General features: G+C 67.7%; 70 protein-coding genes, 1 pseudogene and 1 riboswitch. Of the genes and pseudogenes, 12 read left to right on the forward strand and 59 right to left on the reverse strand.

The features are described 5' to 3' along the window. The first annotated feature begins 361 nt into the window (after nt 1–361). Nucleotides 362–1,906 (forward strand): YifB family Mg chelatase-like AAA ATPase, encoded by a 1,545-nt coding sequence (locus PMI12_RS10275; RefSeq protein WP_007831814.1) that lies wholly within the window; start codon nt 362–364, stop codon nt 1,904–1,906. Between the two features lie 31 nt (nt 1,907–1,937). Here the strand turns inward: PMI12_RS10275 and PMI12_RS10280 are convergent, their stop codons facing one another. The 6 genes from PMI12_RS10280 to tssJ form a co-directional block, all read right to left on the reverse strand. Then, nucleotides 1,938–3,926 carry a serine/threonine protein kinase gene (locus PMI12_RS10280; protein ID WP_007831815.1) on the reverse strand — a complete coding sequence of 663 codons (1,989 nt, stop codon included), beginning with the start codon at nt 3,924–3,926 and terminating at the stop codon, nt 1,938–1,940. Between the two features lie 46 nt (nt 3,927–3,972). Further along, the gene (gene tagF, locus PMI12_RS10285) at nt 3,973–4,686 is read right to left on the reverse strand and encodes a type VI secretion system-associated protein TagF (protein WP_007831816.1); all 714 of its coding nucleotides are present in this window, start codon (nt 4,684–4,686) and stop codon (nt 3,973–3,975) included. Nucleotide 4,687: 1 nt separating this feature from the next. Then, nucleotides 4,688–8,353 (reverse strand): type VI secretion system membrane subunit TssM, encoded by a 3,666-nt coding sequence (gene tssM / locus PMI12_RS10290; protein ID WP_007831818.1) that lies wholly within the window; start codon nt 8,351–8,353, stop codon nt 4,688–4,690. Beyond that, nucleotides 8,353–9,762, reverse strand: a complete 1,410-nt coding sequence (locus PMI12_RS10295) for a DotU family type VI secretion system protein (protein ID WP_007831820.1) — start codon at nt 9,760–9,762, stop codon at nt 8,353–8,355. Before PMI12_RS10295 ends, tssM begins: the two co-directional genes overlap by 1 nt. A gap of 8 nt (nt 9,763–9,770) precedes the next feature. Beyond that, nucleotides 9,771–11,066, reverse strand: a complete 1,296-nt coding sequence (tssK, locus tag PMI12_RS10300; protein ID WP_237726069.1) for a type VI secretion system baseplate subunit TssK — start codon at nt 11,064–11,066, stop codon at nt 9,771–9,773. Between the two features lie 254 nt (nt 11,067–11,320). Beyond that, entirely contained in the window at nt 11,321–11,839 is a 519-nt protein-coding gene (tssJ, locus tag PMI12_RS10305; protein WP_042673165.1) for a type VI secretion system lipoprotein TssJ, read from the reverse strand. Nucleotides 11,840–11,968: 129 nt separating this feature from the next. Here tssJ and PMI12_RS10310 point away from each other — a divergent pair, with 129 nt between their 5' ends. The 3 genes from PMI12_RS10310 (at nt 11,969) to PMI12_RS10320 (ending at nt 15,171) form a co-directional block, all read left to right on the forward strand. Further along, nucleotides 11,969–12,376: a TssQ family T6SS-associated lipoprotein gene (locus PMI12_RS10310; protein WP_007831825.1), complete on the forward strand. Its 408-nt coding sequence runs from the start codon at nt 11,969–11,971 to the stop codon at nt 12,374–12,376. A gap of 67 nt (nt 12,377–12,443) precedes the next feature. Next, entirely contained in the window at nt 12,444–14,381 is a 1,938-nt protein-coding gene (tagH, locus tag PMI12_RS10315) for a type VI secretion system-associated FHA domain protein TagH (protein WP_007831826.1), read from the forward strand. Beyond that, nucleotides 14,374–15,171 (forward strand): PP2C family protein-serine/threonine phosphatase, encoded by a 798-nt coding sequence (locus tag PMI12_RS10320; protein WP_007831828.1) that lies wholly within the window; start codon nt 14,374–14,376, stop codon nt 15,169–15,171. The genes tagH and PMI12_RS10320 overlap by 8 nt, the downstream gene beginning before the upstream one ends. 57 nt (nt 15,172–15,228) lie before the next feature. Here PMI12_RS10320 and PMI12_RS10325 read toward each other — a convergent pair whose 3' ends face one another. The 28 genes from PMI12_RS10325 to PMI12_RS10460 form a co-directional block, all read right to left on the reverse strand. Next, a complete protein-coding gene (locus PMI12_RS10325; protein ID WP_007831829.1) occupies nt 15,229–15,621 on the reverse strand; it encodes a DUF4150 domain-containing protein in 393 nt (130 codons plus the stop codon). 16 nt (nt 15,622–15,637) lie between these two features. Further along, nucleotides 15,638–16,303 (reverse strand): DUF3540 domain-containing protein, encoded by a 666-nt coding sequence (locus tag PMI12_RS10330; RefSeq protein WP_007831830.1) that lies wholly within the window; start codon nt 16,301–16,303, stop codon nt 15,638–15,640. 49 nt (nt 16,304–16,352) lie between these two features. After that, a complete protein-coding gene (locus tag PMI12_RS10335) occupies nt 16,353–17,402 on the reverse strand; it encodes a pentapeptide repeat-containing protein (protein ID WP_007831831.1) in 1,050 nt (349 codons plus the stop codon). Further along, complete coding sequence (locus tag PMI12_RS10340; protein WP_007831832.1) at nt 17,399–19,990, reverse strand: DUF2169 family type VI secretion system accessory protein; 2,592 nt, start codon at nt 19,988–19,990, stop codon at nt 17,399–17,401. The genes PMI12_RS10335 and PMI12_RS10340 overlap by 4 nt, the downstream gene beginning before the upstream one ends. Further along, nucleotides 19,987–20,451 (reverse strand): hypothetical protein, encoded by a 465-nt coding sequence (locus tag PMI12_RS10345; RefSeq protein WP_007831833.1) that lies wholly within the window; start codon nt 20,449–20,451, stop codon nt 19,987–19,989. Before PMI12_RS10345 ends, PMI12_RS10340 begins: the two co-directional genes overlap by 4 nt. 13 nt (nt 20,452–20,464) lie before the next feature. Beyond that, on the reverse strand, nt 20,465–22,855 hold the full coding sequence (locus PMI12_RS10350; RefSeq protein ID WP_007831834.1) for a type VI secretion system Vgr family protein: 2,391 nt from the start codon (nt 22,853–22,855) through the stop codon (nt 20,465–20,467). Nucleotides 22,856–22,869: 14 nt separating this feature from the next. Then, complete coding sequence (tssH, locus tag PMI12_RS10355; RefSeq protein WP_007831836.1) at nt 22,870–25,617, reverse strand: type VI secretion system ATPase TssH; 2,748 nt, start codon at nt 25,615–25,617, stop codon at nt 22,870–22,872. Continuing rightward, nucleotides 25,614–26,786, reverse strand: coding sequence for a type VI secretion system baseplate subunit TssG (tssG, locus tag PMI12_RS10360; RefSeq protein ID WP_007831838.1), 1,173 nt, complete (start codon nt 26,784–26,786; stop codon nt 25,614–25,616). The genes tssH and tssG overlap by 4 nt, the downstream gene beginning before the upstream one ends. Continuing rightward, nucleotides 26,783–28,654, reverse strand: a complete 1,872-nt coding sequence (gene tssF / locus PMI12_RS10365; RefSeq protein ID WP_007831843.1) for a type VI secretion system baseplate subunit TssF — start codon at nt 28,652–28,654, stop codon at nt 26,783–26,785. The genes tssG and tssF overlap by 4 nt, the downstream gene beginning before the upstream one ends. Further along, nucleotides 28,654–29,181, reverse strand: coding sequence for a type VI secretion system baseplate subunit TssE (gene tssE, locus PMI12_RS10370; RefSeq protein ID WP_042673168.1), 528 nt, complete (start codon nt 29,179–29,181; stop codon nt 28,654–28,656). The genes tssF and tssE overlap by 1 nt, the downstream gene beginning before the upstream one ends. Before the next feature lie 8 nt (nt 29,182–29,189). Continuing rightward, on the reverse strand, nt 29,190–30,053 hold the full coding sequence (locus tag PMI12_RS10375; protein WP_007831851.1) for a type VI secretion system accessory protein TagJ: 864 nt from the start codon (nt 30,051–30,053) through the stop codon (nt 29,190–29,192). A gap of 126 nt (nt 30,054–30,179) precedes the next feature. Then, nucleotides 30,180–30,662 (reverse strand): Hcp family type VI secretion system effector, encoded by a 483-nt coding sequence (locus tag PMI12_RS10380; protein ID WP_007831853.1) that lies wholly within the window; start codon nt 30,660–30,662, stop codon nt 30,180–30,182. 47 nt (nt 30,663–30,709) lie between these two features. Further along, nucleotides 30,710–32,218, reverse strand: coding sequence for a type VI secretion system contractile sheath large subunit (gene tssC, locus PMI12_RS10385; protein WP_007831855.1), 1,509 nt, complete (start codon nt 32,216–32,218; stop codon nt 30,710–30,712). 24 nt (nt 32,219–32,242) lie between these two features. Further along, nucleotides 32,243–32,812, reverse strand: coding sequence for a type VI secretion system contractile sheath small subunit (gene tssB, locus PMI12_RS10390; RefSeq protein WP_007831857.1), 570 nt, complete (start codon nt 32,810–32,812; stop codon nt 32,243–32,245). An 84-nt stretch (nt 32,813–32,896) separates the two neighbouring features. Continuing rightward, entirely contained in the window at nt 32,897–33,994 is a 1,098-nt protein-coding gene (tssA, locus tag PMI12_RS10395) for a type VI secretion system protein TssA (protein WP_007831859.1), read from the reverse strand. Nucleotides 33,995–34,134: 140 nt separating this feature from the next. Continuing rightward, entirely contained in the window at nt 34,135–35,328 is a 1,194-nt protein-coding gene (locus PMI12_RS10400; RefSeq protein ID WP_007831861.1) for a fumarylacetoacetate hydrolase family protein, read from the reverse strand. Between the two features lie 87 nt (nt 35,329–35,415). Continuing rightward, the gene (locus PMI12_RS10405) at nt 35,416–39,150 is read right to left on the reverse strand and encodes a molybdopterin cofactor-binding domain-containing protein (RefSeq protein ID WP_007831863.1); all 3,735 of its coding nucleotides are present in this window, start codon (nt 39,148–39,150) and stop codon (nt 35,416–35,418) included. 46 nt (nt 39,151–39,196) lie between these two features. After that, complete coding sequence (locus PMI12_RS10410; protein WP_007831865.1) at nt 39,197–39,697, reverse strand: (2Fe-2S)-binding protein; 501 nt, start codon at nt 39,695–39,697, stop codon at nt 39,197–39,199. Then, complete coding sequence (locus PMI12_RS10415) at nt 39,675–40,835, reverse strand: ABC transporter substrate-binding protein (protein WP_413314897.1); 1,161 nt, start codon at nt 40,833–40,835, stop codon at nt 39,675–39,677. Before PMI12_RS10415 ends, PMI12_RS10410 begins: the two co-directional genes overlap by 23 nt. Nucleotides 40,836–40,880: 45 nt before the next feature. Beyond that, nucleotides 40,881–41,606 (reverse strand): bifunctional nicotinamidase/pyrazinamidase, encoded by a 726-nt coding sequence (gene pncA / locus PMI12_RS10420; RefSeq protein ID WP_007831875.1) that lies wholly within the window; start codon nt 41,604–41,606, stop codon nt 40,881–40,883. 37 nt (nt 41,607–41,643) lie between these two features. Further along, nucleotides 41,644–42,378 (reverse strand): ABC transporter ATP-binding protein, encoded by a 735-nt coding sequence (locus PMI12_RS10425; RefSeq protein ID WP_007831876.1) that lies wholly within the window; start codon nt 42,376–42,378, stop codon nt 41,644–41,646. Continuing rightward, entirely contained in the window at nt 42,375–43,181 is an 807-nt protein-coding gene (locus PMI12_RS10430) for an ABC transporter ATP-binding protein (protein WP_007831877.1), read from the reverse strand. Before PMI12_RS10430 ends, PMI12_RS10425 begins: the two co-directional genes overlap by 4 nt. Further along, nucleotides 43,178–45,109 (reverse strand): ABC transporter permease, encoded by a 1,932-nt coding sequence (locus PMI12_RS10435; protein ID WP_007831878.1) that lies wholly within the window; start codon nt 45,107–45,109, stop codon nt 43,178–43,180. Before PMI12_RS10435 ends, PMI12_RS10430 begins: the two co-directional genes overlap by 4 nt. Nucleotides 45,110–45,137: 28 nt before the next feature. Continuing rightward, nucleotides 45,138–46,343 carry an ABC transporter substrate-binding protein gene (locus PMI12_RS10440; protein ID WP_007831879.1) on the reverse strand — a complete coding sequence of 402 codons (1,206 nt, stop codon included), beginning with the start codon at nt 46,341–46,343 and terminating at the stop codon, nt 45,138–45,140. Between the two features lie 68 nt (nt 46,344–46,411). After that, a complete protein-coding gene (locus PMI12_RS10445; protein ID WP_007831880.1) occupies nt 46,412–46,996 on the reverse strand; it encodes an amino acid synthesis family protein in 585 nt (194 codons plus the stop codon). Nucleotides 46,997–47,027: 31 nt separating this feature from the next. Continuing rightward, the gene (locus tag PMI12_RS10450) at nt 47,028–47,669 is read right to left on the reverse strand and encodes an amino acid synthesis family protein (protein ID WP_007831883.1); all 642 of its coding nucleotides are present in this window, start codon (nt 47,667–47,669) and stop codon (nt 47,028–47,030) included. Nucleotides 47,670–47,690: 21 nt separating this feature from the next. Continuing rightward, the gene (locus tag PMI12_RS10455; protein WP_007831885.1) at nt 47,691–48,596 is read right to left on the reverse strand and encodes a UPF0280 family protein; all 906 of its coding nucleotides are present in this window, start codon (nt 48,594–48,596) and stop codon (nt 47,691–47,693) included. Nucleotides 48,597–48,751: 155 nt separating this feature from the next. Next, nucleotides 48,752–50,368 carry a hypothetical protein gene (locus PMI12_RS10460; RefSeq protein ID WP_007831888.1) on the reverse strand — a complete coding sequence of 539 codons (1,617 nt, stop codon included), beginning with the start codon at nt 50,366–50,368 and terminating at the stop codon, nt 48,752–48,754. Nucleotides 50,369–50,691: 323 nt separating this feature from the next. Between PMI12_RS10460 and PMI12_RS10465 the strand changes: the two genes are divergently transcribed. From PMI12_RS10465 to PMI12_RS10475, 3 genes are read left to right on the forward strand one after another with little or no spacing between them, the layout of a single operon-like run. Continuing rightward, complete coding sequence (locus PMI12_RS10465) at nt 50,692–51,465, forward strand: ferredoxin--NADP reductase (RefSeq protein WP_007831891.1); 774 nt, start codon at nt 50,692–50,694, stop codon at nt 51,463–51,465. A 17-nt stretch (nt 51,466–51,482) separates the two neighbouring features. After that, entirely contained in the window at nt 51,483–52,241 is a 759-nt protein-coding gene (locus PMI12_RS10470; RefSeq protein ID WP_007831892.1) for a TetR family transcriptional regulator, read from the forward strand. Continuing rightward, on the forward strand, nt 52,187–53,386 hold the full coding sequence (locus PMI12_RS10475; protein WP_007831894.1) for an amidohydrolase family protein: 1,200 nt from the start codon (nt 52,187–52,189) through the stop codon (nt 53,384–53,386). Before PMI12_RS10470 ends, PMI12_RS10475 begins: the two co-directional genes overlap by 55 nt. A gap of 19 nt (nt 53,387–53,405) precedes the next feature. On the opposite strand, the gene PMI12_RS10480 is transcribed toward PMI12_RS10475, so the two are convergent. The 5 genes from PMI12_RS10480 to PMI12_RS10500 form a co-directional block, all read right to left on the reverse strand. Then, on the reverse strand, nt 53,406–53,807 hold the full coding sequence (locus PMI12_RS10480) for a GtrA family protein (protein WP_007831902.1): 402 nt from the start codon (nt 53,805–53,807) through the stop codon (nt 53,406–53,408). Then, entirely contained in the window at nt 53,804–54,799 is a 996-nt protein-coding gene (locus PMI12_RS10485; RefSeq protein WP_007831903.1) for a glycosyltransferase family 2 protein, read from the reverse strand. Before PMI12_RS10485 ends, PMI12_RS10480 begins: the two co-directional genes overlap by 4 nt. Next, nucleotides 54,796–56,607, reverse strand: a complete 1,812-nt coding sequence (locus PMI12_RS10490; protein WP_007831904.1) for an ArnT family glycosyltransferase — start codon at nt 56,605–56,607, stop codon at nt 54,796–54,798. Before PMI12_RS10490 ends, PMI12_RS10485 begins: the two co-directional genes overlap by 4 nt. Nucleotides 56,608–56,659: 52 nt before the next feature. Next, nucleotides 56,660–59,374, reverse strand: a complete 2,715-nt coding sequence (gene metH / locus PMI12_RS10495; protein WP_237726068.1) for a methionine synthase — start codon at nt 59,372–59,374, stop codon at nt 56,660–56,662. A 79-nt stretch (nt 59,375–59,453) separates the two neighbouring features. After that, nucleotides 59,454–59,529: riboswitch (S-adenosyl-L-homocysteine riboswitch) on the reverse strand. 66 nt (nt 59,530–59,595) lie between these two features. Further along, nucleotides 59,596–60,033, reverse strand: coding sequence for a PACE efflux transporter (locus PMI12_RS10500; RefSeq protein WP_007831914.1), 438 nt, complete (start codon nt 60,031–60,033; stop codon nt 59,596–59,598). Nucleotides 60,034–60,135: 102 nt separating this feature from the next. Here PMI12_RS10500 and PMI12_RS10505 point away from each other — a divergent pair, with 102 nt between their 5' ends. Then, nucleotides 60,136–61,062: a LysR family transcriptional regulator gene (locus PMI12_RS10505; protein WP_007831915.1), complete on the forward strand. Its 927-nt coding sequence runs from the start codon at nt 60,136–60,138 to the stop codon at nt 61,060–61,062. Between the two features lie 12 nt (nt 61,063–61,074). Here PMI12_RS10505 and PMI12_RS10510 read toward each other — a convergent pair whose 3' ends face one another. From PMI12_RS10510 to PMI12_RS10590, 17 genes and pseudogenes are all read right to left on the reverse strand, one after another. After that, nucleotides 61,075–61,794, reverse strand: coding sequence for an SH3 domain-containing protein (locus tag PMI12_RS10510; RefSeq protein ID WP_007831923.1), 720 nt, complete (start codon nt 61,792–61,794; stop codon nt 61,075–61,077). A 72-nt stretch (nt 61,795–61,866) separates the two neighbouring features. Next, on the reverse strand, nt 61,867–62,922 hold the full coding sequence (locus tag PMI12_RS10515) for a homocysteine S-methyltransferase family protein (protein ID WP_007831925.1): 1,056 nt from the start codon (nt 62,920–62,922) through the stop codon (nt 61,867–61,869). Between the two features lie 71 nt (nt 62,923–62,993). Then, nucleotides 62,994–64,157, reverse strand: a complete 1,164-nt coding sequence (locus PMI12_RS10520) for a histidinol-phosphate transaminase (protein ID WP_007831926.1) — start codon at nt 64,155–64,157, stop codon at nt 62,994–62,996. Nucleotides 64,158–64,236: 79 nt separating this feature from the next. After that, a complete protein-coding gene (gene hutG, locus PMI12_RS10525) occupies nt 64,237–65,058 on the reverse strand; it encodes an N-formylglutamate deformylase (protein ID WP_007831927.1) in 822 nt (273 codons plus the stop codon). Nucleotides 65,059–65,064: 6 nt separating this feature from the next. Continuing rightward, nucleotides 65,065–66,447 (reverse strand): formimidoylglutamate deiminase, encoded by a 1,383-nt coding sequence (locus tag PMI12_RS10530; RefSeq protein ID WP_007831928.1) that lies wholly within the window; start codon nt 66,445–66,447, stop codon nt 65,065–65,067. After that, a complete protein-coding gene (hutI, locus tag PMI12_RS10535) occupies nt 66,444–67,694 on the reverse strand; it encodes an imidazolonepropionase (RefSeq protein WP_042673177.1) in 1,251 nt (416 codons plus the stop codon). Before hutI ends, PMI12_RS10530 begins: the two co-directional genes overlap by 4 nt. A gap of 24 nt (nt 67,695–67,718) precedes the next feature. After that, nucleotides 67,719–68,291 (reverse strand): HutD/Ves family protein, encoded by a 573-nt coding sequence (locus PMI12_RS10540; protein ID WP_007831930.1) that lies wholly within the window; start codon nt 68,289–68,291, stop codon nt 67,719–67,721. A 47-nt stretch (nt 68,292–68,338) separates the two neighbouring features. After that, nucleotides 68,339–69,007, reverse strand: coding sequence for an amino acid ABC transporter permease (locus PMI12_RS10545; RefSeq protein WP_007831931.1), 669 nt, complete (start codon nt 69,005–69,007; stop codon nt 68,339–68,341). A gap of 7 nt (nt 69,008–69,014) precedes the next feature. Continuing rightward, nucleotides 69,015–69,767, reverse strand: a complete 753-nt coding sequence (locus PMI12_RS10550) for a transporter substrate-binding domain-containing protein (protein WP_007831933.1) — start codon at nt 69,765–69,767, stop codon at nt 69,015–69,017. A 51-nt stretch (nt 69,768–69,818) separates the two neighbouring features. Beyond that, a complete protein-coding gene (locus PMI12_RS10555) occupies nt 69,819–70,553 on the reverse strand; it encodes an IclR family transcriptional regulator (RefSeq protein ID WP_007831941.1) in 735 nt (244 codons plus the stop codon). Between the two features lie 130 nt (nt 70,554–70,683). Continuing rightward, a complete protein-coding gene (locus PMI12_RS10560; RefSeq protein WP_007831943.1) occupies nt 70,684–71,535 on the reverse strand; it encodes a phytanoyl-CoA dioxygenase family protein in 852 nt (283 codons plus the stop codon). Continuing rightward, a pseudogene (hutU, locus tag PMI12_RS10565) lies at nt 71,535–73,260 on the reverse strand (urocanate hydratase). The gene PMI12_RS10560 and the pseudogene hutU overlap by 1 nt, the downstream one beginning before the upstream one ends. A 28-nt stretch (nt 73,261–73,288) precedes the next feature. Beyond that, nucleotides 73,289–74,851, reverse strand: a complete 1,563-nt coding sequence (gene hutH, locus PMI12_RS10570) for a histidine ammonia-lyase (protein ID WP_007831951.1) — start codon at nt 74,849–74,851, stop codon at nt 73,289–73,291. Between the two features lie 59 nt (nt 74,852–74,910). Continuing rightward, nucleotides 74,911–75,648 (reverse strand): histidine utilization repressor, encoded by a 738-nt coding sequence (gene hutC / locus PMI12_RS10575; protein ID WP_007831953.1) that lies wholly within the window; start codon nt 75,646–75,648, stop codon nt 74,911–74,913. Between the two features lie 175 nt (nt 75,649–75,823). Continuing rightward, nucleotides 75,824–76,618 carry an ABC transporter ATP-binding protein gene (locus PMI12_RS10580; RefSeq protein ID WP_007831954.1) on the reverse strand — a complete coding sequence of 265 codons (795 nt, stop codon included), beginning with the start codon at nt 76,616–76,618 and terminating at the stop codon, nt 75,824–75,826. Then, a complete protein-coding gene (locus tag PMI12_RS10585) occupies nt 76,603–77,481 on the reverse strand; it encodes an ABC transporter permease (RefSeq protein WP_007831956.1) in 879 nt (292 codons plus the stop codon). The genes PMI12_RS10580 and PMI12_RS10585 overlap by 16 nt, the downstream gene beginning before the upstream one ends. Further along, a complete protein-coding gene (locus tag PMI12_RS10590) occupies nt 77,462–78,433 on the reverse strand; it encodes an ABC transporter substrate-binding protein (protein WP_007831958.1) in 972 nt (323 codons plus the stop codon). The genes PMI12_RS10585 and PMI12_RS10590 overlap by 20 nt, the downstream gene beginning before the upstream one ends. A 288-nt stretch (nt 78,434–78,721) precedes the next feature. Here PMI12_RS10590 and recQ point away from each other — a divergent pair, with 288 nt between their 5' ends. Continuing rightward, nucleotides 78,722–80,614, forward strand: a complete 1,893-nt coding sequence (recQ, locus tag PMI12_RS10595) for a DNA helicase RecQ (protein ID WP_086012098.1) — start codon at nt 78,722–78,724, stop codon at nt 80,612–80,614. Between the two features lie 3 nt (nt 80,615–80,617). Here recQ and PMI12_RS10600 read toward each other — a convergent pair whose 3' ends face one another. From PMI12_RS10600 to PMI12_RS10610, 3 genes are all read right to left on the reverse strand, one after another. Beyond that, nucleotides 80,618–81,802 carry a nucleoside hydrolase gene (locus PMI12_RS10600; RefSeq protein WP_042673180.1) on the reverse strand — a complete coding sequence of 395 codons (1,185 nt, stop codon included), beginning with the start codon at nt 81,800–81,802 and terminating at the stop codon, nt 80,618–80,620. A 160-nt stretch (nt 81,803–81,962) separates the two neighbouring features. After that, nucleotides 81,963–83,579 carry a S41 family peptidase gene (locus tag PMI12_RS10605; RefSeq protein ID WP_007831964.1) on the reverse strand — a complete coding sequence of 539 codons (1,617 nt, stop codon included), beginning with the start codon at nt 83,577–83,579 and terminating at the stop codon, nt 81,963–81,965. A gap of 62 nt (nt 83,580–83,641) precedes the next feature. After that, complete coding sequence (locus PMI12_RS10610; RefSeq protein WP_007831966.1) at nt 83,642–85,966, reverse strand: ATP-binding protein; 2,325 nt, start codon at nt 85,964–85,966, stop codon at nt 83,642–83,644. Nucleotides 85,967–86,082: 116 nt separating this feature from the next. On the opposite strand from PMI12_RS10610, the gene PMI12_RS10615 reads away from it, so the two are divergent. From PMI12_RS10615 to PMI12_RS10620, 3 genes are all read left to right on the forward strand, one after another. Then, nucleotides 86,083–87,282, forward strand: coding sequence for a threonine ammonia-lyase (locus tag PMI12_RS10615; protein WP_193386545.1), 1,200 nt, complete (start codon nt 86,083–86,085; stop codon nt 87,280–87,282). Nucleotides 87,283–87,401: 119 nt separating this feature from the next. Next, a complete protein-coding gene (locus tag PMI12_RS29200; protein ID WP_007831971.1) occupies nt 87,402–87,554 on the forward strand; it encodes a hypothetical protein in 153 nt (50 codons plus the stop codon). Between the two features lie 152 nt (nt 87,555–87,706). Continuing rightward, entirely contained in the window at nt 87,707–89,578 is a 1,872-nt protein-coding gene (locus PMI12_RS10620) for a phosphoenolpyruvate carboxykinase (GTP) (RefSeq protein WP_007831973.1), read from the forward strand. Nucleotides 89,579–89,720 lie beyond the last annotated feature (142 nt).

An 89,720-nucleotide genomic window follows, 5' to 3' on the forward strand; every position in this document is an offset into this window, starting at 1 on the left:
GGTGATGGACACGTTGCCCGTGAGGTTCGGGGCGGGCGCTGCCGCAGGTGCCGCGGCGTCCGTGGTGGCCTGCGCAAGGGCTGCGCCCGACGCGGTCAATGCAGTGGCCAGAACGATCAGCGCCTGGACGGCGGTACGGTGCGTCATCGGGAAACTCCTCGCAAGTGTGTTGTGAACCTGGAGGCTCAAAGCAGGGAGCGTGCCAAAGTGCACGAATACCGGTCCTCGCGCCACCGGACACCGCCTCGACTGAGAGCCAAATCGTTACAACGTCTGTTGCGGGGTGGTTGCAGTTATCCGGTGCGTTGCACCACCGCGGGTCCGGGAAGAATCACGCACCATACTGGGGAGGGGGAGAAGAATGGGACTGTCTTTGGTGCAAAGCCGCGCTTTGCTGGGGCTGGAGGCGGCCAGTGTCACTGTCGAGGTGCATTTGGCGAACGGCTTGCCGAGCTTCACGCTGGTCGGACTGGCGGAAACCGAGGTCAAGGAGGCGCGCGAGCGGGTGCGCTCGGCCATCCAGAACGCGGGGCTGGAGTACCCCAACAACAAGAAGATCGTCGTCAACCTCGCGCCGGCCGACCTGCCGAAGGATTCGGGGCGCTTCGATCTGCCGATCGCGCTGGGCATCCTCGCGGCCAGCGGGCAGATCGACAACGCCCGGCTGGCCGGGCACGAGTTCGCGGGAGAGCTGTCCCTGTCGGGCGAGCTGCGGCCCGTGCGCGGCGCCCTGGCGATGGCGCTGGCCCTGCACACGCGCGGCGTGGCCACGCGGCTGGTGCTGCCCCTGGACAGTGCGCAGGAGGCCGCGCTGGTGCCCGACGGCGAGGTCTATGGCGCCCGGCACCTGCTGGACGTGGTGCGCCAGTTCGTCGCCGACAGCGAGGCCGCCTCCCAGTGGCCCGACCCGCCGTCCGACGGCTGGGCGCGGGTCCGTGCGACGGCCGGCGCAGGCGTGCCGCACTATGCCGACCTGGCCGACGTCAAGGGACACGCGAGCGCCAAGCGCGCACTGGAGATCGCGGCGGCCGGCGGCCACAGCCTGCTGATGATGGGCGAACCCGGCTCGGGCAAGTCCATGCTCGCCCAGCGCTTCGCCGGGCTGCTGCCCGCGATGAGCATCGACGAGGCCTTGGAGAGCGCCGCCGTGGCCAGCCTGGGCGGGCGCTTCGCGACGCAGCGCTGGATGACACGACCTACGTCTTCGCCCCATCACACATCCAGTGCGGTGGCGCTGGTGGGCGGCGGCTCTCCGCCAAGGCCCGGCGAGATTTCGAGAGCGCACCACGGCGTTCTCTTCCTCGATGAATTCCCCGAATTCGCACGCTCCGCACTGGAGGCGCTGCGCGAGCCGCTGGAGACCGGCACGATCACCATCTCACGGGCCGCGCGCAGCGCCGAATTCCCGGCGCGCTTTCAATTGATCGCCGCGATGAACCCCTGCCCTTGCGGCTACCTGGGCTCCGCATCGAAGGCCTGCCGCTGCACGCCCGACCAGGTCTCGCGCTACCAGGGCAAGCTCAGCGGCCCGCTGCTGGACCGTATCGACCTGCACATCGAGGTACCGGCGGTGTCGGCGCAGCTGCTGCTCGACGCGCCGGCAGGGGAATCGACGGAAAGCATCCGCGGCCGGGTGATCGGGGCGCGCGAGCGCGCGATGCAGCGGCAGGGGTACGCGAACCAGTCGCTGCAGGGCGCGGCGATCGACCGGCACGCCGGGCTCGACGACGCGGCCCGCCGGTTCATGTTCAACGCGGCGTCCAAGCTCGGATGGTCGGCGCGCAGCACGCACCGCGCGCTGAAGGTGGCGCGGACGATTGCGGACCTGGGCTCGTCGGAGGCCGTGCAGGTCGAGCATCTTGCGGAGGCGGTGCAGTACCGCAGGGCGCTGCACAGCCGCACATGAATGCGGCCCCGCCGCCAGCGCCGGCGTACTGCTATTTGAACTCGTGCGCCACCACGGGCGCCGACTTGCTGTCCTGCACCGTCACCCGCTGCCGGTAGACCTCGAGGTCGCCATTGCGCACTTCGATGTTGTAGATGCCCGGGCGCAGCGACAGCGACTTGAGCGGCGGGCTCACGCCGCGGTCCGCGCCGTCGACGAACACCTGCCCCCACGGGCGGACGTTGAACAGCACGCGTCCCAGGCCTGGCGCCGCCGCGGGTGCGGGTGCAGGGGTGGCGGCAGCGCCCGTCGTGCCGGGTGCCGCACCCGCCACGGTCGTCGTGGTGCCCGGCGGCTGCGTGCCCGGCACGAGGGGCACGGACGGCGGCGAGAGCCGGTTGATCTCGGCGAGGGCGTTGCGCGCCTCGCGCGCATGCACACCGCGGCGGTAGCGGCGCAGGTAGGCCTCGTAGCCTTCGCGCGTGTTCTCGGTCTGCGCGAGATTCCAGTCTTCGGCCTCGGCGATGGCCAGCGCGGATTCGGGCGGCGCGGCCGGCGGGACGACCGGCACGGTCTCCAGCGGCGCCAGCGGACCCGCCGCAGCAGCAGGCGCGCTGGCCGGCGTGGCGGGCGGCGGTGCGGTGGGTGCGCCGGCCACGGTTGGCGGCACGCCATCGGTGGCGGGCGGCGGCATCGCCACCGGCGGCGCGGTGTTGCTCGACATCGGCGCGGCGGGTGGCGGCGGCGCCGGCACCATCGCGGTCTTGGCGTCCTGCGGCTGCATGCCCGAGGTCAGGCGCAGGCCGATCCAGCTGCCCACGGCCACGAGCGCGATCACGAGCCCGCCCACCAGGCCCCACCGCGGGAATGCGGGTTTCTTCTTCTGCGCGGGCGCCGCGGCCTTGCGGCCAGGCGCCTTGCTGCGACTGTCCTGTGGCGCAGGCGCCTTCGGCAGCTCGGGCGCTGCCGTCGGCACCGGCACCGGTTCCAGCGGTGCCGGTGCCGACACCGGGGAGAACTGCTGCGGCTCCAGCGGCGGCGGCGGCGGCGTTGCCGGCACGGTCGATGCGGGAACGATCACCGTCGGCGCGCCCATGCCACTCACGTAGATGTCGCCGAGCTTCACCAGCCCCAGTTCGGCCGCGAAGGCGGCCACGGTCTGCGTGCGGTCCTTGCTGTGCACGGCCAGCGTGTGGTCGACCGCGACGCAGAAGGCCGGGCTCAGGTCGGCGCGGTCCATCGAGGACAGCGGCACGTAGGCATCCTGCACGCTGCGCACCACGGCCGAAGGCGGCGGATGGCCGGTGACCGCACGGTACAGCACGGCGCCCAGGGCATACAGGTCGGTCCACGCGCCCTGCAGCAGGGTGTTGTCGTCGGCGTACTGCTCGATGGGCGAGTAGCCCGACTTCACCATCACCGCCACCTCGTCGACGAGGTCGGCAATGGACTTGCGCGCCGCGCCGAAGTCGAGCAGCACCGGCAGGTCGTCCTGCTGGATGAAGATGTTGTCGGGCGCGATGTCGCGATGGAAGCACTGGCTGCGGTGCAGCGTCTCGAGGGCGCCCAGCAGCGGCCCGAGCATGCCGACCAGCCAGGGCTCGGTGATCTTGCCCGGCTCGTCCTCGGCCAGGCGACGCAGCGTGCGGCCCTTGTAGAGCTGGATCGCCATGTAGGCGGTGGAGTTGGCCTCCCAGAAGCGATGCACCCGCACCAGCGCCGGGTGGCTGAACTGCGCGAGCGTGCGCGCCTCGTTGATGAAGCTGCGCAGGCCCGCCTGGAAGGTGGCCGTGACCCGCTCGGAACGCACGTGCACGCTGTTGTCGCCCACGCGGCGCGCGAGCATCGAAGGCATGTATTCCTTGATCGCTACTTCGCGCTGCAGCGAGTGGTCGTAGGCCCGGTAGACGATGCCGAAGCCGCCTTCGCCGATCACCTCCAGCAGCTCGAATTCGTCAAGCCGGTGGTTCACGCCCAGTGGATGCGGCCGTTCCTCCTGCGTGTCGGCCGGCGGGCTTGCGGTGCCGTGCGTCGTGGTCATGCTTCTTCTCCTGCGGGGCGGTGGCTCTCATGGCTCATCTGGTGCTTCATGCCCATGGCACGTGTCCCTGCGAAAACAACTTGGAAAACAATGGTGTGTTGAGGCCGCCGCCGTGGGCGGCGGTGCGCAGCGGCGATCCATCGGCCTGGTTGGTCCACCAGTAGCTGGTGCTGCCGAAGGGGTCGAAACACAGTGGAAGCTCGGGCCAGCCCAGGCGCTGCTGCGCACCCGCGCCGCCTGCCGTCGGCCCGAGGATCGAGAGGATGTCGTCCGAACCGCCGCTGGCGGTCTGGAAGCCGGCGCGGCCCGCGGCCAGCACCTGGCTGTCGAACTGGTCGGGCGCCACGCCGTGGCGGATGGCCTGCAGCAGCGCGCTGCCGCACTGCCAATACCACTCGGCCGAGCCTTCGAGCACCGACGGGCGATAGTTGCGCGCGGCCACCTGCAGCGTGATGCAGACGGGGTAGTAGCGGCCCACGCGGTCGCAGCTCGGCGCGATGCAGCCGAACTGCACGGCGTCGACGCCCTGCGTGGCGGGAATGGCGAAGTTCCACACCGGAGCCACCGCGTAGTGCTGCGTCATCGCATCGGGCCAGCGCTTGAAGCTGCCCAGGCCGTTCTGCATCCAGCGGTCCCACCAGGCCTGCAGCTCGCGCGGCATGCGGCGGTAGAGAAAGTCGCCGGCAGCGGGCAGCTTGCCGTACCAGCCGATCTGCTCGTCGACGGGCACCCAGGCCTGCGGGGGAATGCTGCTGTTCATATCAGGACTTCCCGGGGCAGGAGAAGCTGTTCATCTGCGGCAGGCGCAGCGGGTTGTAGACGCTGTTGGCCGTGACCGCGAGCACCACCTTCTTGCCCTGCAGGTCGAAGCTCGCATTGAACGATTCGGGCGAGCTGCCCGCGGAGATCGAGGCCTTGTCGAACAGCCGGTGCAGCGCCCACGGCCCTTCGGTCACGATGCCGCCGGCCGGCGTGCCGTTGGCGGTGGTGACCTGCAGGCGCACCTGGTTGCTGTTGCGCGGGCCGGGCCACTTGACGGTGCTCGGCGCCTGCGGGCCATGCGCGTAGCGCACCGTCTGCCCGTCGATGTCGAGCGTGAACTGCGTGAGCGACGCGTCCATGTCCTCGGGCCGGATGTCGATGGTGAACGAGGGCGTGCGCCCGCCCGCCATGCCCGAGAAGAACACGTCGCGGATGGCCTGCGCCTTCTGGAACGAATCGAGGTAGGCCGAACGGCCGGTGGCGCTGCCGTCCACGCCGCGCTTGAAGGTCCACGGGTTGACCGAGGTGTCGACCTGCGTGACGAGGTTCTTCTGGAAGAAGTCGTCCATCATCCCGCCCGGCGCGAACAGCTGCGCGAAGTCGCCCGAGGCCACGTCGCGGTTCGACCCACGCGTGAACGGATAGCGCCCCGCGATCGCCTGGTTGCAGAACGAGCCGATGCTCGCCGCCGCGCTCTGTCCGATGTTCTGCCGCGTCACCGCCGCCGCCTTCGACGACGCCGTGGCCGACAGGTCGTTCAGCATCCCCTGGAACGGCACCGGCAGGCGCCCGGCCTCGGCCTGCACCTTGGTGACCGAATCGCTGGTCGGCGGGATGTTGCCGCTGCGCAGCGCGGTGTCGGTGGCAGTGAGGAAGTTGTAGAGCTCGTTGATGAGCGCGGCCGTCGCGTCGATGGGCGCCTGGCCGCCCTGCTTGGGCGCGGTCACCATGCGGCGCAGCGGCTCGAAGTGGTTGTCCACCAGCGATTCGGGCCGGTCCACGCGCGTATTGCGGCGCTGGCTGCCGTCGGGCTGGCCGATGAGCTGCTCGATGCGCTCGCGCGTGCTCTGCACGCGGTTCTGCGCCTGGTCGAGCAGGCTGCGCGCGGCCTCGTCGTGGTTGCGCAGCAGGTCGGTCTCTCGTGCGGCGCCGCGGATCAGCCGCGACATCGGCGACTCGGCTGTGGAGAGCACGCGCGTCATCTGGATGCTCTGCAGCAGCGAGCGGCTGTCGGCCAGGCGGATGTCGACGAGGTAGTCGTCCCACACCTTGATGTAGTCGGTGAGGTAGAGCCGCCGCACTTCGCGCAGCAGCAGCTCGCGCGAGGTGATGTCGGTGATGCCGGGCGCGCGGATCTGCAGCACCCAGCGGTCTTCCTGCTCGAGCGACAGCGTGGTCTCGGCGATGCGCTTGTCGAAGATGTCCCAGTAGCCGCGGTAGGTGAACAGCGTGGGAATGCCATCGGTCAGCGGCTTGCCGCTGGCACGGCGGATGACCAGTGCCGACTCGGCCCCGCCCGCCTCGGCGATGGTGAAGGCATTGGGCGGGCTGGTCTGCAGCAGGATGCGGCGCAGCCGCGCATAAGAGCGCTGCGCCAGCGGCACGCCGGCCAGGCGCTCGCGGGTCTGCGTGATGAGCCTGTCGTCCTTGGCGAAGGGCGAGGTCACCACGCGTCCCGAGAACAGCGCTTTCAGGTGCGATTCGAGGTTGGCGCGCTGCTCGCGCGTGAGCGAGGCGCCGATCTTGCGGTCCACGTCGGTGAGCAGCCAGGCCTGCAGGAAGTCGGCGTCGTAGCGCTCGGGGTCGTACAGCATGAGGTACGCCTTGAGCGCTTCATAGCTGTACTCGGCGTCGATCTTCGCGGCCTCGCGCAGCGACTGCTCCACGCGCTGCGCGGCCTGCGGCAGCAGCACTGTCTCCAGCGCGCGCTGGTACACGCCGTCGGTCGCGGCCTGCAGCTTCTCGCCCTGGTAGAGGCCGAAGCGGTAGGACGTGGGCGGATCGCCGATGTCGAAGTGGCTGGACTTCGGCAGATCGCGCAGCTTGTCGAGGACGAGCAGCGAGCTCGCGATGTCGCCGCTCGAGTCGACCACCGTCGGCAGCTCGCCGCGCGCGGCCGCCTTGTTGAAGGCCTTGGCGTTGGTGTCGACCTCGGCCACGTAGTCCTTGTTGTTGCGCCAGCTGTTCACGCAGGCCCCCAGGAACAGTACCAGCAGCACGCCGATGGCGCAGTAGCCCGCGATGTCGATGGCCCGCTTGCGCCGGTACCAGCTCAGGTTGGTGCCGGCCACGCCCGCGTCGCGGAAGATCACCTGCTGCAGCAGCTCCTTCAGGAAGTAGCTCTTGCCCGGGCCCGGCGGCGGCGCCGGCGGCGCGTTGACCTGCAGGTAGCGCTTGATGGCGCCCATCACGCGGTCGAAGGCCGTGCCTTCCTGCGTGCCGCTGGTGAAGTACACGCCGCGCAGCATCGACGCGGCCTCGAACTTCGACGGATTGAACACGTCCGCCAGGAATGTGCCGAGGATGTCCTCGAAGCTCGCGAACTGCTGCGGCAGCAGGTAGGCCTGCGCGCGGCGCATCGGGTCGGACTCGGCCGCCAGCAGTTCGGGCAGGCGTTCGTCCAGGCGCTGGTGCAGCAGCTTGTATTCCTGGTGGAAGCGCTCGCGCAGGTCGCCGCTCACCGGGGCCGCGCCCTTGCCCTTGACGGCCTTCGCGTTCGCCGGGTTGCCCTGGATGGGGAAGGTAAAGCCCCACACCTGCTGCCGCTCGGCACGGCCCAGCGAGCCGAAGTACTCGTTGAAGCCGGCCAGCAGGTCGGTCTTGGTGACCAGCACATACACCGGGAAATCGATGCCAAGGTCGTTGCGCAGCTCCAGCAGCCGCTTGCGCAGCGCCATGGCGTGGCGCGCGCGCTGCGCGTCGTCGGCCAGCGGCAGGTCGGCGATGCTGATGGTGAGGATCGCGCCGTTGATCGGCTGGCGCGGGCGGAACTTCTTGAGCAGCTCGATGAAGCCCTTCCACTCGCCCTCGTCGGTCTCGCGGTTGCTCTCGTGCGTGGTGTAGCGGCCCGCGGTGTCGATCAGCACCGCCTCGTTGGTGAACCACCAGTCGCAGTTGCGCGTGCCGCCGATGCCGCGCACGGCCGCCTTGCCGAGCTGGTCGGCCAGCGGAAAGTCGAGGTCGGAATTGACCAGCGCGGTGGTCTTGCCCGAGCCCGGCGCGCCGATGAAGATGTACCAGGGCAGCTGGTACAGGTACTGCCGGTCGAACAGCGAGAAGCGGCTCGCGGGCTTGCCGTCGGCATCCTGGCCGAAGCGCATGTTCTTCAGGATGGCCGTGGCGTCGGTGAAGCCGCTCTGCAGCTCCTTGATCTCGGGCGCGTCTTCGGGTTTGGCCTCCTTCTCCTTCTTGGAAGGCGTGCGCAGCTGGTTGAGCAGCTGCGCATTGAGGCGGCGTTCGCGCCACTTGCGGTAGATGACGCGCACGAGCCAGATCGCGAACATCAGCACGATGACCGCGATGCGCACGATCTCGTCCTCGAGCGGACGATAGCGGCCTACCGCGATGGCCGGGCCGATGATCCAGATCAGGAAGGCGAGTGCGACCAGGCCCAGGAAGACCCACAGGTCGCGGCTGATGAGAAAACGGAAGATGGCGCGCAGCATCAGCGGGAGCCTCCGGGCTGCGGAGCGGGAGTGGGCGCCACAAGCGGCGCGGAGGTTGCTGGCACACCGGCAACGGGCGCCACCAGCAGCGTCACCTCGACGCGCCGGTTGCGCGCGCGGTTGGCAGCGGAATCATTGGGCACGATCGGGTCGGCATCGCCGCGGCCTTCGGCGCGCAGGCGCTGGGGCCGCGCGAGGCGGGTGGCGATCATCTTCTGCACCGCGTCGGCGCGGGCCTGCGAGAGCTGCCAGTTGGAGGGAAAGCGCACGCTGCGGATTGGCTGGTCGTCGCTGAAGCCGCTGACCAGCACGTTGCCTTCCACGGCATTGAGCGCATCGGCCACGCGCGCGAGCACCGGCACATAGCGGTCGAGCACGCGGTCGGAGCCCGAGGCGAACAGGCCATCGCCGCGCAGCACCACCACGCTGCGGTCGGCCTCGTCGCGCACGGTCAGCAGGCCGTCGCGGATCTCGGGCTCGAGAAAGCGCTGCAGCCGCGGCGTCGGCGCTGGCAAGACGACGGCGCGCTCCGTCTGCGGCAGGCGCACTGCGTTGACGGCCGCGAAGGCGCCGTCGGAATGGCCCGCCAGGTTGAAGGTAAGCAGCGCGAACACGAGCACCAGCAGCACCGCCGCCACCGCGCCCACCGCCCACACCGGCAGCCAGTTGCGCGCGCGCCGCACGGGCGCACTCGCGTCCTGCCAGTGCGGCGACAGCGGCACGGCGATTTCGCCGCGCGTCTGCCGGATGATCTGCAGCAGCCGCTGCTTGAGCGTCTCGAGCTGCGTGCGGCCGTTGTCGATGACGCGAAAGCGCCCCTCGAAGCCCATCGCCAGGCAGAAGTAGATGAGCTCGATCAGGTGCAGGTGCTGCTGCGGGTTCTGCACCAGGCGCGACAGCAGCTGGAAGAACTTCTCACCGCCCCAGGTCTCGTTGTGGAACATCACGAGCAGGCTCTGCGACGACCAGATGCTGCCGCCCCACGGCGTGAGCGCGGCGGCCTCGTCGACCGCCGTGCACAGGCAGTAGCGCGCGCCGATGATCACTTCGGGAGAAATGCCCGCCTGCTGCGCGCGCGTCTCGAAGCGGCGCACCTCATCGACGAGGTGTTCGCGCAGCTGCGAGGGCGCGGCATGGTGGCCGGTGGCACGGATCTGCGGGATCAGGTCGAGCAGCGGATTGGCCGCGGCCACCAGCGGGTTGTTGCCCGCGAGCGCCGTGTCGCCCGCATGCGGGCGCCGCGAGTCGTGCCACGCGGTGAAGGACTCCGGCTGCGCGCCGAGGCCACCGATACCGCCGGCACGCGAGGCGGACGGCATGCCGCCTGCATCGCCGCTGGCGTTGCCGCCGCCGGGGTTCGGCGGCACGAAGCCGCCCGGGCTGACGGCCATGTCGTTGACACCGTTCATAGACTCCCTCACGGACGGATGGCCCAGAACTCCATGGCCAGGCCGGGAAAGTCACCGGCCAGGTGCATCGCCACGCCGCCGGACTTTTCGAGCTGTCGCCACATGTCGCCGCTCTTGTCGAGTTCGAAATAGTGGTAGCCCGCGTTGTACGGAATCTGCCGCGGCGCCACCGGCAGCGGCCGTACCACCACGCCCGGCAGCTGCAGCTGCACGAGGTCGCGGATGCGCTCGACCGAGCCGATCTTCACCTGCGTGGGGAAGCGCTGCTGGATGGCATCGGCCGGCAGGTCGGCATGCACCGCGAGCACGAAGCCCGCGTTGCGCACCAGCACCGGGTCGGGCATGCGGCCCACGCGCACGCCGTGGCTGCGCTCTTCGAGTTCGATGGCGATCGCGCTCTGCTCGAGCACCGCCGACAGCGAACGCCGCAGCTCTTCCAGCAAGGGGCGGATGCAATCGTTGAGGTTGTCGTGGTCGTACACCGGCCACAGCACCGGACGGCGCGTGGGCGAGGTGTGCGTGGCCAGGTGGCAAGCGAGCTTGAGCCAGTCGACGAACAGCTCCTCGGGATGCACCTGCACCGCCTGCTGCGCGTGCCACGTGAGTGCAAGGTAGCGATTGACCAGTTCGAGCAGCAGGAAGTCGGAGACCTCGCTCACGCCGCCGCGCCCCGGCTGCGACAGCCGCGAGGCCAGTGCCTCGGAGCGCTGCGTGAGCAGCCCGTGCAGCTCCGCGATCATGCTGCGCAGCATCCCGTGCGCCGAGGCATCGAGCACCGGCGGAATGTAGTTGGCATCGACCACCAGCTTGTGGTCGGTGCGCCGCTCGATCACGCGCACCGCACCGATGGCCTGCCACTCCGCGGTGAGCGAGGAAGCGCGCGCCAGGCGCAGGCGCGGCGAAGCGAGCTGCAGCACGGCAGGACCGAGCGCAACGGCATTGCCGTCGTTCACCTCGCGCTCGATCACCCCGAAGCGCGCGGCCGAGCCTTCGTCTTCCGAGAAGATGACCTCCTCGCTGCCCGGCCTGCGCAGCGGCAGCGCGAGCACGATGAGTTCGTCGGTGAGGTCGTTCGGTACTTCGTAAGGCAGGGGCGCGTCTTCGGCGCCGAACGAAAACGGCGTGCCATCCGGCATCACGCCCGCACCGCCGAGCAGCGACACGCGGCCCAGTGCGTACGCGTCGCGGTCGATCTCGAGATGCAGCCAACCCCAATAGGCGCCTTGCAGGCCTGCGGTACGCCGGGTCACGTACTGCTCGACATAGCGTTCCATTTGCTGGAAATGCTGCGGCCGCAGGTACATCCCTTCGGACCACACCACGCGATTCGCCAACGCCTGCGGAAGGGCGCCGTTCTTTGCGGCGCCCGGATTGCGAACTGTCACCAAAAGACCTCCTGGGGAGTGCTCACGTCGAAGCGGAAGATGCGCTGAGGAGCGGCCTCCCGGTCCACTTGTTTTGCTCTTGATGCTACACGGCGCTTCTTACGTTTTGCACCGCAATTCGCTAGCTAATTTTTCGCACTTTCGTACTAGTGAATCAAATTTTTGAGAAGAAATTAACGACTTGGTAGCAACTCGATGCCCGTCTTGCGGATGGCGACATGCACGGCCTGCTCGCTCGGCGAGAACTGCCACACCTTGTACAGGTTGGTCTGCTTCGGTTCCTTCAATGGCAGCACGATGCGCCAGCGCGCGGCTTCCAGCTTGCGGTAGCCCGCGATGATGCCGATGGCGCGCGAGTCGAGTCCCGCCTCGCGCTTGAACACGCGCTCTTCGCCGCTGCGCATGATGGCCTGGTCGGCGTTCACGAGCTCGGTCATGAGCGTCTCGCGGTCACGGTCCTGTAGTGCAAAGTAGTCTGCCGTCTCGAAGTTGCCGGAAGATTTCAGTTCGAAGACTTTGACGAGGATCGGCGCGGCCTGGCCGCGTCCGTCGGGGTTGACGCCATCGTCGATCTTCACGGTGATGGCATAGGGCGTGGGCATGGACTTGGCCGTCGATGCGCATCCACTGATGAGGCCCGCAAACAACGGTGTGGTTGCAAGTGCGCCTTGTAGCAAGCTTCGTCGATGCATTGAATTCTCCCCGGGGGTTCGCGGCCTATATTATCGAAGTCGTGCGCCCTTACGATGGCGCGTCGCGTGCATGTCGCAACACAGCGGCACACTACTCAAGGATTGCCTTTTGCAAGGTAGGAGAGAAGATTGAAGTCATGTCTGCCTGCTCTGGCGCTCGCTCTTTTGGTGATCGCGGGTTGCACGACCACACCACCGCCCGATCCCGCACCGCAACCCGAACGGCTGAGCCAGCAGGTGGCACGCACCACGCTCGAACGCGCGCAGCAGGCTTATGACGACGGCGACTATGCCAAGGCCGTCAACACGCTCAAGAGCGGCGGCGTGTCGGTGTTCGACGCCGCCGAGCCCGCTACGCGGCTCGATGCGATGAAGCTCGAAGCCTTCAGCTACTGTGTGGCAAACCAGGTGCCCGAATGCCGCACGCAGTTCCGCAAGATCCTCGATGCGTTCCCGAGCTTCGAGCTCAACGTGGCGGAGCGCAAGCATCCGGTGTGGGGGCCTGCGTTCGAGGCCGCCAAGCGAATGAAGCGCTGATGAAGAACACCGCGGCCCTGCAGCCGCCGCTGTTGCCGAAGCGCGGGAAGACGAACACGGAGAAGCCATGCTCTGGACAGTGATCGAACATGCGGGCAGGCCGGTGGCCGCGGGGCCCTCGGCATTGCTCGCGGCACCCGGCGGAACGATCGGACGCAGCCCCGACAACCACCTCGTGCTGCCCGATGAACAGCGCCAGATCTCACGCCTGCAGGCCACAGTGCGCTTCGACGACGACGGCGTTGCGGTGCTGCGCAACATGAGTGCCGTGCTGCCGATCAGCGTGAACGGGCGCTCGCTTGCGCATGAGCAGGAAGCGCGCGTGGCCGATGGCGACCGCGTGGCGATCGGCAGCTATGTGCTGGAGGCCGCGAGCCCGCTGCGTGCGCCGCCAGTTGCGCCGCCCGTGACGGCGGCAGCACCGGTACAGCCGCCGGCTTCTCCAGTGCAGCCGTTGCAGCCGCTTTCGATGGCAGCACCGATGATGGCCGCGCCCGTGTCGGCGGGCCCCGTCGATGCGCTGCTGCCGTCCTCCGGCGCATCCGACGTGTTCGCCGATCTGTTCGGCGAAGGCGCGCTGCCCATCGGCGATACGCAGCCCACGGTGGCGATGCCAACGCCGCCGCGGCAGGCCCCCCCTCCGGCTCCAGCACCCGTGGCGGCGCCGGCGCCCAGCGAATCTTTCGCGGCGCCCCTGCAGCCATCGGCACCGCCGTCACCGCCACCCCCGCCAAAGACAGGCCCGAGCCTTGCCCCGGCGCAGATTCCTTCCGCCGCGGACTGGGACGCCATCCTCGCCAACGCGCCGCGCCGCATCGACAGCACGCCCGCGCCGATGCCCGACCCGATGGCGCACGAACCCTTCGAGCTGCCGTCGCAGGCGCGCCGCAACCCGGTCGATCCGCTCGCGGAACTGAACCCGGACGCGGCCAACGACATGTCGGACATGGCGCTCAAGCGCGGCGTCGATCCGCTCTCTTTCTTCGCGGCCGACGAAAGCGCGCACTCGCCGCTGACCGACCCGCGCCCCACCGCGCTGGCGCACACCGATCCGCTGCTGCCGGGCGACACGCACCCCGCGCTCGACCTGCTGCAGAACAACAGGCCTGCCGTGCAGGGGTACAGCCAGTCGAACCATGCGCGCGAAGTGGCGGCGCAGTTTCGTCCGCCGAATCCGGTGGCATCGCCAGTGCCCGCCCCTGCGCCTGCGCCCGCCGTCGAACCGGCGAGGGTGGAAGCACCTCCTCCGCCGCCGCCTCCCGCACCGGCGCCCGTGGTGCAAGAAAGCCCGCCCGCAGCGCCGCCTGTCGTGGCCGCCCCCGTGGCCGTCGAGCCGGCGCTTGCGCCCGTCACCGCTACGCGGCCCGCAGCGCCTGCACCTGCTGCAGTGCCGTCGTCCACATCGGAAGCCCTCTTCAAGGCTTTCCTCGAAGGCGCCGGCGTGCCCGAGGTCGCCGGCCAGCAGCCGCTCGACATCGAGGCCATGCAGCGGCTGGGCCGCATCATGCGGGCCTTCACCGACGGCACCATCGACCTGCTGTCCTCGCGCGCCATGCTCAAGCGCGAGGTGCGCGCCGAGATCACGATGATCGTGGACGAGGAGAACAACCCGTTCAAGATCCTGCCCAACGGCCGCGCCGTGCTGATGCAGATGTTCGGCGCGCGCATGCCCGGCTTCCTGCCGCCCGAAGCGGCCGTGCACGATGCGCTCGGCGACCTGCAGTCGCACCAGCTCGGCATGGTTGCCGGCATGCGCGCCGCGCTGCTCACGCTGTTGAAGCGCTTCGATCCCGCGGCACTGAACAGCGCCACGCCACACGACGGAGGCCTGGGCGAGAAGCTGCTGCCCGGTGGCCGCGAGGCGCGCCTGTGGCGCGAACTGCAGCAGCTGCACACCGAGACCACCGCGGCCGTCGAGGACGACTTCCAGGCCGTCTTCGGCCGGGCCTTCCAGCAGGCCTACGACAAGGAAATGGAAAGATTGAAGGAGGCGCGCCGTGCTTGAACTCACCCGCGCTTTCGCGGTGCCGATATCGACCTCGCAGTTCTCCTGTGTCGGCGAGCGCAGCGGCAACCAGGACGCCATCGGCTACCACCTCGACGAATACAACGCCTGCTTCGTCGTCAGCGACGGCGTCGGCGGCAACGCGGGCGGCGAACTGGCCGCACGCATTGCGGTCGACACCGCGCTCAACACCTTCGTGCGCAACCCGTCGGTGGAGCAAGAGGACATCCAGCACGCCGTGAAGGCCGCCAACGACGCCATCCTTGCCAAACAGCGGGAACTCGCCGACCAGAGCAGGATGAGCGCGACCATCGTCTCGCTGTTCGTCGACCGCACCAGCGGCCAGGCCTGCTGGGCTCACGTGGGCGACAGCCGTCTCTACTGGTTCCGCCGCGGCGCGCTGATGCAGCGCACCGAAGACCACAGCCTGTCGGAGCGCTCGGGCGAAGCGGCACTGGGCAACGGTACCAATGGCGGAGAACGCCTGGTCAAGACCAACCTGCTGTACCGCGCGCTCGGCGCCAGGGCCGCGGTGGAAACCACCGTGTCGACGCCGCAGCGCCTGGCCGATGGCGATGCGTTTTTGCTGTGCACCGACGGCTTGTGGCAGCTCATTTCGCAGCAGGTGATGGAGCGTTCATTGCAGCTGGCCGACAGCGCTGAAGAGTGGCTCGCGCTGCTGCGCCGCGCGGCCGAGGCCAAGGCCGACGAGTCGCGCGACAACTACTCGGCGCTGGCGGTGTGGGTGGGGTTTCCGCAGCAGGTGACGCTGGCGGGGACGGCGGCGTAGACGGCAGCTTGGTCAGCGACACCAGTGCCGCCCGCGTGTCGCCTGCCTCGTGCGGGCTCAGGGCGAAAGGATCATCACCTTGCACTGGCTCGGCACGATCCGCATGCCCACTATGTTGCTGCGGTTCTGGCTCGCCAGGCTGGTCATGCGCGTGGCCGGCGTGCCCTTGATCAGCATCGTGAACGCGCCCGTCAGATGCCGCGACTGGCTCATGAAGGTCTGCGAGACGATGCCGCCACCAGCGCCCGTCGTATCGCCCAGGGTGATGGGCGTGGTCGTCGCCATGTTGTGCGCGGGCATTCCCATGAACAGGATGTTCCATGCGTTCGGCACCGCCATCGGCCCCATCGCCATGTTCGGGTAGGGAATGGGCGCCATGGCGGCTGGCGGTGTCTTGCAGACATCGGGAAAGGCCAGGTCCATTCCCATCAGCTGGCAGTTGGCAAACATCGATCTAACTCCTTGATCAGCCCATGTGAATCTGCGCGGCATCCACCTTGACCAAGTCTTTTCCGGTCACCGCGGTGTGCTTGCCATGAATGCGAACGGTGTCGGCGGCTTCGCAGTCCAGGTGCCCGACGCGCACCTGTTCGATCTCATCCACCATGCGCAACGCGGTGCGCGCCATCTGCACGATGCGGTCGGCCACGGTTTCGAAGGTTTTTCCGACCAGGCGCAGTCGCCCCAGCGTGGCATCGGCGACCTGGCCCGTGTAGCGCATGTCGTCTATCCGGCAATCTGCCTTCCCGGCTTGCAGCGCCCATTGCGCACCGTTCATTTCGAGCTTGCCACCACTGTGCAGGTGCACTCCCGAGGCGCTCGCGATCGACACCGTACCGGCGTTTCCGCCCAGTACGAGGTCTCCAGGCGCGTCGATGCAACTCGACGACGCATCGGCCTGTTCGATCACCGCGATCAGGTAGACCCTGTGACGATCCGGGCCGGAGAGCAGCACCGTGTCGCCCAACTCGGGCTTCAACAGGCAGCTTGCAGCGCGACGGCACGACCAGTCCACACCGTTTTCGTCCTCTACGCCGAACCGGCCGTCGGGCAGGCAGGCCACGAGCTTTCCCATGAAATGCACCGGCACCGCCTCGGCCGGAATCTCGCGGATCAATGGAACGACTTTCATGATCGAGTCCCTTCTTTGTCGTTGACGGGCAAGCAGGAAATTGCGTTGCTCAATGCGGGTTGGACCAAGCCTGCGCCGCGTATAGCGCAGGTTCGTTTTCGATGATGCCACCACGCCCCGAAAAACGGGCTCCCTGCTGGATCGCGCGGTGGAAACGCGTACGAAGAAAGTGCGCCCCGCGCAGATCCGCATTCGAGAGGTCGGCATACGAAAAGTCCGCATCCTGCAACTCTGCAAGCCGCAGATCCGTGCCGATGCAGCGCGCACGGTGCCACACGCTCAGCGGCATGCGCGCGGCGTTGAAGTCGGCATCCTCGAGCCGTGCGTCGACGAATATCGATTGGTCGAAACGCGCATGGCTGCAATTCGCATGGCCGAGGTCAGCCTGGGCAAACAGTGTCTGGCCCGCATCCGCGGCCGAGAGATTCGCGTGGCGCAAAGACGTGCCCTTGAAGTTGCTTTGCGTCAGCACAGCCCCGCTGAAATCGGCCTCATCGAGCTGGCTGTCCGTGAACTGGCACAAACGCAGCGCCTGCCCGGCAAAGCGCTGCCGTCGCAAGTCGCACTCCAGAAACATCACGCTCTCGAACGTCGCCCCCGCGAAATCGACTGTCCTCAGGTCCAGGCGATAGAGCGTGACGAAGTTCAGCACGGCACTCGTGAAATCGACCTGGTCGAGCTTCGACTCGAGGAACGTGGCACGCTCGATCTGCGAAGCCTGCAGGCGGCCTTGCGCCAGCTGGCAGCGCATGAACCGGGCTTGGTTCAGCGTCGCGCCGATGAAGCTTGCATGCGGCATGTCGCATTCGAAGAACGATGCCCCATCCAGCATCGCAGCGTCGAAATTTGCAGCCCCAAAGCGGCATCGCAACAGCTGCATATCCTTGAAATGGCCGCGCGACAGATCGCAGCCAGTCATATTGCAGTGCGAAACCGAACTCCCCTCCAGGTTCGCATTCGCGAAGTTCGCGCCACTGAAGTCGACGTCGTCCAGCAACGCCCCCGAGAGATCGAGCCCGTCCAGTTGCCAGCCTCTGCAGTCGGCGCCGCCAATCTGCACCCCGTGGCGTACCTTGTCGATGAATTCATCGCGATTCATGGGTTGGGTTCAACTCGCCGTGCCGGCCAGACCTTGGCGTCTCTCGTGTACGCACCGCCCAGGTCGGTGGTGCCGTCGATCAATGCCTGCGAAACGTCGGCGCGAAACAGGTTGGCCTCGCGCAGATCGGCCCGGCTGAAAATGGCCTTGGACAAATTCGCGTCGATGAGATTGGCCCCGCGCAGCGACGCCCCCGTGAAGTCCGCGCGCACGAAGAGGCTTTCCCCCCCGGCGATGCCGTCGAGCCGGGCGCCCTGCAGGTCGCACTCCGAGAGGTCGCTACCGTCCAGTTGCGCGCCGCCGAGGTCCGCGTGCCGCATCGGCGTCGTTCGCAAGCCGCAGTGCTTGAGTGTCGCGCGGCGCAGGATCGCTTTCTCCAGGGAGCTGCCATGCGCGAAGCTGCTCGCTTCCAGCCTGGCATCCGAGAAGTCCACGGCCTGGCTGCAATCCGTTGCCACGAACGAGCTCCGGTTGAGCGCCGCCCCCGCGAACGAGACATCCTGCAAGGTGCACTCGAGCCACGCGACCTGATCGAACAGTGCGTCGCCGAAAGCGATCCCGCTCAGGGTCAGCTTCATCATGGACACCTGGCGCCACTCGGAACGCCGGAAGTCGCACTGGTCCAGCACACTTTCGAGCCATCGCGTCTGCTCGAGCCGTGCGCCGCTCACGTTGCAGCACAACAGGCGCGCCTTTTCGCAATTCGCCTCGCTCAGGTCGGCTCCTGCAAAGTTGGTGTACTCGCACTGCGCACCACCCAGGTTGGCTCGGTTCAGCCTGGCATTCGCCAGCGACGTGCGAACGAGCTTCGTGCGCGCCAGCACGGCATTCGAGAAATCCGCGCCATCGAGCATGGCCTCACTCAGGTTGGCGTCTTCGAGCGCTGCGCCCGAGAAATTGGCGCCCCGCAGATCCATGCCGGAAAGATCGGCGCCGACAAGCGTCATGCCGGAGAAATTGCGTTGATCCGGCGGCGCTTCGGTCAGGCGCCGGCGGATCTTCGCGGCACGAAAGCTGGGCATCGCGGGGGCCGCGTCGGACAGATGGGCCCCATACAGATAGCCCAGCCTGATCTGCATGGTCATGCGCTCCTTCATGGCGACGGTCAGCAGCGGCGCACTGGCAGGGGCTTCACCGGGCGAGCGATCGAGCTGGTCGAGCTGACGGATCAATTGATCAGGGTCGAAGCGCTGGGGCTGGCGGCGGCTTTCCTCCAGCAACGCCGGGTCGATCTCTTGTTCCTGTGCCAGGCGCATCTGCTGGCTCTGCGCCGCCAACTCCCGTCTGGACTGCTTCAACTCCTTTTCCATGCGCTCGAAATATTCCGGCACATCGTCGAATTCCGGCGCGCGCTCCAGCACCATCGGCGCGGGCAGGTACTTGTCGGGGTCGAGCCCCGCTGCCAGCAGTTCCATGCGCCGGCTCTCATGGTCCCGCTTCAGGCCGGCACGCACGTTGCGCACCATGGGTCGCGCCATCGCGTCGGAGGCCTCGATGGCGCTCCAGCGGCCCAGCACGGCCTTCGGCGCCAGGTCGCTGTCGCGAAAGGCGAGCAGACCACCTCGGGCAGGATCGATGCGTTGGTGCAAGACCGCCTGGTAGTGCGCATGCGGGCGTGGCTCGCCCTGCAGTTCGAGCGCCGGCATGATGTGCCGGATGTCTGCCGCATCGTCTTCGCGCACCGCCAGCGCGCCGTGCCAGATCAGGGCCACGCGCTCACGGTGCGGGAAGAACCACGCGGTGGTCAGCCGCAACGGCACCTCCCGCAGGTCGTGGCCGTCCTTGTCGGAACTGGCAAAGCAGCGCGCAACCCAGTTCGGCAGACAGCCCCGCAGCACGGGCTGCGTCGGATGCATGTTGAGGATTTCGTAGGGGGCGCTCGACGGAAAGTCCGCGAGATCCGACCAGCGTTGATCGGGTAGCGCGGCATTGAAGAAGTGCCAGTCCATGTCTTGCGCGAAGCCGGGGAACTCCTGCTCCAGCCAATGCTGGCCGTATTTGCTGCCCATCAACGCCATGCGTTGCGGCCAATCCACCGGCAACGCGTCGAAGCTGGCCGCAGCCGGCGCATGCCCTGGCGACTTCATGTGCGCGCCAGCGGCTTCCACGTTGGGCGCCCGGCGGGTTCTTACGCCCTGCACGATCTCGTCGAAGGCGCCGATGCCCAGCGGGTTTTCAGGCACGCCGGGGCCGCCGTAGGCATGGCGCCAGTCCAGGCGCATCCTGTCGAAAGGCAGTGGCGCAGTGAGGCGGCCGTCGAGCCAGTAGCGGTCTCCCGATACCGTCAGGGTTTTTTGCAGGCCCGCCACCTGGATGCGAACGGCGCAGGAGGTCTTGTCTTCCTGGTGGCTGGTGTAGCCGTAGCCGCTGGCCAGCACTTCGGGAGCGAGCTTGGGCACGCCCATGTCGAACACGCCCGATGGGCCGATGTCTTCTGCGAGCGCCAGCCACAGTTCCTGCTCCGCCATCAGCTGGGGCTCGGCGGCCAAGCTGGCCCACGCAAAGACAGACACGCCCAGCTGATCCTGTTGTTTCCAGCGATAGGGTCTCGTGAGGATGCCCAGGCGAAGCGGCTTGACCGTCTTCATGAGAAGGCCTCATTCGCTGCGGCACCGGGCTGCGAGTCGTCGGTCCTGTAGTAGGCCGCGGTGCCTGGCCTGCGCTCCACCACGAGCGCGAGGCTGCCCCTGTCAACCTTCACACGGATTGTCTTTCCAGGCACGTAGTCCGGTATTTCGACGATGGAGATCGCGCTGGTGGCCTGCGCATCGAACGCTGCCGTAGTGGCGGTCGCCTGCACGCGCAGCTGCAGCGTCACGATCGCCCAGACGGCGCCCCTGGCCGCGCGGCGAACCCCCGTGTCCCTGACGGCGACCACCTGCGCCAACGCAGGAACGCCTGTCGCCAGCACGGCCACGGCCCTTTGTTCGCGCCCTGTTTCCTCCACGTGCTTCCTCCAGGAGCGCAGCAGGGTCACGACAAGGCTCAGCAGCAGCCACAGAAGAATCGGAACGAGGATCCACCACAAGGAGAAGCCATCGGTCAGCATGCCTCGCATGCGCTCAGCCGAAAAGCACGAAGGCCTTCAGTGCGCCCCAATATCCGCCGGCATGCTGCTCCCAGGTCACGTTGGAAAAACCGATGGAGCCAAAGTTCGCCTGATGCGCGAACATGTTCAGGATCTGCGCTGTGGCATCGGCCTTCTTGATGTTCGTGGTGAACGCAAGCCCGGAGTTGCTGTTGTTCACGCCGTACGTCGCGCTGGAAAGACCCGTCGCGGTGACCGCGGTGGGCGACCAGTCCCATAGCAGCACCCGGTTGACCCGCTTGACGTGGTTTCCCTCGAAGGTGAAATCTTCGCTGGCTTTGATCTCCACATTGCCGGCTGTCGCTTCGATGGTCACCTTCTTGGCCTTGCCGTAGTAGTCGCCGGCCGAAACGGTGGACGTGTGATCGCCGGTCGCGATGGTCTCGGTGAGACCGCCCGTGATGGTGTCGTTGCCGCCACCGCCCACGACCGTCCTCTGCCAGCCCGTCTGGTAACTCTCGATGCGCTGGCCGGCCAGTGTCTTGAGCGTCGAGTTGCCGGTGTGGACCTCCTCGTCCATGCCCATCTTCACGTCGACCAGCATGCCCATGTCGAAGGTTTCGTGCCGCTGGCCCGCCTTGACGATCACTTCCGAGTCGCCGGTGAGCACCGTTTCCCTGGAGCCCTGCTTGGTGGTCGTCTCGATGCGGTTGTCGAAGAAGTGCTCGGTCAGTGCGCCCGACACCGTGAGCTTCGATCCGTTCTGGTATTCGGCCGTATCCTTTTTCTTGATGAGCGTGTCGCGGGTCTTGTCGACCGTGAGCTGGTCGGTGCCTTCGATGTGCACGGTCCGATTGCCTTCAACCGTCTCGGTCTGGTTGCCCTCCACGCAAGTGTCCATGTCGTGCTCGACCTGGATGTCGAAATCCTTCTCGGCATGCAGGCGCACCAGTTCCTCGCCTGGCGCATCGTCCAGAATGAATTCGTTGGCATTCGCGGGCGTGCCGTCACGGCTGCGGCTCACGAAGCCGCTCACCGTCACCTGCGCGGGCAGCTCCAGCGGCGGCATCTGGTCCGAGTTGTAGACGCGGCCAATGATGATCGGCCGGTCGGGGTGCCCGCCGATGAAATCGACGATCACTTCCTGGCCCTTGCGCGGATGATTCACCGCGCCGTAGTTCGAACCGGCCCAGGCGCTGGAAACGCGCACCCAGCAGGAGCTGTTCTCGTCGCTCTTGCCGTAGCGGTCCCAGCGGAACTGCACCTTCACGCGGCCGTATTGGTCGACCCAATACTCCTGCCCCGCCTTACCCACCACGGTGGCGGTCTGCGGTCCGTTGGTGCGGGTCATCGGCGTCACGCGCGGCGCGCGGAACGCATACGAGGTCGGCTGCACCGCGAAATCGAAGCTGTACGAGCTGTCGGCCGCACCGGTGTCGTAGCCGCCTTCGCGCAGCGCATATGACACCGACACGATCAGGTATTCCCGGTTGTCGTCCTGCCGCGGACAGTTCTGCATGGTGAAGCGGTAGCCCGGCGCCATGCCGCGCACGCTGGCGTGGCCCACGTCGCGCTCAGCCTGCGATTGCGCCTCCTCGAGCCGGATGCGCGAGTAGCGCTCGCCCTGCTCGGCCTCGCTGAAACCCCCGAGCCACTCGTAGATCTCGTAGGTGTCGTGTGCGTTTCCGCGCGGCTGGCTGCGCATGCTCAGCAGATCGGCCCTCGACTTCTTGAAGTCGTAGTCGTCCACCACGTAGGTGCCGGGGCGGATTTCCTCGGTGACCTGCCATTGGTCGATCACCTCCTGCAGCGGGTCCGCGTCGCGGTCGGCCGCGAGGTAGCTGATCTTCGGATAGGCCGGCAGGGTCTCGTGCGCGCCCATGTCATCGGCCAGCACCAGCGTGTGCTGATTCTTTTCGTGCTTGAAGTAGTAGTAGATGCCTTCATGCTCCATCAGCCGGCTCACGAAGGCGAAGTCGGTCTCCTGGTACTGCACGCAGTACTCCCACTGGCGGTAGGTTCCGCTGAGCTTCTTCTCGAACGCGAAGTTGTAGTCGGCGAAAACTTCCTCGAGGATGTCGACGACCGATTTGTTCTGGAATATCTTGCAGTCGCTGGTGCGCGTCAGGTACCAGAGCCAGGGTCGCACGGTGGCGCGGTACACCACATAGCGCGAACCGCCGCCCTCCTTGCCGATCATCGTGAACCGGACGATCTGTCCATTCAGAAAACGAGGCTGGCCTGCCGTCAGTATTTCGAGCGTGAGCGGCTTGCCCAGTACCGACTTCATGTCGAGCGACACGGTCGGGCTCAGCAGATCGACCTCGAATTCGAACAGCTGCGAGAGGCCCTCGGTCCCGTGCATCGAGCGGAACAGCAACTGGTCCTCCGCGAGCGGTGTGTGGGCTTTGACGACTCTGGCCATGGAGCTCTCCCTTTCTACGCTTGGTGCTCAGAAAATTCGTAGTGGAAATCGTCGCCCGCCGCGCTCAACTGCACGCCGGCGAGCTTGCGCGCACTGACCGTGGCGCCGATGACTTCCTCGCTCAATCGCGGAAGGATCGTGTGCGTGAGGATCGCGTCGATCATCCGTCCACCCGACTCTATGGCCGTACAGCGGCGCACCACGAGTTCGACGGCGCTGTCGTCGTAAGCCAATGCAATGCCGTGGTTCGCCTGCAGGCGCGCCGCGATGCGATCGAGCTGGAGGCGGATGATGCGATGCAATGCCTCGGCGTGCAACGGGTAATAAGGCACTACAACGAGACGGCCGAGCAGCGCCGGCGCGAACACCTTGAGCAGCGGCTCGCGCAGCGCGGTGGCCAGCGGCTCGGGGTCGGGGCGCAGGGTCGGGTCTTCGCACAGCTGCATGACCAGGTCGGTGCCGACGTTGGAGGTCATGATGATCACGGTGTTGCGGAAGTCGATGTGGCGGCCTTCGCCGTCTTCCATCCAGCCCTTGTCGAACACCTGGAAGAAGATCTCGTGCACGTCGGTGTGGGCCTTCTCGATCTCGTCGAGCAGCACCACGCTGTAAGGCCGGCGGCGCACGGCCTCGGTGAGCACGCCGCCTTCGCCATAGCCCACGTAGCCGGGCGGGGCGCCCTTGAGCGTGGAGACGGTGTGCGACTCCTGGAACTCGCTCATGTTGATGGTGACGAGGTTCTGCTCGCCGCCGTACAGCGCCTCCGACAGCGCCAGCGCGGTCTCGGTCTTGCCCACGCCCGAGGGGCCGCACAGCAGGAACACGCCGACCGGCTTGTTGGGGTTGTCGAGCCGTGCGCGCGCGGTGCGGATGCGGCGCGAGATGGTCTCCAGCGCATCGGGCTGCGCGACCACGCGGGCCGAGAGGATCTCGCCGAGCCTGAGCACCGACTGCGCGTCGTCGCGCACCATGCGGCCGATGGGGATGCCGGTCCAGTCGGCCACCACGGTGGCGATGGCCTGCGCATCGACGGCCGCGAGGATCAGCGGCGATTCGCCCTGCAGCTGCACGAGCTTGTCCTGTGCTTCGTTGAGTTCGGCGCGAATCTCCTGGGTCGTGCGCTGGGGTTCGGCGGGTGGCGCGTCGGGGTCCGCATCGACGTTCGCAGCTTCCACTTCCTGCGCGTCCGATGCCTCGGCCCGCGCCTGCGGCACCGCGGCCGGCGAGAGCTGCTTGCGCAAGGCCACGATGCGCTCGACCAGCGCGCTTTCTTCCACGCGCCGTTTCTCCAGCACCTCGAGTTCGGCCTGCGCCTGCGCGACCTGCGCCGCGATGTCTTCCACGCGGTGGTGCTCGCCCACGCCGATGGCGGCCTCGCGCCCCGCGATGCCCGACTCGATGCCCAGCACCTCGATGCGGCGCTGCAGGTCTTCGATGGCGGCGGGCAGCGCATGCTGGCTCAGCGCCACGCGCGCGCAGGCCGTGTCGAGCAGGCTCACGGCCTTGTCGGGCAATTGCCGCGCGGGAATGTAGCGGTGCGACAGGCTCACGGCCGCCTCGAGCGCGGCGTCGAGGATGAGCACCCCGTGGTGCTTCTCCAGTTCGGCCGAGATGCCGCGCAGCATGATCACCGCCTTGGGCTCGGTGGGCTCGTGCACCTGGATGGTCTGGAAACGCCGCGTGAGCGCCGGATCTTTCTCGATGTACTTCTTGTACTCCGACCAGGTGGTCGCGCCGATGGTGCGCAGCCGGCCGCGCGCGAGCGCCGGCTTGAGCAGGTTGGCCGCGTCGCCGGTGCCGGCCGTGCCACCGGCGCCGACCAGTGTGTGCACCTCGTCGACGAACAGCACGATGGGCTTGGGGCTCTTCTCGACCTCGTCGATCACCTGGCGCAGCCGCTGCTCGAACTCGCCCTTCACGCCCGCGCCGGCCTGCAGCAGCGTGGGGTCCAGCACCCACAGCGACACGTCCTTGAGCGAAGGCGGCACATCGCCCGCGGCGAGGCGCGAGGCCAGGCCTTCGACCACGGCCGTCTTGCCGACGCCGGCCTCGCCGGTGAGCAACGGATTGTTCTGCCGGCGGCGCATCAGGATGTCGATGATCTGGCGGATCTCGTCGTCGCGGCCGTAGACCGGATCGAGCTCACCCGCGCGTGCCTTGGCGGTGAGGTCGCTCGCATACTTGGCGAGTGCAGAGCCGCCTGCCGCGGGGCCATCGCCCTGGTGGTGCGCCACCGCGGGTGCGCCGCCTGCCGCGCCTGCGCTCGGTGCGGCGTCGAAGTCGTCTTCGGGCGACCCCTCGGTCCACGCAGCGAGCTGCGCCACCAGCACGTCGGGCACGATCTTGTCGAACTCGCGCGAGATGCCCGAAAGCACCTGCCGCAGCCCCGGCGTCTTGATGATGCCCGCGAGCAGGTACGCACCCCGGATGGAGGTGGCCTCGAAGCGCAGGCTCGCATAGACCCATGCGCGCTCGACGGCGTTGTCGACGTGTTCGGAGATGTCGCTGATCGACGTGGCGCCATGCGGCAGCCGGTCGAGCGCGCGCACCAGGTCTTGTTCGATCGCATCGAGGTTCAGCCCCGCGCGCTTGACGATGCGCAACATGTCGCTGTCCTGCAGCTGCAGGATCTGGTGCAGCCAGTGCACGAGTTCGACGTAGGCGTTGCCGCGCAGCTTGGCGAAGGCGGTGGCGGTCTCCAATGCCTTGTAGAGCATCGGGTTGAGCTTGGAGAAAAGAGAGACGCGGCGGATGTCGGTCATAAACCCATGGAAGAAGGAGCGGAACGGGAAAACAATGCTTCGGGCTGGAACACCATGTCGCCCGCGTCGGTGTCCGACATGCGCGTGCCGAGCCAGCTGCCCCAGCCGAGACGCTGGCTGCTGTTGAGCCGCATGCCGTGCGCGTCCTGCTTCTTCAGGACGAGCCGCAGATCCCACGCGAACTCGATGCCGACGTACTGTCGCACCCAGTCGACCACCTGCTGCAGCCGCTTGCTGCCCGGCAGGAACTCGCGGAACTCTTCCTGCGAGAGCGGCCCGAGTTCGAGGCGGAACTTGGCTTGAGCATCGCGCACGGCCAGGCCGATGGTGGCGCCGCCGCCGAGCCGCTGGTTGCGGCCGGAAAGGCCGATCCGGCTGACCTGGTGCTCGTCGAGCATCACCCAGTCGCTCACGAATTCCTCGACGTGCACGGGCACGTCGAAGTAGAGCTTGAGGATCTGGATCAGGCCCTCGGGGTTGCGCGTCTGGCGCACGAGGTGCCCCGCCATGAAGGTGCGCGCATGGTCGGCGATGCGGTCGCGCTCCTTCAGGCCGGGCTGCCCCATGTTCATGAGGCTGGACACATAGTCGACGAAGCGATGGCCGTCGGGACGGTCCAGGCTGTTGACCGACTGCGCGTCGGCCCAGGCCCGGTAGAACAGCAGGATCAGCCGGTGATGGAACAGGTCGGCGAACGCGCTGAGGGTGTCGTCGGCGTGATGCCGCTTGCGCTCGCGCGCGTACTCGGTCAGGTGCAGCGGCAGCGGGCCGTTGGGACCGAACAGGCCGAAGCCGTAGATCGAAATGCGCGGAGGTCCATCGCTGTCGACATCGACGCCCGACACGTTCGACGGCGCGAACGCCATCGAGGGCTCCTGCCCGAGGCGCAGCGGCTCGTCGAGCGGACGCGGTGCCCGGCCCAGCAGCGGATGGTCGCCCTGCGCGTCGAGGCGGCGCAGCAGCATGAACAGGTCGTGCTCGAAGGGCTGCTCCAACAGCCTGGCCCAGAGCACCGGATCGACCTCGGGCACGCCGCGCCGTGGCGCCGTGCCGGGCACGGGCGGCGCGACGTCGTGTTGTCGAATCTCGTCCGTATCGAGCACCACCTCGCCTTCACTGGCGGCCGGCGCGTCCTGCTGCATTCCTTCAGTGAAGCCGGTTTCGCTCATACGGCAGGCCGACGTCCCACGCGCGGCGTCCAGCGCGCGATCTCGCCGCGCTGCAGGCTGGACAGCGCGAACTCGGTGAAGGCATTGAGCGACACGTGCCGGCTGAAGAACTGCTCCAGCACGGCGCCGAAGAGATAAGGGCTCGCGCCGGAGAAGGCGACCTCGTCGATCTTGAGTGCCACCTCCACGCCGCGCCCGAACACGATCGGGCCCGGCTCCGGCAGGCGGCGGAACACCGGCGCCAGCGCCATCGAGCGCACGCCCTGGATCTGGCGGCGCACAGAGGGGTCGGCGAGGTTGCCGTACAGGTCGAGCATCTCGCGCAGCGCGGCTGCGCCCTGCGCCGCATCCACGTCGGTGAGGCTCAGGTAGTTGAGCCCCAGGTGGCTGATGAGGCGCCAGGTCAGCGCGCCCTCGGCCAATGCGGGGTACGGGCGCGAGGGCCCGCGCAGGATGCGGATGGCGCGCACCGGCGCCGACACACGCAGCGTGAAGTCCGATTCGAGTCCGGTCGGCAGCAGCAGCGGGAGGTCGCGGTTGGTGCACAGCGCGTCGAGCGTGATGTGGCGCAGGCTGTGCGGAAAGGGCGCGTCGTGCTGGTCGACGAGCGACACGTAGACCTCGCTGCCGGTGTAGCTGGTGCGCGTGCCCTGCGCGCGTGCGCGGTCGGACACCAGGCGCGGTTCGCGGCGCAGCGAGAAGTAGGCGCCGAAGTCGCCGTCGTCGGCCGCGAACGAGCCGAGGAAGGGGCGGAACTCGCGCTCTTCGGAGCCGTTGGCCATGTGGCCGGTGACACGTTCGACGGTGAATATCTCGAAGTCGCGCGGGCGCGTGCGGTCGATCACCGCATGGTGCTCATGCTGGCCCGGCCCCACCGGAATGCGGTCGCTGCGGCGCGGCACGAGGTTGATGATGGGCGTGCAGAACAGCGAGAAGTGCTTGGCGTCGACCAACCGTTCGAGGTCGGCGTCGGCGCGATCGAGCAGGATCACGATCTCCATCGTGGTGCCGCCCATGGCCGCGGCCGCCGCGCGCAGCTTGTTCACGCTGAAGAACAGGTAGCGGTCGGGAAACGCGAAGTACTCGTGCAGCAGCCGGTAGCCCTGGAACGAGCGCGCGTCGTAGGGCAGCAGCGCCTGGTCGGGGTCGAAGCCCTCGTGCCTGACGGCCTCGTCGCCGAGCGGCACGATGCGCGCGGTGCTGCCCGGCCCGCTGCGGCAAACCACGCCAACGCTGTGGTGCGCCACGAGTTCGAGCACGCGCAGCGCATGCAGCTCCGCGCCCGAGAGAAAGAATTCGAGCCGATCCAGCGGCATGTCGGCAAAGCGTGCGCCGCCCACGGCTTCGAGCTTGATGGTGATCGCGCTCTTCGCCTGCCGCGCGACCATCGGCATGGCATGCGCGATCTCCGCCGGCACGGGGCCGATGCCGGCCTCGGCGATCTTGATGGGCCACAGCGTGACGGCATGGCCGGTGCGGAACTCGCAAGCCGTCTGTTCGCCCTTGATCATGCGTCCGCGCAGGATGGTGTGGCGCGGCAGCTCGTAGCCGGCCTTCAGCGAACCTTCGTTGAGGTTGCCGTCGATCTGCACCACGGCCATCGCGGGCAGCGGCGCAAGGAAGTTGGGGTACACCACTTCGAGCAGCCGCTGCGAGAAGCGCGGAAATTCCGCGTCCATCTTGAGCTGGATGCGCGCCGTGAGGAAGCTGAAGCCTTCGAGCAGGCGCTCCACGTACGGGTCGCTGACCTCGATGCCGCGCATGCCGAGACGGCCCGCGATCTTCGGGTAGCGCTGCGCGAACTCGGCCCCGAGCTCGTGCATGTAGGTGAGTTCGCGGTTGTAGTAGTCAAGCAGCCTGGCATCCATCAGAGGCCTCCGGTGGGCCGCAGCACCATGTGCCCGCTTTCAAGGTCGAGCTCCGAACGCAGGATGAACTCGATCGGGTACGGCACCGACCACAGCGTGCCGCGAATCTCCAGCGCGAGCAGGTTGTGGTGTTCGAGGTCGGTGGCATCTGTCACGCAGCGCACGTCGATGCTGTCCTTCATGATGCGCGGCTCGAAGTCGATGATGGCCGATCGGATGGCCGCTTCGACGTCGGCGAAGTCGACCTCCGACATGCGCCCGCCAGCCCAGCCGCGCACGCCGAAGTTCAGCACCGAGCGGCGCGCGCGGGGCATGGTGTTGATGTTGTGGTCCGCGCCGAAGTTGGTGGTGTTGAGCAGCCACTGCAGGTCGCGCAGCACCGAGTCGCGCAGCAGCCTGCCGCTCATGAGGAAGGCGCCCGCGCGCTCCTGCCGGGTCTGCGGCGTCTTGTCGGTGAGGCGATCGAGCAGCACCGGCTGCAGGCGGTCGCGTGCAACGCTTTCCTGCTGGTCGCCGTCGGTGTCCATCATGGCGCTCATGCGTCGGTGGCCTCCCGTGCGAACTCGATGAGCCGCAGGTCGAGCAGCGAATGGTCGCCGGCTTCGCTGATCAGCGTGCGCTGCCCCAGGCCCGCGTACTGATCTTCGCCGGCCAGCGGCAGCCAGTCGGTGCGGCGGCCCAGCGTGGTCTCGTCGTCGAGCCCTTCGAGCGAGCCCGGGTAGCGCACCGGCACCAGGCCGTTGATCGCGCGGCCGTCGTGCAGCTCGAGCTCGGCGGGGGCCCACAGCAGGTCGACCAGGTGCTGCGGGCGCGAGAACTTGATGCGGCGCACCTCGGGCAGGGGCAGCCATGCATAGCCCGAAGGCGTGAGCAACTCCAGCACCGGGCCGATGCGCACGTCGCCGTCGCACAGCCAGGCGAAGTCGCTGCGCTCCACCGGTTCGCCGTCGAACGCTTGGGTAGCGCGCGAATCGGAACGGTCGACGCTGGTGAGCGCGCCGTGCAATGCGGGTGCGGCCTGCCGCGCGGTTTCGCGCAGAGCAGCGGCTTCATCGGCGCGGTCGGCCGGCAATGCGGCGGCGGCGATCAGCTGTTCGACCCAGTCCGCATTGCCGCAGACGATGGCCGGTGCGCGCCCGCCGGACCAGAAGTCGCTGCGGTGGCGCTCACCCGCGAGCGCCATCGAACACGTGACGCTGGCAGGCGTGAAAGTGGGATCGAGCTTGGTGGCGAGCTTGAGCTGGTCTTCGGCCCGTTGCCAGTCGCCGCGCAGGGCGAGAAAGTGGCACAGGGCAAGACGCAGGCTGGCATTCTGGGGACTGGCGCGGATCTGCCGCTGTACCCATTCGGTGTGCTCGGCCACGGAGCGTTCGCCCAGCACTGCAAACCCATCGCCCATGAAGCTTCCTCGCTGACTGACTGGCACACGGCGCGAAAGGCCAGTGTGCAAAAGACGGCCGCGAAGGCCGTCGGGAAAACGTCGCGGCCGGCCCGCCGGGCCGGCCGCGCATCGGGAAAAGAGAAATCAGGATTCCCTGTTTTCCTTGATGTTCCAGCCCAGGACCGTCTCGGCGCCCTTGCCGCCCTTGTCGGTCTGTTCCCAGTACTGCTGCTTCACCTTCGCGGCCTGGAAGGCGTACTGCACGAACACGGCGTCGGAGCCTTGCTCTGCCGTGTACTGCACCGAGGTGACCAGCACTTCCTCGAGCGTGACGCGTGTGTATTCGATCTGCGAGCCCCCCGCCTTGCACACCGAAACCTCGACCTTGCTCAGGTGCTTGCCGCTGGCGCAGTTCTTCAGGACGGACGGTGCCGCCTTGTCGATGCGCGCGAGCACCTGCAGGTCATTGAAGCTGGCCTTGCCAACGCCACCGCCACCGCCGCTGACCATGTTTCCAGGCTGCGTCGCTCCCCAGGCAAACGACTTGATGTCCGTCCACTCCTTGTGGTTCGAGTCCTTCGATTCGCCGTTTGCGCCTTCGACGCGCATGAACATGTCTACTGCCATGATTAACCCCCAAAGTTATATGTGCCCGATTACGGGACACCGTTGAATTAGCTGCTGTCCTTCTTGTTGGATGGCAGCTTCGAAACCAGCCGCAACGACACCGTCAGCCCTTCGAGCTGATAGTGCGGCCGGAGAAAAAACTTGGCGGCGTAGTAGCCCGGGTTGTCCTCGATGGCTTCCACCTGGACTTCCGCCGCCGCCAGCGGCTTCATTGCCTTCGTGTCCTGCGACGAGGTGCCGGGGCTGCCGTCGACGTAGTTCATGATCCAGTCGTTGAGCCAGCGCTCCATGTCCTCGCGCTCGCGGAACGAACCGATCTTGTCGCGCACGATGCACTTCAGGTAGTGCGCGAAGCGGCAGCAGGCGAACAGGTAGGGCAGGCGCGCCGCGAGGTTCGCGTTGGCCGTGGCATCGGCGTCGTAGTACTCGGCCGGCAGCTGCAGCGACTGCGCGCCGATGAAGGCTGCGAAGTCGGAGTTCTTGCGGTGCACCAGCGGCATGAAGCCGTTCTTGGCGAGCTCGGCCTCGCGCCGGTCGCTGATGGCGATCTCGGTCGGGCACTTCATGTCCACGCCGCCGTCATCGGTCGGGAAGGTGTGGGTGGGCAGGTTCTCCACCGCGCCACCCGACTCCACGCCGCGAATGGACGTGCACCAGCCGTACTGCTTGAACGAGCGGTTGATGTTCACGCCCATCGCATAGGCCGAGTTGGCCCAGGTGTAGCGGTTATGCGCGGCCGAGTCGGTCTCTTCCTCGAACTCGAACTCGTCGACCGGGTTGGTGCGCGCGCCGTACGGCAGGCGCGCCAGGAAGCGCGGCATGGCCAGGCCGATGTAGCGCGCGTCTTCCGAGTCGCGCAGCGAGCGCCATGCGGTGTGCTCGGTGTTCTGGAAGATCTTGGTCAGGTCGCGCGGGTTCGACAGCTCCTGCCACGAGTCCATCTGCATCACCGTGGGCGAGGCGCCCGCGATGAACGGGCAATGCGCGGCGGCCGCGATCTTGGCCATTTCGCTGAGCATCTCGACGTCGGGCGGGCTGTGGTCGAAGTGGAAGTCGCCGATCAGCGCGCCGAAGGGCTCGCCGCCGAACTGGCCGTACTCGGCCTCGTAGATCTTCTTGAACAGCGGGCTCTGGTCCCAGCCGATACCCTTGTGGCGCTTGAGCGAGCGCGCCACTTCGCGCTTGGACGCGCACATCACGCGGATCTTGAGCTGCTCGTCGGTCTCGGTGTTGTTCACGAGGTAGTGCAGCCCGCGCCATGCGCCTTCGAGCTGCTGGAACTCCTCGTGGTGCAGGATCTGGTTGATCTGCTCGGAGAGCTTGCGATCGATTTCGGTGATGATGGCCTGCACCGTGCGGTAGGCATCGTTGGAGACGGTGACGGTGCTTTCCAGCGCCTGCACGGCCAGCGTCTTGACGGCGTTCTCCACCGCCTCGCGGGCCTGGTCGGTCTTGGGCTTGAACTCACGCTGCAGCAGGTCGGCGAACTCGTTCGGCTCGAGCGCTTCGACGGTGGCGGGTGCGCGCGCGGCGCTCTGATTGGATGCGGTGCTCATGATGGCGGTCCTTGCTGCTCGCGCTTACTCTGAAGATGTGCCGGGGGCGCCGGCCTTTTCGTTCGCGGCTTCGACCGCCTTCGCCACGGCCGGGTTCGGCGCCGATGCCAGCGACTTGAGGAGCCCGGGGTTCTGCAGCGCCTGCGCGATCAGCTGCTCCGCGCCGTTCTTGCCGTCCATGTACGAGAGCAGGTTCGACAGCTCGGTGCGCGCTTCGAGCAGTTGCTGCAGCGCACCGACCTGGCGGGCGATGCGCGCGGGCGAGAAGTCGTCCATGCTGTCGAAGGTGATGTCGACGTTCATCTGGCCGTCGCCGGTGAGCGTGTTGGGCACCTGGAAGGCAACGCGCGGCTTGATGGACTTCATGCGTTCGTCGAAGTTGTCGATGTCCACCGCCATGAACTCGCGCTCGCCGAGGTCGGGCATCGGGTCGATCTGCTTGCCCGCGAGATCGGCAATGACGCCCATCACGAAGGGCAGCTGGATCTTGCGTTCGCTGCCGTAGATCTCGACGTCGTATTCGATCTGCACACGCGGCGCGCGGTTGCGCGCGATGAACTTCTGACCACTGTTTCTGACACGGTTGTCTGCCATAAGCTTCCTCTTGAATCTGTAATGCGTGTGGGTGCGATCCCGGTGGCCTGCCGGCCCGCGGAGCTCCCGATGGCTTTCGCCTTGCTATTCCGTGCTGCCCCCAGCGTTCAGCGGACGTCCTGCAAGGCTCTCTATCTTTTGCAATCCCTCGGGCACGAGCTCTTCGATGATCTGGAAGAAGTTCAGGTCCATCAGCCGCTGCGCTCTTCGTATCAGCATGGGCGCCGGATGACTGGGCTCCATGCGCTCCAGGTACTGGCAGGCCTTCTCCAACACCACCTGCACATCATCACGAGTCGATATTTCAATATCTTTAACCAGTACCGTGCGCGGGCCGGTGCCGCCATTGGCGGTGGCCGCGGCGGCCCCGTTCGCCATCGGCACCGAAGCACCCGCCCCTTGCGCATCGGCGCCGTCGCGCGCTTCGCCGGCCACGGCTGCCGCGTCCTGCGCCTGTTCGGGCAACAGCTGGACCACGGTGCGCAGCGAGCGCTCGAGCCGCGAAAAGTCCGGCGCCCAGCTCTGGCCGAGCGCGCGCTCGCAGGTCTCGCGAATGCGCTGCAGCAGGTCGAGCGCCGCGCGCAACGCCACTACCGGAGGCGCCGCTTTCTCGTGCGCGCGCCGCGCCGCGTCCCGCAGCCGGCCAATGCCGCCCGGGTAATCGATCTGATGGTCGGTCTTGCTCGAATCAAGCAAGGCTTCGACCTGTCGCAGGCTCATCGATGCGCCGCCGTCCTCGAGCAGCCGGGCATCGCGCACGCTGCGCCCGAGTCCCTCGGCTTCGGCCAGCGCGGCCAGTGCATTCATGCGCGGCAGCGGGTCTTCGAAGTCGCCATCGACGACGCGCGGATGCACGTCGTTCCAGAATTTCTGCAGCACGGCATCGACGAGTTGCAGCCCATCGACGTAGCCCGGCAATCCACGGTTTTCGGTCCAGGCCAGCGTGAGGGGCACCAGCACGCGCAGGTCGCGCGTGCGTGTGCACAGCTGCTTCGCGATGCGCTCCACGCGTGCCCAATCAGGTGGCTCCGCGGGGATGATCGTCGAGCCGAATTGCTGCTCGCGCTTACCTGTTGTTGCTTGGTGCAACGCCATGAAATCGGGGTCGTATTCCAGGTCTTCCCCGCATGAAAGCGGGCCTTCCACAGGCAACTGCAATAGATCGATCTCGCTCGTCGACAACCTCTTCTCCCTTGTTCAACCGTTTCTCAACAGCAGCGATCTTGAGGGGAACAAGAGGCGCGGTCAACAGCAACAGACTGCAACGCGAACCATATGAATCACAAAGGAGTACAACTCCTTTTAAAATTCAAACAGAACGTCTACATGTTCACACTCAGCAGTCCGCGTTCACCCAAGTTGCGCATCAACGCGCTGATGCCAAAAGTCCACATCGGCGCCTGATCGGCGTGCACCACGCGATTGACGAGGGCGCCGAGTTCGGGCGCGGCAATGCGCACGCGGTCACCCACGACATGGGTAAATCCTTGCCCAGGCCCGTGACGGTCCTGTGTCGGCGCGAACATCGTGCCCAGAAACAACATGAAGCCATCAGGGTAGGCGTGATGCTTGCCCACGGTCTGCGCCACGAGATCGAGCGGATCGCGGCTGATCTTCGACAGCGAACTCGAACCCTCGAGCGTGAAACCCTCGGGGCCGGTGACTTCCAGCGCGACGGTGATGCGGCGCACGTCCTCGATGCCGAAGTGCGCATCGAACAAGCGGATGAAGGGGCCGATCGCGCACGAGGCGTTGTTGTCCTTGGCCTTGCCGAGCAGCAGCGCGCTGCGGCCTTCGAAGTCACGCAGGTTGACGTCGTTGCCGAGCGCGGCGCCGAGTGTCTCGCCGCGGCTGTTGACGGCGAGCACGACCTCCGGCTCGGGGTTGTTCCACACTGAACCCGAATGGATGCCGACATCGGCACCCGTGCCCACGGCGGCGAGCACCGGGGCCTTGGTGAAGATCTCGGCGTCGGGGCCGATGCCGACTTCGAGGTACTGCGACCACACGCCTTGCGCGATCAGCACGTCCTTGACCTTCATGGCCTCGGGCGATCCCGGCACGATGTCGGCGAGGTTGTCGCCGAGCACGCCGCCGATGGCCGCGCGCGTGGCCTCGGCCTTCGAGGCGTCGCCGCGCGCCTGCTCCTCGATCACGCGTTCGAGCAGGCTCGCGACGAAGGTGACGCCGCTGGCCTTGATGGCCTGCAGGTCGCAGGGCGCGAGCAGCCAGGGCTTGCCGGCGTCGCGTGCGCTCTCGTCGCTGTTGGCGATGGCCTCGTCGAGCGAGGCGATGCGCGGTGCGCTGCGCAATGCACGGCGAACGGCTTCGGCGGGCGCCTCCTTGCCTTCGAGCAGGTCGCTCATGGTCGGCGCGAGCCTCGACAGGTCGTACAGGCCGCCTTCGTGCACGGCCACCAGCACGGGGCCCACGCCGGGTTGCCAGAGGCGGCCGACGAGGGTGGCGCGTTCGGCGTCGCGGGGCAGGCTGGAAGAAGTTGAAAGATCGAGCGGCATGGCGTGGTGTCTCCGTGAGGTTGTGTGCGCTACGTTGCATCGTAGCGGCGCAGCGGGGAGGCGACGCGGCCGGCCGCTCCTTTTGTGTCAGTGCCGCGCGGCTCGCACGCGCGCCACTTCGGCGGGCAGGTTGGCCCACGCGGGCTCCTGCGGTGCGAAGCGCGCGCGCATGTAGCCGGCGAGTTCGGCGATCTGCCGGTCGTCGAGCGCCTCGCGGAACGCAGGCATGAAGCCGATGTCGCGGCTTGCGGGCTCGCGCACGCCGTCGAGGATGGTGCGCAGCAGGTTGTCGGGCCGCGCGCTCGTGAGGCTGCTGTTGAGGGCCAGCGGCGTGTTCACGCCGAGCAGCGTGGGGCCGTCGCCGTCGTGGTGGCATGAGGCACAGGCGCTGTCGAACATGCGCTGCGCGGGGCCGAGAAGCTGGTCCTGGGTGCGCGCCGCGTTGTCGATGGCCTGTTGCGCAAGCGCTTGCGGCTCCGCCACCGGTGCGGGATTGAGCGAGCCGAGGTACACGGCCATCGCGCGCACATCATCGTCGGGCACCTGCGCGAGTTCGCGCACCACCTCGGCCATCGGCCCGCCCGCGATGCCGTGGCGCGGCGAATGACCGTTACGCAGGTAGCGGTACAGCGCGTCGGTGTCCCACGGCACGGCGGCCTTCGACAACTGCGTGAGTGCGGGCGCCTCCCAGCCGTCGACCATCGCGCCCGAGAGGAACGCGCTGCCGCCCTGCTCCGCGCCGAGCGCGTTGCGCGGCGTGTGGCATGCGCCGCAATGACCCAGGCCGTTGACGAGGTACGCGCCGCGGTTCCACTCGGCGCTTTGCGTGGCCACGGGCCGCACCGGCGTGGGGTCGTGGAAGAGCGCGTTCCAGCCGGCCATCAACGGGCGCATGCTGAACGGGAACCTGAGTTCGGACTTCGGCGTTTCCGCACGCACCGCAGGCATCGACATGAAGTACGCATAGAGCGCCTGCAGGTCGTCGTCGCTGGTCTTCGCAAACGCGGTGTAGGGGAACGCGGGGTACAGGTAGTGGCCGTCGCGCGAGACGCCTTCGCGCATCGCGCGCTGGAAGGCGCTGAAAGACCAGCGGCCGAGGCCCGTGTCCGCATCGGGCGTGAGGTTGGTGGTGTAGAGCGTGCCGAAGGGCGTCTCCATCGCGCGGCCGCCTGCGTTCGGTGTGCCGCCGGGCGCGGTGTGGCACACGGCGCAGTCGCCGGCGGCGGCGAGCACGCGGCCGCGGTCGATGGTGGACTGGCTGTAGACGGGTGCGGTGAGCGATACGGGCGCGATGGCGGAGCGCCAGCCGAGCAGGCCGGCGATGATGCCGAGGCCGCCGATGAAGAGTGCGGCACCCGTGGCCCACAGGCCCTTCCTCTTGGGCCAGATGGCTCCCGCATTGCTCCTTCCCCCTCTGGGGGAAGGTTGTGATGGGGGCACGGCAGCGTCACCATTCGTACGCCGCTCGCCCCCGCCCTCCCGCAAAGGGGGAGGGAGAAATTCCCGATTCAACTCCGCCAACACCGTCTCCGGCGTGAACGGCGGCGATCTGAACCGCACCCCCGTCGCATCGAAGATCGCATTCGCGATCGCCGCCGTCCCCGGCACCGACGACGATTCGCCCGCGCCCAGCGAAGGCTCGCCGGGCCGGGGCATGTGCATCACCTCGATCACCGGCACTTCGCGGAAATTGATGATCGGGTAGCTGCCCCACTCACGGCTCGCGACCACACCGGAAGGCAACACCCCAGGCAGTTGTGCGCCGCCAGACCCACCCTGCGGCGCGAACTGCACTTGCTCCTTCAGCGCCCGGCTCGTGGTCTGGATCACGTTGCCGTGCACTTGGTGTTCGACACCCGCTGGGTTGACCAGCAAACCCGCGTCGTGCCCCACCACGACGCGGCGCACGTGCACCTCGCCGGTCTTGCGGTTGACCTCCACATCGGCCACCCACGCGGCCCACGCCGCGCCGAAGCCCGGCCACTTGCTGTGGATGTAGCGCGCATACGCGAAGCCCTGCCCGAAGAGGATGTCGCCGCCCTCCCCGAGCCCGCCGTCGGCGTTTTCCTGCGGTCCGGTGCGCATGCGCCAGCCGGCCTCCTGCGCGGTCGCCTGCACGAGCTCGAACGCGCGCGGATCGTCCAGGTGCCGCAGCCGGAATTGCACCGGATCGACACCCGCCGCCGTGGCGAGCTCGTCGATGTACGACTCGTGCGCGAACGAACTCGGCAGCGCCGACACGCCGCGCAGCCACGAGGCGCGCACGATCGGCGCCATGTCGTTGACCTTCACGCGCAGGTTGTCGTAGCTGTATGGCGGGCGCGCAGTGCGGTCGCCCATCTCGTAGGCCTGCGCCACCGGCTCGATGGTGCGCGTGAGCAGCAGCGCGAGCGTGGGCGCGCCGTTGGACGGGTACGAGGTTTCGAAGTCGTAGGCGGCCACGCGGCCATCGGCCATCAGGCCGCCGTCGATCTCCATGAGCTGCGCGGCGCCCTTGGGCTCCCAGGCGTGCTCCTGTTCGCGCTTGAGCTGCACGCGCACCGGCGCGCCGACGGCGCGCGCGAGCAAGGCGGCATCGGCGGCCACGTCGTCGGCGCCGTTGCGGCCGTAGCAGCCTGCCGCTTCCATGCGGATGACGTCGACCTGCACGTCTTCCACGCCCATGAGCTTCGCCAGATCGGCGCGCAGCACATGCGGGTTCTGCGAGCCGGCCCAGCAGCGAAGGACGATGCCGCCGCCATCGATCGGCTGCCACTCGGCCAGCGCGCACGAGGGCCCGATGGACGCGTGCATCTGGTACGGCCACACATACGTGCGGTGCATCGGCTGCGCGGCCGCGGCGATGGCGCCATCCACATCGCCTTCATCGACCAGCAGGCGCTGCGTCGAGGGGTTGTCACGCAGCGCCCGTGCAAGGTCGCCGAGGTCGGGCATGCCGGGCCACGGTTTCCACGCGACGCGCAGTTCGCGCAGCGCCTGCTCGGCGTGCTCCTCGCGCTCGGCCACGATGCCGATGAAATCGCGGATGACGACCACCGCGCGGATGCCGGGAATGTGCGCGATGGACGATTCGTCCACCGACTCGAGCGTGTTGCCGATGAACTCGCCATGGTCCGCGCCCGCATACGGCGGGCGCACCACGCGGCCATGCAGCATGCCGGGCACGCGCATGTCGTGCACGAACACGAGGTCGCCCGCGAGCTTGGCCGGAATGTCGACGCGCGCCTGGCGCGTGCCGACGACGCGGTAGTCCGCCGGGTCCTTGGGCTGCGCCTGGGGATCGAGCCGCAGCACGGTGCGCTGGCCGGCCACGAGCTCGGCGTAGCCGACGTGGCGATCCGGCGCCTCGGTAACGCGCACCACGCCGTTGCGCACCTGCAGCGCATCGACGTCCACGCCGAGCCGCTCGGCCGCGCGTGCGACCAGCCACGCGCGCGCCTGCGCGGCGGCGAGGCGCAGCGGCTGCGCATGGATCTGGATCGACGCGCTCGCGATGGTCGCGCCCTGGTTGGGCGCGCGCGCGGTATCGCCGAGCATCACGCGCACGCAGGGCATGCCGAGGTCAAGCTCCTCGGCCACGATCTGTCCGAGCGCGGTCTGGATGCCAGTGCCAAGGTCGACGTGGCCGTTGAGCGCGCAGGCGCTGCCGTCGTCCCATACGGCGAGCAGGATCTCGTCGCCCTCGATGGGGTTGCCGGCGATGAAGGCTGGCTGGCCATTGGCGGTCGGCGGCGCGGGCGGGGTCTCGCGCACCACCAGCAGAACGCCGTTGGAAGCGAGGAATTCGGCGCGCGTGCGCGGCAGATCGGCGCGGCGTGTCATGGCTGTTGCCCCCTCTCCCACCGGGAGAGGGAAAAAGGCCACCGGCTCATGGAGCCACCTTCGCGCGCATGCGGAAAGCCGCGCGCTGCACCGCATCGAGTATTTCGATGTGCGTGCCGCAGCGGCACAAATTGCCCGACAGCTCGCTGCGGATGCGCGCCTCGCTCGCATCCGGATCGCGCGCAAGCAAGGCGGCCGCCTGCATCACCATGCCGTTGAGGCAGTAGCCGCACTGCGCGGCCTGCGCATCTTCGAACGCGGCCTGCACCGGATGCCAATCGCCGCGCGCGCCCAGCCCTTCGAGCGTGGTGATCGCACGCCCCGCCACGCCATGCGCGGGAATCACGCACGAGCGCGCCGCCACGCCGTCGACATGCACCGTGCACGCGCCGCACTGCCCCAGTCCGCAGCCGTACTTGGGGCCGTTCAGCCCCAGGTCGTTGCGCAGCAGGTGCAGCAGCGTCGCCTCGCGCGGCACGCCCTCGATCGATTGCGCCCGGCCGTTGACCAGCAGGTGCAGCGGCTCAGCGCCGCAACTGTCCGTCACGGGTGTACATCTCCAGGTCCACGAAGGTCGAGCCGTTGTGGTTCTTCGCGCTGTACTCGATGGGGAAGTCGCCGAAGCGCGTGCTGCCGATGCTCTCCAGCCCGGCGATGAAGCTGTCGCGCGTGAGCGTCTTGCCCGCCCGGCGCAGGCCCTCGGCCATCACGCGCGCGACGATGTAGCCCTCCAGCGCGGTGTAGCTGTCGATCTTCTCGCCGAACTCGGCGCGGTCGCGCTGGTAGTCGGCCACGATGGGCACGCGCTGCGCCGTCGGCGGCGGCACGATGCTGGCCGTGACCAGCCCCGCGAGCTTGCCGTCGAGCCGCTTGGCCGAGCCGGCCGCGTCGGTGATGCCGACCGACAGCGTGTACAGCGGCGAGCCCACGCCGTTCGCGCGGTAGTCGCGCATGAACACCTCGACCATGCGGCCGGCCATGATCATCACGACCGCGCCGGGCTTGGCTTCGGCGAGGCTGGTGGCGACCTGCTTCGCGTCTTCCGCCGTGATCGCGAGCGGCAGCGTTTTCACGACCTGCACCTTGTAGTCGGCCGCCAATTCCTCGCAGGTGGCGAGGTTCGACTTGCCGAAGGGGCTGTCCTGGTACACCACGGCGATCGACGAAATGCCGATGGTCGAGAGGTGGCTGATGATCTTGCGCAGCTCCAGGTCGTAGCCCGCGCGCACGTGGAACAGGTAGCGGTTGACCTTGGCGCGGAACGAGCTGGTGCCCACCAGCGGCGCGAACATCGGCACGCCGGCCTTCTCAGCGAGCGGCATCGCGGCCGCGAGGTTGCCGGTGGCCACGTAGCCGGTGAGCGCGAAGACCTTGTCCTCATCGATCAGCTTCGCGGTGTTGGCGGCCGTCTTCGCCGGGTCGTAGGCATCGTCGTAAGTGACGAGTTCGATCTTGCGGCCATTGACGCCACCCGACTTGTTGACGCGGTCGAAGTACAGCTTGATGCCCGCGCGGTAGTCGATGCCGAAGTCTTTCGCCGGCCCGCTGAGCACGGCCGACTGGCCGATGCGGATGGTGGTGTCGGACACGCCGTTTTCAGCGCGTGCCGATCGAAGAAATCCGGGGCCGAGCGCCAGCATTGCGCCGCCCGCCACCATGGCGCGCCTTGATATCGAAAGCTTCATGCGTCTTTTTCTCAGGTTGTGGTCGTCAGGGAACGATTCGTTCGTTCAGGTGGCCTGTACATCGGCGGACTGGATGCGCTTGACGCCCTTGGCCGCCATCTGTTTCCAGGCCGCGGCGAGCGAGCCGTTGAGGTCGATGCCGCGCGTGGCGTCCTCGATTACATAGGCCTCGAAGCCGGCCTTGCGTGCGTCCATCGCGGTCCATGCCACGCAGAAGTCGGTGGCCAGCCCGGTGACGAACACGGTCTTGATGCCGCGCGCCTTCAAGTAGCCGGCCAGGCCGGTGGCCGTCTTGTGGTCGGCCTCCTCGAAGGCCGAGTAGCTGTCCATGTCCTTGTGGAAGCCCTTGCGGATGACGAGTTGCGCGGTCGGCACCTTCAGGTCCTTGCCGAGCGCCGCGTCGTCCGTGCCCTGCACGCAATGGTCGGGCCACAGCACCTGCGTGCCGTAGCTGAGCTTGGTGGTCTCGAAGGGCTTCTTGCCGCTGTAGGTGCTTGCGAACGAGGCATGGCCCGCCGTGTGCCAGTCCTGCGTCACGACGATGTTCTCGAACGCCGGTGCGAGTGCGTTGATGACCGGAATCACCTCGTTGCCGCCCTTGACCGCGAGCGTGCCGCCGTCGAGAAAGCAGTTCTGCACGTCGACCACGATCAACGCAGCCTTGGCGCCCGGCTTGATCTTGCCGGCCGCGAAAGCGTTGAAGCCGAAACTGCCGAGGCCGCCGGCCAGCCCGAGGGCGGCGGCGGATTTCACGAGGGTTCTGCGATGCATGGCGTGGACTCCGGTGGGTTGATGAAGAACGAAAGACTCAGACGCTCAGATAAGCACGGCGCACTTCGTCGTTGGCCGCGAGCTCGGCCATCGTCGCGTGATAGCGGATCTGCCCCTTCTCGAGCACATAGGCGCGGTCGGACACCAGCTCGGCGAAGTGCATGTTCTGCTCCGACAGCAGGATGCTCACGCCCTGCGCCTTCAATTCGAGAATCATGTTGGCCATCTGCTCGACGATCACCGGGGCCACGCCTTCGGACGGCTCGTCGAGCAGCACCAGGTAGGGGTTGCCCATGAGCGTGCGCGCGACCGTGAGCATCTGCTGCTCGCCGCCGCTCATGCGCCCACCCGGTCGGCTGGGCATCTCGCCGAGGTTGGGAAACAGCTTGAACAGCCGCTCGGGCGTCCACAGCGGCGCGTCGGTGCCGTCGGCCCAGCGGCGCGCGGGCTGCTTGCCGACCTCGAGGTTCTCCATCACCGTGAGGTCGGTGAATACGCGGCGGTCTTCGGGCACGAAGCCCAGGCCCAGTCGCGCGGCGTGGTGCGGCTCGCTCTTCGAGATGTCGTGGCCCAGGAAACGCACGGCGCCTCGGCGCTTGGCGAGCATGCCGATCAGCGCCTTGAGCGTGGTCGACTTGCCCGCGCCGTTGCGGCCCATGAGCGCAACCACTTCGCCGCGGCGCACGTCGAGGTCGACGTCATAGAGGATCTGCGCGGCGCCGTACCAGGCGCACAGGGCCTTGGCCTGCAGAAGAGGTTCGTGTGTGCTCATGCTGCGACTCCAAGGGCTGCGGCTTTCTCTGCAATCTTCTCGAATGTCTTGCCGCTGCCGAAGTACACCTCCTGCACCTTCGGGTGGTCTCGGATTTCGAGCGGTTTGCCCTGCGCGATGAGGCGCCCGCGCGCGAGCACGATCATGCGGTCGGCATAGGCGAACACCACGTCCATGCTGTGCTCGGTGAACAGCACGGCCATGCCGCGCTGGATGACGAGGTCCTTGGTCAGCGCCATCAGCGAGTTGCGCTCCTTGGGCGCCATGCCGGCGGTGGGCTCGTCCATCAGCAGCAGCTTGGGCGAGTTGGCCATCGCGATGGCGAGTTCGACGCGCTTCACGTCGCCATAGGCCAGCACGCTGCAGGGCCGGTCGGCCTGCGATTTCATGCCGACCTGGTCGAGCAGCGCCAGTGCTTCGTCGCGCTTGTGGTCGGCCGCGCGGCGCCACATCGAGAACAGCTTGCCGTCGTGCGACAGCAGCGCCATCTGCACGTTCTCGACCACGGTGAGCGAGGCAAAAGTCTCGGCAATCTGGAAGGTGCGGCCCACGCCGCGGCGCCAGATGTCGCGCGGCTTGCGGCCCACGAGTTCGTGCCCGTCGAACAAGATCGAACCCTGGTCGGCCTTCAGCTGACCGTTCACCATGTTGAAGGTGGTGGACTTGCCGGCGCCGTTCGGGCCGATCAGCGCGAGCAGTTCGCCGGCGTGCAGCTCGAAGCTGATGCCATCGACGGCCTTCACGCCGCCGAAGGACTTGCCGAGGTTCTCGACCTTGAGAAGGGGTGCACTGGAGGTGGTCATGCCTTGGCCTCCTTCACCTCGGCCGCTGTCGGTGAATCGGGCTTGACCCGGCGCAGCACGCGGTCGGTCAGCTGCTTTGCGAAGCCCGCGATGCCCTGCGGGAACAGCAGCACGAGGAGCAGGATGATGGCGCCCAGCGTCGCGCGCCAGTAGTCGGTGTTGCGCGCCACGGTGTCGTGCAGCCAGCTGAAGGTGACGGCGCCCACCACCGGCCCCGCCAGCGTCTGGATGCCGCCCAGCAGCACCATCACCAGCCCGTCGACCGACTTGTCGACGCTGAGGCTTTCGGGCGAGATGCTGCCCTTGGAGAAGGCATACAGCGAACCCGCGAGGCCAGCCGCTGCACCGGCGATGACGAAAGCCGTCCACTGCATGCGCTTGACGTCGATGCCGATGGCATCGGCGCGCAGCAGCGAGTCGCGGCCCGCGCGCAGCGCGTAGCCGAAGGGCGAGAACAGCACGCGGCGCAGCATCAGGATGCCTGCGGCCGCGAGCACCAGCGTGAGCCAGTAGTAGGTGCGCTTGTCCGACAGCCACTCCGAGGGCCACACGCCCGTGAGGCCGTTGCTGCCGCCGGTGAACGAGTCCCACTGGTAGACGATGGCCCAGGTGATCTGCGCGAAGGCCAGCGTGAGCATCGCGAGGTACACACCCGACAGCCGCACCGCGAACCAGCCGTAGACGAAAGCGCCGATGGCCGCGACCAGCGGCGCCACGACCAGCGCCGCTTCCATCGGCAGGCCGCTCGCGCGCACCAGCAGTGCGGCACCGTAGGCCCCGAGGCCGAAGTAGGCGGCATGCCCGAACGAGTGCATGCCGGCCGGGCCCATGATGAAGTGCAGGCTCGCGGCGAACAGCGCGGCGATCAGCAGGTCGATCAGCAGCACCGTGGTGTAGGGAGAGTCGGCCGTGAGCAGCGGCATCGCCATCAACACCACGCCCAGCGCGGCGACCAGCCACAGGTAGCCCTTGCTCGCGCGGCGCAGCGGCTCCTCGGCCATGCCCACGTAGCGGCTCGGCGCCTGCGGCCGGCCGAACAGGCCCCACGGGCGCCACACCAGCACCACGGCCATCACGACGAAGTCGACCACCAGCGTGAGCTTGGAGAACGACACGCTGTAGCCGAAGATTTCCACCACGCCGATCCAGATGCAGACCGCCTTGATCTCCGAGATCAGCAGCGCCGCCGCATAGGCGCCCGGAATGGAGCCCATGCCGCCCACCACCACGACCACGAAGGCCGCGCCGATGGTGTTGAGGTCCAGCGCGAGCGTGGCCGGCTCGCGCGGCAGCTGCAGCGCGCCGCCCAGGCCCGCGAGCATCGCGCCGAGCCCGAACACCGCGGTGAACAGCCAGGCCTGGTTCACGCCCAGCGCGCTGACCATCTCGCGGTCCTGCGTGGCGGCGCGCACCAGCGTGCCCCAGCGGGTGCGCGTGAGCAGCAGCCACATGAGCCCGAGCACGACCGGGCCGACGACGATCAGGAACAGGTCATACGTGGGGAACTGCCGGCCCAGGATCTCGACCGAGCCCGACAGGCCCGGTGCGCGCGGACCGAGCAGTTCGTCGGGGCCCCAGACATAGAGCACCGCGTCCTTGATGACCAGCACGAGTGCGAAGGTCGCCAGCAGCTGGAACAGCTCGGGCGACTTGTAGATGCGGCGCAGCAGCACCATCTCGATCAGCGCGCCGAGGATGCCGACCGCGACGGCGGACAGCACCACGGCCGGCCAGAAGGCCATGCCGCCGCCGAGCTTCTCGACCAGCGTGTAGGCGAGGTAGATGCCGACCATGAAGAAGGAGCCATGCGCAAAGTTGACGATGCGCGTGACGCCGAAGATCAGCGAAAGGCCGGCCCCCACAAGGAACAGCGACGAAGCCGACGACAGCCCGGTGAGGAACTGAAGCAGCAGGGACGAGAGGCTCATGGGTGCAAGCATTCCGGGAAGAAAAAGGTCAGTCGGCAGCGCGGGACTTCTTGACGTCGGCGGCGCTCGGCTGGAACTTGGCGCCGTCGAAATACGTGTAGTCGACCATCACGCCCTTGCCGTTCTCGTTCTTCGTCTTGCCGACGAAGGCGCCCATGGTGGACTGGTGGTCCTCGGCGCGGTAGCTGATCTTGCCGAACGGCGTGTCGACCTGCAGGCCCTTGAACGCGGCGACGAGCTTCGGCGTCTCGGTGCTCTTGGCCTTCTCGATGCCGGCCGCGACCGACTTGATCATGCTGTAGCCGACCACCGAACCCAGGCGCGGATAGTCCTTGTACTTGCCGTGGTAGGCGAGGAAGAAGGCCTTGTGCTCGGGCGTCTGGATGCCGTACCAGGGGTAGCCGGTCACGATCCAGCCGTTGGGCGTTTCGTCCTTGAGGGGGTCGAGGTATTCGGGCTCGCCGGTCAGCACGCTGACGACCGCGCGGTCCTTGAACAGGCCGCGCGTGTTGCCTTCGCGCACGAACTTCGACAGGTCGGCGCCGAACAGCACGTTGAAGATCGCGTCGGGCTTGGCATCGGCCAGCGCCTGCGCGACCGCGCCCGCATCGACCTTGCCGAGCGGCGGCGCCTGCTCGGCGACGAACTCGACGTCGGGCTGCGCGGCCTTCAGCAGCGTCTTGAACGCGGCCACGGCCGACTGGCCGTATTCGTAGTTGGGGTACACGACGGCCCAGCGCTTCTTCTTGAGCTTGACGGCCTCGGGCACGAGCATCGCGGCCTGCATGTAGGTGCCGGGGCGCAGGCGGTAGGTGTATTCGTTGCCGCCCTGCCAGGTCATCTTGTCGGTCAGCGGTTCGCCGGCCAGGAAGAAGATCTTCTTCTGCTTGGCGAAGTCGGCCACGGCCAGGCCGGTGTTCGACAGGAAGGTGCCGGTGAGCACGTCGATCTTCTCGCGCGCCACCAGCTCCTCGGCCACGCGCACGGCGTCGCCCGGGTTGGCGTTGTCGTCGCGCGTGATGAGTTCGACCTTGCGGCCGTTGACGCCGCCCTTGGCGTTGATTTCTTCGACGGCCAGCTCCATCCCCTTCTTGTAGGGCTCGAGGAAGGCGGGCTGGGCCTTGTAGCTGTTGACCTCGCCGATCTTGATCACGCCCTGCGCATGCGCGGGAACGAGAGCAGTGGTCAGCGCGGCGAGGGCCGCGGCGCTGAAGACGTGACGCAATGGGTTCATGAGGAAAACTCCTTGGGATCGAAAGAGAAGAAAACGGCGTGAGTGGATGCGGGGCGGGCGGGACGGCGTTAGCGCAGGCCGTCTTCGCCCTTGATTTCGCTGACCTGCAGGCCGCCAATGCGCGGCAGTGGACGGCCGCTGTCGGTGACTGCGACCGCCACCACGATCTCGTTGGCGCGCGGCGCATCGCTCACGCGGGCTTCGATGGCGTCGAAGTGACTGCGAACGAAGGCCGCGTCCTTATGGCCGAGCGGCACGTCGATGGCAGTGCCCAGCGTGCCCAGCTTCTTGGCCGAAGGCACGAGCGCCGCGCCCTTCTCGACCGCCGCGCGCAGCGGCGCGCCGAGCTTGGGATGCAGGATGGCAGCGGCGTGTTCGAGCTCGCCGCGCTCGCCGACGATGGCGGCCTTGCCGTAGCTCTGCGCCTGACCGGGCTCGATGCCGAGCGCCTTCACGGCCTTCTGGCCCAGCAGCGCGCCGAGCTCTTCGCCGATGGCGATGAGTTCGTCGAGGTTCTCGCTGTAGCGCCCCGCATAGGGGTTCTCGATCACGGCGATGGCGACGGCGCGGCGCGTGGGCGGCGTGACGTCCTGGCCCATCTCCTTGCGGGTTTCGTCGACCTGGATTACGAGCTTGCGGATGTTGGCGGTCATGTCTTGTGTTCCTTCGTGTCTCTTGTTCAGGTCAGCGCAGGCCGTCCCATTTGCTGATGTCTTTGGCGAGCAGGCCGCCGACGCGGGCGTGCACGCGGTAGCCGGTGCTCATCGCGAGGATGAAGACGATCTCGTCGGCCGCAGGCGCGCCGGGCACGCGCACTTCGATGGCATCGAACTGGCCGCGCACGTAGCTCGCGTTGATGTTGGTCAGCGGCACGTCGAGTGCGGCACCGGGCGGCCCGACCTTCTTGGTCGAGGGCACGATGGACAGCGCATTGCCTGGCTGGCCGGTTTTCTCTTCGGCCTTGCCCGCGGTGTAGGCCGCGCGGCTGCCCTTCCAGCCGAGCAGTTCGCGCATCGCGTAGCCGCCGGGCACATGCCACAGTGCGCCGTGCTCCAGCTCGCCATCGGCGCCGACGATGGCGCCCTTGCCGTAGGTGGCGATCTGCTCAAGCGGCACGTCCATGGCGGCGTGCAGCCTGTGCGCCATGTCGACGCCCACGGGGTCGAGCAGCGCCATCATCGGAAGGATGTCGGGCTCGTAGCGGCCGGCGAAAGGATTGGTCAGCACCGCGCCGATGGCACCGCGCACCAACGGGGTGTCGGCACGCGGTCCGAACTCGTGGTGGATGTGCTCGACATGGGTGAAGACGCGGCGTATATCGATCATGAAAAAGGACCTTGCTTTTCGTTAAGCAAATACTGAACCAACTGCTTTCGGCAGCACTGTCTGCAGCGACTTCGAGCATAAGGGCTCGACAAGTCGAAACTGCCCCTGGCAAACGAGTAGAACGGCCCAGGCGAGCCCCCCTTTTTGCAGGACCTTGGCGCAGATCGCGCCCGTATCGAGTGCGCTTTTGACCTGCGACGGTGCGAGCGTCGGCACGTCGACGGTGACGAGCATGTCGCCGAGGTCGCTGTCGTCCTTGCATTCGTTCGCGGGGCGGCGCGCGATGGCGTCGTCGTCGACATCGACGGCGTTGGCGATCACTGTCGCGGCGGCGTCGGCCTGCGCTGCGGTGGCGGCCAGGACCGTCACGCTGTCGGCGATGCCCAGCGAAAAGCTGCGCCCGCGCCAGCCGCTGGTGGCGACGCCGCGCACGGGCTGGTCCGCGTGCAGTTCGAACTGGCCGTCTGTGGTGAGGGCGCCGCCGTGGTCGCGCCAGTCGAAGCGCGCGAGGTCGGCGAACACACCCACGCGCGCCGACTGGCCGGGCGCGAGGTGCAGTGCGATGTCGCCGCCGTTGTTGATCCACGCGCGCTCGATGCCGGGACGGTCGTAGAACGCGATCAGCTCCTGCGCGACCGAGCCCGCGACTGCCGCCATGGGCGTGATGAACATCGGCGAGAACGCGGCGCAGGCGTCCCACATGCGCCTGGCGACCACGCCTCGCGGACGCATGTCGTCGCTCACGGGCAGGCGCAGCAGCGGCAGCTCGCGCACGAGCTCGTCGAGCACATGGACGAAGCGCGCCCACGCAGCGTCGTGCGCGGCCGCCACGGCGTAGGGGTCGCCGTGCGCCTCGGCCACGATGTCGATCGGGCCGTGGTTGAAGTGCCAGCGGCCGCTGTCGAGGGCACTGCGTTGGGCGCTCATGGCTGCGCGCTCCCGTCTTTCTCCCTCCCCTCCCGGGGGAGGGTCGGGGTGGGGGCACGCGGCGTATCCATCGGGCGCTCTGCCCGCCCCCATCCCAGCCTTCCCCCGGAGGGGGAAGGAGCAACACGCAAGCCGCACATCGACGCGAGCATGGATCAGCCCAGCATGGGTGCGTGGCCGAGCGGCCACGGGTTGGCATCGTCCATTGCGAGCCATTGGCGTGCGAGCGGTGCGCCGTCTTCCTGCCATGCACCGCGCGCGAGCGCCTGCTCGAGCGAAAAGATGTGCTCCATGTGACCGCCGAGCGCCTCGTAGTCGTCGCGCCGCATGCTGAACTCGATGGGCGCGACGATGGCTGGCGTGGGCACGGTGCCGAAGCTGTTGTCGGGCATGCGCATGACATCGGCCATCACGGTGATGCCGCCGCCAGGCCACACGTAGGCCGGCGCGCCGCCGCAGGTGACGTTGACCAGCGCGCGCTTGATGGCCCGCGTGAGCAGCACCGGGTTTTCGGTGACGCCCGCGCGCAGGCTGCCACCGGCGCCGCCGAGGAACAGCACGGTGCACAGCGAAGGCTCGCAGTTCTCGCCGATGCGATCGACGATGCGCTTCACTTCGGGCGGCATCGGCTGTTCGACGGGCTTGAGCGCATCGTCGAGCACGTACCACTGCGCGTGCTCGCCGGTGGTCGAGGTCATCAGCAGGCGCAGGCCGGGCCGCGCCACGCCCTCTTCCCAGCCCTCGATGATCGCCAGCGGATCGGCGATGTCGGTGCCGCCCCAGCCGTTGCCCGGATTCGCCACCTGGAAGTAGCGCCCCGGCGTCGACTTGCGCCCCAGCATCTGGATGCCCGAGGGCGCCATGTCGAGGCAGCGGCCGGCCTGGTGCTCGGTGAGCACGCCGGTGATGTGGTCGTCGACCACCACCACCTCGTCGGCCACGCCCGCGAACTGGCGCGCGAAGATGCCGACCGCCGCCGAGCCGCAGCCCACGCGCATGCGCTGCTCTTCCACGCCGTTGACGATGGGCGCCCTACCGGCCTGAATGACAAGGGTGGAGCCGCCGTCGATGGTGCACTCCACGGCCTTCTTGTTGCCCAGCAGCTGCATCAGCTCGGCCGTCATGCGGCCTTCTTTCTTGCTGCCGCCGGTGAGGTGGTGCACGCCGCCCAGCGAGAGCATCTGCGAGCCGTACTCGGCCGTGGTGACGTGGCCCACGACCTCGCCGCGGTAGCGCACGTTGGCCTGCTCGGAGCCGAGGAAGCGGTCGGTGTCGATCTTCACCTTGAAGCTGCAGTAGCTGAAGATGCCTTCGGTGACGACGGTGACCATGTCGACGCCCTGGGCTTTGGAAGCCACGATGAAGGGCGCGGGCTTGTAGTCGGGGTAGGTGGTGGACGAGCCCACGCCGGTGACGAAGACTTCGTCGGCGTGCAGCAGGTCGCCGTTCCAGTCGGGGGCCTGCGCCGTGGCGGGCTCGGCGCCCGGGCGATCAAAAGGCACCAGCGCCGGCGCCTCGCTCTCGATCGTTCGGCGCAGCAGCACCACCGGATCGACGCGCACCAGCACGCCGTCGCGATTGGCGTAGCGGTCGCAGGCGCCGGTGCGGCCGTCGGAGATCTGGCACAGCACCGGGCAGGCGTTGCACTCGACCTTGGCAGTGCTCATGCGCTCGTTGCGCGGCGGCGCCTTGCCGAAGGCGCCGCCGCCGGCTTCGGCCACCACGGGCATGTCCATGCCGGGGAGGCCATCTGTCTTGGTGTGTTCTGTCATCGGGGCGATCTCGTGGGCGTTTCGGTGATGTGCGGGGGCAAATCCTGGCTGCCGGGGTTTGCAACAAACGTGCCGTCAGCCCGCTTGTGCACCGACTTCCGTTTGTGTAGCATTCCCTACACTTTCATGTTGCGTTCACTACATTCGCAGTCAATGTAGCAAACGGGCCCGATGCTTGCAATGGTGTTTTCTCGCGCTGTCCGTCGGGGTTTTTCCGACCAACGACAATGGAGGGTTCGCAGCCGGCCGGCGGCCGCATGCCCCAAGGGCGTGCATCCCGGCCCAGCCACCTTCCACTGTTCCAACCAACTCTTGAGTTCCGTATGAGTGCATTCAGCGAAGAACGCGTCCTGAGCGTCCACCACTGGACCGACCGCCTGTTCACCTTCACCACCACGCGCGACCCGGCGCTGCGCTTCTCGAACGGTCATTTCACAATGATCGGCCTGAAGGTCAACAACAAGCCCCTGCTGCGCGCCTACAGCATCGTGAGCCCGAACTACGAGGAGCATCTCGAGTTCCTGAGTATCAAGGTGGAAGAAGGCCCGCTCACCTCGAAGCTGCAGCACATCCAGGTGGGCGACACCGTCATCGTGGGCCGCAAGCCCACCGGCACGCTGCTGATCGACTACACGCTGCCGGCCAAGCGCCTGTACCTGTTCGGCACCGGCACCGGCCTGGCACCGTTCATGAGCATCATCCGCGACCCCGACACCTACGAGAAGTTCGAGCAGGTCATTCTGGTGCACGGCGTGCGCCAGGTCGACGAGCTGGCCTACCACGACCTCGTGATCGACCACCTGCCCAAGCACGAGTTCCTGGGCGAGATGGTTGCCAAGCAGCTGCTCTACTACCCGACGGTCACGCGCGAGGAGTTCCGCAACCAAGGCCGCATCACCGACCTCATCGAGAGCAACAAGCTCACCGACGACCTCGGCCTGCCCCCGCTCAACGTCGAGGAAGACCGCGTCATGCTGTGCGGCAGCCCCGGCCTGCTGGTCGACCTGAAGCACATCCTCGAAAAGCGCGGCTTCAAGGAAGGCAACACCTCGACGCCCGGCGACTTCGTCGTAGAGCGCGCGTTCGCCGAAAAATAAGCAGGGCGCCGCGCGCAATGGCCGACAACCGCACCGCCGCCAAGCCCCAGCGCCGCACCGGCGTGCGCGAGGCCGCGGCGCAGGCCACGCGCGACAGCATCCTGAAATCGGCGACCAAGGTGTTCGCCCGATACGGCTACGACGGCGGCAGCGTGGAGAAGATCTCCAAGGCCGCGAAGTCGTATGACCGGATGATCTACTACTACTTCGGCAGCAAGGAAGGCCTGTTCATCGCGGTGCTCGAGGGCATCTACCAGCGCATGGACGATGCCGAGGCCGCCATTGCGCTCGACGCCTCGCGGCCGGTGGAGGCGTTCACCGAAGTGATCCGCTTCGTGCTGGGCTACTACCGCAAGAACCCCGAGTTCGTCACGCTGCTGAACACCGAGAACCTGCACAAGGGGCGGCACATCTCGAAGTCGCTGCGCGCGCGCGAGTATTCGTCGCGGGCGGTGGCGATCATTGCGGAGATCCTCGCCAGTGGCGCGGCGCAGGGCCTGTTCCGCAAGGACCTGGTGGCGCGCGACATCTACCTGCTGATAGCGTCCACCGGCTATTTCTACACCTCCAACCGGCACACGCTCACCGCCTTCCTCGGCGAGCCGATGGAGTCGCCGGAGGCCGTCGCGCACTGGGAAGACTTCGTGATCGAGACGCTGCTGCGCACGGTGCGCGCGGACGAGCCGCAAGACAACACATCACCCCACGAGGACACATCGAAATGGCAGAAATCGCAGCCGGCGGCAAGTCGGGCAAGGTCGTCATCAAGAACATAGGGCTGCTGCTCTCGGGCGACATCGACAAGCCCATCCTCGACGCCGACACCATCGTGGTGAACGACGGCCTGATCGTGGCGGTCGGCAAAGAGAAAGACTGCGACCTCGAAGGCGCGCAGACCGTGATCGACGCACGCAAGACCTGCGTGGCACCCGGCCTGATCGACAGCCACGTGCATCCGGTGTTCGGCGACTGGACGCCGCGCCAGGGCCAGATCGGCTGGATCGACTCGACCATGCACGGCGGCGTGACGACGATGATTTCCGCCGGCGAAGTGCACCTGCCCGGCCGCCCCAAGGACATCGTCGGACTGAAGGCGCTGGCCATCACCGCGCAACGCGCCTTCGACAACTTCCGCCCCGGCGGCGTGAAGGTGCTCGCCGGTGCACCCGTCATCGAGAAGGGCATGGTCGAGAGCGACTTCAAGGAACTCGCCGAGGCAGGCGTGGGCCTGCTGGGCGAAGTGGGACTGGGCTCGGTCAAGGCCGGCTACGAGGCCAAGGAAATGGTGGCCTGGGCGCGCAAGTACGGCATCCAGAGCACGATCCACACGGGCGGCCCGTCGATCCCGGGCTCGGGCCTGATCGACAAGGACGTGGTGCTCGAAGCCGACGCCGACATCATCGGCCACATCAACGGCGGCCACACCTCGCTGCCCGAGGCGCATGTGTGCGAGCTGTGCGAGAAGAGCTCGCGCGCGATCGAGATCGTGCACAACGGCAACGAGAAGGTGGCCATCGCGGCGGCCAGGGCGGCGCTGGAGCTGAAGTGCCCGCACCGCGTGATCCTCGGCACCGACGGGCCGGCCGGCTCGGGCGTGCAGCCGCTGGGCATCCTGCGCATGGTGGCGATGCTGTCGTCCATCGCGAACATCCCGGCCGAGCTGGTGTTCTGCTTCGCGACCGGCAACACGGCGAAGATCCGCAAGCTCAACTGCGGGCTGATCGAAGTGGGCCGCGATGCCGACTTCGTGTTCATGGACCGCGCGCAGCATTCGCCCGCACCGGGCCTGCTCGAAAGCGTCCAGCTCGGCGACATTCCGGGCGTGGGCATGGTGATGATCGACGGCATCGTGCGCTGCGGCCGCAGCCGCAACACGCCGCCCGCGACCGAAATTCCGGTCGTCGTTTCCGGCGCGCACTGAGCGCGCCGTGCCGGCGGCTTCAGCCGCCGCGGTGCGAGCGAAAGACCAGGTAGCGCGCCGACAGGAAGTTGGCGCTCATGCCGGCGAGGCTGCCCAGCGCCACGCCCAGGGCCGCGGCCCAGCGCCCGTCGACCCAGTGCAGCGTCAGCACGTAGGCGCCATAGTTCAGCACTGCGCCGGCGGCCATGGTCGCCAGGTAGCCCAGATATTCGCGCCAGAGGGAACGGCCGGCCGCTGCGCTGGCCGCGAAGGTGTAGCGGCGGTTGAAGGCCCAGGTGGTGGTCGCCGCCGCAAGGAACGACACCACGCGCGCCGCATACCAGCCCAGCAGCGGCGCCAGCAGGTACAGCACGACCACGTCGACCACGAGCCCGATCACGCCGACGGCGGCGAACGAGAGGAACTCGCGTGCGATCTTCATCGCGAGGTGCGTGAAGCGCGGGTCGCCTGCTCGCGCACGCCCGGAATCGCGAGATAGCGCAGCCGCTTGGCCTCCCGCCGCCCCAGCGTGATGGCCTGCATGACGACGCCGCACACGAAGGACAGCATGGCCGCCAGCATCGCGCCCGTGGCCAGCACCGCCGTGGGGAGCCGGGGCACCAGGCCGGTGTGCATGTAGGTCATGACGAGCGGCAGGACCAGTGCGATCGACATCAGCACGAGCAGCCCCCCGATGATCGAGAAGAACTGCAGCGGCCGCTCGCTCACGAACAGCTTGCAGATGGTCTTCAGGATGCGCCAGCCGTCGCGGTAGGTCGAGAGCTTGCTGACGGAGCCTTCGGGGCGCGTGCTGTAGGCGGTGCCTTCCTCTGCATAGGGCATGCGCAGTTCGAGCGCGTGCACGGTGAGCTCGGTCTCGGTCTCGAAGCCCCGCGACAGCGCCGGGAACGACTTGGCATAGCGCCGCGAGAACACGCGGTAGCCCGAGAGCATGTCACTGAGGCCACCTCCGAACAGCTGCGCCACGGCGCCCGTGAGCATGCGGTTGCCGAGGCGGTGGCCGGTGCGGTAGGTGTGCGCGTCCTGGCCGTCGTCCACACGGCTGCCGACCACCATGTCGAGGTTGTCGTTCACCAGCCGGTCGATGAGCCGGCGCGCGGCGCCGGCGTCGTAGGTGGCATCGCCGTCGACCATCACGTACACGTCGGCCTCGACGTCGGCGAACATGCGCCGCACCACGTTGCCCTTGCCGCGCAGGGCCACGTGGGTGACGACGGCGCCGGCCGCGCGCGCCACGGCGGCCGTGTCGTCGCTGGAGTTGTTGTCGAAGACGTGGATCTCGGCCTCGGGCAGCGCGGCGCGAAAGCCCGCGACCACCTGGGCGATGGCCAGCGCCTCGTTGTAGCAGGGGATGACCGCGGCAATGCGCAGGCCGGTGTTGCCTGGAACGGCGAGGGAATCGGTGTCGGTCATGGTGCGGCGGGAAGGATACGGTAGACCCGGCTGCCGTCTTTCTCGTACTCCACGGCGAAGTACTTGTCGAAATCGATGCGCGCGCTGAACACGGGCACCACGGAGTCCGGCAGGACCACCGCGGTGAAGCCCATGTCGCCGAGCTTGCGCGCGAGATCGCCGCCAGACAGGCGTCCGAAGTCGGTGTAGCGCCACGGCCCGAGCGTGTCGCCCCAGATGGGGTTGGGGCCGTAGTAGATCGCCTCGTTCAGCGCGATCTGGTAGACGCGGCCGGTGGCGTTGCGGCGCAGGTAGTCCATCACGGCGTAGCCCGGCACGTGCCGGCGCAGCACGGCCTCGCGAGCCTCGGGCGTGATCGAAACCATCGCGACCTTGGCGGCGGTCTGGCGCACCGAGACGGCGGCCAGCACGGCCAGCAGCAGCACGGCCACCCAGTCGCCCACGCGGGCCGGCGTGCGCCGCGTGACGGCAGCAGGCGGCGCGTCCTGCGCCGTGTTCCTGGCGCCGAACATGCGGCGAACGCCCGAGACGATCCAGCCGAACAGCACCTGCCAGCCGATCGCCGCGATCGCGGCCAGCAGCGGGAACGAGGCCGTCAGGTAGCGCGGATAGCGCGAGGTCACGACCCAGACGGCCACCGAATACAGGCAGAACCAGCCGGCTGCACGCACCGCCGCCGAACGCTTCCACCACACGCTGAACGGCGCGAAGAACACGGACCAGATCAGCGCGTTGGGCAGCTCGGCGTGCACGCGCACGTCGGCCACCTGCTGCACGTAGTCGGCCGGTGTCCACTCGGTGAAGCCGAACACGCGCGCGCCGATGGGGTTGAACGGGTCGCCCGTCATGATGGCGTTGCGCGCATACCAGTACACGCACGGAACCAGGAAGCAGGCGAACACCAGCGCCCAGGCCCGGGGCCGGCGCTCGTGCCGGATGACGAACACCGCCACCAGCGGCAGGAAGATCAACGCCTGGTACTTCGAGCCAGCGGCCACGCCGAGGCAGAACGCGGCCACGCCGAGCCAGCGCATGCCGCCGTGCACGGACTTGCCGGGCTCCGATTCGCGCCACCACCACAGCGCCACGCAGGCCGACAGCACGAACAGCGCCACGCCCATGTCGATCAGCGCGTTGGAGTAATCGCCGAGCCCCAGCCAGATGGCCGCGCCGATGCAGGCGGTGAGCCGGTTGGCGTGCAGGATGCCCAGGCGATAGACCATCACCACCGACAACGCACCCGCCAGCGCATTGAGGAAGTGCGGCAGCACGTCGTCGCCGAACTGCAGCGCGGCGGCGTAGAGCAGGTTGTAGTTGTACGGGAACCAGGGATAGCGCAGCCAGTCGTGGATGCCCAGCGAGCCCTGCTGTGCGACCTGGCGCGCGTACGGCAGGTGGTACATCAGTTCGTCGAAGGCAATCGGCGGCACGAGCGGCGCCACCAGCGCGGGCAGCGCGACCAGGGCCAGCGCAATCAGCGCGATGCGCTCGACGTAGGTCCACGGCGCGGCGGGTTCGTTCGCGCGCAAGGCGCGCCGCTCGCGCAGCCACGACGGAAGCTGGAGCGCAGCGGCCACCACGCCTGCCACCACGAGCGCCACGGTCGCGCCGGCCTTGAAAGCACCGAAGATGGCCAGCGCCTGGAAGGCACAGATGTACAGGCCGACCCCGAGCGCGACGGCCATGGCCGCTTCGAGCCCCGCATCGCGGCGCGGCGGCGGGGCCAGGCGGCCCAGCAGCGCGCGGCCGAAGCCCCAGCAGCCGATCACGAAGATCGACAAGGCCGCGTAATGCGCGGCTGCAAACATCAGCTTCTGAATAACAACTCCCGGCGCCGGGCGGCCGCGCCGGCCGGCAGGTTCAAAGATTGGGCGCCAGCAGACGCTCGAGATAGGACTCGCTCTCCTTGCGCCGCGCGGCCTGGTCCTGCAGCTGGTCGTGACCGATCTTGCCGACGTTGAAGTACGTCGAATCGGGGTGACTCAGGTAGAAACCACTCACGCTGGCGGCGGGCATCATAGCGAGGCTTTCCGTCAGGGTCATGCCAATGTCCGCGCAACCCAGAAGGTCGAACATCGGGCCCTTCACGCTGTGGTCCGGGCAGGCCGGGTAGCCGGGCGCGGGGCGGATGCCGCGGTATTTCTCCGCGATCATGTCGTCGTTGCTCAGGCTCTCGTTGCTCGCGTAGCCCCAGAGGTCGGTGCGCACCCGGTGGTGCAGCGACTCGGCGAAGGCCTCGGCCAATCGGTCGGCCAAAGCCTTGAGCATGATGGCGGAGTAGTCGTCGAGATCATCGACGAAGTACTTCTCTTTTTTCTCGACGCCCAGGCCGGCCGTGACGGCGAACATGCCGACGTAGTCCTTCACGCCGCTGTCCTTCGGCGCCACGAAGTCGGCGAGGCAGCGGCTCGGGCGCATCACGCCGTCGATCACCTGCTTCTCGGTCTGCTGGCGCATGCCGTACCAGGTGAGCGCGACTTCGCTGCGCGTCTCGTCGGTGTAGAGCTCGATGTCGTCGTCGTTCACCGTGTTGGCGGGCCAGAAACCGACCACGCCGCTGGCGCTGAGCCAGCGGCCTTCGATCAGGCGCTTGAGCATGCGCTGGCCGTCGGCGTACACGCGCACGGCCTCGGTGCCGACGATCTCGTCCTTCAGGATGGCGGGGAACGGGCCGGCCAGGTCCCAGGTCTGGAAGAACGGGCCCCAGTCGATGTACTTGGCCAGCTCGGTGAGGTCGAAGTTCTTGAACACGCGCCGGCCGATGAACTTGGGCACCGGCGGCAGGTAGTTCGCGAAATCGACGGGCGTCTTGTTGGCGCGCGCCTTCGCGAGGGGCCACATGGGCACCTGCTTCTTGTTGGCGTGCTGCTGGCGCACCTTGTCGTAGTCGGCGTTGATCTCGTCGATGTAGGCGGTGGCCTGATCGCTCAGGAGCGACTGCGCCACGCTCACGCTGCGCGAGGCGTCGGGCACGTAGACCACGGGGCCTTCGTAGTGCGGCGCGATCTTCACGGCCGTGTGCACGCGGCTGGTGGTGGCGCCGCCGATCAGAAGCGGAATCTTCTTGATGCGGAAGTGGTCGTCCTTCTGCATCTCGCCGGCCACGTACTGCATCTCTTCGAGGCTCGGCGTGATCAGGCCCGACAGGCCCACGATGTCCGCACCCTCGACCTTCGCCTTCGCAAGAATTTCGTGGCACGGGACCATCACGCCCATGTTCACCACTTCGAAGTTGTTGCACTGGAGCACGACGGTCACGATGTTCTTGCCGATGTCGTGCACGTCGCCCTTCACGGTGGCGATGATGATCTTGCCCTTGGTGCGCACGTCGCGGCCCGCGGCCTCGTCCTGGCGCTTTTCTTCCTCGATGTAGGGAATGAGGTGGGCCACGGCCGACTTCATGACGCGGGCGGACTTCACCACCTGCGGCAGGAACATCTTGCCCTGGCCGAACAGGTCGCCCACGATGTTCATGCCGTCCATCAGCGGCCCTTCGATCACGTGCAGCGGGCGGCCGCCCTTGGCCAGAATGGCCTGATAGGCCTCCTCGGTGTCTTCGACGATGAAGTCGGTGATGCCGTGCACCATGGCGTGCGACAGGCGCTGGTTGACCGGCACCGGGTTCTCCGGCGTGCCGCGCCATTCGAGCTTCTTGCTGTCGTCTTTCGCGCCGCTCTTGGCGGTCTCGGCCACCTCGACGAGGCGCTCGCCAGCGTCGGGACGGCGGTTCAGCACCACGTCCTCGACGCGCTCGCGCAGCTCGGGTTCGAGGTCGTCGTACACGCCCACCATGCCGGCGTTGACGATGCCCATGTCCATGCCCGCCTGGATGGCGTGGTACAGGAACACGGTGTGGATCGCCTCGCGCACCGGGTCGTTGCCGCGGAAGCTGAAGCTCACGTTGCTCACGCCGCCCGAGACCTTGGCGCCCGGCAGGTTCTGCTTGATCCAGCGCACGGCGTTGATGAAGTCGACCGCGTAGTTGTCGTGCTCCTCGATGCCGGTGGCAATCGCGAAAATGTTGGGGTCGAAGATGATGTCCTCGGGCGGGAAGCCCACCTCGTCCACCAGGATGCGGTAGGCGCGCTCGCAGATCTCGATCTTGCGTTCGTAGGTGTCGGCCTGGCCCTTCTCGTCGAAGGCCATGACCACGGCGGCGGCGCCGTAGCGCTTCACGAGCTTGGCCTCGTGCTTGAACTTGTCGACCCCCTCCTTCATGGAGATGGAGTTGACGATGCCCTTGCCCTGGATGCAGCGCAGGCCGGCCTCGATGACCTCCCACTTCGAGCTGTCGACCATCACCGGCACGCGCGCGATGTCGGGCTCGCTGGCGATGAGGTTGAGGAAGCGCACCATCGCCGCCTTGCTGTCGAGCATGGCCTCGTCCATGTTGATGTCGATCACCTGCGCGCCGTTCTCGACCTGCTGGCGCGCCACGGCCAGGGCTTCTTCGAACTGGCCGTTCAGGATCATCCGCGCGAAGGCCTTGGAGCCGGTGACGTTGGTGCGCTCGCCGATGTTGACGAACAGCGTGCCCGCGCCGATGGCGACCGGTTCGAGGCCGGACAGCTTCATGGGCGGGGGAACAACGGGGGCGGAATCGGGGGTAGCTGGAGCGGGAATCTGGGACATGGCCTCACCTGCGGAAGAGTCGGACAGGCGAGCGTCGTTGTCGCCCCAAGCCTGACGGCCGGCCTGCGAGGCCCGCCGCTGCAACGCTCCTTGGGAAGTGGTGCATTTTAGGTCGATTCAACCGGCCAAGGTAAAAGCCCCCGTTTCCGCTCCCGCCCGCCGGCTCAGGCGGGTTGCGCCTCGCCCATGGCCGAAGCCGGCAGGCCGAACACGCGATCGAAAGCCCAGTTGAAGACGAAGGTGTAGACCAGGAAAAACACCACCAGCCCCAGGTCCATCACCAGCGCCTGCCAGAGCGACACGCCCAGGCCCCAGGCGAACATCGGCACCAGGAAGGCGATCAGCCCGCCCTCGAAGCCGATGGCATGGGCGACGCGGCGGCGCACGCTGCGCCCGCGCACGGCCTGGCGCGACTCCCAGCGCTCGAAGAGCGCGTTGAAGACCAGGTTCCAGATCACCGCGATGACCGAGGCGGCCACCGCCAGCACGCCGGAATGGCCCAGGCCGGCGTCCGTCATCAAGGCCAGCCCGGCGCTGGCGGCGACGATGGCGATGCCTTCGTAAAGGGTGATGTAGACGATGCGACGCTGAATGCCCTGCATGACGCTTTTCTCCTGGTTCGTGGCTGCGATGTCTGGACTTTATGTGTCACCCGCTGATATAAAAAGTTAACTTGTTTCAGTTTTATTGAAAGATCGGGCGCCATGGCCTTCTCCAGCGACAACATCGAAGTCTTCCTGGCCGTGATCGACCACGGTTCTTTCTCTGCCGCGGCGCGGGCGCTGCGCAAGGTGCCATCGGCGGTCAGCATGGCCATCGCCAACCTCGAGGCCGAACTCGCCCTGCCGCTGTTCGACCGCAGCGGCCGCGAGCCCCAGCCCACGGCCGCGGCACGTTCGCTGGAGCCTCAGGCGCGGCTGCTGGCGGCACAACTCGGGCAGCTCCAGGTGCAGGCGCTGGCGCTGACCCAGGGGCTGGAAGACCGGCTCACGCTGGCCATCGCGCCCGAACTGCTGGCCGCGCCCTGGAGCGGCCCGCTGGCCGAACTGGCACGCGAACACCCGCTGCTGCAGGTGGAGGTGCTGGCGGCCCCGCAAGCGGATGCATTGGCGCTGCTGCACAGCGGTCGCGCGCAGCTGGCGCTGGTGTTCGAGCGCCCGAGCCTCGACGGCCGCGAAGGCTTCCAGGAAGTCGGCAGCGACCTGATGGTGGCTGTGATGGCGCCCGACCACCCGGTGCTGCTCGCGGCGCCGGGCGGCCGGCTGCGTGAGGAGCACCTGACGAACACCCGGCAGATCGTCGTGGCCGGCCGCGACCTCGCCAACAGCGATCCGCGCTTCGTGTTCGCGCGCCACGTCTGGCGCACCGACAACGCGCTGGCCGCGCTGAGCCTGATCACCGCCGGGCTGGGCTGGGGCTGGCTGCCACGCAATTTCGCGCGGCCGCACGTGGCGGCCGGGGCGCTGGTCGAGATTCCGTTCGAGAACCTCAGCAACGGGCTGGACCTGTGGGTGGACGTCGTATGGTCACGTGAGCGCCCACTTGGGCTGGGAGCCCAGCGCTTCGTGGCGCTGATAGGGAAAGACCGGGTAGCCCCCGGCGAGTGCAGCCCCAAGACCGGCGGAAACTAGCTGCCGGCCTCTTCAGCGGTCGTGGCCGCGGCCGCCGCCATGGCCACCGCCATGACCACCCCCGTGCCCGTCGCCATGGCCACCCCCGCCATGACCGCCACCCCCGTGCGGTCGTCCGCCGCCACCACCGGGATGCGAATGCGGCATGCCAGGCGCCGGCCCCGGACGGAAGCTCGGCTGCGGCCGCGGCGGCCTGATGCCGGGGTCCGGCGGCGGACGGAATCCAGGGCCCGATGGCCGGAACCCGGGGCCAGGCTGCCAGGGACGCGGCTGCCACGCCGGCCTGGCTGGCGGCGGCGGACGCCAGCCCGCCACGGGTGGCGGTGGGCGGCCGCCCCACCAGCGCCGCTCGCCGTACCACGGCCGGTCGCGGTAGTAGCTGGCCCAGTAGCTGCCGATCGCGAAGCTGATGATCGGCACGCCGATCACCGCGCCGTAGGTCGCCAGCGGCACGCGCCGCTCCTGGTAGGCGTAGTCGAGGCTGCGCGACCACACCCAGCCGCGCCCGCCGTCGGGCAGCACCACGTCGCACCAGCCATAGCCGCTGGTGCAGCCGATCACGTCGAGCGGCTGGCCGGGCCCGAGCCGCGCCACCAGCGGATAGTCGCCCGAGGGGCCGGCGCGCAGGTTGACCGTGCCGCGGGTGAAGGCCTGCTGCGCCGCGGCCGCAAGCGGCAGGATCAGGGCAAGCGCGCCGATGCCGATCCAGCGTCGTGGGGCGAGTGTGTTCATGGCGGGCTCCTGTTCTTGTGCCAGCCAGCCTAGGCCGGGGCAGGAGCGCCTGTCAATCGGCCGGAGGCGCGATCAGGCAGCCTCGCGGTAGAAACCCGCGTTGTGGCTGCCCAGTGCGCGGCCCGCGACCGGCGCAACCGCCTTGCCGATGGCCGCGATGTGGTCCGGCGTGGTGCCGCAGCAGCCGCCCACGATGTTCACCAGCCCTTCGGCCGCGAACTCGTGCAGCAGGCGCGAGGTGACGTCGGGCGTCTCGTCGAAGCCGGTTTCGCTCATCGGATTGGGCAGGCCCGCGTTCGGATAGCAGCTGATGAAGGTGTCGCCCGCCACCTTCGACAGTTCCTGGATGTAGGGCCGCATCAGCGCCGCGCCCAGCGCGCAGTTCAGGCCGATGGCCAGCGGCTGCGCGTGGCGCACGCTGTGCCAGAAGGCGGTGACGGTCTGCCCGCTGAGGATGCGGCCGGAGGCATCGGTCACCGTGCCGCTGATGATCAGCGGCAGGCGCTGGCCGCTGTTGTCGAAATACTCGTCGACCGCGAACAGCGCGGCCTTGGCGTTGAGCGTGTCGAAGATGGTCTCGACCAGGATCACGTCGGCGCCGCCCTCGACCAGCGCTTCGGTCTGCTCGTAGTAGGCCGCGCGCAGTGCTTCGAAATCGACGTTGCGCGCGCCCGGGTCGTTCACGTCGGGGCTGATGCTCGCCGTCTTGGGGGTCGGGCCGAGGGCGCCGGCCACGAAGCGCGGCTTGTCCGGCGTGCTGAACTTGTCGCAGGCCGCGCGCGCCAGCCTGGCGGATTCGAGGTTCATCTCGCGCGCGAGGTGAGCCATCTTGTAGTCCTCCTGCGCGATGGTGGTCGCACCGAAGGTGTTGGTCTCGATCAGGTCGGCGCCGGCCGCGAGGTAGCCCTCGTGGATGTCGCGGATCACGTCGGGGCGCGTGAGCGAGAGCAGCTCGTTGTTGCCCTTCACGTCGCGCTCGAAGTCCTTGAAGCGCTCCCCGCGGTACTGCGCCTCGGTGAGCTTGAAGCGCTGGATCATCGTGCCCATCGCGCCGTCGAGGATCGCGATGCGTTGCGCGAGGATGCCGGGCAGTGCCTGGCCGCGGGTGTAGGTGAGGGGCTTCGTCATTCCCGCGATTGTAAAAACCCCGGCCTGGCCCGGCTCCCGGGCGGGTCTTGGCGGGCCCGGCCGCAGGGGCGCTAGTCCGACCCGCCCGCAATCTCGGTCAGCGCCTGCACGAAGCGCGCGTTCTCCTCGTCGGTGCCCACCGACACCCGGATGAAGGTCTCGAAGCCCGGCTCCTTCCAGGGCTTGACGATGATCCCGCGCGCCAGCAGCGCCTCGTTGACCGGCCCGTTCGGCCGTGCGAGGTCGACGAACAGGAAGTTGGCCGCCGAGGGCGCGATGCGCAGGCCCCGAAGGACCGACTGCGCGAGCGTGCGAAGCTGCGCCGCCAGCACCTCGCGCTGCCGCACGGTGCGCTCCACCGCCCGCGCCATGTGAGGCTCGTCGCCCCAGGCCGCCAGCGCCGCGGCCTGCGCCGCGAGGTTCACGTTGAAGGGCGTGCGCACCCGGTCGAGCAGCTGCACCAGCGCCTCGTCGGAAGCGATGCCGTAGCCCACCCGCAGGCCCGCGAGCGCCCATGCCTTCGAGAAGGTGCGCAGCACGATCCACGGACGGCCTGCGGCTGCGTCGGCCCCCTCCCACGCGCGCAGCGTCGAAAGCACGTCGGGATAGCCGGGCGCCAGCCGCGCGTACTCGTGGTACGCCTCGTCCACCACCAGCAGCGTGCCCGCCGGCACCGCCGCGAGCAGGCGCGCGAAGTCGCCGGCATCGAACATGCAGCCGACCGGGTTCGAGGGATTGGCCAGCATCACCATCTTGGGTCCGCGCGCCAGCGCCGCGCACCAGGCATCGAGGTCGAAGCCGAGCGCCGGCGTGAGCGCCAGCAGCTCGACCTGTGCGCCCATCATGCGCGGGTAGATCTCGTGCAACCCGAAGGCGGGGCGCTGCGTGAGCACGCGGTCGCCTGGCGAGAGCAGCGCCTGGCACAGCATCTGGAGGATGTCCTCGGAGCCGTTGCCGATCACCACCTGCGCGGGCTGCGCACCCGTGCGCCCGGCGATCGCGGCGCGCAGCGCGGTGCAGTTGGCGTCGGGGTAGGTGCCAGCACGCGCGGCCAGATCGACCAGGGCGCGCGCCACAGCGGGGCTGGCGCCGTACGGGTTCTCGTTGCTCGCGAGCCGCGCGATCTCGGTGGCGCCGTAGCGCGCGCGCACGGCGTCCGAGGACAGGCCCGCGTTGTAGGGCGGCAGCGGCGGCACTTCGGGGCGTGCGAGGGCGTGGATGGCGGTTGTGTTCACAGGTCGAATACCTTGCCGGGATGGAGCGGGTGAAGGAAATCGAGTGCCTGGCCGGGCGCAGCGAGAAAGTCCGGTGCGTTCACCCGCGGCGGCCTTCGACGAAACCGAGCACCGCCTCCAGCATCCTGCGCACATGCGGTTGCACGCCCGCCGCCACCTCGGGCAGGTAGTCGAACGGCAACTGCTCCTGCATGTAGCTCGACTGCGTCATCTCCAGCTGCACCGCGTGCACGCCGCCGGCCGGATTCCCGTACTGGCGCGTGATGTGGCCGCCCGTGAAGCGGCCGTTGAGCACGCCGGTGTAGCCCGTGGCCGATTTCGCGATGCCGAGCAGCGTTTCGGCCAGCGCCGGGTCACAGCTCGCGCCGTTGGCGGTGCCGAGGTTCAGGTCGGGCAGCTTGCCCTCGAAGAAGCGCGGCAGCACCGAGCGGATCGAGTGCGCGTCCCACAGCGCGATGGTGCCGTGCGCGGCCTTCAGGCGGTCGAGCTCGGCCCGCAGCTGCCGGTGGTACGGCACCCAGATCGCATCGCGGCGCGCGGCGACTTCGTCGTCGTCCGGCACGTCGGCAGGGTTGGCGTAGACCGGCGTGTCGTCGAAGGTGTCGACGGGGCACAGGCCGGTGACGCTCTGGCCCGGGTACAGGCTCGCGCCGTCCGGCGGACGGTTCAGGTCGACCACGTAGCGCGAGTGCGTGGCCGCGAGCACCGAGGCGCCCAGTTCATCGGCGAAGTCGTAGAGCCGTTCGAGGTGCCAGTCGGTGTCGGGCACGTGGCGCGCTTCGTCGGTGAAGCGGGCGGCGAGCGCGGGCGGCACGTGGGTGCCGACGTGCGGCATCGAGATCAGCAGCGGGCGTGTGCCCTGGCGGAAGCGGAAGGCGGGTTCGGTGGTCGTGAAGGCCATGGGAATTCAGTCCTTGAGAAGTTGGGTGCGCGCGGCCACGAAGGCGGCCGCGGCGTCGTCATGCAGCGTGTGGCGTCCGGCCGCCACACGCGCGCGGCCCGCGGCCCAGACGCTGTCGATGGCGGAGGTGCGGTGGCTCGCGAAAACGTGGGCCGAGAGCATGTCGGGCGCCGACAGGCCCTGCAGCGCGAGGTGCGCGGCATCGAGCACGACGAAGTCGGCCTGCTGCCCCACGGCCAGCCCGCCGACGGCACGGCCCGAGGCTTGCGCCCCGCCCTGCACCGCCTCGAGCGTGAACGCGGTCGCGACATGCGGCTGCACCGCGCTCGCGCCGACGTTGCGCTGCCGCCGCGACAGGCGCTGGCCGTATTCGAGCATCAGCAGTTCTTCGGCCGCGTTGACGCTGGCGTGGCTGTCGGAGCCCACGCCCCACGCGCCGCCATGGCTGCGCCACTGGGGAAAGTCGAAGATGCCGTCGCCCAGATTGGCCTCGGTCGTCGGGCAGAGGCCCGCGACCGCGCCGCTCTTGGCGGCGTACTCGTACTCGGCGGCGTTCATGTGCGTTGCATGGACAAGGCACCAGCGCGCATCGACCGGTGCATGGTCAAGCAGCCACTCGACCGGGCGCAACCCGCTCCACTCCACGCAGTCGTCCACTTCCTTCGTCTGCTCGGCGATGTGGATGTGGATGGGGGCGGTGCGGTCGATGGCTTCGAGCCCCGCGATCGCATCGCGCAGCGCCTCGGGCGGCACGGCGCGCAGCGAGTGCGGCGCCATGCCGAGCCGAGCCCCCTGTTCGTCGCACGCTGGCTTCAATGCGTCGAGCAGGCGCAGCATCGAGTCGGTCGACCTGATGAAGCGGCGCTGCCCTTCCGTGGGCGGCACGTCGCCGAAGCCGCCGGTCTGGTAGAGCACCGGCAGCAGCGTGAAGCCGATGCCGGCCTTGCGCGCAGCACGCAGCAGCGCAAGGCTCAGGGTCGCGTCGTCGGCATAGGGGCGGCCGTCGGCGTCGTGGTGCACGTACTGGAACTCGCACACGCTCGTGTAGCCGGCTTCGAGCATCTCGGCATAGAGCCAGGTCGCGATGGCTTCCATGTGCTGCGGGCCGAGGCGTGCGGCAAAGCGGTACATCAGCGTGCGCCAGCTCCAGAAGCTGTCGTGCTGCTCGGCGCGGTGCTCGGTCAGGCCCGCGAAGGCGCGCTGGAAGGCGTGCGAATGCAGGTTGGGCATGCCGGGGATCAGCGGGCCTTTGACAGTTTGCGCGTCGGCGGGGCGTTGCGCGCCGGCCTGCACCTGCGTGAGCCGGCCGGCGTCGTTCCATGCCAGCAGGACGTTCTTCGCCCAGCCTTCGGGCAGCAGCGCGTCGGCTGCGAAAAGCGTTTGTGTCATGCCTGGACTCCTGCCGCGATGCGGCCTTGGCGCACCACGGTGCGCACGGGTTGCTGGCCGAACCAGTACGCCAGCTCGGCCGCCTCGCGCACGTTCCACAACACGAAGTTGGCGGGCATGCCTTCGGCGATCGCGCCGTGCGTGGCCTGCAGGCCCAGCGCACGCGCCGCATGCCGCGTGATGCCGGCCAGTGCCTCGGGCACCGTCAGCCGAAACAGCGTGCAGGCCATGTTCGCCATCAGCAGCAGGCTCAATGCCGGCGAGGTGCCGGGGTTGTGGTCGGTGGACACGGCCATCGGCACGCCGGCGGCGCGCAGCGCGTCGATCGGCGGCAGGTGCGTGTCGCGCAGGGTGTAGTAGGCGCCGGGCAGCAGCACGGCCACGGTGCCCGACCGGCGCATCGCCTCGATGCCGTCGGCCGACAGGTGTTCGATGTGGTCGCACGACAGCGCACCGTAGCGCGCGGCCAATGCCGCGCCGCCCATGTCCGACAGCTGCTCGGCATGCAGCTTCACCGGCAGGCCCAACGCCTGCGCGGCCTGGAAGACCTGCTCGGTTTCCGCGAGCGAAAAGGCGATGCGCTCGCAGAACACGTCGACCGCATCGACCAGCCCCTCGGCCGCGAGCGCCGGCAGCATCTCGCGGCAGACGAGGTCGATGTAGTCGCCGCTGCGGTTCGCGTATTCGGGCGGCAACGCATGCGCGCCGAGGAAGGTGGTGCGCACCGTCACGCCATAGGCTTCGCCCAGCCGCCGTGCCACGCGCAGCTGCTTGCGCTCGTGTTCCAGCGACAGCCCGTAGCCCGACTTGATCTCGATGGCGCAGACGCCATCGGCCAGCAGCTGTTCGAGCCGCGGCGCGGCCTGTGCGAAGAGCGTGTCCTCATCGGCCTCGCGCGTGGCGCGCACCGACGACACGATGCCACCGCCGGCCTTGGCCACTTCTTCGTACGTGGCGCCTGCGAGCCGCATCGCGAATTCGTTGGCGCGCTGGCCGCCGTAGACGAGGTGCGTGTGGCAATCGACGAGGCCGGGCGTGACGAGCGCTCCGCCGCCGTCGTGGGTGGGCAGTGCCGCAAATTCGGCCGGCAGCGCGTCGCGTGCGCCGGCCCAGCGGATCGCGCCCTGAATGACCACGATGGCGGCCTCGACGCCGTCTTCCAGCGCCACGCCGGGTGCGGCATCGGGCGCAAGGCGCAGGCCGGTCCAGAGGCCGTCGGCCGAGGGATATTCGCTGACAGGTTTCATCATCGTCATCTTTCTTTCTGCGGGTTACGCCGGCAGGATTCGAACCGCCACCAGCCGCGCGCCGTCGCTCTCGGGTGTCGCGCGCCATGCATGGGCCGCGTCGGTCCAGCACAGGCCCTCGCCCTCGCGGCAGGCCTCTTCGTTCAGGCGCCAGGTGCCGCGCAAGGCGAGCAGCACGCCGTGCGGCGCCGCATCGACGGCCGACGCGCGGTCCAGCACCTGCACATCGGCACGCCACTGCCCGCGCCGCGTCATCACGTTGAAGTCGTTCGATGCGCCGCCGAGCAGCGTGCAGTCGATCGCGTCGTCGCCGCTGAAGGCGAAGGGCCGATGCGGTGCGTCGAGCCAGTGGCTGATGCGCCCGTCGTGCGTGAACAGGCGAACGCCATCGCCCTCCAGCAGCATGATGCTGCGGTCGATGCCCTCGAACACCGAGAACGGTCCGGCCGCGGCAATGGTCGCGATGCTCACGCGCCAGCCGAAGCCGTCGAGCGCCGCGCCTTGCGGCCAGCTGGCGATCTCCTGCGTGGTGCCGCCGCCGTTTTTCCAGGGGGTGACCGGGAGTGTGCTGCGGGAGAAATGCTGTACGCCGCTCATGCCCACCTCCAGAGGGGGAGGAAGAAATGCAAATACGGAACCCGCGCTCATCGCATCAACCCGCCCTGCCGCAGTTTCTGCTCGAAATGCCGCAGCACCAGCGTCATCGTGCCCGTGAGCACGAAGTACACGACGGCGATGGCCAGGTACACCTCCAGCGAGCGGTACGACACGCTGATGATCTTCTGCCCCTCGTGCATCACGTCGTGAATCGTCAGCAGCGACACCAGCGCCGAGTTCTTGATGAGCGCGATGAACTCGTTGCCCAGCGGCGGGATCATGCGCACGACCGCCTGCGGCAGCACGATCTCGCGCATCGCCGTGCCGGGCGTCATGCCCAGCGACTGCGCCGCCATGGTCTGGCCCTTGTCGATCGACTGGATCGCGCCGCGCACGATCTCCGATACGTACGCACCCGAATACACACCGAGCCCCAGCACGCCGCACAGGAAGGCCGGCAGCAGGATGCCGAAGTGCGGCAGGCCGAAGAACAAAATGAACAGCTGCACCAGCAGCGGCGTGCCGCGGATGGCCGCCACGTAGGCGGTGCACGCGCCGTAGAGCCAGCGCCGCTTCGGGTTCAGCCGGCCGATGCCGACCAGCAGGCCCAGCACGCAGCCCAGCACCAGCGCGCACGCGGTGATCTCCACCGTGACGAGCGCGCCGCGCAGCAGGTCGGTCCAGCCCTGCCAGACGGGCGAGAAATCGAAATCCATGGCTCGCTTACTTGGCGCTCGCGCTGAACCACTTGCTCACGATCTTTGCGTAGGTGCCGTCGGCCTTGAGCTTTTCGATCGCGCCGTTCACGGCCTTGGTGAGCTCGGGCGTGTCCTTGCGGATGGCCATGCCGTATTCCTCGGTGGTGATCTGCTCGGGCAACACCTTGAGGCCACCGCGCGTGCGCACGTACTGGTAGGCGGCGGGCTTGCCGGTCACGGCGGCGTCGGCGCGGCCGATGTCGACGAGGTTGAACATCTCCTGGTTCTTCTCGACTTCCATCAGCTGCACCTGCGGGAATTTCTCCTTGGTGTAGGCCACCGACTTGGTGCCCACCTGCACGCTGACCTTCTTGCCGTTGATGTCGGCCGGCGCCTTGATCGCCGTGTTGCCGTCCTTCACCATCACGACGAGGCCGCCCGCGTAGTACGGCGCGGTGAAATCGACGACCTTCTTGCGCTCGTCGGTGATGTAGATGGCCGAGACGGCCATGTCGAAGCGCTTCGAGATCAGGCCCGGCACGAGGCCCTTGAAGTCGATGTCGATCCACTCGATCTTGCGGCCCAGTGTCTGGCCGATGGCCTCGACCAGCTCCACGTCGAAGCCGGTGCGCTTGCCGTTCTCCACGAATTCCATTGGCGGGAAGGTGGCGTCGGTGGCCACGCGCAGCGGCTCGCCCTGCGCATGCGCGGCACCCGCGAAACCGAGGATGGCAAGGCCGGAGAGTGCGGCGGCGACGAGAGAGCGGCGGGTGTTCATGGCAGGAGCTTTCGTGGTGAGGATGAAGGAGGAAGAAAAGGAGAGACGCGGCTACTGCAGCGCCCGCGAGATGCGCGCCGCCGTGACGACGGTCATGTGGAGCAATGCAGCTTCCATGCCCTCGACGCGCGTGAGCGGCGCCATGAGCGTGATCGCGCCGCGCAGGTGCCGTCCCGGGGCGAGCACCGGCGCGCTCGCGCCCCAGACGCCGGCATCGACCTCGCCGTGCGTCACGGCATGGCCGGCCTCGCGGATGGCGTCGAGCTCGGCGGCGCGTTCGGCGCGGCGTTCGGGGCTTTCGCCGAGCCCGTCGAGCAGGGCGTCGCGCTGGTCGAGCGGCATGTGGGCCAGCAGGCACTTGGCGCTGGCGCCGTCACGCGCGGGCACGCTGCGGCCGCGGTCGAAGGAGCAGCGCAGCGACTGCTCGCTGTCGATCATCTCCAGGCACACGACGCGCTCGTTCACGGCCGTGACCAGCGCCACGCTCTCGTGCGTCTGCTGGGCCAGCGCCCGCATGTCGGCACGCGCGGCCATCACGAGGTCGGAGTTGCCGTCGAAGCCGGTGGCGAGCTGCACGCTCACCGGGCCCGGCGAGTAGCGGCCATCGGACTCCATCACGAAGCCCCAGCGGCGCAGCGTGGCGATCTGCCGGTACAGCGTGCTCTGCGACAGGCCGGTGGCCTGCACCAGCTCGGCCGCTGTCATCGCCGCCTTGCTTTGCGCCAGCACCGACAGCACGAACAGGGCGCGGTCGTTGTGGGCGGGGGCGTCGATCGGGGGCGTCATCGGAAGCAATCGCTGGAGGTCGAAAGTGGATGCGGCGTGCAGTATCTTGCTCGCCGTTCTCACTTCCAAGCGTGGATTCCCACGGAGTGGGAATGGCCGCGTTTTTTCTTTCTACCTTCGTCTTACCTTCTCAACCCACCAGCAGGGGAAAGAGCGGATCGTCCATCGGCGCACCGGCCGGCAGCCGCTCGGCGAGGCCGGGGAAATCGGGCGAGGTCTTCCAGCTGCGCGGCGCATGGCGGATGTCGTCGCCCAAAAAACGCACCGAGAACACGCGGCGCCGGTTCGGCCCCTCGACGCCAGCGGCCGCATGCAGCGTGAGCATGTGGAAGCAGACGAAGTCGCCGGGCTCGATGTTCCAGCCCACGATGGGAAAGCGCTCGCGCGCGCCCTCGATGTCGGGCAGGTCCTGCAGGCTGCCTTCGGGGAACCACTTGGCGTGGTTGTCCATGAAGGTGCGCGGCATCAGCCACGGCCCCTTGTGGGAGCCGGCCACGAACTCGAGCGTGGCCGCACGCGACACCGGATCAACCGGTATCCACATGCTGACGTTCTGCTCGCCCTCGATGTTGTAGTAGGGCTGGTCCTGGTGCCACGGCGTGCGCTGCCGGGTACCAGGCTCCTTGACCAGCAGGTGGTCGTGATAGAGCCGCACGGTGTTCGATCCCATGAGCCGCTGCGCCAGTTGCGCGAGCGGCGCCTCGAAGATGAAGCGGCGGAAGGCGTCGATGTCCTGCCAGTTGCAGAAGTCCTCGAAGAAGCGGCCCGGGTCGTCGGGCCGGCTCGCGATCTTGGCGCGCGGACTGGGTGCCGCGAGGTTGGCCTCGATGCCATCGCGCAGCAGCGCCAGCTCGTCGGCCGTGAGCAACTGACGGATGCACACCGCGCCGTCGCGCTGAAACTGCGCGACGAGTGCGTCGTCCACGCGCGCCTGCACGCGGCGCTGCAGTTCCTGGGCGTCGGGGAGAACGACGCCCGCCATCACTTCACCATCGGCAGCTTGAGCCCCTGCTTCTTCGCGGTGGCGACCGCGATGTCGTAGCCCGCGTCGGCATGGCGCATCACGCCGGTGGCCGGGTCGTTGAACAGCACGCGCTCGATGCGCTTGGCGGCCGCATCGGTGCCGTCGCACACAATCACCACGCCCGAGTGCTGCGAGTAGCCCATGCCCACGCCGCCGCCATGGTGCAGGCTGACCCAGGTGGCGCCGCCCGCGGTGTTGAGCAGCGCGTTGAGCAGCGGCCAGTCGCTCACGGCATCGGTGCCGTCCTTCATGGCTTCGGTCTCGCGGTTCGGGCTGGCGACCGAACCGGTGTCCAGGTGGTCGCGACCGATGACGATCGGCGCCTTCAGCTCGCCGTTCTTCACCATCTCGTTGAAGGCCAGGCCCGCGATGTGGCGCTCGCCCAGGCCCAGCCAGCAGATGCGCGCCGGCAGGCCCTGGAAGGCGATGCGCTCGCGGGCCATGTCGAGCCAGCGGTGGGTGTGCTTGTTCTCGGGGAACAGCTCCTTGATCTTGGCGTCGGTCTTGTAGATGTCTTCCGGGTCGCCCGAGAGCGCGACCCAGCGGAACGGGCCCTTGCCTTCGCAGAACAGCGGGCGGATGTAGGCCGGCACGAAGCCCGGGAAGTCGAAGGCGTTCTTCACGCCTTCGTCGAACGCGACCTGGCGGATGTTGTTGCCGTAGTCGACCGTGGGGATGCCCATGGCCTGGAAGTCGCATGGCCTGCACGTGCACGGCGCATGATTTCGCGGCCGCCTTCTTGAGCGCGTCGTGCTGCGACGGGTCTTTCATCGCGGCCTGCCATTGCGGCACGCTCCAGCCCGAAGGCAGGTAGCCGTTGATCAGGTCGTGCGCGGAGGTCTGGTCGGTCACGAGGTCGGGCTTCAAGCCGCCGGCCTTCGCGCGCTTCACGAGTTCGGGCAGGATGTCGGCGGCATTGCCGAGCAGCGCGATCGACACCGCTTCCTTCGCATCGCAGTGCTGCTGGATGAGTTCGAGCGCGTGGTCGACGTCGCGCGCCTGCTTGTCGACGTAGCGTGTGCGCAGGCGGAAGTCGATGCTCGACTGCTGGCACTCGATGTTGAGCGAGACGGCGCCCGCCAGCGTGGCCGCCAGCGGCTGCGCGCCGCCCATGCCGCCGAGGCCGGCCGTGAGGATCCACTTGCCCGCGAGGCTGTTGTTGTAGTGCTGGCGGCCGGCTTCGACGAAGGTTTCGAAGGTGCCCTGCACGATGCCCTGGCTGCCGATGTAGATCCAGCTGCCCGCGGTCATCTGGCCGTACATGAAGAGGCCCTGGCGGTCGAGCTCGTTGAAGTGCTCCCAGTTGGCCCACTTCGGCACGAGGTTCGAGTTGGCCAGCAGCACGCGCGGTGCGTTCTCGTGCGTCTTGAACACGCCGACCGGCTTGCCCGACTGGATGAGCAGCGTCTCGTCGTCGTTCAGCTCTTTCAGCGACGCGAGGATCTGGTCGTAGCAGGCCCAGTTGCGCGCGGCGCGGCCGATGCCGCCGTACACCACCAGGTCTTGCGGGCGCTCGGCGACCTCGGCGTCGAGGTTGTTCTGCAGCATGCGGAACGGGGCTTCGGTGAGCCAGCTCTTGCAGTTGAGCTCGGTGCCGCGCGGGGCGCGGATCACGCGGGTCGGGTCATGGCGCGGGTCGGAACCGGTGGATTTGTTCAGGTCGATCTTGTCGGGTGCGTTCATGGCGTGGTTTTCCTTGTCGGGGGATGTTTTACGAGTGACTGGGCAGGATGTCGAGCAGCGCGGCCGGCAGCTCGGCCTTCAGCGCCCACTGGCGCATGGCTTCGATGTCGGGCGCGAGGTAGCGGTCGGTTTCGAGGAAAGCGACCTTCTGGCGAATGGCGGCGAATTCGGCCTCCACCAGCGGCGAACTCTTGAGCTTGCGCTTGAGTTCGATGCCTTGCGCGGCGGCCATCGCTTCGATGCCGACGACCACAGCCGTGTTGTTGACCATGTCGCCCAGGCGGCGGCCCGCGAAGGTGGCCATCGACACGTGGTCTTCCTGGTTGGCCGAGGTCGGCAGGCTGTCGACGCTGGCGGGGTGCGCGAGCGACTTGTTCTCCGAGGCCAATGCTGCGGCCGTGACTTGCGCGATCATGAAACCGGAATTGAGGCCACCGTCGCGCACCAAGAACGGCGGCAGGCCCGACAGGCCGGTGTCGAGCAGCAGCGCGATGCGGCGCTCTGCGATGGCGCCGACTTCGCTGATGGCCAGCGCAATGATGTCGGCCGCGAAGGCAACGGGCTCGGCGTGGAAGTTGCCGCCCGAGATGACTTCGCCGGTGTCGCAGAACACGAGCGGGTTGTCCGACGCGGCATTCGCTTCGATCACCAGCACACGCGCGGCGTGCGCGAGGTTGTCGAGGCAGGCGCCCATCACCTGCGGGATGCAGCGCACCGAATACGGGTCCTGCACGCGGCCACAGTCGGCATGCGAGGGAACGATCTCGCTGCCTTCGAGCAGCGTGCGCACTGCGTCCGCGACGGCGATCTGGCCCAGCTGGCCGCGCGCCGCATGAATGCGCGCGTCGAAGGGCTTGATCGAGCCCTGGATGGCCTCGAGCGACAGCGCACCCGACATCAGCGACGACGCGAACACGTCTTCCGCGCCGAACAGGCCGAACAGCGCGAGCGCGGTCGACACTTGCGTGCCGTTGAGCAGCGCCAGGCCTTCCTTGGGGCCGAGCACGAAGGGCGCGAGGCCGATGCTCTTCATCGCCTGCGCACCGCTGACCACAGTGCCGTCGGCCAGCGTGGCCTCGCCTTCGCCGATCAGCACGCAGGCCAGGTGCGCGAGCGGCGCGAGGTCGCCTGACGCGCCGACCGAGCCCTTGGCCGGAATGCGCGGCATGACGCCCGCATTGAACAGCGCCAGCAGCGCGTCGGCCAGCGCCGGGCGCACGCCCGAATGGCCACGCGCCAGGCTCACCGCCTTGGTCGCGAGCACCATGCGCACCACCGGTGCCGCCAATGGCTCGCCCGTGCCCACGCTGTGCGACAGCACGAGGTTGCGCTGCAGTTCCGCCAGGTGGTCGTTGCCGATGCGCGTGCTCGCGAGCTTGCCGAAGCCGGTGTTGATGCCGTAGACGACCTGGTCGTTCTCGACGATGTGGCGCACGGCGGCCCCGGCGCGAAGCATGCCGTCGCGCACCGAGGGGTCGAGCGACAGCTGCACGCCGCCGGCCTGGATGCGTCGCAGCATCGCCAGATCGACCTGGCCGGGCGTGAGGGTCAAGGAGGAGGCATTGGAAATGGCGGTGTGTTTGCTTGGCATGTGAACCTGTCTATACAAGTAGTTGCGAGTGAAAACTGAGGCCTCTGAGGACGAAAAAATCAACCGAAGCTAGGGTTGCCGTCTGCCTTGAAACGGCTGCCCAGGCTGTAGCGCGAGGCCGGGTGCAGGCAGCGCACCCAGGTCACGGGTGTGTTGCGTGACCAGGTGCGGCGCGTGAGCAGGAGGCAGGGGGCTGTGGGTTCCATGGCGAGCCTGTCGGCCTGTTCCTGGTTGGGCAGCACGGCATCGACCACGTGTTCGATCTGATCGAAGGGCACGTTGCGCACCAGGTACTCGCTGGGCGGCATGGCGCTGAAGTCCTGTTCGAGGTAGTCGGGCACGACCTGCGGATTGACGTAGCGCTCTTCGAGCTGCACGGGCGTGCCGTTCTCGAGGTGCAGGCACACGCTGTGGAACACCGAGGTGCCGGCGCGCATGTCGAGCCACGCGGCCACGTCGGGCGAGGCGGCGATGCGCTCGACCTCGATCATGTCGCAGCGGTAGTCGTGTCCGCGCTGGCGGATTTCGCTGGCGATGTTGGCGATCTGCAGCAACGTGGACTGCGGCTTGTTTTCGGCGACGAAGCTGCCGACCCCGGCCACGCGCACGATGCGGCCCTGTTCCACCAGCTCGCGCAGCGCACGGTTCACCGTCATGCGCGCCATGCCGAACTGCGCGACCAGTTCATGCTCCGAGGGCAGGCGGTGTCCGGGCGGCCACGTGCCGTCCTGGATCTTGCGGGAGATGTGATCCTTGACTTGCGCGTAGAGCGCGAGGGTGGGGAGGTCGCGTTTCATGCTTGCTGTTGTAGCTCTTGTTTTGAGCGCTGCTGTTCGGGGCGCGTGCACAGGCCGCCGGGTACTCCCCTGCGCGAATGTCCCCCGCTTCGCTCAAAGGCCGCCGTGCCGGCGTGGGCGCGCACCGAACAGCGGCGCACGCCAAGCACAACGGAATGAAGGCAAGGCGCCATCCTCAATGCTCCGCAGCCGCCATCGACTCCGCGCGAATCTCTTCCGTCAGCCGCGCCTTGATGTCCATGAACTCCGGCGAGGTCTTGATGGTGTAGCTGCGCGGATGCGGAAAATCGACCGCGATCTCGGTCTTGATGCGCCCCGGCCGCGCGCTGAACACCGCCACGCGGTTGGCCATGAAGATCGCCTCGTCGATGTCGTGCGTGACGAACAGCACCGTCTTGCGCGCCGACTCCCAGATGCCGAGCAACAGCTCCTGCATCAGCACGCGGGTCTGGTTGTCGAGCGCACCGAAGGGCTCGTCGAGCAGCAGCATCTTGGGGTCGTTGGCCAGCGCGCGCGCAATGGCGGTGCGCTGCTGCATGCCGCCCGAGAGCTGCTTCGGAAAGTGATTCTCGAAGCCGCGCAGCCCCACCTTGGCGATGAAGAACTCGCTGCGCTCCTTCTGGTCGGCCTCTCTCATGCCGCGCTCGCGCAGGCCGAAGCGGATGTTCTGCGCCACCGTGAGCCACGGAAAGAGCGTGTAGCTCTGGAACACCACGCCGCGATCGGCGCCCGGGCCTTCGATGCGCTCGCCGTCGAGCATCACCTGGCCGGTGGTCGGGAAGTCGAGCCCCGCCACGATGCGCAGCAGCGTCGACTTGCCGCAGCCCGAGGGGCCGAGGATGGTGACGAAGTCGTTCTCCTTCACCTCGAAGTCGATCGGCTGCAGCGCTTGCGTGCGCTGGCCCTTGGTGCCGGTGAAGACGCGCGAGACGCCCTGGATGGAAAGTTGGTTCTTCACAGTGCGGCCCATGCGAACAGACGGCGGTTGAGCGCCTTGAAAGCGAAGTCGGACAACAGGCCGATGACACCGATCACGATGATCCCGAAGATGATCTGCCCGGTGTTCAAGAGCGCCTGGCTGTCGGTGATCATGTGGCCGATGCCGGACGAGGAGCCGATCAGCTCCGCCACGATCACGTAGGTCCATGCCCAGCCGAGCACGAGCCGCAGCGTCTCGGCGATGCCTGGTGCGGCGCCCGGAATGAGCACGCGCGCCACGATGCCGCGGCTGTTCGCGCCCAGCGTGTATGCGGCCTCGACGAGGTCGCGCCGCGCGCCGCCCACGGTGACGGCCACCATCAGCACGACCTGGAAGAAGGAGCCGATGAAGATCACCAGCAGCTTCTGCATTTCGCCGAGGCCCGCCCACAGGATCAGCAGCGGGATGAAGGCCGAGGCCGGCAGGTAGCGGCAGAACGAGACGAAGGGCTCGAAGAAGGCCTCGACGGTCTTCCAGGTGCCCATCGCGATGCCCAGCGGCACCGCGAACACGGCCGCCAGCAGGAAGCCGCCGAACACGCGCCACACGGTCATGCCGATATCGCCGATGAAGCCGTACTCGGTGAAGAGCAGCCAGCCTTCCTTGACCATGGTCGGCGGACTGGCGAGGAAGGTCGGCGACACGAAGCCGCCGAGCGTGGCCAGCGACCACACCAGCACGAACACGACGAAGAAGCCGAGCCCGAGCAGCACGCGGGCACGCGCACTGACGGGTTCGAGCGGCGCGAATGCGCGGCGCCGCACGGGCGCCACGGGCAGAGAGGAGACGGCGGTGGAGGCCGATGCCGCGCGCGGCGGCACCTGCGGCAGCGCCTTACTTGACGTAGCTTGCATCGAAGGTCACCGCGTAGTCTTCAGGCGCCTTGCGGATCACGCCGGCTTCCAGCAGGATGGCCGCGGCTTCCTTCATGAAGGTCGTGAGTTCGCTCGAGAAGAACTTCTGGTTGGCCGCCTTGTCCTGCCAGCGCAGGTAGGCGGACGACTTGGCGAACTGCTCGCCGCTCTGCTTGACGGCCGAGCCCATGAGTTCGTTGGCTTTTTCGGGCTCGGCCTTGATCATGTCGAGCGCGTCGAAGTACGACTTGGTGAGCGCGGCGGCGGCCTTGGGATTGGCCTTGAGCCAGGTGGGCGCGCAGCCGACGGTGTCCATCACCATCGGGTAGTCGAGCGTGGTGGCCAGGATCTTGCCGGCGGCGGGGTTGGCGCGCACGGTCGAGAGGTACGGCTCGTAGGTCATGGCGGCGTCGTTCTGGCCGGCCACGAAAGCTTGCGCGGCGGGCTGCGGCTCGAGCGAGACCACCTTCACGTCCTTCAGGGTCATGCCGTTCTTGCTGAGCATCCAGGCCAGGCCGAAGTAGGGCGCGGTGCCGGGGGCGCTCACGCCGATGGTCTTGCCCTTGAGGTCGGCGAAGCTCTTCACGTCGTTGCGCACCGCGATGCCGTCGGCGCCGTAGGACTTGTCCATCTGGAAGATCTGCACGATGGGCACGCCGTTGGCGTTCCAGGCCACGTGCGTCTCGACCGTGGTGGCCGCGCACTGGATGGCGCCGGACGCGAGCGCCAGGTGGCGGTCCTTCTGCGGAATCATCTTGAGGTCGACGTCCAGGCCGTTCTTCTTGAAGATGCCCGCCTTGTCGGCCAGCGAGAGCGGCGCGAAGCCGGTCCAGCCGGACATGCCGAGCGCGATCTTGGTTTCCTGGGCGGCGGCCGTTCCGGCCATGCCCGCTGCACATGCACCTGCTGCCAGCAGCGAAGCGACTTTCACAACTACCGTCGTCTTGACCATGGGTACTCCTGGTTCCGTTCTTGAGAGATGGCTCGGCGGCGCGCCTCGGTGGCCGGGCTGCGCACGCCTCGCATTGTTGCCAAGCTCCCCAACTTGTATATACAGGATAACCCGAAAGGTCATTTCTGGTGCAATTCCTTGGGAAATGCACCGATTTGCTGTCTAGACAAGAAAGGTTGCAGGACGGGGGCCACCATTGCAAACCTTGTGCCACAGTCATATCTGCGCGGCTGGGGGACAATCGGCGGCCCCTCCCCTCGCCCCCTTCCGACCTCCCCTCCGCTGCCTGTGTCCTCTCTCGCTCCCCGCCCCATCGACGCCTCCGGCAGCAGCGCACCCGCCGACATCCTTCACGAAGTCTTCGGCTATGCGCAGTTCCGCGGGGCCCAGCAGGACATCGTCGACCACGTGGTCGGCGGCGGCGACGCGCTGGTGCTCATGCCCACGGGCGGCGGCAAGTCGCTGTGCTATCAGATCCCTGCCATCGCGCGGCAGCGCGCGGGGCACGGCGTGGCGGTGGTGGTGTCGCCGCTGATCGCGCTGATGCACGACCAGGTGGGCGCGCTGCACGAGGCGGGGGTGAGCGCGGCCTTTCTCAATTCCACGCTCGACTGGGAAGAGACGCAGGACGTGGAGCGCCGCATGCTGCGCGGCGAGATCACGCTGCTGTACGCGGCGCCCGAGCGCGTGAACACGCCGCGCTTCCTGTCGCAGCTCGATTCGCTGAAGGAGCGCGGCAAGCTCTCGCTGTTCGCGATCGACGAGGCGCATTGCGTGAGCCAGTGGGGCCACGACTTCCGCCCCGAGTACCGCGCGCTCACCGTGCTGCACGAGCGCTACGCCGGCGTGCCGCGCATCGCGCTCACGGCCACGGCCGACAACCTGACGCGCGCCGACATCGTCGAGCGGCTGCAGCTCGAGGAGGCGCGCCAGTTCGTCTCCAGCTTCGACCGACCGAACATCCGCTACACCATCGTCGAGAAGAAGGACGCGACCACGCAGCTGCTGCGCTTCATCGAGCGCGAGCATGAAGGCGATGCGGGCGTGGTCTATTGCCAGTCGCGCAAGCGGGTGGAAGACGTGGCGGTGATGCTGCGCGACGCCGGCATCAACGCGCTGCCCTATCACGCCGGGCTCGATGCGGCGGTGCGCCAGAAGCACCAGGACCGCTTCCTGCGCGAGGAAGGCATCGTGATGGTCGCGACCATCGCCTTCGGCATGGGCATCGACAAGCCCGATGTGCGCTTCGTCGGCCACCTGGACATGCCCAAGAACATCGAAGGCTACTACCAGGAAACCGGCCGCGCGGGCCGCGACGGCGGCCCCGCCGACGCCTGGATGACCTACGGCCTGCAGGACGTGGTGAACCAGCGCCGCATGATCGACGAAAGCCCTGCCGGCGAGGAATTCAAGCAGGTGATGCGCGGCAAGCTCGACGCGCTGCTCTCGCTGGCCGAGGCGAGCGACTGTCGGCGCGTGCGCCTGCTGGGCTATTTCGGCGAGAAGAGCACGCCCTGCGGCAACTGCGACAACTGCCTGAACCCACCGCAGGTGTGGGACGGCACCGATGCCGCGCGCAAGCTGCTGAGCACCATCTACCGCGTGCAGCAGTTGAGCGGCATCAGCTTCGGCGCCGGGCACATCATGGACATCCTGCGCGGCAAGCCGACCGAGAAGGTCAAGCAGTTCGGCCACGAGCGCATCAGCACCTTCGGCATCGGCGCGGAGTTCAGCGAGGTGGCGCTGCGCGGCGTGCTGCGCCAGCTGATCGCCACGGGCGCGCTCGCGGTCGACGCGGAGGCGTTCAACACGCTGAAGCTCACCGAAGGCTCGCGCGCAGTGCTCAAGGGCGAGGCGAGCGTGACGCTGCGCGAATCGGTGTCGTCACCGGCGGAGCGCAAGTCCCGGCGCGAGAAGACCGTCAAGGGCGCGCCCTCGCCGGCCGCCGCCAAGCTCGACGACACCGGCAAGAAGCGCTTCGAGGCGCTCAAGGCATGGCGCGCCGAAGTGGCGAAGGAGCACAATCTGCCGGCCTACGTGATCTTCCACGACGCCACGCTGGCGGCCATCGCCGAGCGGGCACCGGCGACGCTCGAAGACCTGCAGGGCATCAGCGGCATCGGCACCAAGAAGCTCGAGGCCTATGGCAGCGAAGTGCTGCGGGTGTGCGAGGCCTTCTAGCCTTCAGTTCGTCGCGGGCAGCACGACCGGCACCGGCCGCGTGAGCAGGTCGACGTACAGCTCGAAGAAGCGCGCGTTGTCGAACTTCTTCACCACCGTCATCTTCTGCAGCGTGGGGCCCGCAGGCTGCGAGGCATAGCCGATGGAGCGGCCGTTGTCTGCCGCGCCAGGCTTGGCGATCACGTCGACGTAGCGGTCCACCGTCTGCGTGGCGTAGCCCGGGTCGATCAGGTAGGCCAGCGTGAGCGTGTCCCAGATGTTCTGGGTGTAGTTCGGGTTGTTCTCGAAGCCGTTCTTGCCGTCGAAGCCGTAGCCGTTGAGCTTCTGGAACACGTCGGTCACGGCCGTGGGCTTGGCCGGGTGCGCGATGCGGTCGTAGATGGTCTTGGTGAGGAACACGGTGTCGGTCACGTCCAGCGGCACCACCACCTGCGGGATCGGCAGCCGCACCACGTACTGCGCGGCGTCGGGGTCGAACCACCAGTTGAACTCGGCGGCCTTGGTGGTGTTGCCCGCCACGTCGATGGCACCGCCCATGTAGATGATCTTCTTGATGAGCGGGACGATCTCGGGGTTCTGCTTCGCCGCGAGTGCGATGTTGGTGAGCGGGCCGATGGCAAGAATGGTGATCTGGCCGGGATTGGCCTTCACGGTGTCGACGATGAAGTCGACCGCGCTCTTGCGCTGCACGACGGTGTGCTGCGCAAAGCCGTCGGGCGAGGGCTTGAGGTCGGCATCGGTCTTCGGCTCGGGACCGCCCCAGGCGCCGAGATAGCCGTCGCCGCCGGCACCCGCGGCCATCTCGGCTTGTACGTCGGCGAAGCTGTGGTTGAGCGCGTAGTTCGCGCCCACGTAGACGCCGATGCGGTTGCCCACGCCGAGCCGCTCCATCGACATCAGCGCGTCGGCCACGCCTTGCTTGAGCCATTGGTTGCCCGACACCACGCTGATGCCCATGACCTGCACCTTGCCGCTGGCCTGCAATTGGACTGCCATGACGCCGAGCTGGCCGTCGTCGCTCATGGTGTTGTAGTCGCTGTCGATGATGATCTTCTGCGCCGTGGAGCCGCCCGATCCGCCGCCGAAGCCCGGGCCCAGGCCGATGCCGCCGCCTCCGTCGCCACCGCCGCCGCAGCCCGCCAACACCGTGATGACGGCGATGAACATCGCCCCGATCCATTTGCGCATCTGCATCTTCCGCTCCTGAGACTAAGAGGTTGGTTTTCAGTCGAAGGCACTGAAATACAAACGTTTGCGCAAAGCTTTGCGCAAACGTTTGCCAACTCTACGGTGCAAGCCGCGGCCATGGCAAGCGCCGCAGCCTAGGGGTTTGCGCGGGCCGGTCGGATCAGGCCGGATCGGGTGCGGGATTGATCAGCCGGTTCTCGCGCAGCGGCGAGCGGCCAGGCATGTAGGGCTGCTCCACATCGGGCGCGGCCTGGCTCTTGTCCAGGCCCGACGCCAGGGCCTTGGACGACCCGGCCGGGCAGGCGCCGGTGCTGCGCAGCGTGAGCGCCGCGGACAGCCGCGCCTCGCTCTGGTCCCCGAGCTGGTGGGCGAAGTCGTCGGCCACGGTGCAACCGGCGGTGGGCGCGAAGCCGTCGCCGTAGTCGCCGCTGCCCTGTTGGTTCACGCCCTTGAACTGGATCGCGAAGTAGGTGGTGCCGCAGTTGTCCTGCGGGTAGAAGCCGTAGGGCTTGCCGCAGGTGGTGCCGCCGACGAGGTTGACGGTGACCCCCACGCCGCGCAGGCTGTTGATGACCGACTCGCTCGCCGAGCAGGTGTCGGGGCCGGTGAGCACCGTGACGCGCGAGAGGCCCAGCGTGGGCAGGGCCTGGCCGCTGCGGCTGGTGCCGGTGAAGGGCGTCAGGGTCTGCGCCGCCGTCAGGTGGAACGGGTTCTTGTCGTTGAAGGTGAGTTGCTCGAAGGTCTTGCCCGCGGTCACCGCCGGCGACGAGATCATGTAGGCCAGCCGGCTGGCGATGAGCAGCTGGCCGCCGCCGTTGTAGCGCATGTCGAGCACGAGATCCTGGATGCCCGCGCCCTGCTTGAAGGTGTTCACCGCGGCAATGAGCTGCGCCTCGGAGGTCGTGATGTGGTCGTTGAACAGCAAGTAGCCCACGCGGCCGCTGCCGGTGTCGATGACCTGGACGTTCTGCACCGGCGTGCTGGTGACCTTCGCGGCCGTCAACTGCACGGGAGACTGCGCGACGCCGTTCACTTCGAAGGTGAAGGTGTGCGATTCGCCGACGGCCTTGGGCGAAAGGGCGGCGTTGATCGCATTGACGTTGGCGGTGCCGGTGCTGCTGACGACGTTGATACCGTCGATGGTGAGGATCTTCGCGCCGCGCTGCAGGCTCGCATTGGTAGCGGGCGAGTTCGGCTCGACAAAGGCGATGCGGATGTCACGCGGCGGCGAGCTGCGTATCGCCGCCGTCTCCATGCCGTAGCCGGCCGACACGCCGCCCTGCGACAGCTGGCGGTACACCTCGGTGTCGTAGGTAAAGTGAAAGCGGTCCTTGGCACGGCCCGAAGCCGTGATGAGCGGCGTCTTGAGCACGTTGAACCAGGCGACCGGCGTGGCATAGTCGGCGGCCTTGAGCGTGGTCGGCACCTCGGTGTACCAGAGGTAGGTTTCGTCGATCCAGCCGCGCACCCAGCTCTTCTCGTTGTCGAGCGAGCCAGCGCGGTCCGGATAGGCGGCACCCGTGTCGGGGTTGACGCCCGCGCGCGGCGCCGCGCACAGGCCGGCAACCGTGGCCGAGGCGACGATGCCGCCATCGCCGCCACCGCTGGCGGGCGGTGCCGTGGTCCCGGGCAGCAGGCCGATCGGCAGGCCCGCGCCACCGCCTCCGCCGCCGCCACCTCCGCAACCCGCCAGCAGGCAGGCCACCACGAGCGCGGCGCCCGCAACCGATGCGCCTGGGCGCGGCAGCAGCCGCGCGTCGACCTTGCGAAAGTCCATACCTTCCTCCTCGTGGCCCGGACGCGCGGATGTTTCGCGCGCCCGGTTTTCTTCTGTTCCCGCTATTGCACGAAACCCATGCCGCGCGATTCGCGCACTTCGGGCTTGATACGGTGCTCGGCTTCGAGCTGGTCAAGGAATTCGGTCGCGGAGAACTCGGCCGCCAGTATGTCGGTCTGCCGTTTCACCGCCGCGAAATCGCCCGGGCACAGCTGTGTCAGCGGGGCCAGCCGCGAACGCATGGCAGCTGTCATGAGCGCGGCGTCGCCCGCAAGCGCCTCGGTCACGAACATGCGCTCGCGCTGCGCGGCGGTGAGCGGCATGAACTTGATCTTGAAGGTGAAGCGCCGCAGCGCGGCCTGGTCGAGCCGGTCGAGCAGGTTGGTGGTGCAGACGAAGACGCCGTTGAAGCGCTCCATGCCCTGCAGCATCTCGTTGACCTCGGTGACCTCGTAGGTGCGCTGCGCGCCGCGCCGGTCCTGCAGGAAGCTGTCGGCCTCGTCGAGCAGCAGCACGGCCTTTTCGTTCTCGGCCTCGCGGAACATGGTGGCCATGTTCTGCTCGGTTTCGCCGACGTACTTGCTCATGAGGTCGCTGGCCTGCTTGACGATGAGCGGGCGGCCCACGGCCTTGGCGATGTGCTCGGCCAGCGCGGTCTTGCCGGTGCCGGGCGCGCCGTAGAAGCACAGCGTGCCGTGGCCGCGCGCCTTCAGTGCCTCGACGATGCGCGGGATCTCGAAGCGGGTTTCGACATGGAGCATGTCGAGGTCGTAGGTGGTCGCGCTGCGGCGCTCGCCGCGTCCGGCATCGAGCGTGCCCAAGGCGAGGTCGGCGTTGCGCAGCTGGCGTTCGATGAGCGCTTCCACTGAAGCGTCGTCGGTTCGCGCGAGACCCGCAAAGCGCACTGCCGTGCGGATCTGCGCGGGCGTGAGGCCTTTTCGCTCGGCCAGCTTGGCGGTGAAGGCCTCGGACACGACCACGCCTTCGAGCGTCTTCTTCACGAGCTGCTCGCGCGCGCCCGGCGGCGGCGACTTCAGCTCCAGGTGGTAGGCGAAGCGGCGACGGAAGGCCGGGTCGATCTGCTCGATGCGGTTGGTGACCCACAGCGTGGGCACGGGGTTGGCCTCGAGGATCTGGTTGACCCAGGCCTTGCCGCTCACGCTGCCGCTGGTGGGCGCCGGGATCTGCTCGGCGCGCGCCATGAACTGCGCAGCCTCGGTGCTGATGGGCGGGAAGACGTCCTCGACCTCGTCGAACAGCAGTGCGGCCTGCGCGCTGCCCTTGAGGAACACCTGGGCGATCTGCAGCGAGCGGTAGCGGTCGCGGCCACTCAATGAATTGCCGTCGCGGTCGGCATACTCGACTTCGAAGAGTTCGAGTCCTGCAGCCTGCGCGACAACCTTTGCGAGTTCGGTCTTGCCGGTGCCGGGCGGCCCGTAGAGCAGCACGTTGACGCCGGGCTCCTTGCGCGCGACCGCCGCGCGCAGCAACGTGACGAGCATCTGCGCGTCTTCCTGCACGAACGAGAAGTCGTGTGGCGTGAGCGCGCTCTTGGCCGAGGGCCGCGTGAACACGGCCATCAGCTCGTTGTGGTCGCGGTACTCGCGCATGAGCACCGGCGGCAGCTTCTCGCTGACCTTCATGAGGTCGGCCAGGTCGGTGATGTTGTGCTCGGAGATGAGGTTCTCGACCAGCCCGATGCGCTCGAGCCGCGAGCCCGCGCGCAGCGCCTCGCCCACCTCGCTCGCGTTCACACCCGCGATGTCGGCAATGGCCGCATAGGCCTCGGGAGCGTTGTTGACCTTGAACTCGACCAGCAGCGAGCGCAGGTCGCGCTGGTAGCGCGCGAGCGTGCCGTAGAGCAGCAGCGCGCGCTCGGCCTTGTTGAGCTGCAGCAGGCCCGCGAGCGCGTCGATGTTCTTCTCGACCAGCGTCGATTGCTTGCGCAGCGCGTGCGTGAGCCAGTCGCGCGTGACGGCCAGCACCGAGAGCAGGTCCTTCGGCTGGTCTTTCGCGTATTCGTCGAGATAGAAAAAGAGCGTGCCCTCTTCATACGGGCCGCGCCACACGCCGTGGCGTTCCAGCAGCGTGCGGCCGTCGAAGTCCTCGACGCCCTTCCAGGCCTCGTTGCCCGCGCAACGTCGCCCGAGGAATTCGCGCAGCCGCTGCAGCACGGCCGCCGGCCACACCAGGTGCCGCCCCGTGAGCGAGAGCAGGCCATTGATGTCGCGCCGCACATTGAAACGCGGCCCCTGCTTGGCCGCCAGCGTGAGCACGAAGTGCGAGCACATCAGCTCGAGCACCGGCGCCTCCTTGAGGCCGGGCGACGGCAGTGCCTGCCCGCGTACCGCAGCAGCCACGACATCGACACCCGCACGCTTGACCATCAGGCAACCTCCAACGAGGACAATCTCGGAGCGACCATAACGCAGACTTTTGGCTTCGGGAAGACCGGCGAACGGTAAAAACCCTCATGGGTGCGATTCCAGCCACAATGCGCGCCATGGTCGGAATCGATGAAATCCTGCGCGCCGCGGCGCGTCTCCAAGGTCAGGTGCTCAATACACCCTGCGTCGAGTCGCGCACGCTCTCCGAGATCGTCGGCGCACAGGTGTTCCTGAAATTCGAGAACCTGCAGTTCACATCCTCGTTCAAGGAGCGGGGGGCATGCAACAAGCTGGTCGATCTCTCGGAGAACGGTATACGCGGAGTGATCGCCATGTCTGCCGGCAACCATGCGCAGGGTGTGGCCTATCACGCGCAGCGGCTGGGGTTGCGCGCATTGATCGTGATGCCGCGCTTCACGCCCGGCGTGAAGATCGAACGTACGCGCGGTTTCGGTGCCGAGGTGGTGCTGCACGGCGACACGCTGGATGCGGCCCGCGCCCACGCACTGGAGTTGGCCCAGCGCGAGGGGCTGACCTTCGTGCATCCCTACGACGACGAGGCGATCATCGCGGGTCAGGGGACGGTGGCGCTCGAAATGCTCGACGTGGTGCCCGACCTCGACACGCTGGTGGTTGCGGTGGGCGGCGGCGGGCTGATCGCCGGCATGGCGGTTGCGGCGCGCGAACGCAAGCCGGGCATCGAGATCGTCGGGGTGCAGACCACGCGCTTTCCAGCCATGGTCAACGCCGTGAAGGGTACGCACCACGCGCAGGGCAAGAGCACCATCGCCGAGGGCATCGCGGTCGGAACGCCCGGCGTGCTCACGCGGGAGATCATCGCAAGCAAGGTCGACGACCTGCTGCTGGTGGACGAGGGCGACATCGAGCAGGGCGTGCTGATGCTGCTCGAAATCGAGAAAACCCTGGTCGAGGGCGCGGGCGCGGCCGGCCTGGCGGCGCTGATCCGGCACCCCGAGCGCTTCAGGGGCAAGCGCGTGGGGCTGGTTCTTTCGGGTGGCAACATCGATCCGCTGCTGCTCGCGGCCATCATCGAACGGGGCATGGTGCGGGCTGGCCGGCTGGCTCGCGTGCGCGTCAGCGCGCGCGATGTTCCGGGCTCCTTGGCCCAGATCACGGCCACCGTGGCCGAAGCGGGCGCTAACGTCGATGAAGTCCATCACCAGCGCGCCTTCACGATGCTGGCGGCGCAGAACGTCGACATCGAACTGGTGCTGCAGACCCGCGGACGCGCTCACCTCGCCAGCGTGCTGGCCGCGCTGAAGGACGCCGGCTTCGAAGCCGAAGAGCAGCATTGAGCCGCAAGATCAACCCCGGACGGTTCTATTCAGGGGCTCGCAACCCCCTAGACCGGTCCCAGGCTGCCGGTCGGTAAAATGCCGGCAGTTTGTCAATTGCGTATTCGAGGTACTTCCCGATGTCCAACCCCACCCCCATCGAGCCGAGCCAGGGCGCCGCTGTCGAAAAAGACGCCGTCGAGTCGGTCGTTCACCTGATGCCACTGGTGCTGCCGCTGGCCGGCGGCGTGCTGATGCTGCTACTGGCATCCATCGCGGTCTACATGGCCTGACGCTGACAGGCGTTCGCGCCTTTGTCCGCGGGCGGTGCGGCCCGCGCTGACGCAGTCTCCCAAAGCGAAACGTTTTCTCAAACGGACCTCCGTGCCTGAGCGGCACGGCGCCCCGTTCGGAAAGACGATTTTTCAACTTAGGAGATTTTCCGATGAACGCACCCACGATGAAGGGCCTCACCATTCAGACGCCCTCATACGTCAAGAACGCGAAATTGATTGCCTGGGTGGCCGACATGGCCGCGCTGTGCAAACCCGAAGCCATTCACTGGTGCGACGGGAGCAAGGAAGAATACGACCGCCTTTGCCAGCGACTTGTCGACGCCGGCACCTTCAAGAAGCTCAACCCCGCCAAGCGCCCCAACTCGTTCCTCGCGGTGTCCGACCCGAGCGACGTTGCGCGCGTCGAAGACCGCACTTTCATCTGCTCCCAGGAGAAGGAAAACGCCGGACCCACCAACAACTGGATGGCGCCGGCCGAAATGCGCGCGACGCTGCAGCCTCTGTTCGACGGCTGCATGAAGGGCCGCACGATGTACGTCGTGCCGTTCAGCATGGGCCCGCTGGGCTCGCCGATTGCCCACATCGGCATCGAACTCTCCGACTCGCCCTATGTGGCCGTCAACATGCGCATCATGACCCGCATGGGCAAGGCCGTGTACGAGGTGCTGGGCGCCGATGGCGAATTCGTGCCCTGCATGCACACCGTGGGCGCGCCGCTCGAGGCTGGCCAGAAGGACGTGTCCTGGCCCTGCAACAAGACCAAGTACATCGTTCACTATCCCGAGACGCGCGAGATCTGGAGCTATGGCTCGGGCTACGGCGGCAACGCGCTGCTGGGCAAGAAGTGCTTCGCCCTGCGCATCGCCTCGAACATGGGTCGCGACGAAGGCTGGCTGGCCGAGCACATGCTCATCCTCGGCGTGACGGATCCCGAAGGCAAGAAATACCACGTCGCAGCGGCGTTCCCGAGCGCCTGCGGCAAGACGAACTTCTCGATGCTGGTGCCGCCGGCGGGCTTCGAAGGCTGGAAAGTCACGACCATCGGTGATGACATCGCCTGGATCAAACCGCAGGCCGATGGCTCTCTGCGTGCCATCAACCCCGAGGCCGGCTACTTTGGCGTGGCCCCCGGCACCAACATGCTGACGAATCCGAACTGCATGCGCAGCCTGGACGACGGCGTGATCTTCACCAACGTCGCGCTCACGGACGACGGCGATGTATGGTGGGAAGGCATGGAACAGGACGCACCGGGCAAGGCGCTGCCAGCGCACCTGATCGACTGGCAGGGCAAGGATTGGACGCCGCAGATCGCCAAGGAAACCGGTGCCAAGGCCGCGCACCCGAACGCCCGTTTCACCGTGGCGGCCACCAACAACCCGGCGCTCGACGAGGCGTGGGACGACCCGAAGGGCGTGACGATCGATGCCTTCATCTTCGGTGGCCGCCGCTCGACCACTGTGCCGCTCGTCACCGAAGCCCGCAACTGGGTGGAAGGCGTGTACATGGCCGCGACCATGGGTTCGGAGACGACCGCTGCCGCGGCTGGCCAGCAAGGCATCGTGCGCCGCGACCCGTTCGCCATGCTGCCGTTCATGGGCTACAACATGAGCGACTACTTCCAGCACTGGCTCGATCTCGGCAAGAAACTGGAAGCCTCGGGCGCCAAGCTGCCGAAGATCTATACGACCAACTGGTTCCGCAAGGGCGCGGACGGTAAGTTCGTCTGGCCTGGCTATGGCGAGAACATGCGCGTGCTGAAGTGGATGATCGATCGGGTCGAAGGCAGCAAGACCAATGGTGTGGAGCACATCACTGGCGTGAGCCCGCGCTACGAGGATCTGAACTGGACAGGCCTGAATTTCAGCGCCGAACAGTTCGCGACCGTGACCAGCATCGACAAGGCTGCGTGGGAGGCTGAATTGAAGCTGCACTCCGAGCTGTTCAAGCAGCTTGAGCACCATCTGCCGAAGGAATTGCCGGAAACCAAGGCTGCGATTGAGCAGCGTCTGGCAGCCTGACAATCGCTGATTGCGCCAACTAAAAAGCCCGGTGGATTGTCCATCGGGCTTTTTTATTGGCTGTTCGGTTTGGTTATTGACGGTGTCGCCATTTCCATTGCATTTCCATTTTCAAACTCCCCAAAGCAAAAAACCCCAGTCA

Origin of the sequence: Variovorax sp. CF313, assembly GCF_000282635.1 — a bacterium.
Taxonomy (GTDB): Bacteria; Pseudomonadota; Gammaproteobacteria; order Burkholderiales; family Burkholderiaceae_C; genus Variovorax.

Coding starts and splice junctions, on each gene's coding strand:
- PMI12_RS10275 (WP_007831814.1), top strand. CDS start 362: ATGGGACTGTCTTTGGTGCAAAGCCGCGCTTTGCTGGGGCTGGAGGCG.
- PMI12_RS10280 (WP_007831815.1), bottom strand. CDS start 3,926: ATGACCACGACGCACGGCACCGCAAGCCCGCCGGCCGACACGCAGGAG.
- tagF (WP_007831816.1), bottom strand. CDS start 4,686: ATGAACAGCAGCATTCCCCCGCAGGCCTGGGTGCCCGTCGACGAGCAG.
- tssM (WP_007831818.1), bottom strand. CDS start 8,353: ATGCTGCGCGCCATCTTCCGTTTTCTCATCAGCCGCGACCTGTGGGTC.
- PMI12_RS10295 (WP_007831820.1), bottom strand. CDS start 9,762: ATGAACGGTGTCAACGACATGGCCGTCAGCCCGGGCGGCTTCGTGCCG.
- tssK (WP_237726069.1), bottom strand. CDS start 11,066: ATGTACCTGCGGCCGCAGCATTTCCAGCAAATGGAACGCTATGTCGAG.
- tssJ (WP_042673165.1), bottom strand. CDS start 11,839: ATGCATCGACGAAGCTTGCTACAAGGCGCACTTGCAACCACACCGTTG.
- tagH (WP_007831826.1), top strand. CDS start 12,444: ATGCTCTGGACAGTGATCGAACATGCGGGCAGGCCGGTGGCCGCGGGG.
- PMI12_RS10325 (WP_007831829.1), bottom strand. CDS start 15,621: ATGTTTGCCAACTGCCAGCTGATGGGAATGGACCTGGCCTTTCCCGAT.
- PMI12_RS10330 (WP_007831830.1), bottom strand. CDS start 16,303: ATGAAAGTCGTTCCATTGATCCGCGAGATTCCGGCCGAGGCGGTGCCG.
- PMI12_RS10335 (WP_007831831.1), bottom strand. CDS start 17,402: ATGAATCGCGATGAATTCATCGACAAGGTACGCCACGGGGTGCAGATT.
- PMI12_RS10340 (WP_007831832.1), bottom strand. CDS start 19,990: ATGAAGACGGTCAAGCCGCTTCGCCTGGGCATCCTCACGAGACCCTAT.
- PMI12_RS10345 (WP_007831833.1), bottom strand. CDS start 20,451: ATGCTGACCGATGGCTTCTCCTTGTGGTGGATCCTCGTTCCGATTCTT.
- PMI12_RS10350 (WP_007831834.1), bottom strand. CDS start 22,855: ATGGCCAGAGTCGTCAAAGCCCACACACCGCTCGCGGAGGACCAGTTG.
- tssH (WP_007831836.1), bottom strand. CDS start 25,617: ATGACCGACATCCGCCGCGTCTCTCTTTTCTCCAAGCTCAACCCGATG.
- tssG (WP_007831838.1), bottom strand. CDS start 26,786: ATGAGCGAAACCGGCTTCACTGAAGGAATGCAGCAGGACGCGCCGGCC.
- tssF (WP_007831843.1), bottom strand. CDS start 28,654: ATGGATGCCAGGCTGCTTGACTACTACAACCGCGAACTCACCTACATG.
- tssE (WP_042673168.1), bottom strand. CDS start 29,181: ATGGACACCGACGGCGACCAGCAGGAAAGCGTTGCACGCGACCGCCTG.
- PMI12_RS10375 (WP_007831851.1), bottom strand. CDS start 30,053: ATGGGCGATGGGTTTGCAGTGCTGGGCGAACGCTCCGTGGCCGAGCAC.
- PMI12_RS10380 (WP_007831853.1), bottom strand. CDS start 30,662: ATGGCAGTAGACATGTTCATGCGCGTCGAAGGCGCAAACGGCGAATCG.
- tssC (WP_007831855.1), bottom strand. CDS start 32,218: ATGAGCACCGCATCCAATCAGAGCGCCGCGCGCGCACCCGCCACCGTC.
- tssB (WP_007831857.1), bottom strand. CDS start 32,812: ATGGCAGACAACCGTGTCAGAAACAGTGGTCAGAAGTTCATCGCGCGC.
- PMI12_RS10400 (WP_007831861.1), bottom strand. CDS start 35,328: ATGCCGCTCGATCTTTCAACTTCTTCCAGCCTGCCCCGCGACGCCGAA.
- PMI12_RS10405 (WP_007831863.1), bottom strand. CDS start 39,150: ATGACACGCCGCGCCGATCTGCCGCGCACGCGCGCCGAATTCCTCGCT.
- PMI12_RS10415 (WP_413314897.1), bottom strand. CDS start 40,835: ATGAAGCTTTCGATATCAAGGCGCGCCATGGTGGCGGGCGGCGCAATG.
- pncA (WP_007831875.1), bottom strand. CDS start 41,606: ATGCATCGCAGAACCCTCGTGAAATCCGCCGCCGCCCTCGGGCTGGCC.
- PMI12_RS10425 (WP_007831876.1), bottom strand. CDS start 42,378: ATGAGCACACACGAACCTCTTCTGCAGGCCAAGGCCCTGTGCGCCTGG.
- PMI12_RS10430 (WP_007831877.1), bottom strand. CDS start 43,181: ATGACCACCTCCAGTGCACCCCTTCTCAAGGTCGAGAACCTCGGCAAG.
- PMI12_RS10435 (WP_007831878.1), bottom strand. CDS start 45,109: ATGAGCCTCTCGTCCCTGCTGCTTCAGTTCCTCACCGGGCTGTCGTCG.
- PMI12_RS10440 (WP_007831879.1), bottom strand. CDS start 46,343: ATGAACCCATTGCGTCACGTCTTCAGCGCCGCGGCCCTCGCCGCGCTG.
- PMI12_RS10445 (WP_007831880.1), bottom strand. CDS start 46,996: ATGACCGCCAACATCCGCAAGCTCGTAATCCAGGTCGACGAAACCCGC.
- PMI12_RS10450 (WP_007831883.1), bottom strand. CDS start 47,669: ATGATCGATATACGCCGCGTCTTCACCCATGTCGAGCACATCCACCAC.
- PMI12_RS10455 (WP_007831885.1), bottom strand. CDS start 48,596: ATGAGCGCCCAACGCAGTGCCCTCGACAGCGGCCGCTGGCACTTCAAC.
- PMI12_RS10460 (WP_007831888.1), bottom strand. CDS start 50,368: ATGACAGAACACACCAAGACAGATGGCCTCCCCGGCATGGACATGCCC.
- PMI12_RS10465 (WP_007831891.1), top strand. CDS start 50,692: ATGAGTGCATTCAGCGAAGAACGCGTCCTGAGCGTCCACCACTGGACC.
- PMI12_RS10470 (WP_007831892.1), top strand. CDS start 51,483: ATGGCCGACAACCGCACCGCCGCCAAGCCCCAGCGCCGCACCGGCGTG.
- PMI12_RS10475 (WP_007831894.1), top strand. CDS start 52,187: ATGGCAGAAATCGCAGCCGGCGGCAAGTCGGGCAAGGTCGTCATCAAG.
- PMI12_RS10480 (WP_007831902.1), bottom strand. CDS start 53,807: ATGAAGATCGCACGCGAGTTCCTCTCGTTCGCCGCCGTCGGCGTGATC.
- PMI12_RS10485 (WP_007831903.1), bottom strand. CDS start 54,799: ATGACCGACACCGATTCCCTCGCCGTTCCAGGCAACACCGGCCTGCGC.
- PMI12_RS10490 (WP_007831904.1), bottom strand. CDS start 56,607: ATGTTTGCAGCCGCGCATTACGCGGCCTTGTCGATCTTCGTGATCGGC.
- metH (WP_237726068.1), bottom strand. CDS start 59,374: ATGAAGCTGTCCGGCCTCGAACCGGTCGCCATCGGCGCGGGCACGCTG.
- PMI12_RS10500 (WP_007831914.1), bottom strand. CDS start 60,033: ATGCAGGGCATTCAGCGTCGCATCGTCTACATCACCCTTTACGAAGGC.
- PMI12_RS10505 (WP_007831915.1), top strand. CDS start 60,136: ATGGCCTTCTCCAGCGACAACATCGAAGTCTTCCTGGCCGTGATCGAC.
- PMI12_RS10510 (WP_007831923.1), bottom strand. CDS start 61,794: ATGAACACACTCGCCCCACGACGCTGGATCGGCATCGGCGCGCTTGCC.
- PMI12_RS10515 (WP_007831925.1), bottom strand. CDS start 62,922: ATGACGAAGCCCCTCACCTACACCCGCGGCCAGGCACTGCCCGGCATC.
- hutG (WP_007831927.1), bottom strand. CDS start 65,058: ATGGCCTTCACGACCACCGAACCCGCCTTCCGCTTCCGCCAGGGCACA.
- PMI12_RS10530 (WP_007831928.1), bottom strand. CDS start 66,447: ATGACACAAACGCTTTTCGCAGCCGACGCGCTGCTGCCCGAAGGCTGG.
- hutI (WP_042673177.1), bottom strand. CDS start 67,694: ATGAAACCTGTCAGCGAATATCCCTCGGCCGACGGCCTCTGGACCGGC.
- PMI12_RS10540 (WP_007831930.1), bottom strand. CDS start 68,291: ATGAGCGGCGTACAGCATTTCTCCCGCAGCACACTCCCGGTCACCCCC.
- PMI12_RS10545 (WP_007831931.1), bottom strand. CDS start 69,007: ATGGATTTCGATTTCTCGCCCGTCTGGCAGGGCTGGACCGACCTGCTG.
- PMI12_RS10550 (WP_007831933.1), bottom strand. CDS start 69,767: ATGAACACCCGCCGCTCTCTCGTCGCCGCCGCACTCTCCGGCCTTGCC.
- PMI12_RS10555 (WP_007831941.1), bottom strand. CDS start 70,553: ATGACGCCCCCGATCGACGCCCCCGCCCACAACGACCGCGCCCTGTTC.
- PMI12_RS10560 (WP_007831943.1), bottom strand. CDS start 71,535: ATGGCGGGCGTCGTTCTCCCCGACGCCCAGGAACTGCAGCGCCGCGTG.
- hutH (WP_007831951.1), bottom strand. CDS start 74,851: ATGCCAAGCAAACACACCGCCATTTCCAATGCCTCCTCCTTGACCCTC.
- hutC (WP_007831953.1), bottom strand. CDS start 75,648: ATGAAACGCGACCTCCCCACCCTCGCGCTCTACGCGCAAGTCAAGGAT.
- PMI12_RS10580 (WP_007831954.1), bottom strand. CDS start 76,618: ATGGGCCGCACTGTGAAGAACCAACTTTCCATCCAGGGCGTCTCGCGC.
- PMI12_RS10585 (WP_007831956.1), bottom strand. CDS start 77,481: ATGCAAGCTACGTCAAGTAAGGCGCTGCCGCAGGTGCCGCCGCGCGCG.
- PMI12_RS10590 (WP_007831958.1), bottom strand. CDS start 78,433: ATGGTCAAGACGACGGTAGTTGTGAAAGTCGCTTCGCTGCTGGCAGCA.
- PMI12_RS10600 (WP_042673180.1), bottom strand. CDS start 81,802: ATGCGCAAATGGATCGGGGCGATGTTCATCGCCGTCATCACGGTGTTG.
- PMI12_RS10605 (WP_007831964.1), bottom strand. CDS start 83,579: ATGGACTTTCGCAAGGTCGACGCGCGGCTGCTGCCGCGCCCAGGCGCA.
- PMI12_RS10610 (WP_007831966.1), bottom strand. CDS start 85,966: ATGGTCAAGCGTGCGGGTGTCGATGTCGTGGCTGCTGCGGTACGCGGG.
- PMI12_RS10615 (WP_193386545.1), top strand. CDS start 86,083: ATGGTCGGAATCGATGAAATCCTGCGCGCCGCGGCGCGTCTCCAAGGT.
- PMI12_RS29200 (WP_007831971.1), top strand. CDS start 87,402: ATGTCCAACCCCACCCCCATCGAGCCGAGCCAGGGCGCCGCTGTCGAA.
- PMI12_RS10620 (WP_007831973.1), top strand. CDS start 87,707: ATGAACGCACCCACGATGAAGGGCCTCACCATTCAGACGCCCTCATAC.